This window comes from Phytomonospora endophytica, assembly GCF_014202425.1.
GTDB classification, from domain to species: Bacteria; Actinomycetota; Actinomycetes; order Mycobacteriales; family Micromonosporaceae; genus Phytomonospora; species Phytomonospora endophytica.
This window is the reverse complement of the sequence record NZ_JACHGT010000013.1, coordinates 1-113103: the sequence shown is the minus strand read 5'-3', so window position 1 is coordinate 113103 and position 113103 is coordinate 1. Positions and strand designations below refer to the sequence as shown.

Annotated in this window: 111 protein-coding genes, 1 tRNA gene, 2 pseudogenes and 1 riboswitch (1 of these 115 only partly in view); of the genes and pseudogenes, 49 read left to right on the top strand and 65 right to left on the bottom strand. The window is 69.6% G+C overall.

Annotation, left to right across the window (positions count from 1 at the left end):
- The 6 genes in view from HNR73_RS27285 to HNR73_RS27260 are tightly spaced (at most 44 nt apart) and all read right to left on the bottom strand, a layout consistent with a single transcriptional unit that may run on beyond the window.
- A protein-coding gene (locus tag HNR73_RS27285) for a type IV secretory system conjugative DNA transfer family protein (RefSeq protein WP_184790503.1) crosses the window boundary here: on the bottom strand, nt 1-992 show its 5' portion. 826 nt of this gene lie to the left of the window's left edge; the window shows 992 of its 1818 coding nt (coding positions 1-992); the start codon lies at nt 990-992; the stop codon falls past the left edge of the window.
- 11 nt (nt 993-1003) lie between these two features.
- On the bottom strand, nt 1004-2497 hold the full coding sequence (locus tag HNR73_RS27280) for a VirB4 family type IV secretion system protein (protein ID WP_203686388.1): 1494 nt from the start codon (nt 2495-2497) through the stop codon (nt 1004-1006).
- 6 nt (nt 2498-2503) lie between these two features.
- Nucleotides 2504-4060 carry an SCO6880 family protein gene (locus HNR73_RS27275; RefSeq protein WP_184790502.1) on the bottom strand — a complete coding sequence of 519 codons (1557 nt, stop codon included), beginning with the start codon at nt 4058-4060 and terminating at the stop codon, nt 2504-2506.
- Nucleotides 4061-4104: 44 nt separating this feature from the next.
- Nucleotides 4105-5502 (bottom strand): hypothetical protein, encoded by a 1398-nt coding sequence (locus HNR73_RS27270; protein ID WP_184790501.1) that lies wholly within the window; start codon nt 5500-5502, stop codon nt 4105-4107.
- Nucleotides 5499-6224, bottom strand: coding sequence for a DUF8175 domain-containg protein (locus HNR73_RS27265; RefSeq protein ID WP_184790500.1), 726 nt, complete (start codon nt 6222-6224; stop codon nt 5499-5501). Before HNR73_RS27265 ends, HNR73_RS27270 begins: the two co-directional genes overlap by 4 nt.
- A gap of 20 nt (nt 6225-6244) precedes the next feature.
- Nucleotides 6245-6568, bottom strand: coding sequence for a hypothetical protein (locus HNR73_RS27260; RefSeq protein ID WP_184790499.1), 324 nt, complete (start codon nt 6566-6568; stop codon nt 6245-6247).
- Nucleotides 6569-6849: 281 nt separating this feature from the next.
- On the opposite strand from HNR73_RS27260, the gene HNR73_RS27255 reads away from it, so the two are divergent.
- Both HNR73_RS27255 and HNR73_RS27250 read left to right on the top strand, forming a co-directional pair.
- Nucleotides 6850-7416 carry a helix-turn-helix domain-containing protein gene (locus HNR73_RS27255; protein WP_184790498.1) on the top strand — a complete coding sequence of 189 codons (567 nt, stop codon included), beginning with the start codon at nt 6850-6852 and terminating at the stop codon, nt 7414-7416.
- A gap of 191 nt (nt 7417-7607) precedes the next feature.
- Entirely contained in the window at nt 7608-8651 is a 1044-nt protein-coding gene (locus tag HNR73_RS27250; protein ID WP_184790497.1) for a M23 family metallopeptidase, read from the top strand.
- A gap of 144 nt (nt 8652-8795) precedes the next feature.
- On the opposite strand, the gene HNR73_RS27245 is transcribed toward HNR73_RS27250, so the two are convergent.
- Nucleotides 8796-9194 (bottom strand): hypothetical protein, encoded by a 399-nt coding sequence (locus tag HNR73_RS27245; protein ID WP_184790496.1) that lies wholly within the window; start codon nt 9192-9194, stop codon nt 8796-8798.
- A gap of 1186 nt (nt 9195-10380) precedes the next feature.
- Here HNR73_RS27245 and HNR73_RS27240 point away from each other — a divergent pair.
- A complete protein-coding gene (locus HNR73_RS27240; protein WP_184790495.1) occupies nt 10381-12267 on the top strand; it encodes an ABC transporter ATP-binding protein in 1887 nt (628 codons plus the stop codon).
- A gap of 39 nt (nt 12268-12306) precedes the next feature.
- On the opposite strand, the gene HNR73_RS27235 is transcribed toward HNR73_RS27240, so the two are convergent.
- From HNR73_RS27235 to HNR73_RS27225, 3 genes are all read right to left on the bottom strand, one after another.
- A complete protein-coding gene (locus HNR73_RS27235; RefSeq protein WP_184790494.1) occupies nt 12307-12717 on the bottom strand; it encodes an Imm1 family immunity protein in 411 nt (136 codons plus the stop codon).
- Between the two features lie 198 nt (nt 12718-12915).
- Nucleotides 12916-13170 carry a hypothetical protein gene (locus tag HNR73_RS27230; RefSeq protein ID WP_184790493.1) on the bottom strand — a complete coding sequence of 85 codons (255 nt, stop codon included), beginning with the start codon at nt 13168-13170 and terminating at the stop codon, nt 12916-12918.
- A gap of 30 nt (nt 13171-13200) precedes the next feature.
- The gene (locus tag HNR73_RS27225) at nt 13201-15291 is read right to left on the bottom strand and encodes a hypothetical protein (RefSeq protein ID WP_184790492.1); all 2091 of its coding nucleotides are present in this window, start codon (nt 15289-15291) and stop codon (nt 13201-13203) included.
- A gap of 420 nt (nt 15292-15711) precedes the next feature.
- Between HNR73_RS27225 and HNR73_RS27220 the strand changes: the two genes are divergently transcribed.
- Nucleotides 15712-17397 carry a S9 family peptidase gene (locus HNR73_RS27220; RefSeq protein ID WP_239122184.1) on the top strand — a complete coding sequence of 562 codons (1686 nt, stop codon included), beginning with the start codon at nt 15712-15714 and terminating at the stop codon, nt 17395-17397.
- Here HNR73_RS27220 and HNR73_RS27215 read toward each other — a convergent pair.
- A complete protein-coding gene (locus HNR73_RS27215; RefSeq protein WP_184790491.1) occupies nt 17372-18661 on the bottom strand; it encodes a helix-turn-helix domain-containing protein in 1290 nt (429 codons plus the stop codon). The two genes, HNR73_RS27220 and HNR73_RS27215, sit on opposite strands and share 26 nt — an antisense overlap.
- A gap of 560 nt (nt 18662-19221) precedes the next feature.
- Here HNR73_RS27215 and fxlM (HNR73_RS27210) point away from each other — a divergent pair.
- From fxlM (HNR73_RS27210) to fxlM (HNR73_RS27180), 7 genes are all read left to right on the top strand, one after another.
- Entirely contained in the window at nt 19222-20433 is a 1212-nt protein-coding gene (fxlM, locus tag HNR73_RS27210) for a methyltransferase, FxLD system (protein ID WP_184790490.1), read from the top strand.
- A gap of 74 nt (nt 20434-20507) precedes the next feature.
- Entirely contained in the window at nt 20508-20678 is a 171-nt protein-coding gene (locus HNR73_RS27205; protein ID WP_184790489.1) for an FxLD family lanthipeptide, read from the top strand.
- A gap of 127 nt (nt 20679-20805) precedes the next feature.
- Nucleotides 20806-23853 carry a lantibiotic dehydratase gene (locus HNR73_RS27200; RefSeq protein WP_203686390.1) on the top strand — a complete coding sequence of 1016 codons (3048 nt, stop codon included), beginning with the start codon at nt 20806-20808 and terminating at the stop codon, nt 23851-23853.
- Nucleotides 23850-25088 carry a lanthionine synthetase C family protein gene (locus HNR73_RS27195; RefSeq protein WP_184790487.1) on the top strand — a complete coding sequence of 413 codons (1239 nt, stop codon included), beginning with the start codon at nt 23850-23852 and terminating at the stop codon, nt 25086-25088. Before HNR73_RS27200 ends, HNR73_RS27195 begins: the two co-directional genes overlap by 4 nt.
- Before the next feature lie 27 nt (nt 25089-25115).
- The gene (locus tag HNR73_RS27190; RefSeq protein ID WP_184790486.1) at nt 25116-25943 is read left to right on the top strand and encodes a thiopeptide-type bacteriocin biosynthesis protein; all 828 of its coding nucleotides are present in this window, start codon (nt 25116-25118) and stop codon (nt 25941-25943) included.
- A 110-nt stretch (nt 25944-26053) separates the two neighbouring features.
- Nucleotides 26054-27070, top strand: coding sequence for a hypothetical protein (locus tag HNR73_RS27185; RefSeq protein WP_221331169.1), 1017 nt, complete (start codon nt 26054-26056; stop codon nt 27068-27070).
- A 94-nt stretch (nt 27071-27164) separates the two neighbouring features.
- A complete protein-coding gene (gene fxlM / locus HNR73_RS27180; RefSeq protein ID WP_184790484.1) occupies nt 27165-28406 on the top strand; it encodes a methyltransferase, FxLD system in 1242 nt (413 codons plus the stop codon).
- A gap of 342 nt (nt 28407-28748) precedes the next feature.
- Here fxlM (HNR73_RS27180) and HNR73_RS27175 read toward each other — a convergent pair whose 3' ends face one another.
- Nucleotides 28749-29291, bottom strand: coding sequence for a hypothetical protein (locus tag HNR73_RS27175; RefSeq protein WP_184790483.1), 543 nt, complete (start codon nt 29289-29291; stop codon nt 28749-28751).
- 197 nt (nt 29292-29488) lie between these two features.
- Here HNR73_RS27175 and HNR73_RS27170 point away from each other — a divergent pair, with 197 nt between their 5' ends.
- Nucleotides 29489-30640: a hypothetical protein gene (locus HNR73_RS27170; RefSeq protein WP_184790482.1), complete on the top strand. Its 1152-nt coding sequence runs from the start codon at nt 29489-29491 to the stop codon at nt 30638-30640.
- Between the two features lie 314 nt (nt 30641-30954).
- On the opposite strand, the gene HNR73_RS27165 is transcribed toward HNR73_RS27170, so the two are convergent.
- Nucleotides 30955-31027, bottom strand: a tRNA-Thr gene (locus tag HNR73_RS27165).
- Between the two features lie 193 nt (nt 31028-31220).
- Between HNR73_RS27165 and HNR73_RS27160 the strand changes: the two genes are divergently transcribed.
- From HNR73_RS27160 to HNR73_RS27150, 3 genes are all read left to right on the top strand, one after another.
- Nucleotides 31221-31454: a DUF1737 domain-containing protein gene (locus HNR73_RS27160; RefSeq protein WP_184790481.1), complete on the top strand. Its 234-nt coding sequence runs from the start codon at nt 31221-31223 to the stop codon at nt 31452-31454.
- 32 nt (nt 31455-31486) lie between these two features.
- Nucleotides 31487-33085: a metallophosphoesterase family protein gene (locus tag HNR73_RS27155; RefSeq protein ID WP_221331168.1), complete on the top strand. Its 1599-nt coding sequence runs from the start codon at nt 31487-31489 to the stop codon at nt 33083-33085.
- Nucleotides 33086-33214: 129 nt separating this feature from the next.
- Nucleotides 33215-34825, top strand: a complete 1611-nt coding sequence (locus HNR73_RS27150; protein WP_184790479.1) for a hypothetical protein — start codon at nt 33215-33217, stop codon at nt 34823-34825.
- A gap of 59 nt (nt 34826-34884) precedes the next feature.
- Here HNR73_RS27150 and HNR73_RS27145 read toward each other — a convergent pair whose 3' ends face one another.
- The 4 genes from HNR73_RS27145 to HNR73_RS27130 are packed head-to-tail and all read right to left on the bottom strand — an operon-like array spanning nt 34885 to nt 38509.
- Nucleotides 34885-35538 (bottom strand): GNAT family N-acetyltransferase, encoded by a 654-nt coding sequence (locus HNR73_RS27145; RefSeq protein WP_184790478.1) that lies wholly within the window; start codon nt 35536-35538, stop codon nt 34885-34887.
- Between the two features lie 42 nt (nt 35539-35580).
- Complete coding sequence (locus tag HNR73_RS27140) at nt 35581-36531, bottom strand: dimethylarginine dimethylaminohydrolase family protein (protein WP_184790477.1); 951 nt, start codon at nt 36529-36531, stop codon at nt 35581-35583.
- Between the two features lie 56 nt (nt 36532-36587).
- The gene (locus HNR73_RS27135; protein ID WP_184790476.1) at nt 36588-37778 is read right to left on the bottom strand and encodes a diacylglycerol kinase catalytic domain-containing protein; all 1191 of its coding nucleotides are present in this window, start codon (nt 37776-37778) and stop codon (nt 36588-36590) included.
- Nucleotides 37766-38509 carry a hypothetical protein gene (locus HNR73_RS27130; protein ID WP_184790475.1) on the bottom strand — a complete coding sequence of 248 codons (744 nt, stop codon included), beginning with the start codon at nt 38507-38509 and terminating at the stop codon, nt 37766-37768. Before HNR73_RS27130 ends, HNR73_RS27135 begins: the two co-directional genes overlap by 13 nt.
- Before the next feature lie 253 nt (nt 38510-38762).
- Between HNR73_RS27130 and HNR73_RS40170 the strand changes: the two genes are divergently transcribed.
- A complete protein-coding gene (locus HNR73_RS40170) occupies nt 38763-39332 on the top strand; it encodes a type II toxin-antitoxin system RelE family toxin (protein ID WP_239122185.1) in 570 nt (189 codons plus the stop codon).
- Between the two features lie 116 nt (nt 39333-39448).
- On the opposite strand, the gene hemB is transcribed toward HNR73_RS40170, so the two are convergent.
- From hemB to HNR73_RS27075, 10 genes and pseudogenes are all read right to left on the bottom strand, one after another.
- Complete coding sequence (gene hemB, locus HNR73_RS27120; RefSeq protein ID WP_184790474.1) at nt 39449-40432, bottom strand: porphobilinogen synthase; 984 nt, start codon at nt 40430-40432, stop codon at nt 39449-39451.
- Nucleotides 40433-40483: 51 nt separating this feature from the next.
- Complete coding sequence (locus HNR73_RS27115) at nt 40484-42064, bottom strand: uroporphyrinogen-III synthase (protein ID WP_184790473.1); 1581 nt, start codon at nt 42062-42064, stop codon at nt 40484-40486.
- Complete coding sequence (gene hemC, locus HNR73_RS27110) at nt 42061-43095, bottom strand: hydroxymethylbilane synthase (RefSeq protein WP_184790472.1); 1035 nt, start codon at nt 43093-43095, stop codon at nt 42061-42063. Before hemC ends, HNR73_RS27115 begins: the two co-directional genes overlap by 4 nt.
- Before the next feature lie 105 nt (nt 43096-43200).
- Entirely contained in the window at nt 43201-44583 is a 1383-nt protein-coding gene (locus tag HNR73_RS27105) for a glutamyl-tRNA reductase (protein WP_184790471.1), read from the bottom strand.
- Between the two features lie 110 nt (nt 44584-44693).
- Nucleotides 44694-45422: pseudogene (locus HNR73_RS27100) on the bottom strand (redox-sensing transcriptional repressor Rex); the annotation flags it as partial.
- A 417-nt stretch (nt 45423-45839) separates the two neighbouring features.
- Complete coding sequence (locus HNR73_RS27095; protein WP_184790469.1) at nt 45840-46691, bottom strand: DUF4097 family beta strand repeat-containing protein; 852 nt, start codon at nt 46689-46691, stop codon at nt 45840-45842.
- Between the two features lie 88 nt (nt 46692-46779).
- Nucleotides 46780-47325 carry a hypothetical protein gene (locus HNR73_RS27090; protein WP_184790468.1) on the bottom strand — a complete coding sequence of 182 codons (546 nt, stop codon included), beginning with the start codon at nt 47323-47325 and terminating at the stop codon, nt 46780-46782.
- A gap of 91 nt (nt 47326-47416) precedes the next feature.
- Nucleotides 47417-47668 carry a hypothetical protein gene (locus tag HNR73_RS27085; protein ID WP_184790467.1) on the bottom strand — a complete coding sequence of 84 codons (252 nt, stop codon included), beginning with the start codon at nt 47666-47668 and terminating at the stop codon, nt 47417-47419.
- A 64-nt stretch (nt 47669-47732) separates the two neighbouring features.
- Complete coding sequence (locus HNR73_RS27080) at nt 47733-47873, bottom strand: hypothetical protein (RefSeq protein ID WP_184790466.1); 141 nt, start codon at nt 47871-47873, stop codon at nt 47733-47735.
- Complete coding sequence (locus tag HNR73_RS27075) at nt 47863-48141, bottom strand: hypothetical protein (protein ID WP_184790465.1); 279 nt, start codon at nt 48139-48141, stop codon at nt 47863-47865. Before HNR73_RS27075 ends, HNR73_RS27080 begins: the two co-directional genes overlap by 11 nt.
- 149 nt (nt 48142-48290) lie before the next feature.
- Here HNR73_RS27075 and HNR73_RS27070 point away from each other — a divergent pair, with 149 nt between their 5' ends.
- Genes HNR73_RS27070 through HNR73_RS27060 form a run of 3 tightly spaced genes read left to right on the top strand, consistent with a single transcriptional unit; the run spans nt 48291 to nt 50293 of the window.
- Nucleotides 48291-49142: a helix-turn-helix domain-containing protein gene (locus HNR73_RS27070; protein WP_184790464.1), complete on the top strand. Its 852-nt coding sequence runs from the start codon at nt 48291-48293 to the stop codon at nt 49140-49142.
- Between the two features lie 10 nt (nt 49143-49152).
- Entirely contained in the window at nt 49153-49395 is a 243-nt protein-coding gene (locus tag HNR73_RS27065; RefSeq protein WP_184790463.1) for a DUF397 domain-containing protein, read from the top strand.
- A gap of 40 nt (nt 49396-49435) precedes the next feature.
- Complete coding sequence (locus HNR73_RS27060) at nt 49436-50293, top strand: phosphotransferase family protein (protein ID WP_184790462.1); 858 nt, start codon at nt 49436-49438, stop codon at nt 50291-50293.
- Nucleotides 50294-50343: 50 nt separating this feature from the next.
- On the opposite strand, the gene HNR73_RS27055 is transcribed toward HNR73_RS27060, so the two are convergent.
- Genes HNR73_RS27055 through HNR73_RS27045 form a run of 3 tightly spaced genes read right to left on the bottom strand, consistent with a single transcriptional unit; the run spans nt 50344 to nt 54757 of the window.
- A complete protein-coding gene (locus HNR73_RS27055; protein ID WP_184790461.1) occupies nt 50344-52050 on the bottom strand; it encodes an ABC transporter ATP-binding protein in 1707 nt (568 codons plus the stop codon).
- Complete coding sequence (locus tag HNR73_RS27050) at nt 52047-53804, bottom strand: ABC transporter ATP-binding protein (protein ID WP_184790460.1); 1758 nt, start codon at nt 53802-53804, stop codon at nt 52047-52049. Before HNR73_RS27050 ends, HNR73_RS27055 begins: the two co-directional genes overlap by 4 nt.
- Nucleotides 53801-54757: an alpha/beta hydrolase gene (locus HNR73_RS27045; protein ID WP_184790459.1), complete on the bottom strand. Its 957-nt coding sequence runs from the start codon at nt 54755-54757 to the stop codon at nt 53801-53803. Before HNR73_RS27045 ends, HNR73_RS27050 begins: the two co-directional genes overlap by 4 nt.
- Nucleotides 54758-54825: 68 nt before the next feature.
- On the opposite strand from HNR73_RS27045, the gene HNR73_RS27040 reads away from it, so the two are divergent.
- Genes HNR73_RS27040 through HNR73_RS27020 form a run of 5 tightly spaced genes read left to right on the top strand, consistent with a single transcriptional unit; the run spans nt 54826 to nt 58279 of the window.
- On the top strand, nt 54826-55380 hold the full coding sequence (locus HNR73_RS27040) for a TetR/AcrR family transcriptional regulator (RefSeq protein WP_184790458.1): 555 nt from the start codon (nt 54826-54828) through the stop codon (nt 55378-55380).
- Between the two features lie 9 nt (nt 55381-55389).
- A complete protein-coding gene (gene sigJ / locus HNR73_RS27035; RefSeq protein WP_203686392.1) occupies nt 55390-56262 on the top strand; it encodes an RNA polymerase sigma factor SigJ in 873 nt (290 codons plus the stop codon).
- Between the two features lie 50 nt (nt 56263-56312).
- Nucleotides 56313-57044: an SDR family NAD(P)-dependent oxidoreductase gene (locus tag HNR73_RS27030; RefSeq protein ID WP_184790457.1), complete on the top strand. Its 732-nt coding sequence runs from the start codon at nt 56313-56315 to the stop codon at nt 57042-57044.
- 10 nt (nt 57045-57054) lie between these two features.
- Nucleotides 57055-57747, top strand: a complete 693-nt coding sequence (locus HNR73_RS27025; RefSeq protein ID WP_184790456.1) for an alpha/beta fold hydrolase — start codon at nt 57055-57057, stop codon at nt 57745-57747.
- 43 nt (nt 57748-57790) lie between these two features.
- The gene (locus tag HNR73_RS27020; protein WP_184790455.1) at nt 57791-58279 is read left to right on the top strand and encodes a DinB family protein; all 489 of its coding nucleotides are present in this window, start codon (nt 57791-57793) and stop codon (nt 58277-58279) included.
- Here the strand turns inward: HNR73_RS27020 and HNR73_RS27015 are convergent.
- Nucleotides 58276-58617, bottom strand: coding sequence for a GroES family chaperonin (locus tag HNR73_RS27015; RefSeq protein ID WP_184790454.1), 342 nt, complete (start codon nt 58615-58617; stop codon nt 58276-58278). The genes HNR73_RS27020 and HNR73_RS27015 overlap by 4 nt on opposite strands.
- 104 nt (nt 58618-58721) lie before the next feature.
- On the opposite strand from HNR73_RS27015, the gene HNR73_RS27010 reads away from it, so the two are divergent.
- Nucleotides 58722-60035 (top strand): AI-2E family transporter, encoded by a 1314-nt coding sequence (locus tag HNR73_RS27010; RefSeq protein WP_184790453.1) that lies wholly within the window; start codon nt 58722-58724, stop codon nt 60033-60035.
- On the opposite strand, the gene HNR73_RS27005 is transcribed toward HNR73_RS27010, so the two are convergent.
- The 6 genes from HNR73_RS27005 to HNR73_RS26980 all read right to left on the bottom strand — a co-directional run bounded on the left by HNR73_RS27005 (nt 59965) and on the right by HNR73_RS26980 (nt 64021).
- Nucleotides 59965-60588 carry a histidine phosphatase family protein gene (locus HNR73_RS27005; protein WP_184790452.1) on the bottom strand — a complete coding sequence of 208 codons (624 nt, stop codon included), beginning with the start codon at nt 60586-60588 and terminating at the stop codon, nt 59965-59967. The genes HNR73_RS27010 and HNR73_RS27005 overlap by 71 nt on opposite strands.
- Before the next feature lie 4 nt (nt 60589-60592).
- Nucleotides 60593-60967: a DUF1707 SHOCT-like domain-containing protein gene (locus tag HNR73_RS27000; protein WP_184790451.1), complete on the bottom strand. Its 375-nt coding sequence runs from the start codon at nt 60965-60967 to the stop codon at nt 60593-60595.
- Nucleotides 60968-61049: 82 nt separating this feature from the next.
- Nucleotides 61050-61634: a hypothetical protein gene (locus HNR73_RS26995; RefSeq protein ID WP_184790450.1), complete on the bottom strand. Its 585-nt coding sequence runs from the start codon at nt 61632-61634 to the stop codon at nt 61050-61052.
- Between the two features lie 76 nt (nt 61635-61710).
- A complete protein-coding gene (locus HNR73_RS26990) occupies nt 61711-62745 on the bottom strand; it encodes an ABC-2 membrane transporter-related protein (RefSeq protein ID WP_184790449.1) in 1035 nt (344 codons plus the stop codon).
- Nucleotides 62742-63632 (bottom strand): ABC transporter ATP-binding protein, encoded by an 891-nt coding sequence (locus HNR73_RS26985; protein WP_184790448.1) that lies wholly within the window; start codon nt 63630-63632, stop codon nt 62742-62744. The genes HNR73_RS26990 and HNR73_RS26985 overlap by 4 nt, the downstream gene beginning before the upstream one ends.
- The gene (locus HNR73_RS26980) at nt 63629-64021 is read right to left on the bottom strand and encodes a GntR family transcriptional regulator (RefSeq protein WP_184790447.1); all 393 of its coding nucleotides are present in this window, start codon (nt 64019-64021) and stop codon (nt 63629-63631) included. Before HNR73_RS26980 ends, HNR73_RS26985 begins: the two co-directional genes overlap by 4 nt.
- Nucleotides 64022-64200: 179 nt before the next feature.
- On the opposite strand from HNR73_RS26980, the gene HNR73_RS26975 reads away from it, so the two are divergent.
- Complete coding sequence (locus tag HNR73_RS26975; RefSeq protein ID WP_239122186.1) at nt 64201-67389, top strand: AfsR/SARP family transcriptional regulator; 3189 nt, start codon at nt 64201-64203, stop codon at nt 67387-67389.
- On the opposite strand, the gene HNR73_RS26970 is transcribed toward HNR73_RS26975, so the two are convergent.
- Nucleotides 67377-68249, bottom strand: a complete 873-nt coding sequence (locus HNR73_RS26970) for a helix-turn-helix transcriptional regulator (protein ID WP_184790446.1) — start codon at nt 68247-68249, stop codon at nt 67377-67379. The two genes, HNR73_RS26975 and HNR73_RS26970, sit on opposite strands and share 13 nt — an antisense overlap.
- Nucleotides 68250-68341: 92 nt before the next feature.
- On the opposite strand from HNR73_RS26970, the gene HNR73_RS26965 reads away from it, so the two are divergent.
- Entirely contained in the window at nt 68342-69055 is a 714-nt protein-coding gene (locus tag HNR73_RS26965; RefSeq protein WP_184790445.1) for an SDR family NAD(P)-dependent oxidoreductase, read from the top strand.
- A gap of 3 nt (nt 69056-69058) precedes the next feature.
- Here the strand turns inward: HNR73_RS26965 and HNR73_RS26960 are convergent, their stop codons facing one another.
- The 4 genes from HNR73_RS26960 to HNR73_RS26945 form a co-directional block, all read right to left on the bottom strand.
- Nucleotides 69059-69544, bottom strand: coding sequence for a hypothetical protein (locus HNR73_RS26960; RefSeq protein WP_184790444.1), 486 nt, complete (start codon nt 69542-69544; stop codon nt 69059-69061).
- A 129-nt stretch (nt 69545-69673) separates the two neighbouring features.
- Nucleotides 69674-71248 (bottom strand): MFS transporter, encoded by a 1575-nt coding sequence (locus HNR73_RS26955; RefSeq protein WP_203686394.1) that lies wholly within the window; start codon nt 71246-71248, stop codon nt 69674-69676.
- 78 nt (nt 71249-71326) lie between these two features.
- Entirely contained in the window at nt 71327-71677 is a 351-nt protein-coding gene (locus HNR73_RS26950; RefSeq protein ID WP_184790443.1) for a VOC family protein, read from the bottom strand.
- Nucleotides 71677-73035, bottom strand: a complete 1359-nt coding sequence (locus HNR73_RS26945) for a PrsW family intramembrane metalloprotease (protein ID WP_184790442.1) — start codon at nt 73033-73035, stop codon at nt 71677-71679. The genes HNR73_RS26950 and HNR73_RS26945 overlap by 1 nt, the downstream gene beginning before the upstream one ends.
- A gap of 33 nt (nt 73036-73068) precedes the next feature.
- A riboswitch (SAM riboswitch) is annotated at nt 73069-73183 on the top strand.
- 36 nt (nt 73184-73219) lie between these two features.
- Here HNR73_RS26945 and HNR73_RS26940 point away from each other — a divergent pair.
- The 4 genes and pseudogenes from HNR73_RS26940 to HNR73_RS26925 all read left to right on the top strand — a co-directional run.
- Nucleotides 73220-74515, top strand: a pseudogene (locus HNR73_RS26940) (aminotransferase class V-fold PLP-dependent enzyme); the annotation flags it as partial.
- Between the two features lie 225 nt (nt 74516-74740).
- Nucleotides 74741-76081: an integrin alpha gene (locus tag HNR73_RS26935; protein WP_184790440.1), complete on the top strand. Its 1341-nt coding sequence runs from the start codon at nt 74741-74743 to the stop codon at nt 76079-76081.
- A gap of 29 nt (nt 76082-76110) precedes the next feature.
- Nucleotides 76111-77475, top strand: a complete 1365-nt coding sequence (locus HNR73_RS26930) for an FG-GAP repeat protein (protein ID WP_184790439.1) — start codon at nt 76111-76113, stop codon at nt 77473-77475.
- Nucleotides 77476-77480: 5 nt separating this feature from the next.
- Nucleotides 77481-78869 (top strand): FG-GAP repeat protein, encoded by a 1389-nt coding sequence (locus HNR73_RS26925; RefSeq protein ID WP_184790438.1) that lies wholly within the window; start codon nt 77481-77483, stop codon nt 78867-78869.
- 164 nt (nt 78870-79033) lie between these two features.
- Here the strand turns inward: HNR73_RS26925 and HNR73_RS26920 are convergent, their stop codons facing one another.
- From HNR73_RS26920 to HNR73_RS26890, 7 genes are all read right to left on the bottom strand, one after another.
- Nucleotides 79034-79963: a M23 family metallopeptidase gene (locus HNR73_RS26920; protein WP_184790437.1), complete on the bottom strand. Its 930-nt coding sequence runs from the start codon at nt 79961-79963 to the stop codon at nt 79034-79036.
- Nucleotides 79964-80032: 69 nt separating this feature from the next.
- The gene (locus HNR73_RS26915; protein ID WP_184790436.1) at nt 80033-80965 is read right to left on the bottom strand and encodes a M23 family metallopeptidase; all 933 of its coding nucleotides are present in this window, start codon (nt 80963-80965) and stop codon (nt 80033-80035) included.
- Nucleotides 80966-81043: 78 nt separating this feature from the next.
- Nucleotides 81044-81661: a response regulator gene (locus tag HNR73_RS26910; protein WP_184790435.1), complete on the bottom strand. Its 618-nt coding sequence runs from the start codon at nt 81659-81661 to the stop codon at nt 81044-81046.
- The gene (locus HNR73_RS40920; RefSeq protein ID WP_184790434.1) at nt 81658-82791 is read right to left on the bottom strand and encodes a sensor histidine kinase; all 1134 of its coding nucleotides are present in this window, start codon (nt 82789-82791) and stop codon (nt 81658-81660) included. The genes HNR73_RS26910 and HNR73_RS40920 overlap by 4 nt, the downstream gene beginning before the upstream one ends.
- On the bottom strand, nt 82791-83591 hold the full coding sequence (locus HNR73_RS26900; RefSeq protein ID WP_239122187.1) for an ABC transporter permease: 801 nt from the start codon (nt 83589-83591) through the stop codon (nt 82791-82793). Before HNR73_RS26900 ends, HNR73_RS40920 begins: the two co-directional genes overlap by 1 nt.
- Nucleotides 83588-84436 carry an ABC transporter ATP-binding protein gene (locus tag HNR73_RS26895; protein ID WP_184790433.1) on the bottom strand — a complete coding sequence of 283 codons (849 nt, stop codon included), beginning with the start codon at nt 84434-84436 and terminating at the stop codon, nt 83588-83590. Before HNR73_RS26895 ends, HNR73_RS26900 begins: the two co-directional genes overlap by 4 nt.
- A gap of 60 nt (nt 84437-84496) precedes the next feature.
- Nucleotides 84497-85099 carry a TetR/AcrR family transcriptional regulator gene (locus HNR73_RS26890; protein ID WP_184790432.1) on the bottom strand — a complete coding sequence of 201 codons (603 nt, stop codon included), beginning with the start codon at nt 85097-85099 and terminating at the stop codon, nt 84497-84499.
- Between the two features lie 140 nt (nt 85100-85239).
- On the opposite strand from HNR73_RS26890, the gene HNR73_RS26885 reads away from it, so the two are divergent.
- Genes HNR73_RS26885 through HNR73_RS26875 form a run of 3 tightly spaced genes read left to right on the top strand, consistent with a single transcriptional unit; the run spans nt 85240 to nt 87122 of the window.
- On the top strand, nt 85240-85776 hold the full coding sequence (locus HNR73_RS26885; protein WP_184790431.1) for a DUF4267 domain-containing protein: 537 nt from the start codon (nt 85240-85242) through the stop codon (nt 85774-85776).
- 20 nt (nt 85777-85796) lie between these two features.
- Nucleotides 85797-86585, top strand: a complete 789-nt coding sequence (locus tag HNR73_RS26880) for a GNAT family N-acetyltransferase (protein ID WP_184790430.1) — start codon at nt 85797-85799, stop codon at nt 86583-86585.
- Nucleotides 86586-86618: 33 nt separating this feature from the next.
- Nucleotides 86619-87122 (top strand): DinB family protein, encoded by a 504-nt coding sequence (locus HNR73_RS26875; RefSeq protein ID WP_184790429.1) that lies wholly within the window; start codon nt 86619-86621, stop codon nt 87120-87122.
- Nucleotides 87123-87765: 643 nt separating this feature from the next.
- Here the strand turns inward: HNR73_RS26875 and HNR73_RS26870 are convergent.
- Both HNR73_RS26870 and HNR73_RS26865 read right to left on the bottom strand, forming a co-directional pair.
- Complete coding sequence (locus HNR73_RS26870; protein ID WP_184790428.1) at nt 87766-88002, bottom strand: hypothetical protein; 237 nt, start codon at nt 88000-88002, stop codon at nt 87766-87768.
- Nucleotides 88003-88309: 307 nt separating this feature from the next.
- Complete coding sequence (locus tag HNR73_RS26865; RefSeq protein WP_184790427.1) at nt 88310-88777, bottom strand: glycoside hydrolase domain-containing protein; 468 nt, start codon at nt 88775-88777, stop codon at nt 88310-88312.
- Between the two features lie 276 nt (nt 88778-89053).
- Between HNR73_RS26865 and HNR73_RS26855 the strand changes: the two genes are divergently transcribed.
- The gene (locus HNR73_RS26855) at nt 89054-89254 is read left to right on the top strand and encodes a hypothetical protein (protein ID WP_184790425.1); all 201 of its coding nucleotides are present in this window, start codon (nt 89054-89056) and stop codon (nt 89252-89254) included.
- A gap of 130 nt (nt 89255-89384) precedes the next feature.
- Here HNR73_RS26855 and HNR73_RS26850 read toward each other — a convergent pair whose 3' ends face one another.
- Entirely contained in the window at nt 89385-90317 is a 933-nt protein-coding gene (locus tag HNR73_RS26850) for an EamA family transporter (RefSeq protein ID WP_184790424.1), read from the bottom strand.
- Between the two features lie 72 nt (nt 90318-90389).
- On the opposite strand from HNR73_RS26850, the gene HNR73_RS26845 reads away from it, so the two are divergent.
- A complete protein-coding gene (locus HNR73_RS26845) occupies nt 90390-91298 on the top strand; it encodes a LysR family transcriptional regulator (RefSeq protein ID WP_184790423.1) in 909 nt (302 codons plus the stop codon).
- A gap of 78 nt (nt 91299-91376) precedes the next feature.
- On the opposite strand, the gene HNR73_RS26840 is transcribed toward HNR73_RS26845, so the two are convergent.
- On the bottom strand, nt 91377-92204 hold the full coding sequence (locus HNR73_RS26840) for a hypothetical protein (RefSeq protein ID WP_184790422.1): 828 nt from the start codon (nt 92202-92204) through the stop codon (nt 91377-91379).
- Nucleotides 92205-92395: 191 nt separating this feature from the next.
- On the opposite strand from HNR73_RS26840, the gene mtfM reads away from it, so the two are divergent.
- Both mtfM and HNR73_RS26835 read left to right on the top strand, forming a co-directional pair.
- The gene (gene mtfM / locus HNR73_RS40915; protein ID WP_275414571.1) at nt 92396-92497 is read left to right on the top strand and encodes a small membrane protein MtfM; all 102 of its coding nucleotides are present in this window, start codon (nt 92396-92398) and stop codon (nt 92495-92497) included.
- Nucleotides 92491-93057: a heme-binding beta-barrel domain-containing protein gene (locus HNR73_RS26835; protein ID WP_184790421.1), complete on the top strand. Its 567-nt coding sequence runs from the start codon at nt 92491-92493 to the stop codon at nt 93055-93057. The genes mtfM and HNR73_RS26835 overlap by 7 nt, the downstream gene beginning before the upstream one ends.
- A gap of 189 nt (nt 93058-93246) precedes the next feature.
- On the opposite strand, the gene HNR73_RS26830 is transcribed toward HNR73_RS26835, so the two are convergent.
- A complete protein-coding gene (locus HNR73_RS26830) occupies nt 93247-94104 on the bottom strand; it encodes an aminotransferase class IV (protein ID WP_184790420.1) in 858 nt (285 codons plus the stop codon).
- Nucleotides 94105-94200: 96 nt separating this feature from the next.
- Between HNR73_RS26830 and HNR73_RS26825 the strand changes: the two genes are divergently transcribed.
- The 3 genes from HNR73_RS26825 to HNR73_RS26815 are packed head-to-tail and all read left to right on the top strand — an operon-like array spanning nt 94201 to nt 96330.
- Nucleotides 94201-94626 (top strand): Fur family transcriptional regulator, encoded by a 426-nt coding sequence (locus HNR73_RS26825; RefSeq protein ID WP_184790419.1) that lies wholly within the window; start codon nt 94201-94203, stop codon nt 94624-94626.
- Nucleotides 94626-95675 (top strand): CAF17-like 4Fe-4S cluster assembly/insertion protein YgfZ, encoded by a 1050-nt coding sequence (ygfZ, locus tag HNR73_RS26820; RefSeq protein ID WP_184790418.1) that lies wholly within the window; start codon nt 94626-94628, stop codon nt 95673-95675. Before HNR73_RS26825 ends, ygfZ begins: the two co-directional genes overlap by 1 nt.
- Nucleotides 95676-95685: 10 nt before the next feature.
- Nucleotides 95686-96330, top strand: coding sequence for a class I SAM-dependent DNA methyltransferase (locus tag HNR73_RS26815; protein ID WP_184790417.1), 645 nt, complete (start codon nt 95686-95688; stop codon nt 96328-96330).
- A 46-nt stretch (nt 96331-96376) separates the two neighbouring features.
- Here HNR73_RS26815 and HNR73_RS26810 read toward each other — a convergent pair whose 3' ends face one another.
- The 4 genes from HNR73_RS26810 to sigJ (HNR73_RS26795) form a co-directional block, all read right to left on the bottom strand.
- A complete protein-coding gene (locus tag HNR73_RS26810; RefSeq protein ID WP_184790416.1) occupies nt 96377-96715 on the bottom strand; it encodes an SHOCT domain-containing protein in 339 nt (112 codons plus the stop codon).
- 11 nt (nt 96716-96726) lie between these two features.
- The gene (locus HNR73_RS26805) at nt 96727-97155 is read right to left on the bottom strand and encodes a DUF6325 family protein (RefSeq protein ID WP_184790415.1); all 429 of its coding nucleotides are present in this window, start codon (nt 97153-97155) and stop codon (nt 96727-96729) included.
- Nucleotides 97156-97266: 111 nt separating this feature from the next.
- Nucleotides 97267-97698: a carboxymuconolactone decarboxylase family protein gene (locus HNR73_RS26800; protein WP_184790624.1), complete on the bottom strand. Its 432-nt coding sequence runs from the start codon at nt 97696-97698 to the stop codon at nt 97267-97269.
- Nucleotides 97699-97760: 62 nt separating this feature from the next.
- Nucleotides 97761-98621, bottom strand: coding sequence for an RNA polymerase sigma factor SigJ (gene sigJ / locus HNR73_RS26795; protein WP_184790623.1), 861 nt, complete (start codon nt 98619-98621; stop codon nt 97761-97763).
- 139 nt (nt 98622-98760) lie between these two features.
- Here sigJ (HNR73_RS26795) and HNR73_RS26790 point away from each other — a divergent pair, with 139 nt between their 5' ends.
- Entirely contained in the window at nt 98761-99102 is a 342-nt protein-coding gene (locus HNR73_RS26790) for a hypothetical protein (protein ID WP_184790414.1), read from the top strand.
- On the opposite strand, the gene HNR73_RS26785 is transcribed toward HNR73_RS26790, so the two are convergent.
- Nucleotides 99074-99793 carry an SDR family NAD(P)-dependent oxidoreductase gene (locus HNR73_RS26785; protein WP_184790413.1) on the bottom strand — a complete coding sequence of 240 codons (720 nt, stop codon included), beginning with the start codon at nt 99791-99793 and terminating at the stop codon, nt 99074-99076. The genes HNR73_RS26790 and HNR73_RS26785 overlap by 29 nt on opposite strands.
- Before the next feature lie 59 nt (nt 99794-99852).
- On the opposite strand from HNR73_RS26785, the gene HNR73_RS26780 reads away from it, so the two are divergent.
- Entirely contained in the window at nt 99853-100377 is a 525-nt protein-coding gene (locus HNR73_RS26780; RefSeq protein WP_184790412.1) for a MarR family winged helix-turn-helix transcriptional regulator, read from the top strand.
- Here HNR73_RS26780 and HNR73_RS26775 read toward each other — a convergent pair.
- Complete coding sequence (locus HNR73_RS26775; protein ID WP_184790411.1) at nt 100371-100733, bottom strand: DsrE family protein; 363 nt, start codon at nt 100731-100733, stop codon at nt 100371-100373. The two genes, HNR73_RS26780 and HNR73_RS26775, sit on opposite strands and share 7 nt — an antisense overlap.
- Before the next feature lie 69 nt (nt 100734-100802).
- On the opposite strand from HNR73_RS26775, the gene HNR73_RS26770 reads away from it, so the two are divergent.
- The 4 genes from HNR73_RS26770 (at nt 100803) to HNR73_RS26755 (ending at nt 106391) form a co-directional block, all read left to right on the top strand.
- Entirely contained in the window at nt 100803-103232 is a 2430-nt protein-coding gene (locus tag HNR73_RS26770) for a Tex family protein (protein ID WP_184790410.1), read from the top strand.
- A gap of 455 nt (nt 103233-103687) precedes the next feature.
- Nucleotides 103688-104758: a sensor histidine kinase gene (locus tag HNR73_RS26765; protein WP_184790409.1), complete on the top strand. Its 1071-nt coding sequence runs from the start codon at nt 103688-103690 to the stop codon at nt 104756-104758.
- Between the two features lie 37 nt (nt 104759-104795).
- On the top strand, nt 104796-105461 hold the full coding sequence (locus tag HNR73_RS26760; RefSeq protein ID WP_184790408.1) for a response regulator: 666 nt from the start codon (nt 104796-104798) through the stop codon (nt 105459-105461).
- Between the two features lie 303 nt (nt 105462-105764).
- Nucleotides 105765-106391 (top strand): hypothetical protein, encoded by a 627-nt coding sequence (locus HNR73_RS26755; protein ID WP_203686403.1) that lies wholly within the window; start codon nt 105765-105767, stop codon nt 106389-106391.
- A 55-nt stretch (nt 106392-106446) separates the two neighbouring features.
- Here the strand turns inward: HNR73_RS26755 and HNR73_RS26750 are convergent, their stop codons facing one another.
- The 5 genes from HNR73_RS26750 to HNR73_RS26730 all read right to left on the bottom strand — a co-directional run bounded on the left by HNR73_RS26750 (nt 106447) and on the right by HNR73_RS26730 (nt 110792).
- Nucleotides 106447-107526, bottom strand: coding sequence for a hypothetical protein (locus HNR73_RS26750; protein WP_184790406.1), 1080 nt, complete (start codon nt 107524-107526; stop codon nt 106447-106449).
- Nucleotides 107527-107602: 76 nt separating this feature from the next.
- Entirely contained in the window at nt 107603-108400 is a 798-nt protein-coding gene (locus HNR73_RS26745) for a DUF1684 domain-containing protein (protein ID WP_184790405.1), read from the bottom strand.
- Nucleotides 108401-108418: 18 nt separating this feature from the next.
- Entirely contained in the window at nt 108419-108811 is a 393-nt protein-coding gene (locus tag HNR73_RS26740; protein ID WP_203686405.1) for a ribosomal maturation YjgA family protein, read from the bottom strand.
- Nucleotides 108808-109605 carry a site-2 protease family protein gene (locus tag HNR73_RS26735; protein WP_184790404.1) on the bottom strand — a complete coding sequence of 266 codons (798 nt, stop codon included), beginning with the start codon at nt 109603-109605 and terminating at the stop codon, nt 108808-108810. The genes HNR73_RS26740 and HNR73_RS26735 overlap by 4 nt, the downstream gene beginning before the upstream one ends.
- Nucleotides 109602-110792, bottom strand: a complete 1191-nt coding sequence (locus tag HNR73_RS26730; protein ID WP_184790403.1) for an ATP-binding protein — start codon at nt 110790-110792, stop codon at nt 109602-109604. Before HNR73_RS26730 ends, HNR73_RS26735 begins: the two co-directional genes overlap by 4 nt.
- A 273-nt stretch (nt 110793-111065) precedes the next feature.
- On the opposite strand from HNR73_RS26730, the gene HNR73_RS40910 reads away from it, so the two are divergent.
- The gene (locus HNR73_RS40910) at nt 111066-111818 is read left to right on the top strand and encodes a GNAT family N-acetyltransferase (protein WP_184790402.1); all 753 of its coding nucleotides are present in this window, start codon (nt 111066-111068) and stop codon (nt 111816-111818) included.
- 197 nt (nt 111819-112015) lie between these two features.
- On the top strand, nt 112016-112882 hold the full coding sequence (locus HNR73_RS26720; RefSeq protein ID WP_184790401.1) for an NAD(P)-dependent oxidoreductase: 867 nt from the start codon (nt 112016-112018) through the stop codon (nt 112880-112882).
- Nucleotides 112883-113103 lie beyond the last annotated feature (221 nt).

Sequence of the window (113103 nt, the reverse complement as noted above, 5' to 3'; positions counted from 1 at the left end):
GTGCCAACACCCAGTGCGGCGCTCGGGTGAGTCTTGAGGATCGCCACCGACTCGCTGTTGGTGTCGTCCATGGCCCACTCAAGGACCGACTCCATAGTCAGGTTCTGCAGAGCTGCGGCATGCATCCACGCGGCGAGGAGGTTGGTGGCGGTCATCCCGAAGTAGCCGGCGCCTTTGGAGTCGTCATTCCCTTTCCCGACGGTCACCAAAACTCCGGCGCGGTCGCGGGCCTTGTCGAACTCTTCACACCCCGACAGTGGCGACCACGACAACCGGTGCGGCCAAGCACCGCCGTTGAGGTCCATCACCGCCACCGGGCCACGGTCCTGTCGGACCTGATAGGTGTTCTCGATGACGTCAGGGCGGACCGAGGTGACAACCGCCGGACCACGCCAGTGCCCCAACCACGGGATGATCACCTGGCTGGACTTGCCGATACGAGGCGCCGCCTCCAACCACACCGACTGGTCCACGAGCGCGAACAGCTCCATGTTGGACGGCAAGGCTCGTCCGAGTCTGACGGCAACATCGTCGACCTCGACGGCCTTCGCTGGCAACGACGGCCGCAAGCGGGCACCGTTCTTCAGGCATGCGGCCTTGGACAGCGCACGGGCAAGTTCAGTACGAGTGGCGAACCCACGCACCCGGCGACCGCGTCCCGAAGCCCGCAGGACGAAGAACCCAGCCACGCCAAAGACGGCGAGAACGACGACCGCGGCGATATAGATCGGGACCGGTCCGGGGATACCGTCGCGGACAGCGAGCGGCCAGGCCTGCCGTGGGTCATCGAGGTGCGCAGGCACGTGGAGTGCAGCGTGCAGGCCGTCGCCAAGCGACGCCGTCGGCCAGGTCCCATAGACCATGAATCCGGCGAGTTGCCCGGTCGTCCACGTACCGAGGGAGCCGGCGGCGACCAGCAGGAGGCCGCCGAGGATGAGCGCGTCCTGACCAGAGTCGATGACCCCCCGGCGGGTCGAGACAGTGTTTGCCATGGTCAAAGCCCCTAACGCATTTTCTCGTTGGTGTAGTACAACGTCCGCTCCAGCGGTGTGAGCACGCTCTGGACCACAGCCGACGTGGCGCGTCCGACCTTCCACACGGCCCGGCCGACCTGCTCGCTGGTCCAGCTCGCGATGTGGGCGGCCTCGGTGTCCGTCAATCCGATCGCGTCACGCGTCATTGCCAGAGGTGCGGTGTCCTGGGCGAGGCAGATACGCACATCGCACGAGGAGATCAGGTTCTTGGCGATGGAGACTTCTTCGGAGCCGGCGGCGCCGACGGCTTCGAAGTCGGACAGGCGGTGTGTGGCGAGGACCTGGATGGTGCCTTGGGCTCGGGACAGGCGCAGGTCGGCGTCGACTTTGCGGATCATGGCCTTCTGCTGCATCGCGCGCCACAGCTCGTCGCGCACCACGAGGCGCACAGGACCGTCGGGTTCGTCGATGGCGGCCTGCCCCCAGCTTGAGACGCAGGCCAGTGTCATGGGAACGGTGTGGTCACCGCGGGAGTCGATGCGGGAAATGTCGACCGTCTGGATCGGGGCATCGAAGTCCAGCCGCACAGTCGTAGGCGCATCGAACAAGCCAGACAAAGAACCGTTGACCATGATGCCGAGAGCGTCGGCTGCTGGGCGGATCATCTCCCGCAGCACCTCGATCGACCCGGCACGAAGATCGTGTGCCATCTCCTCAGAGGGGTCCCGAAGAAGTGCCCACACCTGCGGAATCGTCGGGTCTGACAGCTCGCTGTTGCCGGTGAGCTCACCGGAGGCGGTCTTGATCGCCGCCGACAGAGCAACCTCCTCCGTGGGGGACAGTTCGCGGCCAAGGCGCATCACGATCAAGCTGGACAGCAAGGTGATCCGCCGGCGGTGGATCTCTTCGAGGCGTTCGGCGAGCTCATCTCCACCGGCGGGAAGGTTGGCACCCAGAGGTCCAGCGTCGAGGGGATTCAACCGTGCCGACAGGCCGGGGCCGAGTTCGACGGGCTCCACCCCAAGGGCACGGGCGAGAGACGCGTACTCGTTCTTCAAGTCGCCGAGAACGAAGGTCTTGACCCCGTAGGCCATCAGGCGCAGTGCAAGGGCTTTGATGGTCGCCGACTTGCCCGACCCGGGGATCCCGGTGATCAGCAGGTTGGGATTGGAAATCAGTCCCCTGTGGAGCCATTCGATGGGGTGGCAACTGAAGGCGCCGCCGGAAAGACAGTCAACTCCCATGTAGACACCAGCTGCGGGAATGCCCTGGCCGTAGAGCCAGGGGTAGATGCCCTGGACCTGCCCGGTCGAACCGCGCGTAACCGGGACCTGCGGTGTGATCGGGGCTCTGCCATGGAAAGGCCTGGCCTGCCCGCGCCGAGGCGGCACAATCTCACGGGGCGTGCGCTGCTTCTTCTCGCGTTTAGGCTTCGAGACCTGGGCGGTGGCGCCTAGGAGTTCGGCGATATCTGCGGCGACCGGGAGTTCGTTGCTGGGCTTGGTTCTGAACAGCATGGCCATCGCCGGTCACCACCGCTTCTTCGGCAGGCCGAAACCCAGCGGAAGCGCCGACATGGCGAAGCCGATGTCCTGCGCGAACCACATGCGCCTGACCTCGATGCGCGCGGCGGCGGCGTCGGCTTCCACGGCGGCGCAGGCGTCGTCGAGCTCGCCCGGGTCGGTGACCGTCACGGTGACGTAGCCGGTCATGCGGACCAGGCCGTGCCCGGCAGCGCGTTCGGCGTCCTGAGCCGCAGCACGCTCGAGGGCAGCTTGCTCGTGTTCAGGGACGATCTGCCCGGTCCGCTGCCGCATCCGCACCGCCACCGACCGCTTCGTGCGTTCCCGCATCACACTCTTCTCGGCCTCACGTGGCCCGAGCGGTTCGAAGTGCATGGAGAACGCGCGCCGGTGCAAGCCCTCACCCAACAGGGGAGCCAGCACGGTGGCGTGGGTCTGGCTTCTCGGCCATTCGGCGACCCAGTACGTCGCGCTGACCGCGCCGTCGTGGAGATAGTGGCCGGGAGTCGCCTCGGCGGCGGCCGGACCGGTCACCGACGCCGCCACACCAGCCGCCAGGCCCTCGCCGTCAGTGTTGTTGGCACCCGCACGGCGATCGGCGAGGTGGCGAGCGGAATGGGGGTCATAGGCGGTCCGGATGACCTCAGCCAAGTCACGCGGTCCAAGCCAGGCCTGGATGTGGAGGTCGGCGCCACCGATCTGCGCCGCTAGCGCACGCAGGTGCCGGGTCATGACCGTCGCTGCACCCACCGAACCACCACCGGCGGCCTTGATCGTCGAAGCCGCCCGACGCTCGTCCATCGTGAACGCAAGGAATGCCTCCCGCTGTGAGGTGGCGAGCGTGGCGGTGGCGAGGAGGCTCTCAGTGACGGCAACCGCGGCTTCTGGCGCGTCGACGGCGAGGTGATCGCCGTGCCAGCGCCGGAGGGCTGCACCCGATTCTGGGACCAGGCGCTGCAGTGCCTGAACTCGTACGATCGGGGATCCTTCGGTGCACAGGCCGGCGAGGAGTCCGCCCCAACCGGAGACGCGCTGTTCGCGGCGGCTGCTGTCGACGAGGCCGATGCCAGGGAAGGTCACCCGCGCGATGGCGGTGTAGGTGCGGTCGATGCGGTGTTTGGCCAGCGCGAGGGGTGCTCCGCCGGGGAAGTAGGCATCCAGGATTGATACCGGTGCGAGGATCCCAGGCAGGTCGAGGGGCTTGCCACGGCTCGGGTCGGCGTTGTCCGGCGCGAACGCCGCCGACAGGAACTTGTGCTGGTTTCGGAACCGCAATGCTTGGAACGACACCGCTGCCGTGACCCACTCGTCGGCGGTGCGTCCGTTGATGCGGATGAAGGCTGCGGCGAACAGGACCGCCGCGATCGGCCAGCACACAACCGCCATGCGCATGTTCGATGCCGAAACCGGCCAGATCCCCACCAGGACACCGGCACCGATCATCAACGCGCGCTGCCCGGACAGGCCGAACAGGAACGCGACGCGTTCGTGTTGCCACCCGAAATAGGTGCGAACCGGGCTCTCGGGGCTGTTGGAGGGTGCAGAAGAGACAGGGGTAGCCATGGAGGGGTCCTTCGCAGGGGTTGAAGAAGAGAAGGTGGCGGTGGTCAGCCGTGTTCAGGCGGCGATCCGTCGAAACGCTCGTGGGCAGCTTCGTGCGCCAGGTAGCCGTCGGGGTTGTAGGTAATGGCCGGCGAGTCGGGTGCGTGGGAGACCTCGACCGTTGCCGTACTCGCCTGGGTGTGGGTGCTGGCCTGCCACATCGCAGCGCCCCCGGCGACCACACCGCCTCCAGATGGTGTCCCGGCGGGATGGATGTGCGGGTTGTGGCGCATCCCGGCATGCCCGGCGGTGGACTCCATGCCTTTGGTCAGCTGGTTGGCTCCGGCCTGTGCAAGCTGCAAGCCGAGGGCCGCTATGGCCGCCGGCCCCAAGGCCGCTGCCCCGCCGGCGGCTCCGGCGCTCTTGGTTCCGGTCATGCTTCCTGCGCGGGCGTTGACAGCCGACATGGTCCGCTCCTCCGAGGCCTGCCCGAACGCTTCCGGGGACACACCGGCCGTCCCGCCCTTGGAGCTCGACAGCTTCGAAGCCGAACCGGCAGCGAAGCCGAGCAGCCCAGCAAGACCGGCACCGCCGGAGACGTGGGATTGGGTGAAGGTCATGAACTTCCCGATCGCCGGCCACGCGAGGGCGGCGAGCAGGAGGACGAGCATGCCGGACAGCATGGTGGCGATCTCGCCTTCGGCGTCGTCCATGATGGTGAACCCGATCGCGAAGCACAGCGCGATCACGGGTTTGAGGATGATCAGCTGGATGGTGGCTTGCACGAGTTTCGACCACCACGCCTTGGTGACTTCGGAGGTCTGTCCGGCTGCTGCGATCGGGGACGTCGCGATGAGGACGGCGATCGCTGCGTTGCGCAGCAGCAGCTCGAACCAGAGGACTGCGACCAGGCAGATCCCGACGACGGCGAGGATCAGCAGCAGGCTCATGGACATGTTCGGGTCGTCGGGCATGATCGCGGTCAGTTCGTCGACCAGGCCCTGGGTGGACTCGAAGGTCCCGTCGATGATCCATTGAGTGAGCTGGTCGGAAGCGGCCAGTGCCGCCGCCGAGATCGTCAGCACCAGGAGACAAGCGAGGGCGGCTTTTCCGATCCCGACGAGGGCCTCGGCTATGCCACGACCATCATGCGTGAAGGCTGTCCGGGCGACCTGCATGAACAGCAGCAGGACGGCGACAACCATCGCGATGCCCAGCGACATGCCCCAGATGCTGTCGAAGCGATCCGACTCGATCGTTAGCCCGGGGAACGTGCCGAAGGCTTCGGCGAACGCTCCGAGCATTCCGACCGCGGCTTCCGCGAAGCTGCGGCAGACCGCTTCCCAGGCGCTGCCCGCGAGACTTCCGGTCACGGCTCCGGGAAGTGTTCCGATCAGGCCGCCGCCGGGCAGACAGGTCCAAACTGCATTGGGGTCGCAGGGTTCGAGCAGCACGTTGATCATCTGGTGAGCCCCTTCCAGCCAGCGGCTGCTGCTTCAGTCGTGTTGGGGGTACGGGCCAAATCCGAGTAGTCGATGCCATCGAGCAGCTGGGAGTACTTCCAGTCGCCCTCGACCCATCGCAGAGAGCCGGTGAACACGCCCACGGCTGACTGCGTCCCCTTGGCCGGGGTGGTCGCAGTGAGATAGCCGAGCAGCAAGACCGTCATCTTGCCCGCGGTGACGTCCCGAAGCTGGTAGGCGACCGGCGCCAGGACCAGCGAGGCACCTTGTGGGACAGGCCCCGTCTCCGGCAGCCCGAGCTCCTTGCGAGAGTTCGCTGGCCCTCCGGCGATGCTGTCGACACCTCCAGTCCACGCCGGGTCAGCGATGATCTCACCGATCCGTCGTGCCCGGTCCGGGTCGAGCGTGGAGCCGATCTGTGCCCAGTACTCGGCAGCCGCCGAAACGGCGCCGGGGATGGTGTGTGGGTAGCCAACCGCGACACCGTCGATGGTCGTGCTGCCGGGGATGACTGTGAGCGCGCCAAGGTCGTCGGGGTCGACGCCGAGAACCTCGCTCGACGATGAGCTCGGGCCTGGTTCGGTCTGTGGCGTGTCGGCGGCTCCGTTGTCGATGACGCGGTAGATGACGGCGCCGAGGCCGATCAAGATCGCCGCGGCCACGGCGCCGGCCAGGATCAGACGCCATCGGCCGCGTGGTTTGCCCAAGAAGTCGTTGCTCACTGCCTTCTACCCCCGTGGTGTTAACTGCTGGCCGCACCGAAGACGGTGTTGACCAGCGGAATCGCGACCGCCGAGACCAGCACACCACCCAAGCTCCACAACAGGGCCCGTTTTCCCTTGTCCACCGAGTCAGGTCGGTTCGAGAGGGCACCGACGCCCATCAGACCGCCGGAGACCACGGCGGCGATCGCGCAGGCGATCAGGGCACCCCACTTGGCGTACCCGAGGAGGAGCTGGATGCCGTTGCTGCCGGCCGTGGGGTCGGACGGGGCGGGATTGGGGACGTCGAGGGGAATGTGCGGCATCGAGGTGATCACCGCGGACAGGTGGTCGATCAGCTGCATCGGGCACTCCGCTTCCGGTTTCGGGCACAGCGAGACACGCCTGCTTCCAGGCGTGTCTGCTTGCTGCGAGATGGGGTGTAGGGTCACGTCCGCTCACCGGACAGGCGTCCTACGTGAGTCGAGCCACCGTAGGTAGATCAACTACGGATCGTCAACCTTTCAGCCAGGGTTCTTCACCTATCGACACCGATTCGTGACCCCGCCCACAGTTAACGCCCAGTAATCGAATCGGCCAAAACCCCGGACTGCGCATCACCAGTCGACAGGAGATGACACCAGCAATGACCGCCGGCCACCACCCCGAAGCCCGCCTGGCCAACCGTTTCCGCCATCTCCTCACCACTGTGACTTCCATCACAGGCAGGGCGGTTTCGACCCAACAGATCGCCGACGGCATCAACCACGCCGCCGGAAGGACCCTCATCTCCCGCAGCTACCTCGACATGATCCGCGCCGGCCGCCGCACCGGGATCGGCCACGACCGACTCGCCGCGATCGCCACGTTCTTCAACGTTCCTATCGAGTACTTCACCAGTGATGACGTGCCCGACGACCCCTTCGCCGATACCCAGGCCCGCACCGCGATCACAGACCGCCTCATCCGCGACATCGCCATCACTGCCGACGGACTACCCGACGAAGACCTCCACGCGATCCTCCGCCTGGCCAAGGCCGCCCGGCAGCTCCGCGGACTCGACGACCCGCAAGCCCCCGTTCCGCGCGTACCCGAACCGCCCCAGGACACCGCCCCAGAGCCGACCGACTCGTTCCACTGGCACGCCGCACCGCCACCGTTGCGGAACCCGTTCAGCACCCGCACCGCCTCCACGGCCGACCACGAAGAGTGATCACAACTCGGTCTCAACCACCCCGCCGGGGTTGACGCCCACGCGTCGGCACCTCGTACCGTCACCGGACGCTCGGCGAACCAGAATCCGACTCCAGTGACAACACATGTCACTGTGTGTCCACCTGTGACACCTCGTCCACCGAACACAGTGGAGGAACCCGCGATGCCCGCTGCCCAAACCCATCCGGCATGAACGGCCGACTGCTCGGCCTGGGTGCACTGTGTGCACCTGTGGTCCTGGTCCTCGGGATCGCCATGGCCGCCGCCGGATCCGGTGCCATTACCCCTGCGCCGACATCCTCCGCAGCGTGCATTCCCACTGGCACCACCGTCGTCGAAGGCGTCGAACTGTCCACCGAGCAGTGGACCAACGCTGCCACCATCATCGACGTCGGCATCCGAGACAAGAACCTCGCCGTTCGCGCCGCGGTCATCGCCGTCGCCACCGCGATGCAGGAATCCACCCTGCACAACTACGGGCATCTCGGCGAGAACAACGACCACGACTCCCTCGGCTTGTTCCAGCAGCGCCCCTCCGCCGGGTGGGGCACACCCGAACAGATCCTCGACCCCACATACGCCGCCGGGAAGTTCTACGACAAGCTCGTCACTATCCCCGGCTGGGAATCTATGCCTCTGACGCTCGCCGCGCAGACCGTGCAAGTCTCGGCTTACCCAGACGCCTATGCGAAGTGGGAACCCCTCGCCACCAGCGTCGTCACTGCTCTGACCGCTGGCTGCGCCGGCTCAAGTGGACCGATCTCCGCTGCCGGGTGGACCAGCCCTGTCCCTGGATCTCCAGTCTGCTCCGGGTATCGGACCCCCGAGCGTCCCACCCACGACGGCATCGACCTGTGCTCCCCGAAGGGGACCCCGATCCGCGCCGCAGCGGCTGGCGTCGTCGTCACCATGATGTGCAACGCCTCCACCCCCGACGGCGTCCCGTACTCCTGCGACATCGACGGCTCACCCTCGATCCTCGGCTGCGGCTGGTACGTCGAAATTCTCCACACCGACGCTTCGGTCACGCGCTACTGCCACATGTCACGCCAACCCGACGTCCAAGTCGGCCAAACCGTCACCCCGGGCCAGCAGATCGGGCTCATTGGATCCAGCGGCAATTCCTCAGGCCCACACCTCCACCTGGAGTGTCACCTCGCCTTCCCTGCCTACTCCTCGAACGCCACCGAGCCGAGCGGTTACTTCGCATCGCGCGGGATCACCGCCTGGTAATGGAACCGAGCAGGCTGCTCTCTGAGCGCTAACCCCTCCTTGTAGACGGTTTCAACCGAACCATGCATCGTTGGCCGCGACTTTCACCAGAGTTGAGTGGCTGGATGCGCCACCTGCTCGTGCCCGCATCCAGCCTGCAGCAGATCAGGGGCTCCCACTCTCGGCTGACTCTTGTTTGTGCGCCAGAAGCTGGTTCACCCTTGCGATGGTGTCGTTGCCGCGGTTGAGGACGATGTCGGCGAGACGCTGGTCTAGCCACGCGTTCATCGGATCCGGGTCATTCTCGATAAGCCACGTCCTGTAATGCTCGGGCACTTCAAGCGGTACCTCGTCTGGTGGTGTTCTCAAGACCTGCGCAACTACTTCCCTCAGCTGCCCACTTAGATCGCGCCCCAAGGCGAGATCTTCGCCCTGAGCTCGCCGGGCATAGAACGTGGCCTGTGTGCCGGTCTGGGTGACACAGAGAATGTCACCTTCCGGACCCCTTGGCATCGGACTGGACAGCCCTCCGTGCCATGGACACGGGAAGTCCACCAGCTGCATGAACCAGTGGATGAACAGAGGTGGTGGAACGAGCTGGACGTTCCATCCCCAATCGATGACACATCCGCACAAGTGCTGGACTGGTGTGAAGGCCGGAGCGGAAGAGCCAGCATTTGGATCCACGCTCCGCCATGCGGTCGTGTAACGCTCACCCGTGGCGTGTTTACGGGCTCGTGCGTCACGCTGCCGAGCTCGGTTCTTGTTCTTACCCATCGGTGACTCCTGCGCCGCATCCACGCATACGTCGCCGAAGGCGAGCATGACAACGAATCGCGTTGCGTCGGAGCCACTTGTCCGCAGGCTGAACTGGCGTGGAATCTGGTTCAGCGGGAACCGGCGGACGCGTGCCGCCTCACGGATGAGGCTACCTCTTCGCACTTGAGGTATCGGAAGCGACCCGCCGGATGGATGTGGCTGCTCTGCAGCCGCATATGGGGCGATGCACCTAGGCGACGTGCGGTAGTTCTCCACCGACTTTTCGCAAGTTGCTAAGCTCCAACGTCATCATCCAGGACCATTACCCATCTGCGCGCTCGTCAAGCAGGTACGGCCGATCAGGATGGATCGCTCGCCAGAAGTCTCGAAGGTCATGTCGACGTAGTGGGTTTGGTCCTCGTCGAGTCCGCCGTTGTAGCAAACTCCCCAAACCTCAGTAGTGAAGGCACCTACGCGAAGGGCTTGCTCGAACTCCGCAGGGAACCATTCCATGCTTGGCGTCGCTACATCTACCTGCATCCGTCCATTGCGACCGCAGGGCGACATTCCCGTCATCCCTGGTGGTCAGATCGACCAGCCCTTTCGGCCCCTGCTCGGGGAAGACATGGCTGCGGTCTCGGGAGACGTCCGACAGCGCCTTCCGGGCCGGCTGTACTCACATGGGCTTCGATCCATGATGTGACAGGTGGTCCGGGTCCTTTGGCGGTGCGACAGCGTAATTCCGCGTCGGCTCGATTCCGTGCGAGTGAGATGGCCTATGCAGGTCTGACCTGCCACGAGAGTCGGTTTGGCGACCCCACTCGAACGACCGCGCTTCTAGGCTCGCCGGGGGAGGGCTCATACCGTCCGAGGGGGAACTGTGCTGAGAAAGCTGTGGGCAAAGGTGTCCCGCCGACCGGCGAGCCAGGCCGCCGCGCCTCCACCGGCGGAGGATTCAGTCTTCGGCGGCGAGTTGGAGGCAGCCGCCTGGTTGGCGCACGAGAACCCGGAGACCGCCGCGACCGGGTTCGTCGCGATCGCTAGCCGCCTTCCGGCGCTGCTCGCCGGTGCCTACCGGGCTGCTTGGACGGCCGCGCCGGTCACGACACTGCTGTGCCTGCTGCTGAATGTGGCGTCCGGGGTGGCGTCGACGTTCGGGTTGCTGGCCACGCAGGACGTCGCCGCCGCACTGTTGTCCTCCGAGGGTCCGAGCATGGACCGTGTCTTGGCTGCGGTTCCCGCGCTGGTGTCGGTGACGGTGCTGTTGGCGGCCCGGTCGGGCCTGTCGACCGGGGCCGGGTATGCGCAGGCGCGGCTGGAACCGTTGGTGACCAACGCGGTGGAGGCGGAGTTCTTCGCCGTCACGACGCGGATGGACCTGGCGGCCTTCGATGACCCGAAACTCGCCGACGAGATGGACAAGTCGAAGTCGCGGGGCATCCAGGCGATGGTGCGGTTGGTGCAGGAGTCTGTCGACGTCCTCACCGGGCTCGTCGGGGTCGCCGCCGTGGCCGCGGTGCTCGTGGTGATCCACCCACTGCTACTGGTGTTCCTACTCGCAGCAGGGCTGCCGGCCGGATGGGCAGCGGTGCGCGCTGCGCGCGTGGAGTACACCTCCTGGTACCAGCGGGCCGCCAGGCGACGACGCGTGTGGGTCCTGGAAACCCTCATGGCCTCCCGCAACACCGCCGCCGAGGTCCGCACGCTCGGTCTGTCGGCGTGGCTGCGCGGAGAGCATGGCAAGATCATGCGGGTCGAAACCGACACGGACATGTCGGTGCTGGCCTCCCAGACCCGGATCCGCGTCGTCGGTGGACTCATCGGCGGCGCGGCCGCGTTGGCGATGTATGCCGGACTGGGCTGGCTGATCGCGATCGGCGCGGTGGCCCTCGCCGCGGCGGCCACGGCCGTGCTGGCCCTTCAGCGCGGCAGGGGCGATGTGAACCTCCTGGTCATGTCGATCAATGCGCTGTTCGACCAGGGTTTGTACGCCGCAGACCACCAAGCGTTCATAGCCACCGGCCGAGGCCGAATCCCTCGCCCCAGAAGCCCTCAGCGGCCTAAGGCACCGGATGTAATCGCCGTCGAAGACGTGACGTTCCGGTACCCCAGCACCGAAAAGGACGCCCTCGCGGGCGTCACTCTCACGGTCAGGCGTGGGGAAACGATCGCGCTGGTGGGTAAGAACGGGTCCGGAAAGACCACCCTCGCCGCGCTTCTTGCGGGGTTGTACACCCCCACTTCAGGACGCATCACCTGGGACGCAACCGATCTGGCCGATCTCGATGCTGACGTGGTCGCCCGGCACGTCGGCGTGATGCGGCAGGATTTCCAGCAGTGGCCGCTGACAGCGACCATGAACATCAAGATCGGCGACATCACCGCCAACGACCGCGTCAACGGCTCGAAGGTCCCGGCCAAGATCACCGAAGCTGCCAAAGCCACCGGCGCCCACGACATGATCCTCGACTTCCCCAAGGGCTACGCGACCCTGCTCGACCGCACCTTCAAAGGCGGACACGACCTCTCCGGCGGCCAATGGCAGAGGCTCCTCGCCGCCCGCACTGCCTACCGCGACGCCCCCATCCTCATCTGCGACGAACCGTCCGCCGCGCTCGACGCCGACGCCGAGCACGCGCTGTTCACCCACCTCGCCGAACGCAGCGGCACCACCGTCTTGATTACCCACCGCCTGGCCAACGTCCGGGACGCCGACACCATCTACGTCCTCGAAGACGGCCGCATCAGCGACCACGGCACCCATGACGAGCTCCTCGCCCGCGGCGGGCTCTACGCGCGCCTCTACCGCAAGCAGGCCGCCGGCTACGACGCCCGGAGGAAGCAGCCGGGCTTCATTGAAGCAACCGCAGAAGGGTAAACCGAGCGCCCTCTCGGAACTCGCCTGCCGCCGCAGAGGTCAATAGGGGCGCCAGCCAAGACATCCAGGCCGAGCGCCCGTCTCGGTGTACTCCTCGACTGCGCGGAGCGCGTATCCCGGCGTCACCAGGCAGTCTGCCCCTTCAAGTGTTGCGAGTGGCTCATCGGACTGGATATGGACCCGCAAGGAACGGTGGTGGGGTTTGGCGCCTTCCTCGAAACCGAGTGTGTCGTCGGGGCGCCAACGCACGTGGGCACGGCCTTCGTCGATGTCGATGTCGACTTGCAGGGGTGCCCGAGTCTCGTCGGTGCCAGCCGGGCCGATCAGTATCCGAATGGCTTTGACGGCGTTGGAGTACCAGGTCGTCGTGGCGGTGGCGAAGAGGTCCTCGACGTCTGTCGGGCTGTCAAGCGTCCTGCTGTCGTAGGACCACCAGGCGGTGTGGGGCACAGCGTTCTCGTTCCTGGTCGTGATCATTCGGTTCTGTTCGTCGACTGTCAGACCAGCGGCCATCTCCCGGACGGCACATTCAGACCGCCTGCGACCTCACGGATCCGCTCTTGAACAACGGAGGGCTGGCCGGGCTCCCTCTCGGTGCAGAAGGAGTCCTGTCTGGGCTCCTCGTCGTGGCTCGGGCGTCTCCCAGCCTCAGCCCTTCGCCGACTCTGCGGTGGCTCGCGCCTGTTCGGCTTCGTTCATGGCTTGGTCGAGGGCGCTGAAGCTGGCCTCGATCTGATCCTTGGCGGTGTTCAGAATCGCGGCCACCCCCTCGGCGCCCAGGCCCTGGAACTGGCTGTAGGTCTCGTCGGCGACGCTCCGGGCGCCGTTGGCTGCACTCTTGGATTGGTCGATGGCGCCTTTGAGGGTTTCAAGCGAACCGAGTAGGTCATCGATGGATGCCACGGAGTTTCCCTTCGTTACTGCGGGTTCGGGCTATAGGCCGAGCAAGGGCACGATCTCGCTGAGGTCCCGGCCTTCGGCGAGGATCGTCATCGGGCCTCTGCTGCTGTGGGATGGCTGGTGGTGGATGCTGACGCGTCCGGGGCTCAGTCGGCAGGCGATTGTCGTGCCGGTCGGTGGGGTATAGCGCTCGGCGAGCGTGTGCATGACTTGTTCGAGTCCGGTCAGATCGGTGACCGGTGGGTGAGGTTGCTGAGGGGCCGGCAGCCCGACGGTGGGGTTGGTGTCTCGGGCCGTACGCGAAAGTTGCTGTCCGAGGGAAGTGAAGGAGGCGTTGACGGCGGCTCGGAGGCTGATGTGGTGCCCGTGGTTCAACTTGTCGGGGGCTGCATCGATGGCTCGTAGGTGCACTCCCCAAAGGTCACCGTGGATGGCGCCGATGTCGCCTTCGCAGTGGTGGTAGCAGCGCACGACGACTTCGAGGGTCATCTGAAGTCCGGTGGCGATGGCGGCGAGCGATTCCAGTGGCCGCCAGGCCGGCGTGCTGTCGACGATGATGATGCGCGCGCCGGTGCGGCCTTTGGTGATGTCGGCAAGGTAGGCGCTGGTGGCATCGAGGGCAGTAGTGATCGTTCCGTGGAAGTCGTAGACGCTGCCACGCTCGAGATGGTTGTCCACTCCCATCGCGGCGCCGGTGGGGTCGATGACCTGGTCCGTTGGGATGCCGAGTGTGCTGAGCCAGTGGCTCAGTCGATAGCGGTCGGGGAGTTGCCAGATGGTGGCGTTGCCGGGGGTCAGGCCCGCGTCGGTGATCTCGGCGTCAGCGTCAGGGGACAGGTCGATGAAGGTGTGGTGTTGGTCGAGGTCGGTGATGGTCACGACCGCGCCTGCCCTGATCTCACCGACTTTGCCGCAGGTGAAACAGCCCGTGCGAGATTCCTTGATGCCTGTGCCTGCGCAGGACACGCAGCCGGCGTCGGCCTTGTTGCCGTCGATGGCGCAGTGGCAGTAGCGGTACTCAGGGCCGTCGGCGCATGCGTGGCACTCACGGGAGAAGACCGGTTCTGCCCAGTACGCGGGCCGCGGTGGTGATTGGATCCGCTCGATGAACTCGGTACCGTCTATCTCGGCCACCGAACGCAACGAACTGTAGTGCCACCTCGAGTCGCACCAGGTCGCGATGGCTCCCACTGGACTGTCACCGGTCGTGTTGAGCTCGTCTTCGATCGCTGCGATCCTGAGGTCCAGGTCTGCTGGCGGCTCCGCTGGGGCGAGGCGGTAGGCAGGGGCCGTCCTGTCGTAACGCGGCAGGTTTTCCAGCAGTTTCAGCGGATCGGCCTTAGCGAGCGCCTCTGCCAGGCTGGACGAGCCACCGATTTTGCGTGGCGCGGCCACGGGCGTGCCCGAGGTTTCGAAGCGCACATCCCAGTGAAAGCCGCCCGGATTTCCTCTTGGGTGCCTGAACCGTCGCTTGTCGATGACGAGGTCGAGACACAAGGCGGAGGCGAGGCGGCACAGCTGAGTCAAGGTGCTGTCGGCATCGAGTGGGGCGGGTTCCTCCATCCGGCCGAACAGGATCTTCCAGCGTCCCAGTCCGCTTGCCCTGGCGATTGTCGTGGCTTCTAGTTTCAGCCGCTCATAGTCATCGAGGTCTGGGCGCCACTCCTTCGGCAGAAGGATCGCTTGCAGCTTACTGAGTCCGTCGGCCGCTTCGACATGGGCAACACCGAGGCGCGCAGCGAGCTCGTCGACTATGACTTCGCTATCAATGCACCAGCCGCCGGTCGGTATGCGTACGGGCGTGAAAGCGCCGGGTTCGATCACTGTGGAAGCGATGGTGCCGAGGTCGAGGTTGATCAGGACGTAGACAAGTTGGGCTCGGACACGGCCGAAGCCCTGGCACCGGTAGCAGCGGTGGCTGATCGCTCCGTCTCCGTTGCACTGCAGGCAGGGGCCATCACTGCGGCCGATTCCGAACAGGTTCCCCACGCGCCTGATGAAGTCGCTGGTGCGCTGATCGTCGCGTCGGCATTGGCAGGACATGAAGGCCGCACCGAGCCCTTGGCAGTCTGCGCAGTCGGCGAGCCCGGGATCGTCCACGGCGACACCTTCTTCGACGGTCATCTGCTTCCTTCGTTCTTCATCCAGCCGTGGAAATCGAGCACGACTCATGGACCTTGCCCTCAACATCTCCTGGAAGGTCCGCGACCTTCCAGGGGCGGTAGCTCCATTTGGCCGCACACGACGTCGTTTCGGGAGGCTCTGAATGCGGACGCCACATCTGTCCGCATCAGCGTCCGCAGGGCCCTCGGCGTGCCGAGGGCCCTGATGGTCAAATCTCCGCCCACCTGCTGCGGCGCACCTGAGCAGCGCGACAAGGGTTTCAAGGATGCTTCGAAACGTCCCTGCGATCCCCTGCTGACCGGGTGGTTCATGCCAGGCCAGATGTGATCGGATGGGGCGATGACACGCGCCGAGCTCCCCGAGTCCACCGAGGCCAGCGCGGCGAGCTCCTTCGATGGACTCTCGGCCCACAATGGAGCCATGTTCTGGGTCGAGTCGAGACCTGAACAAGGCGTGGATGTGGTGGCGACGTGGACACCACAGGAGGTTCCGACCTTCACGACCATCCCGGTGGGGAACAGCATCCACGCCTATGGCGGGGGCACGTACGCCGTCAGCCCCCGTGGGATCTGGGTGGTCAGCAGTGACGATGGCCGGATCTGGCTGGATGGCGGTTCGGCCTACACAAGTCCTGGTTCCGCTGGAGATCTACGGTTCGCCGGCGGGCTCTTGTTGTTTGTCCGTGAAACCGATACATACGACGAACTCGTCGTCATCGACCCGGATTCAGGTGGTGAGGTAGTCCTGCGCACCGCCGGGTTCATCGCATCACCGTCGCTTTCGGACGGACGCTTGGCGTGGGTGGAGTGGCCAGTCGATGTGATGCCATGGGATCAGGCCGAGGTGTGGGTCGCCGACTTGGTTCAAGGCCAAGAGTTGAAGAACCCCACGCTCGTGGCTGGAGGGCCGACCGAGGCCGCAACGCAGCCGCAGTGGGGGCCAGACGGAACGCTCTACTTCATGTCTGACCGGGGATCGGGATGGCAGAACCTTCATCGCTGGGACGGTGCCGGGATCGAGCTCCTGGTGCCGATGGAAGCCGACTGCGCTGAGGCGCTGTGGGAGCTGGGCTACTCCAGCTATGGGTTCCTTCCGGATGGCCGGATCGCGATGGTCGCTCAGAACGGGGTGGAACATCGCCTCGTCCTGGCCGAAGCCTCCGGTGCGGTCACGCCACTGGCGACGCCGTACACGTTCTTCAAGCCGTATCTCGCGGTGTACGGCGACCACGTCGCGGTCATTGGGTCTTCACCGACAGTGCCGCAACAGGTAGCTCTGGTGGCCACCGACGGATCCGGCGCTATCGAGGTCATCCGCAGCGGCCCCGAACCAGCTACTGACGCTGCGGTGTCCGCTCCGCAGATCCTCCGGGTCGACAGCGACGGAGTACCGATCACAGTCGTCTACTACCCGCCGCTGAGCTGCGTTCCGGGCCAGGCAGCTCCACTGATAGTCCGCGCCCATCCGGGACCGACCCACCACAATGAACTCCGTCTCGACGCCGAGATCCAGTTCTTCACATCCCGAGGCTTCGCTGTCGCCGACGTCGACTACGGCGGCAGCACCGGGTACGGCCGGGCCTTCCGTAAGACGCTCGATCATCGATGGGGCGAACTGGATGTGGCCGACTGCTGCAACGCCGCGGTGGGCCTCATCGATCTTGGTCTCGCCGAACCCGGCACAATCTTCATCACCGGGGCCAGCGCTGGCGGCTACACCGCACTGCGTGCCGTGTCGTCCCCAGACACGCCATTCGCGCTGGCGGCTGCCCGTTCAGCGATCGTGGACCCCAACCGGTGGGTCGAGACCGCGCCGCGCTTCCAACGCCCGCACGCGGCGATCTTGACTCATGCCACCGCAGGAGTGGAGGCCGATCGTGTGTCTCGGCCGGTCCTGCTGGTTCACGGGGACGCCGACATGGTTGCTCCAGCCGCGGACGTGCGTGAACTGGCCGAGGCCCTGAAGTCCCGCGGGATGCTCGCCGGGTACCTCCCTCTGGCTGATGTCGGGCACTATCTCTCGAAACCTGAGGCACTGAACGCGGCCCTCAGCGCTGAACTCGCCGCCTACGAGGCAGTAATCAACCGGGCAGATCCGCGAGGCTGACAGGCGCGTCGGCGAGCACAGTCCTCGCGTAGTCGTTGACTTCTCGCACGCTGGGGATGGTGGCGTGCGGGTGCAGTTCGGCGAGCATCATGGTGACGCGATGGGCGCTGCGGAACGACGTGGTGCCGGCGGTGTAGTCGATCGCTTCGTGGGCCACGGCACAGGCACGATCCAGGTCACCGCTGCGTGCCAGCGATGTCGCGTGCAGGGAGGAATCGATCGCCAACCGCCGCATCCTCGACGGGTGCAACAGCCCGATAGCGGTCGCTGCCTCGTCCTGGGCACGGTCGTGGAGCCCGAGGTCGAAGAAGCAGTGCGCCTTTTCGTCAGCCAAGTCGGCCGGCCCGAAGTAGCCGATCCATTCAGGCTCCTCGGCCGGCCTGCTGCGGTCCAAATCGACGTCCACCTGGTGCAGAGCCGCCGCGCTGGCGCGCTCATCCCCCAGCCGTGCATGTGCCCGCGCGGCCACGACTTGGATCGCGGCACGTACCGCAGGGGTGGCGCAGTCGGCGACACCACGCAGTCCCGCGTTCACCAACCGGATCGCGTGCCGGGCGTCCCCACCGTGCAAGGCCAGGTGAGCCAGGCTCACGCCGATCAGGTAGCCGCCGTAGAGGCGGTTCCCGGTCCTCGTCGTGATTTCCAGTGCCCGTAGGTAGTGGCCTCGAGCCTGGGTGTCGGCGCCGAGATCGACGGCTTCATACCCGGCTAGTTCGAGGTAGCCGATCGCCACCGACGGAGCGGTCTGCGACAGCTTCTGCAGATCGCGTCGTACGACGTCGGCGACTTCCGGATACGTCCGGCCGGCCCCTTGCAGGTGGTCGACCTCGCGAAACCTCATCAGGCGCTCTGCGGCATGCGTGGCGAGGTCGAGCTGAGGTGGCTCTGGGCCTACGTCGCCTGCGTTGTGCGCGAGCAGCCAGTCAAGCACCAGTCGATCCTCGGCACGGGCCGATGGCCCTAAAGTGCCGTGGTCTCGCTGGTCGGCAATGGTGGAACGGAGCTCGCGTTCGCGTTCGAGAAGCGGCCAGAGGCGCCTGAGCATCCCGCCTCCGCACAGCACCTCGTCACAGCGGTCCACGAACTGCCGTGATGCGGCCCGCTCCGCCGTCTCGATCTTGCGCACGAGGTCGGCACTGTTGAGGGTCACTCGGCCCAGTTCGGCTTGCGACAAGCCGGCAGTCTCCCGCAGTTCGCGGAGCTGCGCGCCGAAGAAGTGCAGCGGCGACGCCGTCGGCGTCAGCTCCTTAGGTGCCTGTCCCACCGATCCCCTCCTTCGCGAGCCGCCCCGTCTTCATTCTCCTCGCCCATGCGACAGGTACACGCGTTCCGCGTCCAGTGATGCGGACATCCCTTGTGTCCGCACCGGAGCCCTACCAACAGCCCGTGTGAGGCGCTTGGCTCAAGGCATGTGTTCTCCCACTGAAAGCAAGCCGGATCAGCGTCCGACGCCGCGGGAGCCTGCCCGGTGAACGGCCTCGAACCGTTGCTGTCCAACCCTCGGACGTGGCTGATTCTTGCGGTCCTGCTCGCCGTCTACTTATTCGGCTGCTGGTTCTGGCCTTACAAACCCTGCAAGAAGTGCGATGGGAAGGGCCGGTTCACCGCCCCGTTGAGCAACGCCTGGCGGGCATGTCCTCGCTGCAGCGGCAGCGGACGACGGGTGCGAACCGGGCGAAAACTCCTCCGTATGGTGAAGATCCCGCCGCCGGATTGAGGCGGTGCAGCCACAGGTTATCGGCATCAGAGTCGCGCGGTGGATACCAAGTGGCGCGGCACAACTCGAGCAGATCTCATCTCAACTCGCGAATCGGAAGCGGTCTCATGACGACATTGCCAGAGCAGCAGGTTCACGACCCCGGCGTGCTCCGAGCGGACATGATCAGGGAACTACAGGCCATGGAGGCGCTGTGGTCGCCGCCGGTCATCGACGCGGTGGCCGCAGTACCTCGGCATTTGTTTGCCCCGGGTGAGCCTCTGGAGGCCGTCTACGAGCCGAATACCCCGCTGGTGACCAAGTGGGCCCCGGATGGGAAAGCGGTCAGCTCCCTTTCTGCGACGGCGATCCAGACCGTGATGCTGGAGCAGGCCGAAATTACGCCCGGCATGAAGGTCCTGGAGATCGGGTCGGGTGGCTACAACGCAGCACTCCTTGCCGAGCTCGTCGGCCCGGACGGCCATGTGACGACGGTGGACATCGATCCCGACATCACCGACCGCGCCCGGTCCTGCCTCAATGCGGCCGGATACGAGCGGGTCGACGTGGTCACGGCCGACGCCGAGCATGGTGTGGCATCGAACGCTCCCTACGACCGGATCATCGTCACGGTCGGGGCGTGGGACATTCCTCCGGCCTGGCTCGACCAGCTCACTGCCGATGGCAGGATCGTCGTCCCGCTGAGGTTCGCCGGCCTGACCCGCTCGATCGCTTTCGATCGCACCAGCGAGGGCCTGGCGAGCGTGAACTACTACCTGTCGGGTTTCGTGGCTATCCAGGGCGCCGGGGAGTTCAACGAGACTCTCGTGTCTGTCACCGACGATGCGGTGCTTCGTCTCGACGAGCGGGCTCCCAAACTCGACATTGCCGGTCTGCGAGCGGCCTTCGACTCTCCCCGACGGGAGTACTGGTCGAGCGCGGCCTTCGACCTTCCCGATGAGCTGGAGCTGTTTCTGGTGACCAGCGCTCCGGTCGTTCCACTCCTGCACGTCAGCGCCGGTCTCGTCGAGAGCGGAGCGTTCGCGGCCTCGGCTGGCCGGGGCGTGCCGGTCATGATCGACGGTGACAGCTTCGCCTACCGCACCAAGCGAGCCAACGACGCTGTCGGCGGTTTCGAGTCCGGGGTCATCGCCCACGGTTCGAACGCCGACCAGGTTGCCGAACGGTACCTCCAGTTGCTCCGCGACTGGGCCACCAATCATCGGCGGCGCGGCGCGGCCCAGATCGGCTATCTCCCAGCCACCTCGCTCACCGACATCCCAGCCGGGACGTGGCAGGCCCAAAAGAACCACGGCCGCATCACCGTCTCCTGGGGATAGACCCACCGGACCGATTACTCGAGCCGGTCCGGTGCCTCCTGGTCACCCTTCACCGCAACACGAGGAGATCCACCATGTCCACATCCACCATCGAAACCGTCGACGTCAGCGTGAAGGATCTCGGCAACTGGGATCTCGACATCACGATCGTCGAGTCCGGTCCGAACGCCGACCGGCTGATCCACATGACCAACGACGGCTGCGGCCAGACCTGCCAGTCGGCCTGCAGCACCACCTGCCCGTAACCGCCCGGCAGGAAGCTTCACCGCCCCAGGCAGGGCTCGCTCACGGTGGATCGCCGCTGACCGAGCCCTGCCTCGATTCTCAGCTGCTGGGGGTTCGACGGTCTTGTATCGATATCTAGAGATCCTCATGGTGCGCGCCGCGACGCTGCCCACCTCTACATCGCGTGGGCACTGGCCGAACCTGGGACCGACTGCCACGGTGAAGGATTGGCGCGACTGGCTCGAAAAGGTTCTCGACCTCCCAGGGTTCGCCGAAGCGCTGTATGAGGCCAGTCCCGTACTCGCCGGCCGCGTGGATGCGATCCGAAACGCTGCCGAGGTCTCTCCCAAGAACGCACAGGGTGCAGTGCTGTCGGTCCTGCGGTACCTCCTACGTGCCAGCGGTCGCGCCACGCCGTTCGGGTTGTTCGCTGGCGTCGCACCCGCGCGAGTTGCCCAGGCTGGTCACGCCTTAATCGGCACCCGGCACCAGCCCAGGGCACGTCTCCAGGCAGCATGGCTGAGTGCGGTGATCGACCGCCTTGAGTCGATCCCCGCGGTCCGATCACAGTTGCTGGTCACCGCGAACAACCTCATCGTCGAACGCGACGGCCGCCTCCTGCTCACGCGCTCAGGCACGACTGCCAAGGACAGCCCGATCCAGGTCAGCGTGCGCGCGACTAGTCCGGCTCGTACCGCCATCGCCATGGCGGCTGAACCAATCAGCGTCGCCGAGCTCGAAGGCAAGCTCGCCGCCGCCTACGACGAGGCGCCATCCGCTTCGGTCGCCGCGCTTCTCAACGCTCTGGTGTCCCAGCGGCTGCTGATCACAAGTCTGCGTCCGTCCATGACGAGCACCGATCCCCTCGCGCACCTCGCTCAGGCGCTGGAAGCCTGCGGTGCCACCGACATCCCGGAGGCGGCTGTGGTTCTGGAGTCGCTCAACGAGATCCGCCAAATCGTCGTCACACAGGACCGCGCCTCGACCCCGGCCGGGCGCCACACCGAACGCACCAGGTTGGACGCATGCACGTCGGCTGTGGCATCGATCGCCGGATCTGCTGTCGCCATCGACCTGAAACTCGACGCGAAGGTCACCGTGCCGGAAAGCGTCGCTGTCGAAGCCGCGGCAGCCGCGACGGTTCTGACGCGCTTGGCCCGACCGCCGGCCCCGGAGTGGGTGGCCTGGCACGGCCGGTTCCTTGAGCGCTTTGGCCTTGGTGCTCTCGTCCCCGTCACGCAGGCCGTCGACGAAGGCACGGGCTTGGGGTTCCCCGTCGGGTTCGGCGACGGCCCGCCTGGTCGGCGAGCGGCCATCACGAGCCGCGATGAACGGCTGCTCGCCCTTGCACAGCACGCGGCTCTGCGGAGGCAGCGGGAGGTCGTTCTCGACGAGGCGCTCATCGCCGAACTGGCGGGTGACACACGGCCTGGCCTGGCCGGGGTGCAGCCGAGCACCGAGATCACCGCCCGGGTTCATGCCCGAGGCACCGAGGAACTGAACCGGGGTGCGTTCACGCTCGCGATCACCGGAGTGTCCCGCAATGCAGGAACCACGACCGGACGGTTCCTCGACCTGCTCGACTCCGCCGATCGGGACGCCTTCACAACGGCGTACGGCAGCATGCCGATGCGCACCCGCGGAGCCCTTCCTGTTCAGGTCTGCACCGCCTTGCCGTACACGGCCACGGAGAACGTCGCCCGCGCCCCGCAGGTCCTTCCTCACCTGCTGGTGCTCGGCGAACTCCGTCCAAGCCACCACGCACACCTGGCGCTCGACGACATCGCCGTCACCGCCGACGCGCACCGGCTCTGGCTGGTGTGGCTGTCCCACGGCAGAGTGGTTGAACCGCTCCTGTTCAACGCCGTTGAACCGAGCCGGTACCTGTTCCCGCTTGTTCGGTTCCTCACCGAGGCTCCCGGGGCCCTGGGCACCGCATGCCACGGATTCGAGTGGGGCCAAGCAGCTGCGAGACTCCCGTTCCTGCCGGCCGTCCGGTTCGGACGAACGCTACTGGCACCGGCGCGCTGGCGGGTCTCGAAGCATGAGTTGCCGGGCCGACCGGTCAACCCCCAGACCTTCAAGGAAGCAGTTGAGCACTGGCGCGAAACGGTGGCCTGTCCAGCCAGGGTGTACCTCGGTGACGGAGATCGGCGTATCGGCATCGACTTGACCGAACCGGCCTGCCACGAGCTGGTGCGCTCCGATCTCGAAAGCCTCGGCCAAGCGACCCTCCGGGCCGCGCCGCCCGACGACGCCGATGGCTGGACCAGCGGGCACGTCCACGAGATCGTCATACCGCTCGCAGCCACCAGTTCCGGTGTTGACGGTCCACCCCAGCCGCCAGGCCGGGATCGAGTGGTTCAGGTCCGCGAGCACGGCCGCCCGCCCGGAGGCAGGGACGGCCTTTACGTGAAGGTCTACAGCGCCGCGAACCTGCACGACGCGATACTCACCGATCACCTGCCGCGCCTTCTCAGCGTCCTTGATCCCGCGACCCGCTGGTGGTTCCTGCGGTACGCCGACCCCGAACCGCATCTGCGACTCCGACTCGAAGCTCTGGCAGACCGGTCCGGCGAAACGACAGCATCGGTCCACGCCTGGATGCAGCGGTTGCGCACCGCCGGCCTGGCCAGCCGGATGGTCTTCGACACCGACTTCCCCGAGACGAACCGGTTCGGCGGCGAGAATGCCCTCACCGCCGCCGAGATCTACTTCGCCGCTGATTCTGCTGCGGCGCTGACGCAGCTCACCCTCGATCGGGACACGGCGATCGACATACGCGCTGTCACCGCCGCCAGCCTGCTCGACCTCGCGATCGCCGCGAACGGAGGCGATTCCGTCGCCGGGATGCACTGGCTGGTCGACCACACCCGAAGCCACCGAACAGCACCCCCACGCGACCTCTACGACCAGGCTGTGGCTCTGGCCGCCCCCGACCGACATGAACTGGCCACCCTGCCAGGCGGGAAACCGGTCCTCTCGTCCTGGCGGTTGCGCCACCAAGGCCTCGACAGCTACCGCGCTGCCCTGTCTGACTACAGCACGATCAGCCTCTCCAGCCTCCTCCCTGACCTGCTGCATCTTCACTTCACGCGCATCCACGGCGCCGACTCGGACGCCGAGCGGGCATGCCTGCACCTGGCACGCGCCGCCGCCCTGAGCTGGACGCGCCGGGCACGGAGCACGCCATGACCATCTCCACATTCGACACTGACGCTCTCGCCGTAGCCTCGACCATCTCCGAGGCACTCGCAAAGCCCGGCATGGACCCAACGCAGCCACCGCGTGACCAGCGCACACTCTCGCAGTCCCTCGCTGGCGGCGCCGCCGGAATGGCCCTGCTGCACATCACCCGCGCCCACACCGGTCACGGTGACCCAGCAACCGCCGACACCTGGCTGCGGTTGGCCGCCGCTGGACCGGTCAGTGCCGCCGACAATGCGAACCTGTTCTTCGGCGCCCCCACCCTCGCCTATCTCCTGCACATCGCGTCGGAGCGCACACCTGCCTACCAAGGTGCTCTCGCCAAACTCGATGACGCCGTCGTCGCTATCACCACCCGACGCCTCACCGATGCCCACAGGCGGATCGACAACGGCGAAGCGCTGTTGATGCGGGAGTTCGACCTGATCCACGGCCTCGTCGGTCTCGGTGTCCACCTCCTTCGCCGCCACCCCGACCACGACGTCACCCGTGACGTCCTCGCCTACCTCGTACGGCTGACCGAACCCAAGGGCGGCACTGCCGGACTCCCGTCCTGGTGGATGCCGACCGGCCCCAGTGGACAGTCCGATCAGGATTTTCCGGATGGCCACGGCAACTTCGGTCTCTCACATGGGATCGCGGGAGTCCTGGCCTTGTTGTCCCTATCTGTCATCCGCGGCGCTGCGGTCCCTGGAGTCGTCGACGCGATCGGGCGGATCTGCGCCTGGACAGACCAGTGGCTCCAGTGCAGCGACGGAGCCGCATGGTGGCCCGGGTTGATCACCCTCGATCAGCACCACATCCGACGCATCGATCCCATCCTGAGGCCCCGGCCTTCGTGGTGCTACGGCATCGCCGGGGCCGCACGCGCCCAGCAGCTCGCGGGCCTCGCGCTCCGCGACGCCCGGCGTCAGGAGCTCGCGGAGGAGGCGATCCTGGCCGTGTTCAAAGATCCCGATCAACTCGATCGCCTTGACGGACCGGGCCTGTGCCACGGCACCGCCGGACTACTGCAATCCGCCTGGCGCATCGCCGCCGACGCCCTCACCCCGTCGAACATTCACGCCGAACTTCCACAGCTGACCCGCCACCTGATCGAGCAACTGGCCCGGTCCGATACAGAGCCCGAGCTCATGGATGGCACCGCAGGTGCCGCCTTGACCCTGCACTCGGTCGCAACCGGGGTCGTTCCCGACTGGGATGCCTTCCTGCTTCTCTCCTGAGCCGTCGCTTTCACACCTAGAGGCCCGATGCCGAACACAGACTCCTGGCGGCAGATCAACGTCGCCTTCACCGACCCCGCCACAGCCGAAACCACCGCCGTCATCCACCTGGCCCCGATTCTGGCAGCTGCTGACACCAACGGGGCGGTCTCACCGTGGTTTTTCATCCGCAAGACCCCCTCGTGGAGAATCCGCTGCCAACCCGCCGACCCCAACATCTGGTGCGACATCCGCGGCCAGTTCAGAGCCCTCGTCCACGCCGGGCATATAGCAGACATGACCGAGGTGGTCTACGAGCCCGAGTCGCACGCCTTCGGCGGCCCTGACGGCATGGCGGTAGCCCACGCTCTCTTTCACACCGACAGCCAGCAGATCCTCCACCACCTGGCGAGCGCCGTCCACGCCGAGCGCGATCGCCGCCGGGAGCTGGCGCTCCTGCTGCCCACGTTCATGCTCCGCGCCGCCGGGCAGGACTGGTACGAACAAGGGGACGTGTGGGCCAGGGTCGCTGAGCACCGTACTCCGCCCGCGTCGGTGCCCCTGCAACTGCCGTCTACGGTGCACCGCCTCATCAGCGTCGACGCATCATCTCTCACCCGCACCGGGCAGCCTCTCGCACACATCCACGCATGGGCGAAGGCATACACCGACGCGGGCCGACAGCTGGCCATGCTCAACGAAACCGGACAACTCCAGCGTGGCCTTCGACGCATACTTGCCCACCACATCGTCTTCGCCTGGAACCGGCTCGGACTTTCTGCCTCCGCACAATCGATCCTGGCCTCGACGGCGGCCACCGTCATCTTCGGCGAGCCACGGCTTTCGCTGCCTCTCGCCAACGGCGCCACCGCATGACCCCCCGACACGGCCTTGCCCGCCGATTCCCACTCGTTCCGCGGCCACGACCCGCCTGTCCACCCATTGCCCAACGCGTCGCGGCTATCACCGAACTCGCCACCAAGGCCATGCGGGAACACGACTTGAGTGCCGCCGCATCCGCCTGCAACCTCGCCGCCCTCGCCGCCAGCGACGCGGGCAAACCCGACTTGGCTCGCCACTGGTGCCATGACCAGTACACCCGCTATACCCGGCACCAGGCACTTCCTGGTCCGGCCGCGATCCACGCCCTCGAACCGGTCATCAACCTTGCCCGCCTCCGACTCCGCGCCGGCGACGGCGACACTGCGCACCGGTTCCTTCTCAACATGCACGACGCCGCAGTCAGCCGCTCCTCCACCAATGTTGACGGCCTGACCGTCGACTTCGCCGCACTGACCGATGAGGAAGGGCACCAGGCGGTCGTCGAGAAGCTCTGGGCTGTCCTGCTCGCCGACGGCACTCGCGCCCTCACGAGCCAAGGCCACTGGGACCAAGCCCTCGATCAACTCACCGTCCACCGCGGCATCGGCAGACGGCTACTGGACGGACGCCAAACCGCGATCATCGCCCATCAACTCGCCGGTCGCCGCAACACTGCCCGGGAACTCCTTGCCGACACCACCTGCACCGAACCATGGGAGTACCTGCTCCTCGACAGCCTCCAAGCACGCCTACAGACGCCAGCAGCTCTCGTCAGTGAGAAGGACCCAGCCGGACTCGTCTCACTCTGGCTCGCCTACCAACCCGAAACCGGCCTACAACTCTTCACCACACAGCTCGGGCTGATGATCTACGAGCTGCTCACATCGCTCGGGACGGCATCAGCCATCCAACGGCTTCGAGACCAGATCATCGAAGACGGCCTGTCCGGGCGCGATGCCTACGTGGCCCGCGAGATCCTCGGCGACCCCGCCGTCAGCGGCACACTCTCGCCACACGAACACGCCGAGTTCGAAACCACCTGCCGACGAGCCAACCTGGGCAGCGGAACCCTCCCCGAAGAGCACCAACGCACCCTCGCATCAGCTGTGCAGGACGCGCTCGCCGCCACCACCTCCACCCTCTCGACCACGAACCGTAACCAGAGCACTTCGGTAGGGTGACTGCCGTATCGGACCGTCCCCAGGCCAGTCCGCACCATCCCCTGAACACCAGCCCTCACGACCACCATGCCCAACATCCGATGAGGACACGCCGATGACGACCATCGATCAGACCAACACCGGTGAAAAGGACCAAGATGCCGCTGTTCTACGCTCGCACCTGGTCGACAAGCTCCGCGATGAGCAGTTCCTGCGTACCGAGCGCGTCGAGCAGGCGATGCAGACAGTCCAGCGGCACCTGTTCCTGCCCGAAGAAACAACCGCCCGCGCGTACGAAGACGACCACGTGGTCACCAAGTGGGCCGCTGACGGCAAGGCCCTCAGCTCGGCATCCGCACCCTGGATCGTCGCAGCGATGCTCGAAGACCTCGATGTCCAGCCCGGGCAGCGCGTTCTGGAGATCGGGGCCGGCACCGGCTACAACGCCGCGCTCGTGCGAGAACTCGTCGGCCCTACCGGCAGTGTCACCAGCATCGACATCGACGCCGATGTCGTCGAAACAGCGCGACAGAACCTGACCAGCGCCGGCTACGACGACATCCATCTCGTCACCGGTGACGGGGCAGAAGGGCATTCCGCCCACGCCCCGTTCGATCGGATCGTCGCCACGGCCGGGTGCTGGGATATACCCGCCGCGTGGTGGGAGCAGCTCACCAAGTCCGGACGCCTGGTGATCCCTCTGCGGTGGAGAGGCGACTCCCGCATCGTGGCCTTCGGTCGCGACGGGGACCGCTTGATCAGCGAGCGGATCTTCATGGGCGGGTTCATCCCCATGCGCGACCATGGCAGCGAACGCACCTTCACCGTCGGCCCGAACGATGCCATCACGGTCACCTGCGACTCCGATCAGGACATCAACCGCGACGCCCTGACCGGTGTGTTCGAGCAGGAGCGCAGCGAGTCGTGGTCAGGGGTAACCGTTAAAGACGGGGAGCCCTGGGACGTCCTGTGGCTGCGCATGGCCAGCTACGAAGCCGGTGCCTGCCGCCTGACCACCACGCGCGACGCCATCGCAGCAGGACACGTACCGGAGGACCTGCCACCCTGGACCCACGCTCTCGTCGAGGGCACCTCGCTGGCGTACTTCACCACCCGCTCCGCCCCAGAAGAACGCCGCTGCGAACTCGGCACCTCTGGCTACGGCCCTGCAGGCCAGGAACTCGCCGATCGGATCAGCGATCACATCCGCGCTTGGGGTCCCGACCGAGCCGCCACCCCGACCATCACCGCCTGGCGCACCAAGCCCGACACATCCACGGCATACCCGATCATCTCCAAGGTCAACACCTGCCTGATCGCCGAAGAGTCATCGCCGCAGCTGCCGTCACACCGCTGAAGGTGGTGCCGATTCTGCGTGGTTCAGGTTGAACCCTCCAGCGACATGGCAACTGTCATGACAGTTGCCATGTCGCTGGAGCGCCCTTGGAACGGATGCGCTTCTCACGTCCTCGGAACGGCAGCGAGACGTGCCATGGGTCACTTTGATGCTGCCGCGCTCCGACAGGTGCCAGCACATCCGCGACAACGAAGCGACAATGAGACGAAAAAGGCCCCCTCTCCGTTTCCGGAAATGGGGCCTGACCTGCACCTACGTTGCGGTCCCGACGGGACTTGAAACCCGCAACCTCCGCCTTGACAGAGCGCCGCCAGATGACTGCCGTTCTCAATGAACGCGAGTTCAGGCCCGCGTGTTCCAGACGGTCACCTGGATCTCCCAGGCGGTATCTATGGGCTCGAGAAACTCAACAAACACGATCCGCTCCAGCCCACGTGAGCGAACGCAAAAGCGGCTGCCTTTGTCATAGTCAGCTTCGTACACGGCATGCGTCTGCAGAAGTCCGGCGCAGTCCTCGGCGTTCGGCGCGTCCTCACCGCTCCACCGAGCCACGTTCTTCAAGGTCCAGCCGTAGGTCACGATCGACCCGTCGCCGTTGTAAGCGTCAATCCTCGGGTCTGGGCTCGACGCCTTTGTGGGGGGATCCGTATCGAAGTCGACACCGCCGTCATCGAAGAGCATCGTGCCCTGCCAGGCTTCCACTGACCTTGGGCTCTGCTCGCCCGAGTCGGCACCAGGAGCCTCATCGCCAGACGAAGTTGCATCACTCCCCGATCCGCTCTGTTGGCCGGGCACCACATAGACGAATATGCCCCAGAGCAGCGCGAGCACCGCCACGACGGCGCTGAAGATCCCTGCCTGATGAGCACGTCGCTCCAAGGCCATCGTCACGTCCCTTCACGGCCCCTACCAGACGACACCACGACACATCCAGGCTATCGACTACATAGGACCTTCCCTGCGCGTCGAGACGCAGCACACCGGATACGTCCGACCGGGTCAACGATCATGACTGGAGGGGTTGGCGCCCAGCCACGAACATGTCACTCTTGGTCGTCCAAAATAGACCTACGGGGGTTCGGTTGACTCATTTCGCCATCGATCTTCAGCAGCGCACACTCGTGGCGAGCCACGGCACCGGCCACGGGCTTGTGGGTCATGTGGTCGCCAATCTGCCCTCGGAGGTCACCGACAAGCAAGCTCTCCACCTCTCCCACACGCTGACCTTCATGTCGAAGTGCCTCTGGCGGTGCTACACGCACCCGGCGAGCGCCGCGATGGACGACCTCGCACCAAACTCAGTCGGTTGGCGACGGCAGCAGTCCCGGGAAGCCTTCTCGACCGTCCTTCCCGCGATCACAGACCCGAACCTTCCAAATGAGCACGGCAGCATGATCGTTTGCTACGACCCCGTTGAGGAGTCCGCGCACAGGGTGGGCCGCGCCCTACACGCCATCAAGCACACTGAACTGACCGAACGCGTCGTCAGTGACATTGAATGCGAAATCGCCGCGATCTCATCTGCCGAACTCGGCGATCTGACAGGGCGCGCCGCACAAGCGGTGCACCTCTCACGGGCTGATCCGTCACCGGTTCAGATCCAGGCTGCTCACCAGCTGCTGGACAACGACCCTCTCGGAGGCAGCGAGCTCTTCACCGATCTCGACCCGACCGCCGCAGCTGTCGCCGCGGCTCACTGGTTGCATGCCGCCGCCGAAGTGGCCGGAGAACTCGCGGGCGTTGACACTACGCGCGTGTTGTTCGAAGCGGACAACATCACCGCCATCCAACTCGAAACACCAACATACGTTTTGGAGCAGATCAAGACCGGCCGGACGCCGCTGGACATCGTCACCGAGCTGATCCGAAACGCCCTCAAGGTCGCCGACGGCGAGATCCCTGATCTCGACGCGCTCAAGGCTGATGTTGCCCTCGCTGAGCAGCGAGCCGGCGAGTACCGCGTCAGCAGCCCCGAGACGGCCGCTGCTCTCCTCAAAGAACTTCGCGTCACGCTGCTGGACCCGATGCGGCCGGCCCGTGACCTTCTGGAGGATCTCCTCGACGGGATCCGCGGCTGCTGGACGCTCTTCCGGGAGGTTTCGTTCGAGATCGAACTCGAGGATGAAGACGACGAGCCGTTGGACCTTGACGATGAGGACGAGGAACCAGAGGACGACGAAGCCACGCTCGCCGAGTTCTGCGAGCTGCTGCGCCTAGAGGTCGATCGAGACTGACACGGGCGTCGCCGCTCTCAACCGCCCCGCCCTGCCAGGCTCCGCAAGCGCCTTGTAAACCGGATGCACGAGTACCCGGCGCGAGCCCGCCGGACCTACGGTGAGGGCCGATATGGGTCTTTAGCGGGCGCGGACAGGTGTCGCTAGTTGAACAATCGAGCCCCGCTCGACGGCCTGGACTGAGCGCGTGACGCGCGTCTCAGCCTCGCTGATATCGGCTCGTGACGAAAAATCTCACGGTCAAATCACGGTCAAATGATCAAGAGGCCCGCTCCCCAACCAGGGAAGCGGGCCTCTGACCTGCTCGAACACTGAGCCGCCTGTCGGAATCGAACCGACGACCTATTCATTACGAGTGAATCGCTCTGCCGACTGAGCTAAGGCGGCGCGCACCCACGAAACACACGGGTACAGCGGTCGAGTGTACGTGATCCCCCCGGCCCGCGCGAAATGGGTTGCCGAACTACCCCCGACCGACCCGCCCGGCAGCCACCGACCCCGCCCCCGCCCCGCCCCCGCGCGATAGGGTCTTGGCGCGGGGGCCACCGCCTCCGGCGAGTCGACGTGAGGGCGTGCCCCGATGACTTCCCCGAGCGGGTTCGAAGCCCGACTGCGCTACCGGCTGATCACCGGCCCGGACGACGCGACGTTCTGCGAGCGCATCTCGGCGCTGCTCGACGACGGCTACGAACTCCACGGCTCCCCGAGCCTCACCTTCGACGGCGAGCGCGTCGTCGCCGCGCAGGCGGTCGTCCTGCCGCCCTATGAGGCAGTCCGTTCGCGCACGACTCATTCCGCCGACCCCATCACGTGACGGTCGCCACCCCACCGGGACACAATGGACAGGTGACCCCTCCTCGTCCGCAGAACCTGCACCCCGACCAGCTCGGCTTCACGCGTCGGCCCCGTGTGGCGTGGTTGTCGCCGCTCTTACTTCTCGGCACGGCGGTGCGGGTGGTGCTGGCGAAGCTCTTGGGCGCCTATCTCGACAAGCGTGAGCTGCAGCACCAGTTCCCGCAGGAGACCTTCGACCACTCCGGCGGCGAGGAGCTGTGGCTCGACTACGTCGCCGACCTGGGCGACGGTTTCGACTCGACGTACACCGTGGCGTATCTGGCGAGTCAGCCGACGCTCGACGTCGACGACTTCACGCTCCCACGCGGCCGCGTCATGGTCATGGGCGGCGATCAGGTCTACCCGACGGCGTCGTGGCAGGACTACGAGGACCGTTGCAAGGGCCCGTATCAGGCGGCCCTTCCCGCGGGCGACGGCGGCGATCTCTACGCCCTGCCCGGCAACCACGACTGGTACGACGGCCTGACGGCGTTCCTGCGCATGTTCGGTCACCGTCGTTCGATCGGCGGCCGCCGGACGGGCCAGCGGCGCAGCTACTTCGCGTTGAAACTCCCGGGTGACTGGTGGCTCTTCGCCATCGACTCCAACACCGAGGCCTACATCGACGATCCGCAGCTGACCTACTTCGAGGAGGCCGCGAAGGATCTGCGGGCCGGTCACAAGGTGATCGTCTGCCTGCCGCGGCCGTCGTGGGTGCTCAGTTGCGACGATCCGCGCCAGTTCGACACCGTCGACTACCTCATCCGCACCATCGTCACGCCCAAGGGCGCGACGGTGCCGCTGATGTTGTCCGGCGACCTGCACCACTACTCCCGTTACGCCACCGACGATGGCGGCCGCCAGCTGGTGACGTGGGGCGGCGGCGGCGCGTACCTGTCGGGCACGCACGACCTCCCGGAGGCCGTCGCGGTGCCGCATCCGGCGACGACGGCACGCAACGCGAGCCCGTCGGAGTCGTTCACGAAGCAGTCCTCCTACCCGTCCACGTCCGCTTCGCGGACGTGGGCGACGGGTGTGTTCTGGCGGCTTCCCCTCCGCAACCCGGGTTTCCTCGCCGTGCTCGGCGCCCTGCAGTTCGGCCTGCTGCTGGCCCTGCTGGGCCCGCCGACGACGGCGGTCGGTGCCGGCGCGGTCCTCTACGGCGTCTCGATCGTCTTCGCGCGACCTTCGCTGGGGCCGTGGAAGTGGCAGAACCTCCTCGCCGGGTTCCTGCACGGCACAGCGCATCTGGCCTTCGCGTTGGTCAGCCTCATCGTCTGGGGCCGGCTGGATCTGGCCGCGTGGTGGCTGTTCGCCGACCTGCCGGTCGCGATGGTCGGCGGCGGGATCCTGGTGACGGTCTACCTGTACCTCGCCGGGCTGCTCGGGGTCAACGACAACGAGTTGTTCGCGGGGCAGTCGATCGAGCACGCGAAGGGCTTCCTGCGCATCCGGATCGGCGCGGACGGCGGGTTGACGATCTACCCCTTGGCCGTCCCGCGCGTCAACCGGGTGTGGCACGCCGTTCCCGACGGTGAGGGCGAGCGGTCCTGGATCGCCCCCACGCAACACGTTCCGGTGACACTCATCGAACCTCCTATATCCATTTAGGCATTTAACGCCGCCTTTCGGACAATTGAGCGAGGGTTTCGCTTGCGTCGCGTAACCCTCCCATCACTGTCTCGTTGCGTCTGGTGAGGGCCCTCGTCCACTCCCCAACCGGCGTAACGGAAGGACCGGATGAGCAATTCATTTGTCCAGCAGCGACCCCTGGCGCGCTACGCGCGGCGTCTCGCCGCGAGCGGCGCGGCGCTCACGCTCTCGGTGGCGGGCCTCTCGCTGCCCGCGTCGTCGGCGCAGGCGGCGTGCGTGACCCCGAGCGTGCTGGCGGCCAGTGGTGCCGAACTCATGCGAGTGTCTACCTTGGACGTTCGTTCGCTCGGCATCGACCTGCCCCCGTTGAGCGACAACCGGCTCTCCACCAGCGGCAGTGCCGTGGCGAGCTTGAGCGCGACGAAGGCCCGCGCCTCGGCCGACCTGTACCAGGGCGACGTGCCCCTGGACGAGCTCGGATTGCCCGTCGTGCCGGGGAAAGAGGTCACGCAGACCGCTCCGCCCCACCACAACAAGCCCGCGACCGGTGTCGTCTCCGACCGCGACCTCGCGCTGGTGCGGACCGGCGCGGGCGAGCTCAGCGCGCACGCCCAGTGGCCCCGCCACCTCGGCTGCGGTGAGGGCAAAGGGCCGATCACCAGCACCTACAGCGCGATCAGTGACGCCGCCGTACTTCCGGGCGGTCTTCAGCTCGGCGGTTCGCCGGCCTCGTCGCCGAGTCTCCTGGCGATCCCGAAGACCGGGTTCACCGAGACCGGCGCGGACCTGGTCCGCACGAAGGCCGGCACCGACGGCATCGCCGCGCGTGCCACGGCCGGGCTCGAAGAGTTGCTGCTGATGGCGGGAACGCCCGCGAGCAGCCGGATCCGGGTCATCGACGCGCCTTCCCTGAAGGTCACCACCGACGGGAGCAGGAAGAACGCCTCGGTGGCCTACGCTTCGCCGATCCTGGAGATCATCAAGCCGGGCGGCAAGAAGGTGCGGCTCGACTCTCCCGACAAGAGCGTCGAGTACGGCCTTCCGTCGCGGTCCATCATGGAGGGTGGCGGCCCGCTGTCGGGCAATCCCCTGTCCGGCCTGCTTTCCCCGCTGCTGTCGGGGCTGGGCCTGCCCGGTCTCGGCGCGCAGCCGAAGCTGGAGGGCATCGTCCCGCCGAAGCTGCCGATCGCGCTCGACCCGAGCCTCCCGACGCCCGACCTGGCGGGCACGGGCCTGCCCGACCTCGGCCTCGACGGTCTCGGCGTGCCCGGTCTCGGTCTCGAAGGGCTGCCCGTGACGCAGGGCCTGACGGCCGAGGCGGCCGACCTCGACGAGGTTCTCACGGTCCGGATCAGTCTCGGCCATGTCGAGAGCCGGATCTACCCGCGCGCGGTCGTCGCCGAGGCCTCCTCGGCGCGTGTGCAGATCTTCGCGAAGGTGCCTGGCCGCCAGTCGCGGATTCCCGTGCTGGACGCCGGAATCGGGATGCTCAGTGCCGCCGTCGCCGTCCCGGAGATGGTGATCTTCAGTGAGAGCGCGGACTCCACCGGCTCCGGCGAGGGCACGAACGGCGAGACGGCCCCGGCCGTCGTGCCGGAACAGAAGCGGGAGAACATCGCGCCGAAGTCGAACTCGCTGCCGCTGACGGGCACCGGTGGTGTGCTGACACTGATCGGTGTCGGGATAGCCACGATCCTGGTGGGGCGCGGGATCTACCTCCTCGCCCGACGCAAGGGCAACGCCGCCGCCGGCGACTAGACCTCACCTGGCACTCCCCCAAGGGGCCCGTCGGTGCAACCCCACCGGCGGGCCCCGCGCTATGCGGGCAGACCGAGCAGGTCGCGGCAGTCGTCGAGACCTTCGACGGTCACGTCGACGGCGCGGTTCTCCGCCCAGGCCTCGCGGTCGATCAGCAGGCGCTGCAACACATTGGGCTTCCCGCCCGGCGTCACCCGCTCGGTCCCGTTCTCGCGGTAACCGAGCTTGCGCGACACCGCCAGCGACGCCGGATTGTCGACGTGCGCGGCCGACACCGCGACCTCCGCGCCGAAGCCGTCGAACGCCAGGTGCAGGATCGCCGCGCGCATCTCCGTGCCGATGCCCTTGCCGTGGAAGCGCTGCCCCAGCCACGATCCCGACCCGACCTGCCGGGTGATCGCGAACTCCCGCGAGCCGATGTCCTGCATTCCGACGACCCCGTCGCCGTGGAACACCGCGAAGGGGATCGCCCACCGTTCGGCGCCGATCCGCCCGAGCATCTCGAAGTGATGCCGGACGACACCGAAGGCCCGTTCCGCGGGCGGCGCCTCCGACCACGGGACGTTGAAGGGCATGATCGCCGCGTCGTGCACCCCGTCGGCCGCGACATCGGCGAGTGCCGCGAGTTCGGCCGGATCGGGCAGCCGGAGGGTGAGTCGCGGGGTGGTGAGGCGGAGGCCGTAGAGCGGGAAGTGGCGGGTCAGCGGGTTCATGCAGGGATGGTGCGGGGTGGCGGCGGTGCTTGGCGAGGGGTTTTAGGCCCGCAGCAGTGCCTGGGTGCTGCACCGGAAGGATCCGCCGAGCGAGCGGGTGATGGAGAAGTCGACGTACTCGACGCGCACGCCCGCCTTCGCGAGCCGGTCGCCGACGAAGGAGAACGCGGGGTCGGTGACGTAGACGTCGGGTGTGATGGGGAGGCCGTTGGTGGCGAGGGAGGTGGCCTGGTCGAAGGTGATCGGCACGGATTCCCAGTCGCGCAGGCTTTCCGGGAGCCCGTCGGGGAGCGCGTCGGGGCTGTGCACGAGAAGCCCGTCGCGGATGAGGCCGAGGGCGCAGTCGAGGTGGAGGATCCGCTCGTGGAGTCGGACGTATTCGACGGTGAACCCGTGTGGTTCGAGGAGTTTGGCGAGCCAGCGGACCCCCCGCTCGTTCGACGCCAGGCCGGAGGAGCCGACGTATACGCGCCGGCCGAGGACGAGCACGTCACCGCCTTCGAGGTAGGGACCGGCGTCGTCGTCGACCGCGGGCTGCGGGACCGCGACGTACGTGCAGGGGGCGGGGTGGACGCGTTCGTCGAGGATGTCGCGGATCGGGAGGATCTCGCGGCGGCGGTGGCGTAGTCGCAAGGAGCCTTCGACGACGTGGTCCCCGACGGTGAAGAAGGGGTCGCGGCTGAAGAAGTTGGCGTACCCGTCGTCGCCCCCGGCGGCCTTCTCGGCCTTGGTCAGCGGGCGCGGACGCAGCACCTCGACGCCGTGGGCTTCGAGGACCGCACCGAAGGTCTCGCGCTCGCGTTCCCACGCGGCGTGCCGCTCGGGGTCGGCGTCGCGCATGTCGCGGCCGAGCGAGTTGCTCTCGGCGGCGCCGTCGCGGAGGAAGCGGAGCTCCGGCGAGTCGGCGGCACCTCCGGGGACCGCGACCTCGCAGCGCGCGAGGACCACGGTGCGCAGGGGCGCGAACTCGGACTCGACGTGGACGGTCGGCATGGGGGGAGCCTAAAACGGGAGGTGGGGGCGGGTGGGCCGAACGGCGGCATCCGAGGTCACCCCCGCCACAGAAGCAGCCCGTAGCCCTGGGTGTTCTCCCCGACAAGGAGGGTCACTCCGTTGCCGACCGCGGCTCCCAGCAGTTCCCTCGCCTCGTCGAAACGGTTGGCGGCGACGTCGTCCTTGGTCCAGGCACAGCCGTCCGGGGAGGTCCACAGCCCGCTGATGCCCTGGGAGTAGTTGTCGGGGTTCGAGCCGCCGAGCAGCAGGAAGCCGTACCGGAAGGCGACGGCCTCGTTGACGAAGTAGCCGCCGACCCCGATGTCCGGCAGCCGGCCGACGTCCACCGTCGCGGGGGTGAGGGCGCCGTCGGCGCACCACGCCTCCCGCACCGATCTCTCGTTGAAGCCGCCGAGATCGTCTTCGACGTAGTTCGGATCGCCGGGTTGCAGCCAGCTGTAGACGTCGCCGTGCACGGCGACGTTCCCGCCGTTGACGGCGAGTCCGGTGATGATGGTCGTGTCGGGGATCTGTTCGGGCAGTCCGCTCAGATCGCCCGGCGCGATGGACATCTGCAAACGGCCGCGCACCGACCGGTGCAGCAGCGCCGTCCCCCACGGTGTCACGGCCGCGTTCAGCGGCAGGTGGCTGAAGGACGAGGAGCGCTCGGCCCGGGGTCTGAGCGGGGTCTCGATCGCGGTGTAACCGTCCACTGAGGACCACAGCGTGGACGTGCCCGCCGTTTCGTCGACCCGGGCCGCGTAGACCTCGCCGTCGACCACTTCGAGCGCCCAGTAGAAGCCCTCCAGAACGTAGGCGGCAACGGGCTCGACGGGCAGCGCGACCGGCTCGGACCACTCGCCGTCGCCGGTGTACTCCCAGATCAGCTGCTCGCGGTCGTCCGCGCCGGGACCGGTGAGGTAGATCCGGCGACCGTCGTCGGCGACGGCGACGTTCCCGTCACGCCAGCCCGGCGGCGGGGTCGCCGTCCACTCTCGACCGTCCTTTGAGGTCAGAATCGCCGTCGCGTAGTTGCTCCCATAGGGCTTCACGAGCAGGACGAAGCCCGGATCGCCCCCGGCGATGTCGGCGAAGGACGCTTCGGGCAGTCCGGCGGTACCGAGCGCTTCCCACGCGGGCGCCTCGATCGGTGGGGGCGGTTCGAGCGTCGCCGGTCCGTTTGTGCAACCCGCCGTCAGGGACACGAGCAGCAGCGCGGCCGTGGCCTGGATTCTCAGTCGGCGCATTCCTCCGAGGTCACCCACCCTCCGCCCCGCTCGCACATCAGGGTCGTGTTCTCGGTGGAGCTGACCGCGAAGGGCTCGCCGCCGTCGTCGATGACGGTGAGTTCCCGCGAGTCGCCCCACGACCAGTCGAGTTCGAGGACGAAGAGCACCGTGCCGCTCGTGACGTCGAGCCTGACCGAATAGGCGACCGGGTCGCTCTGCGTGACGGTCCACGGAAACGGCGGGGTCGCCAGTTCGGTGTCGTTGACGACCGCCGACGCCGCCGACTCGTCGAGGTCGACTTTCAGGTCGATGGGCTGCAGGACGGCCCCGCAGCCGGAGTCGAACAGCCGCAGGCCCCGTTGTGGCGCCTCACGGCCGACGACGCGGGCGCCGATCGAGTGCAGCACCGCGGTCCGGTCGGTGACCTCCTGGACGATGACCTCGACGGCGCTTCCCGCGCCGAGGACGCCCGGCGACGGGACCGTCCGCGGCGGGAACCTGGTGCCCTCGGCGACCGGCCCGGGGACGATCCACGACGACGTGCACTGGTTGTGCAGCGGCGGAAGGATCACCGCGTACTCCAGCCGGGGCGCCGCGTCGGCGCTCGGGCTGAGCAGGATCGGGACGACGATCCCCGCGACGAGGGTGGTCGCCAGACTGACCAGGATCGTGGCCTGCGTCGGCACCCCGGCGGCCTTCCACCAGCCGAGGAGACGGGCACGGCGGGATGGGGCGGGGAGTGCGGGCATCCGGACTCCAGGGCGTGGAGCGGGCACGAGAGACAAGCCTAACGAGGCGGCGACGCCGGGGATGTCAACGAGGCGACAGGAGTGAGGGGTACTCGCACGAGCCGTCGACGGGGTACTGGCGACGGCGTGAGGCCCGGCTTGCCCCCTCGCGGATGGCGACCGACTCGGGCGAACGCACCACGCTCGACGAGGTGCTCGCCGCCTTCGGTCACTCCCGCGAATCGCTCCTCGACCTGCCCGAGGACGACTGAACGTGACCGAAATCGTCTTCACCGACGCGGCCGTCGACGACCTTCGGCGCATTGGCCCCGACGCGGTTCCCAGGGTTCTGCGCAGACTGCTCCTGCTCGACAAGGATCCGAAGGCCGGTTACCCGCTCGGCAGCGAACTCACCGGCTTTCGCAAGCTGATCGTCGGCAGGAACTCCTGGCGGTTCGTCTACCGCATCGCCGAGGACGGGCACATCGAGGTCTGCGAGATCTGGGCCATCGGCGAACGCGCCGACGCCGAGGTCTACGCCGAAGCGGCCATGCGCATCCGGCAGGCCGACTCCACCACCCCGGCTTTCGCCAGGCTGGCCGACGTGATCGAACAGCTCGGCAAGCTCGGCGGCGGTGTCAAGGCGCCGGAGGTGGCGCCGACTCGCGAGCCCGTGCCCGACTGGCTCGCGGAACGCTTGATCCACATCGCCGGGATGCCGAGGGAAACCGTGGCCGCCCTCGACCTTCAGGAAGCCGTCGATGCCTGGACGGAGCACATGTCCAGGCCGAACCGACCCCTACCTCGCCGAGATACCCCGCGCCCGAGTGCGCCACGTGCTTGACCATCCCCAGCAGGTTCATCCCGCTGGGCGTCAGCGGCCGCCGGACGTCGTACACCGACAGTCCTTCCACACGAGCGGCTCACGCGCTTCCCGCAGGTCACCGCGCAAGTCGGACTTCAGTACCCCGCCCGCAAAACCCCCGCGAGCTCCTCCGCCCAGTACGTCGCGACCATCGTCGCGCCGGCTCGGCGGATCGACGTCACCGTCTCCAGGATCATGCGCTCGCGGTCGATCCACCCACGGGCGGCGGCCGCCTCGACCATGGCGTACTCCCCCGAGACCTGGTACGCCGCAACGGGTACCTCCGACTCGGCGGCCACCGCGGCCACGATGTCCAGGTACGGTCCGGCGGGCTTGACCATCACGATGTCGGCGCCCTCGTCGATGTCCATGCGGACCTCGCGCAGCGCCTCGACGGCGTTGGCCGGGTCCTGCTGGTACGTTCGGCGGTCGCCTTCCAGCGCACTCTCGACGGCGTCGCGGAAGGGTCCGAAGCACGCCGACGCGTACTTCGCGGCGTAGGCCAGGATCGCGGTGTCCACGTCACCGGCGGCGTCCAGCACCGACCGGACGTGCCCGACCTGCCCGTCCATCATCCCGCTGGCGCCGAGGACGTGCGCGCCCGCGTCGACCTGGGCGAGCGCCATCTGCCCGTACAGCTCCAGCGTCGCGTCGTTGTCGACGGCACCGTCGGGCCCGAGTACTCCACAGTGCCCGTGCGACGTGAACTCGTCGAGGCACAGGTCGGAGATGATCACGGTCGAGTCGCCGACCTCGGAAACGACGTCCCGCAGCGCGACGTTCAGGATGCCGCCGGGGTCGAGCGCGCCGGACCCGCTCTCGTCGCGCGTGGCGGGCACGCCGTAGATCATGATGCCGCCGACGCCCGCGTGCACGGCCGACACCACGGCCTTGCGCAGCGAGTCGCGCGTGTGCTGCATGACTCCCGGCATCGACTCGACCGGCCGCGGCTCGGTGAGCCCCTCGCGGATGAACAGCGGCTGGATCAGCTCGGCGGGGTGCACCCGCGTCTCGGCGACCGCCCTGCGCATCGCGGGCGTGCGGCGGAGTCGGCGGGGGCGGCTGGCGGGGAAGGACATGCCCGTACCTCCAAGAAAAGGGCGCGCCCGGCGAAAGGCGCGCCCCAGGGTCTAACGGAACCGTAGCGCGGTCGGCCCCTGGACCTTCGCGCCCCGGCGGGTCTTCACCGGCGCCTCGGCGAGGCGCCGCTTGAGCTCCGAGGCGTACTCGGCCAGCGCCTCGACCAGATCCGGCACGGTCGAGTGCTCGGGCTGGGCGTCGACACGGAGACCGAACTCACGCGCGGTCTCGGCCGTGGCGGGCCCGATGACGGCGACGACGGTCCGCGCGTGCGGCTTCCCGGCGATGCCGACGAGGTTCCGGACCGTCGACGACGACGTGAACAGCACGGCGTCGAAGCCGCCGGACTTGATCGCGTCGCGGATGTCGGCCGGCGGCGGCGCCGCCCGCACGGTCCGGTAGGCGGTGACGTCGTCGATCTCCCAGCCGCGGTCGACGAGACCGGCGGCGAGGATCTCGGTGGCGATGTCGGCCCGCGGCAGCAGGACGCGGCCGACGAGGTCGAGGATCGGGTCGTGCGGCGGGAACTCCTCAAGGAGTCCTTCGCTGGACTGCGGACCCGACGGCACCAGCTCCGGCTCGATACCGAAGCCGCGGACGGCCTCGGCGGTCGCCTCGCCGATGCAGGCGATCTTCACGCCACCGAAGGAACGCGAGTCGAGCCCGTGCTCCTCGAAACGCTCGCGGATGGCGCGGACGGCGTTGACCGACGTGAACACGATCCACGCGTAACGCCCGTCGACGAGGCCCTTGACCGCGCGCTCCATCTGCGCGGGGGTGCGCGGCGGCTCGACGGCGATCGTCGGCACCTCGCACGGGATGGCGCCGTAGGCGCGCAGCCGCTCGCTCATCGCGCCGGCCTGCTCCTTCGTGCGCGGCACGAGGACCTTCCAGCCGTACAGTGGGCGGTTCTCCCACCAGCCGAGGACGTCGCGCTCGTCGACGCCGGTGCCGATGGTGAGCACGACGCGCCCGGCGAAGCCGAGCGCGGCCTCCACGAAGGTGTCCACAGTGGACGTGGCGGTGTGCTGCGTCTCGCCGGTCACGTCACCGGTCACCGCGACGGGCGTCATCCCGTCGACGGCGCCCGAGAGCAGCACGTCGCGGACGGCGCCGAGGTCGCCGGAGTCGACGCTCAGGACCAGGGTCCCGCGCCCGACGGCGGCGGCCAGCACGGCCGGTTCGAGCGTGTTGACGTCGTCGACCTCGACGAGCGCCCGGTAGTCGGCCGGGGGCATCCCGGCGTAGGCGGCGACGGCGGCGGCGTGGCTGACGCCCGGCACCGAGTCGAAGGGCACCTTCGCCTCGGACACCGCGCGGACCTCGGTCACCACGGCGGCGTGCGGGTAGATGTCGCCGCCGATGAGGCGCACGGGACGGTCGCCGTCCTTGGCGTGCGCGATGAGCTGCTTGGCCACGTCGGAAGGCGAGCCCTCGGCCGGGCGGCAGATGACACCTTCGGCGAGTTGTTCACGGACGGCGCTCAGCAGCGGCTCGGGCAGCGACCGGTCGTAGTAGACCTGACTCGCCGCCGAAAGCGCGTCGAGCGCGCGTTTCGTCAGCAGGCCGGGGTCGCCGGGGCCTGCACCTACGAAGCAGATGCGGCCGACGAGCTTGCGGGCACGGGTCATCTCACACTCTCCAACAGTGATTCGGCGCCTTCCGCTAGCAGCGTCGCGGCGAGTCTGCGGCCGACGGCCGCGCCCACCTCGTCTGCGTCGTCGGAGGCGGTAAGCGTTCCGGTGTCGGACAAGCGGACGGCGTGCCGACCGTCCAGCTGGATCACGGCACCGCGCAGGTACAACTCGTACTCCCCGTCACCGGCATCGGCGATGTCGCAGAGCGCTGCGACGGGGGCGCTGCATCCGGCTTCGAGCGTGGCGAGCATGGCCCGTTCCGCACTCACCGCCGCACGGGTCTCGCGGTCGTCGAGCTCGGCGAGCTCGGCGGTCAGGGTGGTGTCGGCCGTACGGCACTCGACGGCCAGTGCGCCCTGTGCGGGCGCGGGCAGTACGAACATCGGGTCGAGGGTCTCGGTGACCACGGCCAGCCGGCCGAGGCGGGAGATTCCGGCGCGGGCCAGGACGACGGCGTCCAGGTCGGCCGACTCACCGAGGACCCGGTTGATCCGGGTGTCCACGTTGCCGCGTATGGGGACGCACTCGAAGCCTCGGCCGAGTGCGTTGATCTGGGAGACCCGTCGGAGCGCGCCGGTGCCGATCCGGGCGCCTTCGGGCAGGTCGAGGAGGGTCATGCCGTCACGGGCGACGAGGGCGTCGCGGGGGTCCTCGCGGAGGGGGACGGCGGCGATTGTCAAGACCGGGTGGTGATCCGCCGGCGAGGGAAGAGCGGTACGACCCGCGAGTTGTCGTACGGAGCTGTCAGACTCCGGGCGACCGAGCGGCGCATAGGGCGTTGTGGGCAGGTCCTTGTAGGAGTGGACGGCCACGTCGATCTCTTTGGCGGCGAGGGCGTCCCGGAGCGCGGAGGTGAAGACGCCGACGCCGAGCTCGCGCACCGGCGCGCTGCTGCGGTCGCCGGGGGTGGAGATCTCGACGAGTTCGACCTCGCGTCCGGTCAGCGCGCGGACGCGGTCGGCGATCATGCCGGTCTGGGCGAGCGCGAGGGCGCTGGCGCGGGTGCCGATCTTGATGGCGGTCACGCGCTCCTCCTTCGTGTGCTCGGTGCGTGCGCGGTGTTCACCGGAGGGCACAGTGCGGTGAGTGAGACGTGGTTCACCGTATGCCCCCGTTTGGCCTGCAATTAGTCATCTCAGACCGACACCATGCCGCACGGGGCCGCCCGCTGGCAAATCGGCGGAGTCGAAGTCGGCATCGGCTGTGACCTGCAACGCTTCGGCGGTCGTGTGCTCGGAGACCGCGGACAGTCCGGCGACGTCGAGGGCGAAGAGTTCTCGCAGGGCCGCGGCGTACTGCTCCCCGCCCGGTTCGGCGGCGAGCTGCCGCACCCGCACCGAGGGCTGGTGGAGTAGCCGGCGCACGACCCGGTGGACGGTGTTGCGGACCTCGGCGCGCTGCTCGTCGGTCATGTGGGGGCACTTGTTGGCGAGCCTTTCGAGCTCGGCCTCCATGACCTGGTCGGCGCGGCCGCGCAGGGCGGCGACGGTCGGCGCGACCTCGGCCGAGCGCAGTCGGCCGGTGAAGGCGGCGACCTCGGCGTCGATGATGGCGCGGGCGGCGGCCTCGGCGCTCGCGGAGGCGCCGCCGTCGTGGGTGTGGAGGGCTTCTGCGAGCCCGGCCATGTCGAGGACGGTGACGCCGGGGAGTTCGGCGACGTTGGCGTCGACGTCGCGCGGGACGGCCAGGTCGAGAACGAGGGTCGCGGAGTCGCCACGTTCGCTGAAGTCGGCGGCGCTGAGGACCTGCCCGGTCGACGCGGTCGCGGACACGACGATGTCGACGCTCGCGAGCGCGGTGTGGAGTTCGTCGAAGGGGACCGCGGTGGCCTCGTAGGCCTCGGCGAGCCGTTCGGCGCGGGCGAGTCCGCGGTTGGCGACGTACAGCGGCCCGGCGCCGTTGCGGCGGAGCGTGGCGAGGGTGAGGGCGCCCATGGCACCGGCGCCGACGACGAGCGCGGAGGCTCCGGCGACGTCGATCCCGGCCCGTTTCGCACCGATGTCCAGCGCGGCCGACACGACGCTGCGGCCGCGTTCGTCGATGCCGGTCTCGTTGTGGGTGCGCTTCCCGACGCGCAGGGCCTGCTGCATCAGGTCGTGCAGGGCGCGGCCGGCGGCCTCGTGGGCGCGCGCGTTCTCGTAGGCGGTGCGCAGCTGCCCGATGATCTGGGTCTCGCCGAGGACCATCGAGTCCATGCCGGAGGCGACGGTGAAGGCGTGGTCGACGGCGTCGACGCCGTGCCGGACGTACATGTGCTGCGCGAGTTCGTTGACCTCGGCGCCGGCGTGCCCGGCGAGGACGGTCGCGATGTCGGACAGGCCCGCGTGGAAGCCGGAGACGGCGGCGTAGATCTCGACGCGGTTGCAGGTCGACAGGATCACGGCCTCCCCGACGTGGGGTCTGGCCAGGAGCGCGGTCAGCAGGCCGGGCAGCTCGTCGGGGGTGACGGCGAGCCGTTCCAGGAGGGACACCGGAGCGGTCCGGTGCGAGGCGCCGACGGCGAGGAGGTTCATTCGTTCACCACACTGTCTGAGAAGGTCACGCCGGGGGGCGGAGGGACCACGTTCTTCGGTGGGGACTGCGTCTTGGCGGACTTGTCGATCTTGGCGGTCGCGGTTTTCTTGGCGGTCTTCTTCGCCGGGACCGGTTTAACCGGTGCGTACTGAGAGGAGCCTGTGCGCGCGCTGGCCTTGCGGTGTTCGTGGAAGGAGAGGATCTGGAGTTCGATGGCGAGATCCACCTTGCGGACGTCGACGCCGTCGGGGACCGACAGGACGCACGGCGCGAAGTTGAGAATGCTCGTCACACCCGCATTAACGAGTAGATCAGCCACAGGCTGCGCGGCGTGGGGTGGTGTGGTGAGCATCGCGATGGAGATTCCCTCGGTCGCCACGACTTCGGCGATGTCGTCGACGTGCCGGACCAGCAGCCCGTTGATGGTCTCGCCGAGGCGGGAGTCGTCGACGTCGAAGAGGGCCGCTATCCGGAAGCCGCGGGGACCGAAGCCGGCGTACCCGGCGAGCGCGTGGCCGAGGTTTCCGATGCCGACGAGGGCGACCGCGCGGTGCTCGGCGAGGCCGAGGACGGTCGAGATCTGCGACGTGAGCAGTTCCACGTCGTAGCCGACGCCGCGGGTCCCGTAGGAGCCGAGTTGGGAGAGGTCCTTGCGGAGCTTGGCGGCGTTGATGCCGGCGGCGGCGGCGAGGTCCTCGCTGGAGACGGTGTCGCGGCCGATGTCGGCGAGGGAGTGCAGGGCGCGGAGGTATTCGGGGAGGCGGGCGACGGTGGCTTCGGGGAGGGTGGGGAGCTGGGTGGATTCACCGCCGGGGGGAGTTTGCCTGTCCTGGTTCATGGGTCTCCGGGGTGAGCTCGAATCCGAGGCCCGATCCGCGCGTCAGGGCCACCGCCGACCCAGCGTAGGCGCTTGTGAAGGCGTGCACAAATCGGGATCTTGAGGGTCGTCGATGTTTCGTCTATGGCTTGTAGAAGTTTGTGCCGGTTGCGGAGTGGGGGAGGCGACACCCCGGGCACGGCAAGGCAGCGCCCACTTGTGGACTTGGCGTGATCGAGGACAAGCCCCCGCGGCACGAATGCCTTCCAGCCTTGATCACGCGCCAGCAAGTGGACGCTGCTCGATGAGTATGACCCGGATTGGACGGATATGTGGAGTGACGGGCCGAATTGGATCATGTGTTGCCCACGCAACGCGGGACCTTGGTCACTCGGACGGGTGACCAGGTCCCGCGTTGGGGGTTTCCGGGGGTGAGGGCTATCCGGCCCGGCGGACGTTGATGCCGCCCATGGAGGTGTGCGCGTGGACCTCGATGGTCTCGGTGGCGTCGGCGGGCGGGCCGGCGATCTCGTCGAGGCCGTTGTGGACGCGGCCGAGTTTGGTGCTCAGGTCGAGCTTGGCGGCCACGCCCCGGGCGACCTGGAGGTCGATGGAGCCCATGGACGTGCTCAGGTCGAAAAGGCCGTTGGTGGCCGGGCCGACCTCGATGGAGCCGTTGGAGGTCTTCGCCTCGACGCCCGCGCCGGGCTGCTCGACGGTGATGCTGCCGTTGGCGGAGCGGACCCGCGCGCCGCCGCCGACCGCGCCGAGTTCCACGTCGCCGTTGGAGCTCTTGACGGAGGCCGTGCCGCCGACCTGGCCGATCCGGATGCGGCCCGAACCGGTCTGCACCTCGGCGTTGCCGACGACGGTGCCGACCTTGACCTGGCCCGCCGACGTGTGGATGTCGAGGGCGCCGCAGCGGTCGAGCTGGACGTCACCGGCGGAGGTCTTGACGCGGACGTCACCGAGGGAGCCGGTGCCGTAGAGGTTGCCGGCCTGCGCCTTGCCGGCCAGGTGGGAGCCGGTCGGAGCCTGGATGGTGACTTCGACCGAGCGGGACTTGCGGGAGCCGTCGAAAGGCTTGATCTTCGGGGAGATGACCCGCAGCTCGCCGTTGACGAAGTCGACCGTGGTCTGTTCGGCGGCCTTGCGGTCGGATTCCTTGGCGGCGTTGGTGGGGGTGACCTCGACGATGGTGTCGCTGCGGTCGGAGGTGGTGATGTTGATGTTGCCCGCACCCATCTCGACGGTGATGGCGATGGCGGTGGGGGTGGCGAAAGAAGGCATGGCGAAGCTCCTGTGGTGAGAGGTCTTGGGTCTTACTGAAAGGTCTTGGGTCTTGCTGAGAGGTCTTGGGTCTTGCCGGGGTTTCGGGTCAGCGGGCCCAGCCGTTGAAGCGGTTGGGGTGGCGCGTGCCGGGTGGTGGCCCCTGGAACGGGAACGGGAACGGTGGTGGTTCGTCCCGCTCGCGACGGCGGAGTGCCGCCGAGGTGACGCGGACGAGCCAGGCGTTGACCGAGCGGCCTTCACGGGCGGCGGCGTCCTCGATGGCGGACTTGAGCTGCTCGGGGGGCCGGAAGTTGATGCGGGCCGCGGGGCCCTCGTGGGTTTCGTGGGTTTCGCCGTGCGGATCGCCGTGAGCGGGCGCTTCGGCGGTGGGTGACGTCACGGGTGACGCCGGGGTGGGGGTGACGACGAAGCTCGGTTCCCGGCCTCGGAGGCGGAGCTGGACCGAGCCGGGGGCGAGGTCGCGGCTGATCTCGTCGGCGGCGTCGGCGAGGGCTTCGATCAGGGTGAGACGGATGGCCGGTTCGAGGGCGCCGGCGAACTGCTCGAACAGCGCACGGGCCTCGGGACCGGAGGTTTCGGCGACGGCCGCGAACTCCTGTCCGAGGCGTTGTACGTGCGTTGCGATGTCCATGACGCCATCATGACATCACTGATGGCGCATCGTCAAGTCATGTGGCGCCACTTCTTGTCAGAAGTGGCGCCAGGTTGGCTCAAGGGGTGGCTCAGCTGTCCGGGGTGAGGAGGTGGAAGTCGGCGCGGATCCGGCGTTGTCGCAGGTAGTGGTCTTCGAGACGGTGGCGCCCGTGGTGACGGTCCAGCTTGTAGGCCAGGAGACACAGGAAGCACGTGCAGTACTTGAAGACGGAGACGTCGTGGTTGTGCGCGGCCGAGACGAGCGTCGCGACGAGGGCGGTGATCGGGAGTGTCGCGAGCAGGGTGGCGCCGACGACGAGTGTTACGTTCTCAGCTGACATTGAAAGACGCTTTCTGTGTCATTGCAGCCACTCCGGAGTTTTCGAGGCTTCGCGGGGTGGCTGCTCATTTTTTGGCCTGGGCTTCGGTGAGCGCCGCGAGCGCTTGGGCGTTGGCCGCGCAGGGCCAGTGGTCGCGGCAGGTGCGGCAGAAGCCGTCGGGGCCGCGCTGATGGGACGCGAGAGTCGCCCAGGGATCAGAGGCCACAGCGGTACTCCGGGCAGCGGATCGTGTCGATCGTTCGCGAGGGAACGCCGACGCGATCGAGGAGCCGGAAAGCCCACTGGACCTCTTCGAGCGATGAGGAGACGTGGCGCTTCGCCACGTGGACCGCCCAGGCAAGGTCTTCGACGCAGCCGGATTCGCGGGTCGGGCAGGACGTGCGGTACTCGGCGAGGAGATCGACGAGCTGATCATGGTGGCGACGGCCGAACCATCCAACGAGGACGGACAGCGGCGTGTTCGTGCTGGTCATAGGAGCCCCCACTCCGGAAATGACGGAACGTGACCAGCAAAGCACACACGATTGCCGTTTGGCAAGACGTCTAAGCTAGGCTTTCAAGCGTGTCGCGTTCCTGAGGCGTGAACACGCCGCCGATAGACTCCGTCCGGAGGTGAAAGCCCTTGGCTCCCCGCTCTGACCCGTCAGCGATCCGATGGCTCATTGGCACCGAGATTGCGCGCATTCGGAAACAGGCAGCACTTAGCCTCGCCGATATCGCCAAGGCCACCGGCATCAGCAAGCCGAAGGTCGGCAACATGGAGACCGGGCGCTTCCAGCAGTTCCCGGACGACATCGCGCTGGTGCTGGAGGTGTGCCGCGCCGATCGGCGAGATATCGATCGGATCGTGGGACTCGCCGCTCAGCAGGACGCGAAAACCTGGTGGGCCGCATGGTCGAATGTGGTCCCGGACTGGTGGAAGACCTTCGCTGGTCTCGAAGGCCTCGCTGACGCAGCCTTTACCTTCCAGCCGCTGCTAGTTCCGGGCCTGCTCCAGACAACGGACTACGCCCGCGCCATCACTGTCGACACCGGCTTCGTGCGGCCAGACCAGACGGAGCGGTTTGTCAGCTTCCGGCAGGCAAGGGCCTCGCGACTCACTGCCGAAGAGCCGTTGACCTATCACGTTGTCATCGGCGAGCCAGCCCTTCGCCTGGCCGTGGGAACGGTGGAGCAACGTCGAGCCCAGTTCGAGCACGTGCTTGAGCTAGGGCGGCGAAACAACGTGACGATCCAGATCCTTCGGCCCGAGGATGGGGCCCATCCGGCACTGGCCATCGGCGAGTTCAGCGTGCTTGACTTCAGCCGAGCTCAGTCGATCGCGTTCAGCGAGATGTTCGATGGAGCGGTTTACGTGCAAGACGCTGACAGCATCGAAACCTATAAAATGGTGGCCGAGAATCTCCGGCAGGTTGCCCAGTCACCAGCCGCTTCCGTCAAGACGATCAAGGGCTTCCTAGAGGCTCTGAGCTAAGGAGTCTGCCGTGACCCCGCAAGACCTGAGCAGCGTGCGGTGGGTCAAGAGCAGCCGTAGCACGAACAACGGCACCTGCGTCGAAGTCGCCTCGTGGCGCAAGTCCTCCCGCAGCAACGGATCCAGCGCGTGCGTCGAAGTCGCGTCGTCCACCCCCTCCATCCTCGTCCGTGACTCGAAGGACCTCTCCGGCCCGGTCCTCACCGTCACCCCCTCCAACTGGGTCTCCTTCCTCACCACCCTCCCCAGCTAACTCGCTCGCGCGTCTCGCCCGGGCCTTGCATGATCAGGGCATGCTGACCACATCCCCCTCCCCGGCCGCCCTGCGCTGGGCCGCCGCCACCGCGGGCCCGGACGCGCTCGTCACCGGCGTGCGCGAACTCGGCGGGGGAATGCACGCCGCCACGCACCTCATCACCACGTCTCATCCCACGCTCGAACTGGTCCTGAGGCGCTTCGAGCCCGGCGATGACGCCGCCGCCCGCGAAACCCGCACCCTCACACCCCTCAACGGCCTCGACGGCTTCGCACCCACCCTCCTCGCCTCCGACCCCCTCGGCGAGTTCTTCGGCGAACCCGCCGTCCTCATCTCCAAACTCCCCGGCACGGGCAACATCACCCCCGCCGACCCCTTCGACTGGGCATGTCAGCTGGCGCGGGGGTTGGCGCGGATCCACGCGATCCCCACGCCCGCCGGCTGGGACAACCGCTTCACCATCAGCAAGCCTCCGGAGCACCCGCACGTCCTCACCCAGTGGGACCGGATGCAGGCGCTCCCGCTCGTCACGTCGCACGTCGACTACTGGTCGGGAAACACCGTCTGGACCGGCGAGCAACTCTCGGGCGTCGTCGACTGGGCCGCCGCAGCCCTGGCCCCACGCCAATACGACCTGGCCTGGACCCGCGACGACATGATCCTGCTCTACGAGACCCCCGAGGTCGCCGACGCGTTCCTGGCCGAATACCAGTCGGCAACGGACACGGAGATCCCCGACATGCACGTCTGGGACCTCTGGACCGCGTCCCGCACCATCGGCGACGTCCACACCTGGTCCAAGGGCTACGTCGACTTCGGCCGCGCCGACCTCACCGGCCCCGAACTCACCCGCCGCAAGACCAACTGGCTCGCCCACCTCGAAGCCCGGATCTGAACGAGCCCGGATGTGAACGAGCCCGGATGTGAACCGGGACGCCACACCCACTACCCCACGGGCGCCGACACCGCCCAGAACTCGGCGTACCGGCCGCCCAGCCGCAGCAGCTCCTCGTGCGTCCCCTCCTCCCGGATCCCTTGCCGGTCAAGGAAAACGACCCGATCCGCGCGCTGCACGGTCCGCATCCGGTGCGCGACCATCACCACCGTCCGCCCGGCCATCAACCGCTCGATCCCCTCGTGCACCACGGCCTCGTTGACCGGATCCAGAGCCGAGGTCACCTCGTCCAGCAACACGATCGGCGCGTCCTTCAGCAACGCCCGCGCGATCGACACCCGCTGGCGCTCACCGCCCGACAGCAGCGCCCCGCCCTCACCGACGTTCGCGTCCCAGCCGCCGGGCAGCCTGGCGATGACCTCGTCCAACCCGGCCGCGCTCGCCGCCTCGCGCAGGTCGGCCTCACTCGCGCCGGGCCGTCCGAGCCGGATGTTCTCCTCGATGGTCCCGTCGAACAGGTACACGTCCTGAAACACGATGGCGAAGCGCTCCATCAGCGCCTCCGCGCCGATGTCGCGCACGTCGACGCCGCCGACGCGGACCGCTCCCCCGTCGACGTCGTAGAACCGCGCCAGCAACTGCAACAGCGTGCTCTTCCCCGAACCCGAAGGACCGACGACCGCGAGCCGCCGCCCCTCCGGCACCGCGACCGAGACCCCGTCCATGACCTGCCGGTCGCCGTGCGCGAAACGCACGTCCTCGAAGGAGATGTCGTTGCGTGCGGGCGAGATCGGCCGCGCCGGTTCGGGCAGCGGCTCGGTCTCCAGAACCGCCTGAAGCCTGAGCAGTTCGGCCTTCGCGCCACGGATCTGGCCACCGAACTCCGCCAGCGACAACAGGGGATCGGCACAACGGGCGGCCAGCACCAGGATCGTCAGCACCTCGGCGGCGCCGATGCTCCCGCCGAGCGCCAGATAGGCGCCCAGTACGAGGATCCCGGTGAACACCGCCTGCACCGTCACCGACAGGCCGACCGCCCCGGGCAGCGCCGAGAACACCGACCTGCGGGCCGTGCGCTCGACGTCGCGCAGGGAGTCGTCGAGCAGCGTGAAGCGTTCGGCGGTACGGCCGCCGGCCCGCAGGACCGGCTGCGCCTTCACGAACTCGATGACGCGGGCGGAGGACTCGTGGTCGCGTTCGGCGCGTTCGGTGTCGGTCGACGCCATCGACCTCCCCGCCCACGCCTGCACCAGCAGCACGACCGGGACGGCCACCAAGGCGGCCGAACCCAACTGCCGGTTGAAGACCAGGATCACCGCGACGATCGTCAACGGCGTCGCACTCGCCGAGATGAACGGCCCCAGCAGATGCGCGATGACGCCCATCGACCGCAGCACGCCCTGACTGGCCAGCACCGACACCTCCCCGACCCGCCGGGAGGTGTACCAGCCGACGGGAAGCTTCGCGAGGTGGTCGCCGAGGCGGTGGTACATGCCGTGCAGAAGCGTCGTCCCGGCACGGAAACCGGCCAGGTCGCCGAGGTACCGCACGACGGCGTAGACGGCGATCGCGCCGCCGAAGGCGAACAGCCACGGCCGCGCCTCGCCCGGGTCGTCGCCGAAAAGCCCGCGCAGCACCGGAACCAGCAGTGCGTAGGAAAGGCCTTCCAGGACGGCGGCGACCGTCATCAACACGATCGTGCGGCGGACCGGCGGGGCGTACTTCGGTCCCAGGACGCGGAGCAGCGTGCGGATCATCGGTGGTCTCCCTGCAACTCGTCTTCCAGGTCGCGCAGTTCCTCGCGGATCACCGCGTGGTGGGTGCGCCAGAACTCGGCGAACCTCCCGTCGGCGGCGAGCAGTTCCGCCGGGGAGCCGCGCTCGGCGATCACGCCGTCGTCGAGGACGACGACCTGGTCGGCGTCGGCGATCGTCTCCAGCCGGTGGGCGATGACGATGGTCGTGCGGTCGCCGCCGAGACCCGCCAGGGCGTGCCGGACGGCCTGCTCGGTCTGGGGATCGGCGAAAGCGGTCGCCTCGTCGAGGACGAGGACGGGCGCGTCGGCGAGCAGGGCGCGGGCGATGGCGACGCGCTGGGCCTCGCCGCCGGAGAGTCCGGCGTCCTCGCCGATGACGGAGTCGTAGCCGCGGGGGAGGTCCAGGACGCGGTCGTGGACCTCGGCGAGCTTCGCGGCGGCGATGACGCGGTCGCGGTCGGCGTGCGGGACGGCGAGGGCGATGTTGTCGGCGACCGAGGCCCGCAGGAGCCGCACGTCCTGGAAGACGAAGGACACGTGGCGGTACAGCTCGCGGCTGCCGAGGTCGCGCAGGTCGACACCCCCCAGGGACACCGATCCTTCGGCGGGGTCGAAGAAGCGCGGCAGGAGCTGGACCAAGGTGGACTTCCCGCTCCCGGAGGCGCCGACGATCGCGGTGACCGTGCCGGGTTCGCAGACGAGGTCGATGCCGCGCAGGACGTCGTGGCCCTCGTCGTAGGCGAAGCGGACGTCCCGGAACTCGACGCGGTGTCCCTTGGGCGCCAGGGGTTTCGCGGGTTCGGGCAGGGGTTCGACGGCGAGCACCTCGCGGATGCGGCCGACGGCCCGGCCGGCGGCCTGCATGTCGTCGAAGCCGTGCCCGAGCGCGGCGACCGGTGCGGTCAAACCCAGGCCCAGCAGCAAGAAGGGCAGCAGGTCGACGGCGGCCATGCCACCGCCGGTGATCAGCGCCGCCCCGCCGATGAGGACGACGAGCAGCACGAACGGCGGCGACAGCGCCAGCTGCATCCCGGCCGCGATCGGGGCCATGCCGCGGACCCAGCGGTAGAAGGAGGTCACGAAGTCGTCGGTGGCGGTACGGAACCGCCGGTGGGCGCGGCCGGTGTCGCCGAAGGCCTTCACCACCGCGATGCCCTGCACGAACTCGACGACGGAACCGGCGATGGAGCCCATGCCCTTGTCGAACTCGTCCTGTACGCGGACCTTGCTGGGCGTCATCATCAGCGGCACGTGCGCGATCGCCAGCGCCACCGGGATCAACGTGATGAGGGTCAGCCGCCAGTCGATGGTGAACAGGTAGACCGCCGAGACCAGCGGCACCGCGAAGGCCGAGGCGAGCATCGCCGGAGTGTGGGCGATGAAGGGGTGGACGGCGCTGACGTCGTCGCCGACGACCTTGGCGAGCTCCCCGGTCCCGCGGTGGGAGAACCAGCCGATGGGGACGCGGCCGAGCTGTTCGGCCAGGCGACGGCGGAAGGACAGCTGGACGCGGGTGTCGAGAAGGTGGCCGACGCCGGACGCGGCGGCGGTGAGCAGGAGCTTGACGAACAGCCCGGCGGCGCCGGCGATGACGACGAAACGGACGTGTCCACTGTCGACGGTCTCGGGTGTCAGCAGCGTGCGGCCGAGCTCGACGACCGCGAGAAGCGGCGCCAGACCGGCGATCGAGCCGACGAGCTCGAAGACGACGACGGCACCGAAGCCGCCCAGGTAGGGCTTGAGGAGGAGTCTCATCGCGCGAGCCGCTCGGCGAGGAAGGCGAGGATCCGGGCACGCGCGTCCTTCGCGGCCGAGACGAGACCCGGCATGCTCAGGAACGCGTGACCGGCCTTCGCGTGCTCCGACAGTTCGGCGGGAGTTCCCGCCGCCTTGAGGGCTTCGACGTAGACGCGGCCGTGGTCGGCGAGCGGGTCGAGCGCCGGCACGACGACGAGCGCGGGCGGCAGGCCGCTCAGGTCGGCGGCGTGGAGCGGGGAGAGCGCGCGCGGGTCGGTGCCCGCGGGGACGGCGAGGCGCAGGAACATCTCCAGCCGTTCGATGGTGAGCGTCGGGGTGTCGGCGAACGCGCGCATGGACGGGAGGGCGAAACCGGCGGGGGTGAGGTCGGTCGGCGGGTTGACCAGCACCTGCGCGCGCAGGTGCACACCGGTGTCGCGTGCGCGGATCGCCGACAGGGCGGCGATCATGCCGCCGCAGCTCTCGCCGAAGACGGCGACGCGTTCGGGGTCGATGCCCCATTCGGCCGCGTTGCCGAGGATGTGGCCGAGGGCGTCCCACCCGTCGTCGACGGCCGCCGAGAGCGGGACGTGCTCGGTGAGCAGGCGGTGGTCGACCGAGACGACGACGGCTGGGAGGCGTGCGGCGAGGTGGCTGGTGGCCCAGTCGCACTGCGTCGCGGTGCCGATGAACCCGCCGCCGTGGACGTGGACGACGAGCGGCAACGGCGTCACGGACGTCCCGGCGGGCCGGTGGACGCGGACGGGGATCACGCGGCCGGGCAGCGCGATGTCCTGCCAGGCGATGGCGGCGTCGCGGTCGGGGCGTCCGGTGACGATCCACGCCGCGCCGGAGGAGGCCGCGCGGTTGCCGCGCTCGGCGAACTCGGTGAGCCGGTCACCGGTCAGGTTCGAGTAGTCCGGTTCCTTGCGCAGGGCGGAGAACAGCCGGACTTTCAGGGGTGCGGTCATGTCGGATCCTCAATTTCGCTACTAGAGGTTTCGATACTGACGGTAGCACAATTGGATAGGATGGCCGGATGACGCAGAACCCCAGGCAGCCGGGCCGCCCCCGGGAGAGCATCGACGACGCCGTGTTCGCCGCGACCCTGTCGGCGATCGCCGAGTTCGGCTACACCCGCGCCACCGTCGACCGCATCGCCGCCACCGCGGGCGTCGCGAAGACGACGATCTACCGCCGCTGGGCGTCGAGGGGCGAACTCATCACCGCCGCCGTCGTCGACTCCTTCGGCCCCATGCCCCTCGACGGCGACGACCTCGACGAACTGCTCGCCCAGGGCATCCGCTGGGTCGCGGCGAAGATCGCCGACCCCGGCCTGGGCGCCGCCCTCGCCGGGCTGTTCGCCGACGCCATCAACGACGCCGACCTCCGCGAGATCCTCGCGACGCGACTGCAAGCGCCGTTCCTGGAGACACTCGCCGCACGACTCGACGCGCCCGAGACGAAGGTCCGGCTGCTCATGGACGCGACGGTGGGGACACTGCTCCAGCGCATGGGCATCACGGGCGAACCGATGGACGCGGCGGACGTGGACGCGCTGGTGGGGATGGTCAGGGGGCTGGTGCGGGGTTAGCCTCACCCCGTGTCTCCCGACTACCCCGCCCTCCGCCCCCGCGCCTTCGCGATCGCCTACCGCATGCTCGGCAGCGCGGCCGGGGCCGAGGACGTCGTCCAGGAGGCCTTCCTGCGCCTCCACCAGGCGGGCGCCACCGTCGAGTCCCCGCCCGCGTTCCTCGCCACCGTCGTCACCCGCCTCGCCATCGACGAGCTGCGTTCGGCCCGCTCCCGTCGCGAAAGCTACGTCGGCGAATGGCTCCCCGAGCCGGTCGTCACCGCGCCCGGCCCGGCGGACCGCGCCGAAACCGCCGACACCCTGTCGTGGGCGTTCCTCGTCCTCCTCGAAAGCCTCTCGCCGACCCAGCGCGCCGCCTTCCTCCTCCGCGAGGTCTTCAACTACCCCTACGACGAGGTCGCCACCTTCGTCGGCACCGACGTCGACAACGCCCGCCACCTCGTCGCCCGCGCCCGCCGCCACGTCAGGGAAGGCCGACCCCGCTTCTACGCGACCCCCGCGCAACGCGACGAACTCGGCGCCCGCTTCTTCGCCGCCATGGACACCGGCGATCTCGCGTCGCTGGAGGCCCTGCTCGCCGAGGACGTCGCGCTCTACGCCGACGGCGGCGGCAAGGCGCCCTCACCACAGCGCGCGGTGTTCGGTCGCGAACGGGTTCTCCAGACCCTCGCCGCGGGCTTCACGCTCTCGGCCGGCCTCGACAAGCGCACCACGTTCACGTCGGTGAACGGCCAGCCCGGCGCGCTCGTCCACGACGCCTCGGACCGGCTGCTCGCCGTCCTCGGCGTGGACATCGTCGACGGCCGCGTCGCGGCGATCCGCTCGCTCGTCAACCCGGAGAAACTGGCGCACCTCGGCCCCGTCGGCGAGCTCCGCCTGTGACGCCCCTCACCCACGGTCATGCGCGGTAGGGGTCGCCCGTCTTCCTTGGCATGACGAACACAGCGCTCATCACAGGTGCCAACAAGGGACTCGGCCACGAGGCCGCGCGGCGGCTCGGCGAGCTGGGGTGGACGGTCTTCCTCGGCTCGCGCGACGTCGGCCGCGGCGAGCAGGCCGTCGCGAAACTCCGGGCGGGCGGCGCCGACGTCGTCCTCGTCCCCCTCGACGTGACCTCCGACGAGTCGGTCGCCGCGGCCGTCGCGCTGGTGACGGCGCGGACCGGCGGCCTCGACGTCCTCATCAACAACGCGGGCTTCGGCGGCCACGCGATACCGCCCGCCGACGCGACGGCCGCCGAACTGCACGCCGTCTACGACGCCAACGTCTACGGACCGGTCCGCGTGACCAACGGCTTCCTGCCGCTGCTGCGGTCGTCGTCGCATCCCCGCGTCGTCAACGTCTCCAGCGGCGGCGGGTCCTTCGCGGTCATCACCGACCCGGCACAGCCGGTCGCGAAGATGCACGAACTGGCGTACAGCTCCTCGAAGGCCGCACTGAACATGATCACCGTGCGGTACGCGCAGGCGATCCCGGAGGTGAAGTTCAACGCGGTGACGCCCGGCGAGACCGCCAACCACAAGTTCGCAGCCACCGACATGAACCGCAACACCGGCGCCCTCACCGTCACCGAGGGGACCGACGCGATCCTGCGACTGGCGCTCATCGGCCCCGACGGGCCGACCGGAACCTTCGAAGATCGACTCGGGCCGCTCGCGTGGTAGACATGGCCGGATGCGGACTTTCACGGTCGAACACGACGATGTGACACTCCACGTCACCCGGGGCGGGACGGGCCGGCCGCTCGTCTTCTGCCCCGGGCTGAACGTGTCGCAGGAGGACCTGGCCGGGCTCCTGACCGCGCTGCGGCGGGACTTCGACGTCGTCGCCTTCGACCTGAGCGGGCACGGGCGCTCGACGCCTGGACCCTTCACCGTCGAAGGGTTCTACGCCGACCTGGTCGCGGTCATGGACGCCGTCGACCTCGACGCGCCGGTGCTCATGGGCTACTCACTGGGGGCGGACCTGGCCGTGCGATACGCGGCCGCACACCCGGTCGGGGCGCTGGTCGTCGTCGACGGCGCCAATCCCCTGCCCGAGCCGTTCATCACCGAGGAGTACCTGCCGCAGTTCCGCGAGATCTTCGGCGACCCCGACGTGCTGCGGCTCAACATGGAGGTCGACGAGGTCCGCCTTCAGATCCTCGACCGGTGGCGGAGGATCTCGGCGCCGGTCACGCTGGTGACGTCGACGGCGATCGCGGGCGAAGACGGGCCCGAACGGCACAACGCGCTGTGGCTCGACGGCTTCGACCGCCTCATGCGCGAGATCCCCGGCATCACGGCGACCCGCCTGCCCGGCGACCACGGGCTGGTCTTCGCGCACGCCGACGCGATCGCGCGGATCGTGCGGGAGGACGTGGGCTGAAAGCGGGCGGCGGGAACACCGTCGGCGGCGTAGCGTCCCGGCCATGACGACCCCTCGCGGTGACTTCCGCCCTCCCGGCCTCAACGCCGACGAACCGACGACCCTGCGCGTCTTCCTGGACTATCTGCGCGAGTCGGTGATCGCCAAGACCGGCGGCCTCACCGACGAGCAGGCACGCGAACCCGGCGTCGAGAGCGGGACGAGCCTGGCATGGCTGCTGTCACACCTGACGGCCGTCGAGCACAACTGGTTCGTGTGGTCGTACACCGACACCGGCGAACTCATGGACGACGACGCCGTGCCGGACGGGACCGTCGCCGAGCTGGTCGCGGGCTACCGCGAGGCCGTGGGCCGCGCGAACGCGGTGATCGAGGCCTGCGACGACCTCGACACGCCGGGGGCGCGGTCGCTGCGCGAAACGGAGGCGCCGTCGATGCGGTGGATCCTCGTGCACATGGTCGAAGAGACGGCACGGCACGCCGGGCACGCCGACATCCTGCGGGAACGCATCGACGGAGCGGTCGGCCGCTAGAGATACAGGCCCGTGGCGTCCGGCTCCACCCTCGGCGCCGCCACCGCGTGCACGTCGCGCTCCCGCAGCAGCACGTACTCGCGTCCGTGCAGCTCCACCTCCGAGCGCTCGTCGGGGTCGAACAGCACCCGGTCGCCCAACTGCACCGCGCGCACCAGCGGCCCGATCGCGACCGCCTCGGCCCACGCCAGGCGGTGCCCCATCGACGCTGTCGCGGGGATCACGATCCCGGCCGCCGAGCGGCGCTCACCCTCCGAAACGTCGGGTTTGACCAGGATCCGGTCGTGCAGGAGACGGATCGGGAGGCCGGACTCGGGATCGATTGAAGCGCTGGTCACGATCGCCTAACCTACCCGAGCCGCGCCGAGCGCCCCCGAGCCGAGCCTCCCGGAAGCACACGGCAAGTAGGCTTCTGCACGACGACCGGCTGGCGGAGGTGACGGTGAGTCGATTCAAACGGGCCGCCGAGAGGGCCCGCAAGGCCTGGACCGCCCTGCGCGAGAACCCCTACGTCGAGCAGATCGAGCGCGCGCGCCGACGCAACGAGGAGTCCGAACTGACCCTCGCCATCGAGTCCGCGGCCTCCGAGCCCGACCCGCCCCCCGGCGACCGCCCGATCTCCGAACTCGACCTCGTACCCCAGGGCATGCGCGTCGCCGGCGCCTGGGCGTGGCGGATCATCGCCGTCGCGGTCGTCGTGCTGGCGTTCCTCTACCTCGCCGACATGCTCGCCATCGTCGTCATCCCCGTACTGATCTCGCTGCTGCTGAGCGCGATCCTCCAGCCGTTCTCGGCGCTGCTCGTGCGCTGGCACGTCCCGCGTTCACTGGCCGCCGGGCTCGTCCTCGTCGCCGGGCTCGCCGCCGTCGCGGGGATCCTCACGGGCGTGATCTCGGAGTTCGTCGACGGCGTGCCCGACCTGGTCAAGAACGTCGAGACCGGTATCGGCCAGATCCAGGACTGGGCCGAGAAGGGTCCGCTGCACCTGACCGACAAGCAGATCGCCGACTTCTTCGCCGAGGTCAACACGATGGTCGGCAACTGGTTCGCGGCGAACAAGGACACCGCCGCAGGCACCGCCGTGGAGACCGCCGGCGCGGGCGTCGGCGTCGCCCTCGACATCCTCACCGGACTGTTCCTGGTGCTGTTCTCGACCTTCTTCTTCATCCGCGACGGCGACCGGATCTGGCGTTTCGTGACCGCGCCCCTCCCCGCCGACAGCCGCGAGACCTTCCGTTCGGCGGGCCGCGCGTCCTGGCGGACGCTGGTGTCGTACACGAGGGCGACGATCCTGGTGGCGTTCATCGACGCCGTCGGCATCGGGCTCGGCCTGGTCATCATGAAGATCCCCCTGGCGATCCCACTGGCCGCGCTGGTGTTCCTCACCGCGTTCATCCCGATCGTCGGCGCGACCTTCTCCGGCGCCGTGGCCGTGCTCGTCGCGCTCGTCGCCGACGGCTGGGTGACCGCGCTGATCGTGTTCGGGATCGTGATCGTCGTGCAGCAGGTCGAGAGCCACCTCCTGCAGCCGCTGCTGCTGGGCAGGGCGGTGTCGGTGCACCCCCTCGCGGTGATCCTCGCGATCGGCGCCGGACTCGTGCTCGCCGGAATCATCGGCGCGCTCATCGCGGTCCCGCTCGTGGCGATGGCGAACACGGGGGTCCGGCACCTGATCCGCGCACGGCCTACGCCGCCGCCCGGGGAGGACGGGGACGGGGACGACGGTGAAGACGTGGCGAAACCGGCGCCGGCGTAGGGGCTCGGGCGTTCGCGCTGGATAACCCGCCGCTTGTGGACGAAGCCGCGTCGCCGGGATGGCCGCCCCAGTTCGAGGGCAGCGTGTAGTACCAGCCCGCCTGCCAGACGAACGGGGCCTTGAGCCGCTCCTCCAGGGAGGCCCCGGCGAGCAGGCTTTCCAGCGCCCAAAGGTTGGCCGTGTGGGCGATGAGCAGGATCCGCCCGCCGTCCCAGTCCCGGGCCAGGTCTCGAAGGAACGCGTCGGTGGCGGCGAGAACCTGCCGGTAGCTCTGGCCGCCGGGGAACGGATCATCAAGGTGCCGGGAGCGCCTGGCGGCGACGAGCCGAGCCGGGCGGCCGTTGAAGCTGCCGTAGTCGCACTCGCGCAGTCGGGCGTCCTGGTGAATCGGCGGCCGACCGTCGGGGAAGGCGATCCGGGCGGTCTGCACGGAGCGGTACAGGTCCGAGCTGAAGACGGCCGCGATGTCCTGGCCGCGGCGACGCTCGCCGAGTTCACGGGCTTCGCGGTGTCCCTGCGCCGAGAGGCGGCCGTGCAGCCGGCCGCAGGCCACGTCCCTAAAAGTCGTTGATCGCCGCCACGCACAGCCAGATCAGCATCCCCAGGAACGTCAGCCCGATCAGGGCCCGGATCGCACCAACACCGTCCATGATCTTGTGCGACACCGGCCGCTGACCCGACACGCGCAGCCGGTGGTCGATCACCTGCGGCGGCGCCACGTACACCATCGGCGCGGGTGCCAGCAGTTCGTGCACCCTCCACAGGTCGCCGACGATGTCGGCGAGGTCGACGTCCCACACGGCGACGTCGAGCAGCCCCCGGCGCAGGATGTACTCGTTGTCGTCGATGTATCCCCGGCGGTGGGCCTCGTCGAGGACGAGCCGGGCGTGGTCGCGTTCGGGATCGCCGATCCGGGAAGGTGCGTCGGGCATTGCCGCCTCCAAGCGCGTGGGCACGTCATCGCCGACCGTCACGGTACGATGCCACGTCCACAATGGATGACGGACGGACGCGCTACCTGCGCCTGCCCCGATCCCTTCGGCTGGACCGCGCCTCGCGGTGCTGCGGCGCCGCCGGGACCTCGGCGACGAGTCCGGCCGGCCAGTTCAGCTCGATCGAGCGTCCCGGCAACAGCAGTGCCCAGTCGGCGGCCAGTTCCCGCAGCGTCTCGACGGCGCGTCCCACTCCGCCGTCCTCGTAGGGGAACCGCTCCTGTTCGACGACGCCCCACGCTTCTCGCGCGGCGGCGGTCGGGTCGGCCGGGTCGCCGCTCTCGGCGAACTCGTGCACGACGCCCGCGAGGGCTTCGGCGACGGAGAGCGCGTGTCCGTGCGCCTTGAGGATCCGCTCGCTGCGCGCGGCCGCGTCGTGCCGGGGCGATCCCGAGACGACGCTCATGGTGTCGAAGACCGCGCCCGCCGCGACGCACCCGAACAGTCCACTGTGGAGGGACAGTTCGCGTTCGGTCACGGCGTGGGCCAGGTCGTGGGGGACGCGCCACTTCCGGTCGTGGGAGCCCATTTCGAGCACGACGCCGTCGGCGCGGTGCAGGACAGTGCGTGTGCCGCCTCTAGCGGCCGGTTGGAACTCGATCCGCATGTACCGATGGTGATGGTTACGCGGCGGTAGCGCCAGTGCTTTGCGCGGGAGGCCGAGACGGCCTCCCGCGCAGTCCTCACACGATGCGCTTGCGCACCCACCAGAAGCAGAACCCCGACAGTCCCGCCGCCAGCCCCAGGTAGATCCCGAGTTCGGCCCACTGGAAGGGCCAGAAGCGCCCGATAGGCTGATACACCAGCTCTTGCTTGTACCCCAGCGCGCTGACCGCGGCGACGCATTCCTCCATGGTCTTCTCGCGGGAGCACGGCCCGGCCATGATGTCGGCGGGGAGGGTGATGAACTCACCTGCCGGGTTTCCCGCGCTGTCAACGGTCTGGTTCGACAGGATCCACGAGCCGGTCTCGGGGAGTTTCGCCGACAGGTGAATGGTCCCGTCGCCGCTCAGGGAGACGTCGTCGAGGTTGTCCGATGTGTACGTCAGCGTCTCGGTGACCGGTGTCGCCAGGTTCGGGCGCACCAGGATCGGCATCGCGACCTGGACCGCCGCGAAGATGAGCAGGGTGATCGCCATCGCGGGGAGGGTCTTCTTGACGAGCATGCCGATGGTGACGCCGAGGGCGAAGGCGAAGGCGGCGTAGCCGATGACGACGATGCCGCGGGTCGGGAACAGCAACGGCGCCATGCGCGGCCAGTCGAGCGCCGATGCCTTGTCGACGGGTGTGGCCCACCAGTTGACGATCGCCGCGGCGGCCCCGGCGGCGAGCATCGACGCGAGGCCGACGACGACCAGTTTCACGGTGAGCCAGCGCTTGCGGGTGATGCTCTGGTTCCAGATCAGCCACAGCGTCCGCGATTCCAGCTCGCGGGTGATCAGCGGCGCTCCCCAGAAGAGCCCGATCAGGGCCGGCAGCAGCAGGAGCAGGAGCATCGTGCCGAGGAAGCCGTACTGGTTGTCCTGGGCGAAGTTCTGGATGAAGTCGTTGCACGAGCTGAACGGGCTGTTGCAGTTGCCACCGGCGGCGGCGAGGCCGTCGGCGTAGTCGTCGGCGAGTCCGGCTCCGGTCAGGCCGAGCGCGATGCCGAGGAGGGCGAGTCCGGCGAAGGTGAGCAGTGCGGCGCCGCGGAACTGGCGCCAGGTGAGACGGATCATCGCAGCACCTCCAGCTGGGGGCGTTCGTGAGTGGTCGCCGCGCCGTGCATGTAGGCGAGGACGAGGTCTTCGAGGCTGAGCTGACTGACCGTCCACGATGGATCGTGGATCGGCGATGCGGTGCGGACCAGGTACGTGGACTGCTTGTCGGTGTGGCTTTCGCTGATGATCTGCTGGTCCGACGGCAGCGTGTCGGTCTCGCGGCGGGGGCCGACGAGCCGGTAGTGGGCGGCGAGCAGTTCGTCGAGGTCGCCGGCGACCTGCACGCGCGAGTCGACCAGGACGATGAGGTAGTCGCAGGTCCGCTCGATGTCGGAGACGAGGTGCGAGGAGAGGATGACGCTCATCTCCTGCTCGGCGACCGACTCCATGAGGCTCTGCATGAACTCCCGGCGTGCCAGGGGGTCCAGGGCCGCGACGGGTTCGTCGAGGATGAGCAGTTCGGGCTGCTTGGCGATACCGAGGGTCAGCGCGAGTTGTGCGCGCTGCCCGCCGGACAGCTTCCCGGCGCGCTGTTTCGGGTCGAGCCCGAGGCGGCGGATGCGGTCTTGGGCGACCTCGTCGTTCCAGGCGGGGTTGAGGTGGCGGCCGAGGTCGAGGTGGTCGCGGACGCTCAGTCCTGAGTAGACGGGCGCGTCCTGGGCGACGAAACCGACCTTGGTCAGCTGGTTCACGTCGGCGGCCGGTCGGCCACCGCAGACCTCGATGGTCCCGGCGGTCGGCGCGAGCATGCCCGAGGCGAGGTTGAGCAATGTGGACTTACCGGCGCCGTTGGGCCCGACGAGGCCGACGACGCGGCCGGACGGGACGTTGAGGTTGCAGTTCTGTAGGGCCCAGCGTTGCTTGTACTTCTTGCCGAGCGCGCGTGCTCGTAGAACGGTGCTCACGCTATTTCCTCTCCTGCATTGCCGCGAAAGGTGGTGATGAACAGGGCCTCGATGCTCTCTTCGTCGAGGCCGGCGAGACGTGCCTTGGTCAGCCACCGCTGGAGGTCCTTGCGCAGGGGACCGAGCGAGGCGAGCGAGCCGTCGGCGAGGGTGTGGGTGACGAAGGTGCCGACGCCGGGTCTGGCGGCGATGAGGCCGTCGTACTCAAGCTCGCGGTAGGCCTTCAAGACGGTGTTGGGGTTGATGGCGAGTTGCTGGGAGACCTCCTTGACGGTCGGGAGCCGGTCGCCGATGGCGAGGACTCCGAGACGCAGGGCGTGGCGGACTTGCTGGACGAGCTGCTGGTAGGGGGACAGGCCGGACCGACTGCTGAGGTGGAACTCGATCACTCGTTCCTCCGTTTAACTAGTTGCCTAGTACTTTAGGACGCTGGGACGCGTGGGGAAAGGGGGAGCCCTCCCCATGGGCGCGGCTCCCGGGCACGCCGACATCGTGCGAGAGCGGGTCGGGGGACAGCCGGGGAGGTAGCCCCCCTGCGCCCGCCGGGGCCCTGCGAAAGAATCGACCCGTGCGCATCACCCTGCTCGGACCCGTCCAGGCCACCGGCGCCGATGGCGAGCCCATCGGCATCGGCGGCCCCCGCTCGCGTGCGCTGCTCGCGCTGCTCGCGCTCAACGTCGGCCGTGTCGTCACCGCCGACCGGCTCATCGACGCCATGTACGGCGGCGACGGGAGCGCCAACGCCCTCCAGTCACAGGTCTCGCGTCTGCGCAAGGCCTTCGGCGACGCGGACCCGACCGGTCTCCTGCAGTTCCTGCCCGGCGGGTACCGGCTCGCCGTCGAGCCGTCCACCGTTGACGCGCACGTCTTCGCCGAACTCGCTCGCGGCGGAGCCCGCGCACTGTCCACACAGGACTACGCGGACGCCGCGGATCTGCTGCGGCGGGCCGAAGCACTGTGGCGCGGCCCGGCCCTCGCCGACCTCGACGCGCCTTTCGCCCGCGCGCTGGCGGTGCGCCTCGACGAGCAGCGCCTCTCCGCCACCGAGGACCGCGTCGAGGCCGAACTCCAGCTCGGCGGCGACCCGCGCGCGCTCGTCGCCGAACTGCGCGAGCTGACCTCCGCGCACCCCCTGCGGGAGCGCTTCGGCGGCCAGCTCATGCGCGCCCTCCACGCCGACGGGCAGCAGGCCGAGGCCCTCGCCGTCTTCGAGCGGACGCGCGAGACCCTCGCCGACCGCCTCGGCGCCGACCCCTCACCGGAGCTCGCGGCCGTGCACGTCGCGATCCTGCGCGGCGCCCCCAGCCCGGCGGCGGGGACCGAGACGCCGCCGACGTCGCGCCGCCCGCCCGCGCAACTGACCTCCTTCGTCGGCCGCGCGCGGGAGCTGGAGCGCATCACCAGGCTCCTCGAAACCTCGCGCCTGGTCACCCTCACCGGCCCCGGCGGCGCCGGGAAGACCCGCCTGGCCGTCGAGGCGAGCCAGTCGGCGGCCGACGTCTGCTTCGTCGAACTCGCCGGCCTCGAACCCGGCGAGGAGGTCTCGCACGCGGTCTTCGGCGCACTCGGCATGCGTGAGTCCGTCGCCGGCGGCTCGGCCGACTCGCTGTTCACCCGCATCGAGACCGCCCTGGCCGACCGTCCCGTCCTGCTCGTCCTGGACAACTGCGAGCACGTCGTCCACGGCGCCGCCCGCTTCACCGATCGCCTCCTGCGCTCCTGCCCGCGCCTGCGTGTCCTGGCCACCAGCCGCGAGGCGCTCGGCATCACCGGTGAGGCCCTCGCCCCCGTCGGACCGCTCCCCGGCCCGCCCGGCGGACTGTCCATTGAGGACACGGCGGCCTATCCGGCCGTCGCGCTGTTCACCGACCGCGCCAAGGCCGCCCGCCACGACTTCGCACTCACCCCCGGCAACATCGCCGACGTGGCCGCGATCTGCCACGCCCTCGACGGCCTCCCCCTCGCCATCGAACTGGCCGCCGCGCGACTGCGGTCGATCCCCGTCGCCGACGTCGCCGCGCACCTCGACGACCGCTTTCGCTTGCTGTCACGGGGAAGCCGGGCCGCCGAACCCCGCCACCAGACCCTGCACGCCGTCGTCTCCTGGAGCTGGGACCTGCTCGACCCCGCCGAACGCGACCTCGCCGTCCGTGTCTCGGTCTTCGCCGGCGGCTTCACCCTCGAATCCGCCGCACAGCTGAGCGGACTGTCCATCGTGGAATGCGTCGACCTGCTCGGCGACCTCGCCGACAAGTCCCTGCTCGACGTCGACGGCGACCGGTACCGCATGCTCACCACGATCCGGCACTTCTGCGCCGGGCGGCTGTCCGACCTGGACGGCGAACCGCAGGCCGCGCACGCCCGCCACTTCCACGCCCTGCTCGCCGAGGCCGAACCCCACCTGCGCGACGCCACCCAGCTCGACTGGATCGCCCGCCTCGCCACCGAACACGACAACCTGTACGCCGCCCTGCGCTGGGCCCGCGACCACGACCACGCCCTGGCGCTGAGCCTCGTCGCCTACCTCGTCCCGTACTGGTGGCTGCGCGGCCTGCGCGCCTCCGCGATCGCCCACGCCGAAGGTCTCCTCGCCCGCATCGACGCCGCCGCACCGGAAGGACTCGTCGAGGAGTACGTCCTCACCGTCCTCACCGCCGCCACCTACGAACCCGACGCGCCCCACCTCGCCGAGCACATGCGCACCGTCCACGAACTCGCCGGGACCTTCCACCCGCCCTTCCACCACGCCTACCTGATGATCCTGTGGGCCGTGTTCGCCGGACCGCCCGACGAGGAGGAGACCCCCGTCGAGAAGCTCGTCACCGATCTGACCGGGATGCCCACCCTCGATCCGTGGGTCCTCGCCGTCGCACACCTCGGGATCGCCTTCCAGTACTGGAATCTCGTCGGCGACGAGCGGCGCACCCGCGACGCCGCCACCGAATGCCTCCGCCGCTTCCGGGCCGTCGGCGACCGCTGGGGCATCGTCACCGCCCTGTCCCTCCTCGGCACCTGGCCCGACCGCGACGCCTCCCGCCACCTCACCGAAGGCATCGCCCTCGCCGAGGAACTCGGCTCGGCCGAAGACCAGGCCAACCTGTACTTCCTCCGCGGCCAGCGCCGTGTCGGCAACGACGACATCGACGGCGCCCGCGCCGACTTCCTCCGCACCGGCGAACTCGCCCGCCACGCCGGTGCCCGCGAACAGATCGCCCTCGCCGACCAGGGACTCGCCCAACTCGCCCTCCGCACCGGCGAACTCACCCGCGCCCGCAGCCTCGCCGAGACCGCGCTCGCCGAATGCCCGACCGGCTGGATGCAGACCAACCAGACCTACGCGCAGGTCAAGGGCCTGCTCGGCTGGATCGCCGAAGCCGAAGGGGATCTGGACGGTGCCGTGCGGTGGCACCGGGAGACCTACGCGCTCGCGCTGGAGCTGCGGCAGTACGGGCTGGCGGCCGCCGCGGTCGCCGGGCTGGCATCGGTCGCGCTGTGGAGCGGCGACGGGCCGCGAGCGGCGTGGCTGCTGGGCGCGGCCGAGGTCCTGCACGAGACGACCGTGGCGACCGAGCCCAACGCGGCTCCCGCGTCGGTGCGGATCCACCAGTCCCTGTCCGACGAGACGTGCGCGGCCGCCTACCACGAGGCGACGGGCCTGGACCGGGCGTCGGTGCTGGCCGCGCTGGAGGACGAGCGGGCCGCGGGGGCGGTGGGGGCACCCTGGGTGAGCGCGCCCCGGTCGATCTATTCGGGATAGGGCGGGCCGGCACCCACCCCCATCGCGATCCCCGAACGCCGCAACCTCTCCCCGACCAGCTCGGCCAGGTCGGCGAGCCGGCCGGCGTCGCGCGTCCCCGGCTCGGCCGTGTAGACGATGATCCGCAGGTCGCAGCCGACCGGGCTGAGCACGTCACAGTCGAGCCGCAACTCGCCGACCTCGGGGTGGTCGATCGTCTTCTTCGAGGGCTCGTCGATGCCGACGATGCCCGCCTCCCACAGTTCGGCGAAGCGCGGGCTGCCCGTCCGCAGCTCCGCGATGAGGCGTCGCAGGGACTCGTCGGCGGGGTAGCGGGTCGCGGCGGCGCGCAGGGCACCGACCTGGAGGGCCTCCAGCGCTTCGACCTCGCGCGGCGAATGCCGCACCCGGCCGGGCGGGCCGAGGAAGTGCCGCCACACGCCGTTGCGCTCCCGGCCGCGCTGCTCGCCCATGAGCGCGGTGTACATCGGGTTGGCCAGCAGCAGGTTCCAGACCGCGTCGGACACCGCGACGGGTGAGCCGACGAGCCGGTCGAGGAGCCGCTGCACGCTCGGCGTGACATAGGCGGGGACCGTGCCCCGGCCGGGCGGGACGAGACCGGCGGTGCGGAAGAGGTGCTCGCGCTCGGGATGGGACAGGCGCAGGGCCCGCGCGAGGGCCTCGACGACCTGACCGGAGGGCTTGTCGGCGCGGCCCTGTTCGAGGCGGGTGACGTAGTCGGCGGAGATGCCCGACAGCATCGCGAGCTCCTCGCGTCGCAGGCCCGCCGCGCGCCGGTGCCCGCCCGCCGAGAGGCCGACCGTCTCGGGGGTGAGCCGGTCGCGCCAGCGGCGCAGCGTGGTGCCGAACTCGGTGGTCATGCCCCCACTCTGCCGCATGGCTTCCTGGTACTCGCGGTCCCAGGAAAACCGGACGGCTGGCTGCGGTCCCGGCCACGGCGGAAGGTGAGGGCATGACGAACACACTGATCACGGGCGCGAACAAGGGACTGGGCCACGAGACCGCGCGGCGGCTCCTCGCCGAGGGCCACACGGTCTTCCTGGGCAGCCGCGACGCCGAGCGCGGCCGGGTGGCGGCGCTGGAGCTGGGGGCGCGGGCCGTCGCCCTCGATGTGACCGACGACGAGTCCGTCGCCGCCGCCGTGAAGACCATCGAGGCGGCGGGCGGGCTGGACGTGCTGGTCAACAACGCCGGCGTGCAGCACGAGATGGACGCGGCGGGCGCGGTCGTCGTCGGGGCCGCCGAACTGACCGCCGAGGTCATGCGGGAGACCTTCGAGGTCAACGTCTTCGGGCTCGTGCGGGTGACGCACGCGTTCCTGCCGCTGCTGCGACGGTCGGCGGCCGGGGTCGTGGTGAACGTGAGCAGCGGGCTGGGGTCGCTGAGCAAGGTCGCCGACCCTTCGACGCCGATGCACCGGTACCCGGGTGTGGCCTACCCGGCGTCGAAGAGCGCGGTGAACATGCTGACCGTGCAGTACGCCAAGGCGTTCCCCGAGCTGCGGGTCAACGCCGTCGAGCCGGGCTTCACGGCGACCGACCTGAACCGGCGGACGGGCGTCCAAACGGTGGAGGAGGGCGCGGAGATGATCGTGCGGATGGCACTCGTCACGGGCGACGGGGTGACGGGCGGGTACTTCGACCGGGGTGGGGAGATTCCCTGGTAGGGGTCAGACGCGGGTGAGCTCGGCGAGCTCGCACACGTCGGGATCGGCTTCGTGCGCCCACAACACGGGGTCGCCGGCGTCACCGGAGATGGTGAGGGACGTGACCTCCCCGGGGCCGGTCTCGGTGACGGGCCCGTAGGTGAGCGTCACCTCGTCGACCGGTCCCGACGTGGGGGTCTCCCAGGTCCCGAGGCCGCGCGGGACGGGGTGGAAGAAGTCCTCGCCGATGGCCGGGCCGCCGGTGGCGGTGAAGGTGGCGTCGGTGTTCAAGGTCAGCTCGACCGGGCCTTCGGCGTCTTGGTAGGCACCGGCGATCTGGGCGGTGGTGAGGCGTTCGCCGATGACGCTGTGGCCGCAGGGAGTGAACGCGAACCACCCGCACATCGCGCACACGGCGATGACGGGGAGAAGCGCGGCGCCCAAGGCGGGCTTCCGCCAGTGCCGCCGCGGATTCGGCGCGAGCGTGAGAGGTGGTTCGGGCGTGGGCATGGGCACTCCCTCGGGGGAGGGCGGGCGGTACGTGCGTCACCATCCTGCTCCCGCCGTCCCGCCACCGCACTGAGATCCTCCCGACACCACAACGAAAGCGGGGCCCGCAGGCCCCGCCCCCGCCCTCCACTACCGCGCCGAGACCGGAACCGGCGCCTCCACCTCCTCCTCTTCCTCCTCGACCGCGACGAACTTCCCGCGCAGTGTCACCAGTGCGATCACGGCGAACACCCCGACGATGACCGCGCTGGTGACCGTCGTGACGTGCGCGCCGTCGACGAACGCGACCTTCGCGGCGTGCCGGACGGCCTCGGCGAGTTCGGCGGGAAGCTGTTCGGCGACGGCGAAGGCGGTCCCGATCTGTTCCCTGATGGGCGTCACGGCCTCGGCGGGGACACCGGCGGGCACCTCGACGGTGTCGGCGTAGGCGGCGTTCATGATCGAGCCGAGGACGGCGATCCCGAGCGCCCCGCCCATCTCCGTCGCGGTCTCCACAATGGACACCGCCGCGCCGGAACGCTCCTTCGGCACCGACGACAGCACGATGTCGTTGGTGATCGCGAAGGCCAGGCCCATGCCGAGGCCGCCGACGACCATGGCGGGCAGCAGCGTCAGGTAGTTCGGCTCGACGTCGATGCGGGTGTACAGCACCAGACTCAGCGCCAGCAGTCCCAGACCGAGCGACACGGTCTTCCCACGGCCCCAGGCGGTCGCGATGCGGGCGGCGAAAGGCCCGGTGATCCCGGCGGCGAGCCCGCCGGGGATCCCGGCGATACCGGCGACCAGCGGCGTCCAGCCGAGCACGAGCTGGAGGTACTGGGCGATGATCAGCGAGAACGCGATCATCCCGAAGACGGTGACCACGTTGGTCGCGACCGCACCCGTGAAAGCCCTGTTGCGGAACAGTTTGAGGTCCATCAGCGGCTCCGGGAGCCGCGTCTGCCGCAGCACGAACCAGCTCATCGCGACCGCGCCGACGGCGAGGCCGACCAGCGCGTCGGTCGTCCCGATGCCGTCGTGCGCGGCTTCCTTGACACCGAAGATCAGGCCGATGATCCCGGCGACCGACAGTCCGACGCTGAGCAGGTCGATGCGGCCGGCGCGCGGGTTGCGCGACTCGGGGATCACGGCGAGCCCGGCGAGGAAGACGATGGCCATGACGGGCAGGTTGATCAGGAACACCGAGCCCCACCAGAAGTGCTCCAGCATCACGCCGCCGACGACCGGGCCGAGCGCGAAACCACTCGCCGACATCGCCGACCAGATGCCGATCGCGGTCGCGCGCTGCTTGCGGTCGGTGAAGACGTTGCGCAGGATCGCCGCCGCCGAGGGCATGATCGTCGCGCCCGCGACACCGAGCAGGGCCCGCGCGCCGATCAGCAGGTTCGGGTCGTCGGCGAAGGCCGTGACGGCCGAGGCGAGCCCGAAGGCGACCGAACCGGCGAGCAGGAGCTTCTTGCGGCCGATCCGGTCGCCGAGGTTGCCCATCGTGATGAGCAGGCCGCCGAGGGCGAAGCCGTAGACGTCGGCGATCCACAGCAGCTGGGTCGCGCTCGGTTCGACGTCTTCGACGAGCGAGGGGACGGCCAGGTGCAGGACGGTCAGGTCGATGGCGAGGAGGAGGGTCGCGAAGCAGAGGATGACGAGGGTGGCGTATCTGCGTCCGGGACTCATCGGTGCGGCATGCGAGGGGTTCGAGTTCATGCCGACACCGTCTCCGGGTCCGCTGACCGATCGCGCACGGTTCGCTGACGGCGGCGTCAGACTGCCGTCAGTGTGACCTCAGCCCGCGTGTCCCAGGACGTTGACGATCCGGCCGTTGGGGTCGCGCACGAAGAACCTGCGGACGCCCCACTCCTCGTCGGTCAGCGGGTACACGACCTCCGCGCCGCTGGCGACGACGCCGGCGTGGACCGCGTCGACGTCGGCGACCTCGACGCTCATGTCGGGGACGACCGGCGCGGCGGCGTCGCGTTCGGCGAAGGAGATCTGGGCCGTCGGGTTGTCCGGGGAGGCCAGCGTCATGACCCAGCCGTGGTTCATGACCTCCTCGAAGCCCAGGAGGCCGTAGAACTCCCGGTTCTCCGCGAAGTCGGCCGTGTGCACGTCGGGCACGACCCGACGGACGCTCATCAGCGGTACCCGTACGGAGGCGGGGGCGGCACGCCCGGCATTCCCGGTCCCATGGGCCCCATCGGCCCCACGGGCACCACCGGCACCGCGACCGGCACGACCGGCTGCGCCGGTGGCGTCACCGCACGCACGGTCCCGTCGGGCAGCGGCAGGTGGTACCTCGCCCCGTCCCAATGCACTCGCGGCACCGACGGGTCCCTGCCCGTGTACACCGCCCGGTGCGCACTCATCGCCTGCAACAACGCGTGCTCCTCCGCCTGGTAGTCGGCCTCGGCCCTGCCGCGCAGGAAGCCGTCGCGCAGCATCGCCAGCTGCGTGGCCGTGAACTGGAAGGCGCGCATCGCCGCCGCGCCCTGGTCCCCGACGATCTTGCGCGCCCAGTTCCGCGCCGACGCCCGCCGCCCGAAGGTCACCAGCGACGCCACTTCCGGCGCCGTCAGCCACCCCGCGCTGACGTAGGCGGGCAGGACGCGCCCGACGAGCCGCGCCTCCCAGGCCCGGATCCAGATCGCGCCGCCGACGGCCGTCAGGAAGATCGGCACCATCACCGACACGTACCCGACCGCCAGCACCCTCGCTCCGGAACTGGCGAGGAGGTTCCACGACCCGTGCAGGAGCATCGCGATCAGCAGCATCCCGAGCGGCGCGAGGATCCGCCGCGAGCGCTTCGCCGTCCGGGCCGCGATGCCGAGGCCGACGCCGGTCATCGTCGTGAACAGCGGGTGCGCGAAACCGGTCAGCAGGATCCGCACGACGAACAGCGCGACGACCGACAGGGCACCCGTCGCGGCCCCGCCCTCGCGTTCCCCGGAGACGTACACGCCGGAGATGTAGAGGATGTTCTCGGCCATCGCGAAACCGGTCGCGGACAGGCCACAGTAGACAATGCCGTCGACGATCCCGGAGAAGTGCTTGCGCCTGCGCCACAACAGCAGCAGCGGGCCGATCATCTTCGTGGTCTCCTCGATGACCGGGGCGACGATGATCGCGACCAGGTTCTGGGAGAGGCCCCACTCGTCGAAGAGGTGGCCCATTCCGGTGTTCACGCCCAACGACACCGCGGTGGCGACACAGGCCCCCCAACCGAAGCAGAACGCCAGGAACCGGGTCGGTTCGGGTTCATAGCGGTCGAGCCACATGAAACAGGCCACCAGGACCGGAACGGGGATGACCGCGGTGCCGATGCCGATGAGCAGCGGACCGAGGCCGACCTCCGTGCCGACTGCGAGCAGGATCACCAGCGCGCCCGCGGCGAGCAGCACGATAATGCCCGCCATCAGGCCGAACCGCCGCCAGCTGAACCTGGCGGGCGGCGGCGGGAGCGGGTGCGACATCTCACCGGGCGGGACAACCGACATGCCGACAGCCTAGCCGCGCTAGGGTGTCCAACAGGTCATGAGCGCCAGCGTCAAGCCCCGGCTCGCTGGCCGGCAACCCAACAACCGCGTGGGGTGCCCCGGGTGAGGACCAGGCACGTGCCGACGAGGGCACGGGCAAACGCGGGCCCCAAGACGGGTCCCGAGGACCTGCTTGGAGGCAGTCATGACGTCTACCGTCGTCCCGTCCAGCCAGTTCGCCACGCCTTCGCGCCCGATTCCCGTGGTCGAGGCGCCCGAGGTGCCCCTGGTGACCGGCGGCAGCGTCCGTTACGCGAACTTCGACCACGCCGCCTCCACGCCCTGTCTGCGCGCGGCGGCCGACGCCGTCGCGGAACTCCTCCCCCGCTACGCCAGCGTCCACCGGGGCGCGGGGTACCTGTCGGCGGAATGCACGCGCGCCTACGAGTCGGCGCGACGCACGATCGCGCGCTTCGTCAACGCCCGCCCCGACGACGCGATCGTCTTCACCCGCAACACCACCGACTCGCTCAACCTCCTCGCGCGGGCCCTGCCCGAAGACGCCACGGTCATCGCCTTCGACTCCGAGCACCACGCGAACCTGCTGCCCTGGAAGCGCCTGATCCGCCTCCCCGCGCCCGACTCGGCGTCCACGGCGGTCCGGTCGGTCGACGACGCGCTGAAGGTCGTCGCGAACGACGGGCCCGTGCTGGTCGCGGTCACCGGAGCGTCGAACGTGACCGGCGAACTCTTCCCCATCGCCGAGATCACCGTCCTCGCCCACCGCTACGGCGCCCGCGTCGCCCTCGACGCCGCCCAGCTGGTTCCACATCGGACGGTCGACGTGACCGCCCTCGGCGTCGACTACATCGCCTTCTCCGGGCACAAGCTCTACGCGCCCTTCGGCACCGGAGTCCTCATCGGACGGTCCGACTGGCTCGACGCCGCCCCGCCCTACCTCGCCGGTGGCGGCGCCTCGGCCCACGTCGGCGACGCCACCAACGACGTCCGCTGGCAGACCGGTGCCGCCCGCCACGAAGGCGGCAGCCCCAACGTCGTCGGGGCCGTCGCGCTCGCCGCCGTGTGCGAGACCCTGGAACAGGCCGACCGCGCCGCCCTCACCGCGTGGGAGGAGACGCTCCGCACGCGCCTCGCCGACGGCCTCGCCGCCGTCGCCGGTGTCCGCCAGCTGCACGTCTTCGGCGCCGACTCGCCGCGCGTCGGCACCGTCGCCTTCACCGTCGACGGCTACCCCGCCGACCTCGTCGCCGCCGTCCTGTCCGCCGAGCACGGCATCGGCGTCCGCGACGGCCTCTTCTGCGCCCACCCCCTCACCCGCCGCCTCCTCACCGAGGCCGGCGTCGCCCCGACCCACTCCGTCGGCGCCGGCTGCGGCACCGACGGACGGCCCCAGCGGGTCGCCACCGCCGTCCGCGCCAGCATCGGCCTCGGCACCGACATCGACGACGTCGACCGGCTCATCGCCGCCGTCGAACGCCTCGCCACCGAAGGCCCCCGCTGGAACTACAGCCTCGTCGACGGCCGCCCCGGCCCCGTGCCCGACCCGCGCGAGGCCGCCTGAAACAAAGCGGCCCGCGAACCGACGCACCGGGGAGCGGGCCGCTTTTCCCTCCCGATCTTCGGCCGAGCAGGGGAGGCCGACATCCGGGCGACGCGGATACAGTTACGCCGCTGTTCACTTTCACTGCCCGGAAGGTGCCCGAATTTGCGCTCGCCCGCGCGTGCCCTCGGCGTGTTCATCGCCGCAGCGGCCGTCATCACCGTCCCCGTCTCCTCCGCGACCGCCGGTGAACACCGGCCCGACGCGATCAACGACTTCGACTGCGACGGCGTCACCGACCTCGTCTTCAACAGCGCCTTCGAGAACGTCGGCACCGTAGCGGAAGCAGGCGCGATCACCGTCGAGTACAGCGCCACCCGCGCACAGGTCACCATCACCCAGGCCAGCCCCGGAGTGCCCGGCACACCGGAGAAGTGGGACATGTTCGGCTGGGTCCACGCCTCCTTCGACGACGACGGCGACGGCTGCGACGAACTCGTCGTCGGCTCCCCCGGCGAGAACGACGACGCCGGGATGGTCTTCGTCATCCCCGGTTCCCTCGACGGCCTGCGCACCACGGAAACCGTCGCGTACAACAAGAACTCGCCCGGCGTCCCCCGCACCGCCAGGGCCGGCGAGGACTTCGGCTGGACGTTGTCGGCGGGAACGACCTCGTCCGGCGCGTCCTACCTGGTCGTCGGCGCCCCGGGCGAAACCGTCCGCGGCCGCGTGGACGCCGGCGCGGTCTACCACCTGCTCAACGGCAGGTGGCGCGCCGTCGACCAGGACACGCCGGGCGTGCCCGGCGCGCCCGCCATCTTCGGAGGCTTCGGGTACTCCCTGGCCTCCGCCGACCGCCACTTCGTGGTGGGGGCCTTCCGCGACAACGAAGGCGGCACCGTCACCGTCTTCAGTCACACCATTGTGGACGGTTCACCCGACGCCCTCGCCCTCGTGGAACAGGACACCCCCGGCATCTCCGGGACCTCCGAGGCCGACGACCAGTTCGGCCGCTCGGTCGCCGTGATCTCCTACCGCCCCGGCGCTTCGGCGCCCGTCGGCGCACTCATCGCCGTCGGCGTCCCCGCGGAGACCCTCGACGGCCGGCAGACGGCCGGCATGGCCCACGTCATCGCGGTCACCCCGACCGGCAAGGTCACCGAGGTCGCCGACGTCCAGCAGAACACCGCCGGCGTCACCGGAACCGCCGAGACGAACGACGCCTTCGGCGGCGACGTCGCCCTCGGCATCCGCGACGGAGCCCCGATCGCGACCCCCGCGACCGCGATCCTCGCCGTCACCGCCTACGGCGAGATCACCGACGGCCAGCCCTACGGCGCCGTCCAGATCTTCGGCGACGTCCGCACACCCGGCGACGGGGACGTGTTCCTCAGCGACGCCGACGGCCCGTGGAGCAGCCTCGCGACCACGCCCACCGGCCTCCTGCGCGGGAACTGGGGGCAGTTCCTCGACACCGAACTGCCCTGGTCCGCGCTGCTCTCCTGAACACCGCCCACCTCGTAACCAGGGAATCCATGAGATACAAGGCATCCGCACTCGCCGCCGCCCTGGCCGCCGGCGCGCTGCTCCTTCCCGCCGCGCCCGCCGCGGCCGGGCAGTTCCACACCACGCCCGGTCCCGTCGACGACTTCGACTGCGACGGCATCGGCGATCTCGTGCACCCCTCCAGCGGCGACGCGCGAGGAGCCGGCTCGATCACCGTCTACCCCAGCTCGGGTGACGGGCAGACGATCACCCAGAACACGCCCGGTGTCCCCGGCAGCGCCGAGACCGGCGACCTCTTCGGTCAGCGCTATGCGAGCGCCGACTTCAACGGGGACGGCTGCGACGAACTGATCGTCAGCTCGCCCGGCGAGGACGACGAGGCCGGGATGGTCACCGTCATCAACGGTTCACCGAACGGGCTCGTACCGTCGCAATCGGTCGCCTACACCCAGAACAGCCCGGGCGTGCCCGGTGGCTCGGAGAGCCTCGACGCGTTCGGAGAGATGCTCGCAGCGGGCACCACAACCTCCGGCCAGGCGTACCTCCTCGTCGGCTCGCCCGGCGAGTCGGTCGGGTCGCGGCCGGGCGCCGGATCGGTCTACTACCTGCGGGGCGGCGTATGGCGCGCCTTCAACCAGGACACGCCCGGAGTCGCGGGCGCGGCGGAGAGCTGGGACCACTTCGGCGCCTCGATCGCCGCGTCCGACCGCCACTTCGTCGTCGGGGCCGCCCGCGAGACCCTGTCCGGGAACTCCGACGCCGGACAGGTGCACGTCTTCGATCACCGCATCGTCGGCGGGATCCCCGATCCGCTGGCGACGATCAGCCAGGACAGCAACGGAGTGTCCGGAACGGCCGAGGAGGACGACCACTTCGGCGCCGCGGTGTCGATCGTGTCGTTCCGGCCCTCGCCCTCGGCGGCGATCGGCGCGCTCGTCGCGGTCGGCTCACCCGGCGAGGCCATCGGCTCCGTCGAGGAGACCGGCATGGCACACCTCTTCGCGGTGACCCCCACCGGGAAGTTCAGCGAGGTCGCCGACGTCAACCAGGACACCGGCGGGGTCGCCGACTCGACCCAGGAAGGGGACGCGTTCGGCACCGAACTCGTCCTCGGCATCGAAGACGGCGGACCGACCGCGACCCCGTCGACGGCGATCCTCACGGTCTCGGCTCTCTGGGAGGACTACTCCGACGAGGACTGGGGTGGCGCGGTCCACGTGTTCACCGACGTGAAGAGCCCGGGTGACGGCGACCTGCTGTTCAAGGGCGAGGACGGTCCGCTGAGGGGCTCGACGTCCGTCGACACCCTCGCCGCCGACGCCGAGTACCTCCACCTCGGGAATTACGGCGCCTACTACTCGCAAGTCACCTGGACCGAACTCCTCGGAGGCTGAACCCCATGAAACGCAACGCATCCGCACTCGCCGTCGGCGTACTCGCCACCGGCGCCCTGCTCCTCCCCGCCGCGCCCGCCGCGGCCGGCCAGTTCCACGGCGTCGACGTCGTCGACGACTTCGACTGCGACGGCGTCCGCGACGAGGTCGTGCTGGGCGGCTTCTACGACGTCGGCTCCGCCGAACGCGCCGGAGTGATCCTCGTCCGCTCCGGCTCCGGAGACCGGCTGACGATCAGCCAGAACTCCCCCGGCGTACCGGGAACCGCCGAGACCGACGACGGCTTCGGCAGCAGCTACGCCGGCACCGACCTCGACGGCGACGGTTGCGACGAACTGATCGTCGGCGCACCGGGCGAGGACAAGGCCGCCGGGATGATCACGATCATCAAGGGTTCACCGGCGGGCCTGGTGCTCTCGCGGTCCACCGCCTTCACGCAGAACACGCCCGGCGTCCCGGGCACCTCCGAGCGCGACGACGACTTCGGCGCGGTGATCGTCGCGGGCGAGCTCGGCTCCGGGCAGCCCTACCTGCTCGTCGGCTCGCCCGGTGAGGCCGTCGGCTCCAAGGCCAACGCCGGTTCGGTGTACTACCTGCGCGGCGGCGTGTGGCGCGCCTTCAACCAGGACTCGCCCGGTGTCGCCGGGACGGCCGAGTCCTGGGATCGCTTCGGCGCGACGCTCGCCGCGAGCGACCGCCACATCGTCGTCGGAGCCCCGGGGGAGACGCTGTCCGGCCGCTTCGACGCCGGCCAGGTGCACGTCTTCGACCACAAGATCGCGCAGGGTGTCCCCCACCCGATCGCGTCGATCAGCCAGGACAGCGCGGGCGTGTCCGGGACCGCCGAATCGGGCGACGGCTTCGGTCTCGACGTGTCGGTGATCTCCTACCGGCCCTCGGCGAGCGCGCCGATCGGGGCGCTCGTCGCCGTCGGGAGCCCCGGCGAGGCGCTCGGCTCCGACTACGAGACCGGGATGGCCCACGTCCTCGCGGTAACGCCGACGGGGAAGGTCACCGAGGTCTCCGACATCAACCAGGACACCTCCGGGGTCGCCGACTCCACCCAGGCCTGGGACCGGTTCGGGACGTCGCTGGTGCTGGCGGTCAACGGATCCGACGTCACGGCGACTCCGTCGACGGCACTGCTGGTGGTCGGCGTGCCGATGGAGGAGCTGTCCGGTGATACGACGGGCGCCTTCCACCTGTTCCTGAACCTGAAGTCCCCCGGCGACCGTGACGTGTGGTTGCCCAACGCCACCGACGGCCTGTACGACGGGTACTGGAACCTCACCGCGACCACGACGAGCCTCATCACCGGCGAACAGGACGGGAGCCCGAGCCGGGAGTTCACGTGGACGGAACTGCTGGGCGGCGAACTCTCCTGGCCGCTTTGAGGCGCGGCCCCCTCCCCGCACACCAAGCGGCCCGCAGACCGACGCACCGGTCCGCGGGCCGCTGTCGTCGTCCGGACGGGAGGACCGGACGAACGTCTCAAGTGGACGATGTCGACGCCGCGACGGGCCCCCCGTGCCCGGCGGCCCGTCGCGGCGTCAGATCCCTATCCGCAATGTTCGGAGGGGCTGTTGTACGAGGCCGGGCCGGCGGTGCCGCCCCACTTCACGCACGACGGCGCGGACTTCTTGATCGGCCCGGCGTAGTAGGTGTAGCTGCCGGAGTCGGTGGACCGCGACTTGCCCTTCGGTTCCAGATACGCCTTGACGGCGGTCTTCGACCCGAGGCTGGTGGCCTTGAGGGTGACCACGCAGTTGTACTTGTTGGACGAGTTGTAGGCCAGGTAGACCGTGCCGTAGGTCTTCCCGCCGGACTTCAGCGCGGCGGAGTCGATGACCTTGTAGCCGCTGCCGCAGACCTGCGTGGCGGTGTAGGGGTTGCCCGACCCGGAGCACTTGTTGCTGCTCTTGTAGGTCTTGGTTCCCCAGTAGTACGCCTGCCCGCCGTCGAAGCGGACCTTCTGGGCGCTGCCGCCGCTGCGCTGCTCGTAGTGCAGGTGCGCGCCGGTCGAGCCGCCGGTGTTGCCGACGTAGCCGATGGTCTGACCCAGCGACACCGACTGCCCGACGCTCACCGACCACTTGCTCAGGTGCGCGTACAGCGTCTGGTATCCACCGGAGTGGTTGATCACGACGTACTTGCCGTAGCTGGTGTTCCCCTTGTCCTTGACGACCGACACCGTGCCGGCCGCGCTGGCCGCGACGGTGTCGCCCTCATCGTTGGTGCGGTTGAAGTCCACCGCGTTCTGAGGGCTGTGGTTGGTGCGCGTCTGGCCGGACCAGGACTGGCCGCAGGGGAACGGGACCTCGAAGTTCGGGGCCGCCGCCGTGCTCGCCGCGTCGGCGTCGTTCACCGGTGAGATCGGGCTCAGCGGGCTCAAGGCCAACGCGGTGACCGCGAGGGCCGAGCCGATGATGGCGAGCCGCAGGCCGCGTCGTCGAGGTCGGGGTGTGGTGGCTTTCTTCTTCTCGGACATCACTGACTTTCTGGAGGGGGAGGGGGATCGGGCCGGGTCCACTGTGGATGGGACCCGGCCCGGGGTGCATCAGCTGCAGTGCTCCAAGGGGCTGTTGTACGAGGCGCCGCCGGTGGCGCCACCCCACTTCACACAGCTCGGTGCGGCTTTGCGCACCGGACCCGCGTAGTAGCCGAAGTTGCCGGAGTCGGTGGCTCTCGTCGCCCCCTGTGGTTCCAGGTAGGCCGAGGTCGCCGTCGCCGTTCCCAGGCTGCGGTGCTTGAGTGTCACCACGCAGTTGTTGGTGCCGTTCCAGAGCAGGTACACGGTGCCCTGGCTGACGCCGCCGGCGCTCAGGCCGGCCTGGTCGATGACGTTGTAGCCGCTGCCGCACAGCTGCTGCGGGCTGTAGGGGTTACCGCCGCAGTCGTTGGTGCTGGTGTAGTTCTTCGTGCCCCAGTAGTAGCCGGCGGAACCGGCGAAGACCACCTTGTAGGCGCTTCCCCCGCTCCGCTGCTCGTAGTGGAGGTGCGGCCCGGTGGACCCGCCGGTCGTGCCGACCGAGCCGATCCTGGTGCCGTACTCGACGCGGTTGCCGACCGCGGTCGAGAAGGCCGAGAGGTGGGCGTAGAGGGAGGAGTAGCCGCCGCCGTGGTCGACGATGACGTACTTGCCGTAGCTGGTGCCGCCGAGGTCGCGCACGGTCGTGACGGTACCGGGGGCGCTGGCCACGACCGGGTCACCGTCGTCGTTGGTGCGGTTGAAGTCGATGGCGTTGGCGGGGCTGTGGTTGGTCCGCGTCTGGCCGGACCACACCTGGCCGCAGGGGAAGGGCAGTTTGTGGTTGGGCGCGGCCATCACGCCGACGTCCTGTGTGGACGCCGGGGTCTGGGGCTCGGCCGCTGCCGCGGACTGCGCGAAGGGAACGCTTAAGACGACACTGAACAGGGTCGCGGCGGCCAGTACGAACCGGCCTGCACCGCGGTGCCGGGATCTGCCTGCACGGGAGTCGTTGCCGTTCATGGGCGGGGGCCTCTCTCTTAGGTGACCTCCTGGGCGCTTACTGATGTGTCCTGGATAACGAGAGCCGATACAAAATCCCTACAACCGCAGGATTCCGCGACGTATCGCCGTGGTCACCGCGGCCGTCCGGTCGTCGACGCCGAGCTTGCCGTAGGTGCGCAGCAGGTGCGTCTTCACGGTGGCCTCGCTGATGTGCAGGCGGCGGCCGATGTCGGGGTTGCTCAGCCCGTCGGCGACGAGCCGGAGCACCTCGACCTCGCGTGGGGATAGCGTGTCGTTTCCGGGGCTGCGCACCGAGGCGACGAGCCGCGCGGCGACCGACGGCGCCAGTACCGTCTCACCCCTCGCGGCGAGCCGGATCGCGGTCACCAGGTCGATCCCGGGGCTGTCCTTGAGCAGGTAGCCGACGGCTCCGGCCTCGACGGCGCGGAGGATGTCGGCGTCGGTCTCGTAGGTGGTCAGCACGACGACGCGGCGTTTCGGTCCGGCGATGCGCCGGGTGGCCTCGACACCGCCGCAGCCGGGCATCCGCAGGTCCATGAGCACGACGTCGGGCCGCAGGGTCTCGGCGCGGGCGATCGCCTCCTCCCCGGATCCGGCCTCCCCCACCACCTCCAGCCCTTCGGTGCCGGTCAGGATGCCGGTGAGTCCGGCGCGGACGACGGGATGGTCGTCGACGATGAGCACGCGGATCACGCGGGCACCTCCACTCGTACGGTCGTGCCCGCTCCCGGGGCGCTGTCGAGGGTCATGGTTCCGCCTACTTCCGTGGCGCGGCCGCGCATCCCGGACAGGCCGAAGCCACCGGCGACCGCGGCGGGGTCGAAGCCGCGGCCGTCGTCGTGGACGGTGAGCGCCACGGTGTCATCCGAGTAGGACAGTCCGATGCGAACGGCCGCCGTTCCGGCATGCCTGCGAATGTTGGTCAGCGCCTCCTGGCACGAGCGCAGCAGGACGACCGCGACGGCGGGCGGCAGTTCCCTGGAGGCTCCGGTGACGGCGACGTCGGCGTCGTCGGCGAGGCGCCGGATGGCCTCCTCGACGGTGACGGCGGCCAGGGCGGCGGGCTGCATGGCGGTGACGATGGCGCGGGCCTCGGCGAGGTTGTCGCGGGCGGTGCGTTCGATGAGGTCGAGCTGTTCGTCCACTGTGGGTGATTCGAGTTCGATGGACCGGCGTACGGCCTGGACGAGCATGACGATGCTGCCGAAGCCCTGGGCGAGGGTGTCGTGGATGTCGGCGGCGACGCGCTGGCGTTCGGCGGCGGTTCCGGCCTCGTGGGAGAGCCGGGCGACCTCCTCGCGGCTGGCCTCCAGTTCGGCGATCATCTCGGCGCGGGCGATGCTCTGTTCGATCACGCGGCGAGACCAGCGGCCGAGCACGACCGACCAGACGCTGATGGCGGCGCTGAGCACGATCGCGTCGACGACGTCCTGCCCGGCGGCCACCGCCGCGCCGACGGTCGCCGTGTTCAAGGCAACCACGGCGAGGGCGCCGAAGAGGAAGTTCTCCATGAACAGCACCATCGAGCACAGCGCGAGCAGCAACAGGTTGGCGGCGCTCGTGGCCGTCGCGAGCCCGAAATAGAGGGCGACGAGACCGGCGACGAACACACCCTGCCGGACCGGGCCGTGGGTACGGCAGACAATGATCGGGCGGCCGACGAACACGTACCAGAGGGCGATCGCGGCGAGAAGCCCGAGCGCGCGGAACTTCTCGACGGGCGCGGTGGACGTGGCGACGGTGATGGCCGCCACCGCGACGGCCACCACCGAGTAGAAGACGTCCCACGACTGGTGCCGGCCGAGGAGGGCGTCGTGATCCATCAGCGGGTTCGTTCGTCGTTCCAGCGGAACGTGGTCAGGCACAGCACCAATCCTGCGACGGTCCACAGGCCGAGCACCAGGACCGTCCGGCCGGTTTCCCAGGTGCCGGCCGCTTCGTAGGCGGCCATGGAGTCGGGCAGCAGCGCCGAGCGGAAGCCCTGGGCCAGCCATTTCAGTGGGAACAGCGCGCCGATCTGCTCCATCACCGGCGGCAGGCCGGAAGGCACGATGTAGACGCCGGACACGAAGCCCAGCAGTGTGTAGGGAACGAGCGTGGCGACCGCAGCGGTCTTCGCCGAGCGCGACAGGCGGCTCGCGGCGATGCCGAGGAGGCTCCAGCAGGTCACGCCGAGCAGGAAGAACCCGGCCATGCGCCCCCATTGGACGATCGAGGTGGGGAGCCTGAGGTCGTAGAGGGCCGTCGCCAGGCCGAGCATCAAGACCAGTTCGGCGAGGCTGATCCAGAACACCTGGATGGTCTTGCCGACGAAGTAGGCCGCGACGGGCATCGGCGTGCCGCGCAGGCGTTTCAGGGTGCCGTCGTCGCGGTCGGTGGCGATGCGGCCGCCGAGGTTGACGAAGCTCGTCGACACCACCGCCGAGGCGGCGATGCTGGCGGCGAACACCTGACTGAGCCGCACGCCTTCACCGATCGGCTCGTCGTAGATGCCGCCGAGCATGAGCATCAACAGGGCCGGGAAGGAGAAGGTGAAGATCACCGCTCCCTTGTCGCGGAAGAACTCCAGCATTTCGAAGCGGCCGCGGGACAGACCGATCCGCAGGGTTCCGGGCAGGTTCACGACGTGGTCTCCTTCGATCCGATCATGGTCAGGTAGACGTCCTCAAGGGACGGCCGGGTGACGGAGAGGGCGGGGACCTCGCCGTCGTACTCCTTGGCGAGACGGGCGATCAGCGCCGTCGGGTGGGCGGTGCGCTCGCATCCGTCGCGCCAGGCGACGTCGGCCTCGTCACCGGCGGTGGCGCGCAGTTCGGCGGTGGTGCCGATGGCACGGACGCGGCCGTCGGCGATGACGGCGACCCGGTCGGCGAGCGCCTCGGCCTCGTCGAGGTAGTGGGTGGTGAGCAGGATCGTGGTGCCTTCGGCGGCGAGACCGCGGACGAGCTGCCAGAACTGCTGGCGCGCCTCGGGGTCGAAGCCGGTGGTCGGCTCGTCGAGGAAGAGCAGTTCGGGCCGGCCGATGATGCCGAGGGCGACGTCGACGCGTCGGCGCTGTCCGCCGGAGAGGCGGCCGATGCGCTGTTTTCGTTGCGCGGTCAGGCCGACGGCGGCGATGACGTCGTCGGTGTCGCGCGGATCGGGGTAGTACCCGGCGAAGTGGCGGACGGTCTCGGCGACGGTCATGTCGAGCAGGTCGGAGGCGTGCTGGGCGACGATGCCGATGCGGGCGCGCCAGGCGCGGCCGGCGCGGCCCGGGTCGGTGCCGAGGACCTCGACCTCGCCGCCGGTGCGCCGGCGGTGGCCTTCGAGGATTTCGACGGTGGTGGTCTTGCCCGCGCCGTTCGGGCCGAGGACGGCGAGGGTCTCTCCCTTGTGGACGTCGAGGTCGAGGCCGCGCAGAACTTCGGCGGGGCCGTAGTTCTTGGCGAGCCCGCGAACGCGGACGACGGTGGCTGTTTCGCTCATGAGACAAGCGTCCGATGTGGACGCCCGTCCCGGTGACGGCCGACGGGTGGGACTTCGGGGTCAGCCGGTCGGTGGACAGGGGCGGCCCGCGAGGGTGTCCATCAGCATCTTCATGCGCGCCCGGCGAGGCGGCGGGCGGAGGCGGCCACCGCGGTCGAGGACGACCTGACCGTGCATCGCGCTCCAGGCCATCTCGGTGAAGGTCTCGACGTCGCGGTCCGCGGCCAAGGGCGCGAAGGTATCGACGAGGGCCTTGAAGGTCTCGATGAGCTCCGGCGGGGATGCCGGGCCGCCGAACTCCAGTGCGGTGGGGAGCGTGAAGATCGCCTCGAAGAGGGCGGGGTTGGCGTCGGCGAAGTCCTGGTAGGCGTAGGCGACGGCGAGCATGGCGCCGGCCGGGTCGGTTTCGCCGCAGCGGGCCTCGCGCATGGCGCGGCCGAGTTCGGCGATGCCTTCGAGGGCGACGGCGGTGACGATCGCCTCCTTGTTGGCGAAGTGGCTGTAGAGGACGGGCTGGCTGTACTCGATCTGCCTGGCCAGCCGCCGCGTGGTGACGGCGTCCCAGCCTTCGGCCTCGGCCAGCGCGCGCGCCTCGGCCAGGATCCGCGCACGCCGTTCGGCGCGCTCGCGTTCTTTACGGTTCGCCGTCTCCTTTGTCACCATGACAGCGATCCTAGCATCGCAAGTTTTTCTAGCAGCGCTAGACATTCGAGCGCTCGGGGTGCTAACGTCGCTAGCAGATCTAGCGCCGCTAGATTTTCTGCCACTGCTCGACATGCCCCCTTGAAGCGAAAGGCACCACGATGTCTCGCACCGCCACCGTCCCCGCCGCCGCCGCTGCCGCCGCCGTCTTCTCGACGACCACCGACGCCGGCAAGACCCCCGCCGGGTCCGCCAAGGCCGACACGACCGGGACCGCCCGCAAACCCCGCCGCGGCCTGACCATCACCAGCCACATCCTCGCGGCGGCCGTCGGCCTCTTCATCACCTATGTCGGCGTCACCTTCTTCCTCATGCCGACCGACACCTTCACCGGTTTCGGCGTGCCGGCGTCGCAGGTGCCCGTCGGTGAGATGACCGCCTTGCTGAACGTCAAGGGCGGCCGCGACATCGGCCTGGGCCTCATCACCTTCATCCTGCTGGCCACCCGCCAGACCCGGGCCCTCGGCTGGACCCTGATCGCCATGTCCGTAATGCCCTTCATCGACATGACCATCGTCTTGTCCTACGAGGGCTCGACCGCCGCCGCACTCGGCATCCACGGCGCCACCGCGCTGTATGTTCTGGTCGTCGGCGTGTTCATCGCCTGGAACGAGCGCACCCGCAAGACGACCGGCTGACCCACCCCGAGGAGAACGCGATGCCCACGTCCTGGACCCGGCAGGTCGTCCTCAACACCGCCTCCGCGTGGACCTGGACGCCCTACGACGCCGAGACCCGCACCAGCGACCACGCCACCGTCGTCATCTCCGCCGGCACCGCCACCGTCAACCGCGCCGAAGGACTCCCCGCCGCCGACCTGGTCACCCACGTACGCGACCTGGTCGGCGGCGAAACCAAGATCATCTGGCCGACGCACGAGGCCACCGAACCCGCCGACCTGCCCGCCGCCCTCGAAGCGGCGGGCGCGACGGTCGCCGAGAACCTCGACGTCATCGCCTACGAACTCGCCTTCGGGCTCCCCGACCTCGCCGTCCCCGCCGACGTCGAGGTCGTCCGCGTCGACACCCCCGAAGTCCTCGCCGACGTCTACCCCGTCACCTCCGCCGTCTTCGACCAGCCTCCGCCCACCGCGATCTTCCGGGAGGCCGAGGCCGAGGAGCTGCGCGTACAGGTCGAGTCCGGCGACGAACGCAAGATCTACCGCTACCTCGCCTACGCCGACGGCGTCGCCATCGGCCACGCCGGGACGACCCTCGAAATGGAGGTCGCCAAACTCTGGGGCGGCTCCGTCCTTGAGGACTACCGGGGCCGCGGCGCCTACCGCGCCCTCCTGCAGGCCCGCCTCGTCGAGGCCCTCGCACGCGGCGGCGAGCTCGCCCTGGTCAAGGCCCGTGCCGGGACGTCGAGCCCGATCCTGCGCCGCGCCGGGTTCACCGCCTACGGGCACGAGGTGCACTACGCGCTGGCAGCGCCCGAACCGGCTTGACGTGCGAGGCCGCCGACCCGCAGGATGTCGGCGATGAAACGCACCGATGTCCCCGCTTCGTGGGATGAGAAGACGACGCTGACGACCTTCCTCGACTACGCGCGCGCCACCGTGCACGCCAAGTGCGAGGGCCTGTCCGACGAGAACGCGCGCAAGGCGCCGCTGCCCGGGTCGCCGCTGACGAACATCGCCAGCCTCGTCAACCACCTCCGATGGGTCGAGCACTGGTGGTTCGAGGTCATGTACCAGGGCGGCGAAGACGTCGCGCCCTGGACCGAGGAGGACCCCGACGGGGAGATGACGATCGGGCTGAGCCTCCCCCTCGCCGACATCCTCGCCGACTACGAGGCCACCTGCGAGCGCTACCGCGAGCTCATCGCCGACCGCGACCTCGACTCGCGGTGCGTGCGCGCGAACCGGGACGGCGAGCACCTGACGCTGCGGTGGGTCGTCGGGCACATGATCGAGGAGACGTCGCGGCACAACGGGCACCTCGACCTGCTGCGGGAGATGGCGGACGGGGTCACGGGAGTGTAGGCCCGGGCCCTCCGAGTCCGGTTCGAGTCGAGTCGGCTCCCCACTCCGCCAGGTCGTTCACACCTGGGGGAGCCATGGGAGGACCACCCGCCGACCGCCTGCCGCGTGATGAACGCGACCTTCATCGCGCGCTCCGCACCCGCCGTCGCCACACCCCTGCGCGGATACCGCCGTCCCCCAGGAGGCCCTGGCCGAAGCCTCCGGTGTCTCCGCCCGCACCATCCGCGAGATCGAGGCGGGCCGTGCCCGGCCCCAGACCGGCACCGCACCCCCGGTCGCCTCGTCCCCGCCGCCCCGTCGCTCCTTCCGCCCACCGAACTCCCCACCGCCCCCGCCCACTTCGCCGGCCGTGCCGAGATCCTCCGCGCCGTCACCGCGGCCGTCCGGGCCCGCACCGCCGTCGCCGTCCACGGCATGCCCGGCGTCGGCAAGACCGCCGTCGCCCTCCTCGTCGCGCATCGCGTCGCGCCCGACTACCCCGACGGCCAGCTGTTCGTGTCCCTTCGCCGCACCGGACCCGGCCCGGTCCTTCGTCGCGTGCTGCGGGCCTTCGGCGATCGCGGAACGGTGCGGGCGCCTCCCCCTCGCGCTGCGCGCGGCCGCGGCACGCCTGCTCGGCCGCCCCGGCTGGACGGCCGCCGACCTACCCGACCGGATCGGCGACGGCGGGCGGCTGCTCGACGAACTCGACCTCGGACACGGTCGGCTCACCGGTTCGCTGCGTGCCTCCGCCGGCGGCCTCGACGACCGCCGGCGGCGACTGCTGCGGCTGCTCGGGCGCCTCCCGGGAGGCGAGGTCGACGTGTCGGCGGTGTGCGCGCTCGCCGGCCTGGACCGCGAAACGGCCGAGGCGCTGCTGGAGTCGCTCGTCGACGCGCACCTACTGGAGTCCGACCGGCCCGGCCGCTACCGCCTCCACGTCCTCATGTGGCACCACGCCCGGCGGCTCGCCGAGACCGAGGAGCCCACACGGTCCCCGGCTGCGCCGACAGGAGCCGCCGGCCCCGGCCCGAGGCGTCGAGAACACCCAGGCCGCGGATGGCGGACCGTCGCCGTCGCCGACCGCGTGGTCGAGGCACCACTTCATCGCACCGTCCGGCTCATGTCCGAAGTAGACGCCCCCGCCGGGCGGCAACAGGCTGCCGAAACCGCCCCACGTCGACGACTTCAGCTCGAAGCGCTGCCGGTCACCGGGCCCGTTGATCCGGTACCAGAGGAGCTTTCCGGACCGAGGAGACCGCGCCCCTGCGCACACCGGTCACCACGTCGACCGACGCGTAGGTGTGGTGCCCGCTCGGCTTGATCCCGTAGATGCTCGCGATCCCGGCCGGGCCGCGGCCCCACCGGCCGAAGTCGGCGGCGTGCGCCTCGTTCCTGTCGCAGTCGGCGCCGTCGACCGTGATGCCGTTTCGCACCTGGCGCAGCTCGGCGCGCGAATCCCGGTTCCCGTCCGGCCAGTCGTAGGTCTGCCACGCCCAGGCGACCTTGCCCGCGTCGAGGAGCCGGGCGATGACGCCGTAACCGCCGTAGGCGCCGGTCCTGGCACGCCCGATCGCCGAAGCGACATCGTCGATGTAGGAATCGATCACCGCCCGCTGTCCCGACGAGGCGTCGAAGTCGACGCTGAAGTAGATCGGGCGTTCGGCGGGCGACACCGCGGGAGGAGCGCTGGTTCGCCATCGCGTCTCAGCTCACGGTCCGAGGCTGCGCCGACAGCAGGATCCGGCTCCAGCCCCGCTCGTCGAGGTTGTACGTGAGGTCCGAACCGTCGCCGTCGTAGGGATCGGCGTCGAAGTAGTGGTACATCGCCGTGCTCGCGTTGCGCGCGTAGCAGGCGCCCCGCCCGGGGAGAGCAGGTTGGTCACGTTGCTCCAACCCGAAGCGCTCAGCGTGTAACCGGTCCAGGTCCCCGACCCGGTGACCCGGAACGCGTGCTCGCCGACGCCGACCTTGAAGCGGCGCAGGAGTCCGTCGGCGATGCCGAAGAGGTTGCCGTAGCCGTCGAAGGCGAGGTGGTCGTAGGACCAGCCGCTGTCGGCGTACTTCGTCTTGGAGAAGGTGACCGAGGTCTTGTTGGTGCTGATGTCGACCCGATAGAGATGGTGAGGGTGCCGTTGTCGCGGACACCGTAGACCGAGGCGGTGCCTTGGGGCAGGTCCTCGATGATGTTGCCGTAGCGGAGGACGGTGCCGTGACCGCGGTTCCGGTCGGCAGCCCTCGGCGTCCATTTTGGACGGTGCTCGGCCCGGCTTTCCGCAGGCTTCACCGAGTGTTCGTCGAAGCGAGGGCGGTCTCCTTGCCAGGCAGGACTTCGCGGCCGCCCGTCCGCACCACGCCGAGTGCGACACCGGCGATGACGAGCGCGGCGGCGGTCAGCGACATCGCGCTGACCTCCTCGCCGAGGAACAGCCACGCCGACGTCATCCCGAAGACCGGCACGAGCAGCGAGAACGGTGCCACCGAGGTCGCCTCGTAGCGCGACAGCAGGAAGCCCCACGCGCCGAAGCCGAACAGCGTCGACAGCGCGGCGGCGTAGCCGAGCGCGCCGACGCCGGGCAGGTCGATCGCCCGGAGCGCGGCGAGGTCGGCGCTGGGGCCTTCGACGATCAGCGACAGCGCGAGCAGCGGCAGCACCGGCACCGCGCTGACCCAGACCATCCAGCCGAGGAGCGCGTCGGGCGCCGCCTTACGGGTGAACACATTGGACAGTCCCCAGGCCGCGGCGGCGGCGATGACCAGCGCGAAGGCCGTCGCGCCGCCGGAGAGCCCACCGCGTGCCGCCGCCGCGACGCCGATGCCGGCCAGGGCGAGCGCCATGCCGAGGAGTTTGACGCGCGTCGGGCGTTCGCGCAGGACGACCGCCGCGAACACGGCCGTGAACACCGACTGGACCTGGAGTACCAGTGAGGACAGGCCGGCGGGCATGCCGGCCTTCATGCCGATGTGCAGGAGGCCGAACTTGACGCCGCCGAGGACGAGGCCGACCGCCAGGATCCACTTCACGGCGACCTTCGGGCGGCGCACGAAGAAGATCGCGGGGACGGCGGCGAGGGCGAAGCGCAGGGCGCTGAAGAGCAGGGGCGGGAAGTGGTCGAGGCCGACTTCGATGATGACGAAGTTGACGCCCCAGGTCGCGGTGACGGCGACGGCGAGGGCGATGTGCGCGGGCTTGAGGGCGGTGGGGCGGGTCGGCATCGTTCGAGGATCACGCGGGCGATCGTTAAGGACAAGCTCGAATATCTCGCCTTTTCTGTTTAGTATCGCTACATGTTCGATCTCGCGAGGCTCCGCGCGCTCCACGCCGTCGCCGTCTATGGGACGGTCGGGGCGGCCGCCGCCGCGCTCGGGTACACGCCGTCGGCGGTGTCGCAGCAGATCGCGAAGTTGGAGCGGGAGACCCGCAGTGTGCTGCTGGAACGGCAGGGGCGCGGGGTGGTGCTGACCGATGCCGCGCACACGCTCGTGGAGGCGGCGGCGGAGTTGCTGGCGATCGTCGAGCGGACCGAGGTCGCGCTCGAAGAGCAGCGCGGAAAGGCCGTCGGGATGCTGACCATCGGGGCCTTCGCGACGGCCGTGCGGGGGCTGATGCCCGGCGTCGTGAGCGATCTCATGGCGGCGTGCCCGGGACTGGACGTGCGCCTGCGGGACACCGACCCGTATCCGGCGGCGGAGATGGTCGGGCGGGGCGAGCTCGACCTCGCGGTCGTGCAGGACTGGCCGAGCACGCCGTTGAGCGTGCCGCCGGAGGTCTCCCGCGAGGTGCTGGGCCACGACCCCGTCGACCTGCTCGTGCCGACGGGACATCGGCTCGCCGAGCGGGAGCGGGTGCGGCCGGAGGAGCTGCGGGGGGAGCGGTGGATCAGCGTGCCGCCGGGGAACATCTGCCACGACTGGCTGACGCGCCTGCTGCGCGGGGTCGGCGAGGAGCCGCTCATCGCGGTCGAGGCGAGCGAGTTCGAGGCCTACCCGTCGCTGATCTCGCGCGGCCTGGGCATCGGCCTCGTTCCCCGGCTGGGACGAACGCCCCTGCCGGACGACGTCGTCGCGCGGGCGGTACAGCCGGCGCCGTCGCGCAGGGTCTTCGCGCTGTGGCGGACGCGGTCGTCACGTCGCCCGGCGATCCGGGCGGCACTCGGGGCGCTGCGGGCGCGCTGGCCGGTGAGGGAGACGGCGTGAGGGAGACGCCCGGGTATCCCACAACCGGCTGGTTATGCGCGGCGAACGCCGCTCACGTTCGCCACCCCGTGCCCGACCCTACTTCCGCCGCTGCGCCTGCTGCCTCGCCTGCTGGGCCGCGCGGCGGGCGACGTCGGCCTTCGCCGCGTTCTGACGTGCGGCGTTCTGCTTGGCGGCCGCCTGCTTCGCCGCGTTCTGCTTCCCGGCCGCCTGCTTCGCCGCGTTCTGCTTGGCGGCGTTCTGCCTCGCCGACGCCTGCTTCCCCGCCGCCCCCTGACGGCCCCCACTCTGCCGCGGCACCTTCCCGCCACCCCGCACGGAAACCCCAGCCCGGCCCCCCGCTCGACCCCCAGCCGCACGGTTCCGCCGCCACAGGTAGAACGCCTCGTCGTCGTCCAGGACGTCCTCGGGCAGTTCCTTCCCCGTCGTCTCGGCGTGGAACCGGCGCAGCGTCCGCGACGCCTCGTAGGGCTCGTCCAGCCCGAGGATCTCCGAGGCGCCCGTCGTCAGTTCCAGTTCGACGGCGGGGCCGTTGCGCAGGAGGACCGAGCGGCGGGCGCCGGGGAGCCAGCGCAGCAGGTCGGCCGCGTGCGGCGTCGTCTCGATGATCCGCACCGTCCGGATGCTGCGGACGGGCACGCGCCGGCCCGCGCCCGGCAGGAGGACGTTGCGGATCCGCACGGTGTACAGGTCCATGCGCACCACGGCTCGCCGTCGCAGCCCCGACGCGAGGGTCGCCCCGGCCGCGATGAGCAGCGCCACGACCCAGCCGACCACCCCCGCCCCGAACAGCCAGGCCAGCAGCAGGCACAGCACGGCCACGGACATGAGCACGTAGGAGAATCCGCCGCCGGCGATGTATCCCTTGTAGACGGCGACGTGGCGATGAAGGTTCGGTCCGGGCATGGAGGCGGCTCCAGACGGCGTCGGCTGCGTGCCGACCAGACTTCCCGGCTCACCTATGACAAGATTACCCTTGCCCCGCACGGGATCCGGCCTGCGTAGACGGTACGACGCACGCGCGCCCCCACCGGCTTCGGGGTGCGGGATCGGTGGGTCGGCGCCCCTCCCCGCGCGGGCCCTCATAGACTCGCGTGGTGATCGGGATACTCGTCGTCGTCCTTCTGGTGGCCGCGTTCGGCGCGCTCGCCGGCGGCCTCGGCTATCTCGCGGTGCGATCGTGGAGGCGGACATGGTGACCGATTTCAGCGCGGCCTTCGGGCCCGCCGAGCCCTACCCCTACGAGGAGACCCACGACCTCCGCGAAGGCCCCGACCTGCACCCCCGCATGCTCCCGCTGCTGCCGTTCGTCGGCGTCTTCCGCGGCAAGGGACACGGCGTCTACCCGTCGATCCCGGAGTTCTCCTACGCCCAGGAAGTCCGCGTCAGCCACGACGGCCGACCGTTCCTGTTCTACGAGTCGCGCACCTGGATCATCGACGGCGACGACAAGCCGGTGCGACCCGCCGCGCGCGAGGTCGGCTGGTTCCGCACCGTCGAGGGCAGCGACCGCGACGTCGAGCTGCTCCTGACGCACCCGACGGGGATCCTGGAGCTCTACCTCGGCACCGTCGACGGCACGAAGATGGAGCTGGCCACCGACGCCGTCGTCCGCACCGCCACGGCCAAGGAGGTCGTCGCGGGTCACCGGCTCTACGGGATCGTCGACCGGAAGTTGCTCTACGCGGCCGAGATGGCCGCCGAGGGCCACCCGCTCCAGTCGCACCTGTCGGCGCAGCTGGACCGCGTCGGGGGCTGAGCGCCCCGGTTGTGCGGGGAAGGTGGCGCGGCCGTGGGGCCGCGTCTTCGCACGACCCTCAAGAGACCACTCACCCCGCTCGCCCTCACCGGCCCCACGCTGGGTCCGTGGAGACCTGCTCCGTGACGGCGGCACCGGCCGGCCCTGCTGAACCGGCCGAAGGCCGGGCATCCGCCCGGCCTTCCCCGTTTAGTCCGCCACCGGGAACCCCGCCAGCTTCAGCACGTCCGCGTTGCGCTCCCCCACCGCGAACCGCGTCTCCCCCAGCGCCACGACCGGCGCGACTCCGCGCACCGACGACGCGACCCACACGCCGCCGTCGACGCCGTGCAGCTCCTCGGGGCGGATCATCCGCTCTTCGGCGCGCAGGCCGAGCGCGGCGGCGTTGGCCATGAGGAACGCCGAGGTCGTGCCGGGCAGGATGCTCGTCTTCGAGGGCGGGACGGTGCACAGCACGCCCCCGTCGATCCACATCAGCGACGCCGTCGACGCCTCCATGGCCCAGCCGTCGGCGGAGACCCACAGCAGGTCGTCGTAGCCGGCGGCCTTCGCGGCGCGCTGCCCGGCCATGTTGATCGCGTACGACAGCGTCTTGACGGCCCCCAGCAGCCACGGCGCGCCCGCGCGGACGTCCTCGGGGTGCACGGGGTAGCCGATGTTGGCGGGCATGAGCCGCACGCCGTCGCGCCGGACCTCGGGGAGGTTCACCGCGATCGGGTTGAGGGTGGCGTAGACCGTCGGCGTGTCGCCGAACTCACGACCGCGCGTGCAGATCAACCGCAGCGCCGCCTCACCGCCCTCACCACGGGCGGCGAGGGCCTGCCCGGCGAGTTCGCGCAGCGCGTCGTGCGACGGGAGCGGCAGCTCCATGCGCTCGGCGGAGCGGCGCATGCGGTCGAGGTGCTCGGTCAGGTTCCACGGCACCCCGTCGCGGACGTGGACGGTCTCGAACACCCCGTCCCCGCGCAGAACACCGAGGTCATCGGCGGTGAGGAGGGGTGCGTCGGCCGGTACCACGCCCCGGCCAAGGACGGCGACAATGCCCATGAGCGCAGAGGGTATACCGGTCGCCTCGGGTCCGTGATCAGCTAGGCGACCCTTCCCGGATCGCGGATGACGAGACCCCGGCATAGGATCTACCCCATGCCCGGCCAGACGCTCGCCGACGTCCTTCGCGCCAAGGGCCTCCGGCTCACCGCGCAGCGACAACTGGTGCTCGAAGCCGTGCTCGAACTGGGCCACGCGACGCCCGAGCAGATCCACGAGAAGGTGACGTGCACCGCCGCCGGTGTGAACATCACCACTATCTACCGCACCCTCGAACTGCTCGAAGGCCTCGGACTGGTCGCCCACACGCACTTGGGCCACGGCGCGCCGACCTACCACGGCGCCGGTGACCGCGGTCACGTCCACCTGGTGTGTCACCGTTGCGGGAAGGTCGACGAGGTCTCGCCGGACGTCTTCACCGACGTCCGCCGCAAGCTCTCCACCGAGCGCGGTTTCCTCGTCGACATCGGCCATGTCGCCCTGTTCGGCATGTGCGCGAGCTGTGACGAAGAGGAGTCCTGATGCGATCGGTGTTGCTGGAGCGGCCGGGTGCCGTGGCGCCTCTCGACGAGAGCGAACCGCGGATGGCGACGGCCGTGCACTACGGCGAGCCCCTGCCCGAGCAGCGCCGGCTGGCGACGGGCGCGTTCGTGGACCGCGGTGACCGCGAGATCATCACGATCACCGGCGACGCGCGCCTCGAATGGGTGCACAGCCTCACGACGCAGCACCTGCTGGGCCTGGGCGCCGAAGGCACCGAAACGCTTCTCCTCTCACCCAACGGGCACGTCGAGCAGCACGTGATGCTCACCGACGACGGTTCCACCCTGTGGCTGGACGTCGCGGCGGGCAAAGGCGCGGCCCTGCTGGACTTCCTGCTGAAGATGCGCTTCTTCACGCCCGTCGAGATCGAGGACGTCACCGACTCCTGGGCACTGGTCACCGTCACCGGCGACGAGACCCTCGCCGCGCCCGACCTGATGCCCGTGCCGCCGGCGAAGTTCGCCTCGGCCGACGTCCCGGCGCGCGCCTCGGCGCGTTACGCGGTCGCGGTCGGCGCCGACGGCGGCTGGTCGCGACGCACCGACGCGCTCGGCGTGCCGACCGTCGACCGGCTCGTGCCGCGCGACGCGCTCGCCGACGTCGCCGCCGGGACGGGACTGCCCATCGTCGGGACGTGGGCGTACGACGCGTTGCGCGTCGCGGCCGTGCGCCCGTCGGAGGCCGACTTCGACCACAAGACGATCCCGCACGAGATTCCGCTGCTGGCGACCGGTGTGCACCTCGACAAGGGCTGCTACCGGGGGCAGGAGACGGTCGCTCGGGTGCACAACCTGGGCCGTCCGCCGCGCACCCTGGTGCTGCTGCACCTCGACGGCAGCGAAGAGCACCTCCCGCCGCCCGGGACGGAGATCCACGCCGGTGGACGCGTCGTCGGGACGCTCGGGACGGCCGTAAGGCACTACGAACTGGGGCCGGTCGCACTGGGTCTGCTGCGCCGCAACGTCGCGGAGAATCCGGCCGCCGAGATCACCGTGGGGACGATGAACGCGTCGGTGGAGCGGGCGTAACCTCCTGCGGATGACCGAACCCGCAGACGTCACCGAGACCCGCACCGCCTACGACACCGTCGCCACCGACTACGCCGAGATCCTGCACGATCACCTCGCCGGGCAGCCCCTCGACCGGGCCGTGCTGAACCTGTTCGCCGAGACGGTGTCGGGGGAGGTCGCCGACGTCGGCTGCGGTCCGGGGCGGGTCACCGCGTACCTGGACGGCGTGGGGGTCAAGGCCTTCGGGATCGACCTGTCGCCGGGGATGATCGAGGTGGCGCGGTCGCGGTACCCGGGGCTGCGCTTCGAGGTCGGGACGATGGCGGGGCTGTCGCTCGGCGACGGGTCCCTCGGCGGGCTCGTCGCGTGGTACTCGCTCATCCACACGCCGCCGGAGCGGCACCCGGAGATCTTCGCGGAGTTCGCGCGGGTCGTGGCGCCGGGCGGGCTGCTGCTGGTGGCGTTCCAGTCCTCCGAGGACGAGCGGGTGCGACTGGAGCACGCCTACGGGCACGACGTCGAGTACGACGTGTACCGCCTGTCGCTGCCGAGAATGGTGCGGGAGCTGGAGGCGGCGGGCTTCGAGGAGCTGTGGCGAACCCTGCGGCGGCCGAGCGACGAGCCGGGTTACGCGAAAGAGCAGGCGTACGTGTGCTTGCGACGCCGGGAGTGAACGAAAAACGGCCCGCACCCTCCCGGGCGCGGGCCACCCCAGGTCCCTAGCCTCCGAGCAGCTTCGTCTTCGCCGCGCTGAACTCCGCGTCGGACAAGGCCCCCGCCTCGTGCAGCCGCGCCAGTTCCTCGATCCGCGACACCAGGTCCGAACCCTGCGGCGCCGCGGCCTGCTGCTGGGCCGCCTGCGTCGCGTACGCCTCCTGCTGCGCCGCCTGCTGCTCGGCCTCGTACCGCGCCGCCTGCGCCTGCTCATCGGCCCTGCGCTGCTGCCGATTCCGCATACCGCCGGCCACCGCCGTCGCGGTCCCCGCGACCACGGCCGTGCGCGCGGCCGCCGCGAGCAACCCGCCCCTGCGGCGAACGACCACCCCACGTCGAAACATCGTCTGCCCCCTCAGCTCGCCGTCGCGACGGCCGCCGCGACCTCTTCGACCGCTTCGGCCGGAATGCGCTCCAGGTGATGGACGCGTCCGCCGGCGGCGTCGATGGCGTCACGCAGCCACGTCGCCCACAGGTGCTCGAACAGCAGCACGCACGCCGTCGATCCCGCCGGGATCATCTCGCCGACGGTCGCGATGTCCTCTTCCCCGATGAGCCCGTCGAGGCTCTGCGCGACCGGATCGAAACTGGTGAACTCCTCGCCGTCGAGCTGCGGCAGCTCCGCCGAGGTCACCGTCCCGTCCTCCGCCTTGGTCACGAAGACCAGATCGATCACCCGGATGATGTCCCGGGCCGCGAGCTCCCGCAACTGCTCAGCGACCTTCCCGCTGATGACGTTCCCGGGGAACTCCACGACCACGAAGTCCACTTCCGCACGCGACATCGCCGCCCCCTCGCTCAAGTAGCCGTAGGGCCATCCAACCGCGCGGCACGTGCTTTGTCCGGCGAACGCGCAGGTCGGGGCGGCTCCCGGAAGGGAGCCGCCGACCGGCCGCTACGCCTCCTCGAACCGCATCCGCGTCGGGACGGCGATGCGGTTCCACAGGTTGATCAGCGCGCTGATCGCGACGAGCCCGGCGCGCTGGCCCTCGTCGAAGTGCTTCTCGACCTCGGCCCAGATCTCGTCGGTGACGTTGTGCACGTCGAGGTGCGTGACGGCCTCGACGTAGGCGAGGGCCGCGCGCTCGGCCTCGGTGAACAGCCTCGACTCACGCCAGGCGTTGAGGTGGTAGATCCGCTGCTCGGTCTCACCGTGCTCACGAGCCTCACCGGTGTGCATGTCGATGCAGAACAGGCACCCGTTGATCTGCGACGCACGGATCTTGACCAGCTCCCGCACGGTCGCGTCCAGCGGTCCCTTGCGAATCCCCGTCTCGGCGGCGATGAACGCCTGGTAGACCTCGGGCGCCACCTCGGCGATGTTCATGCGTGCCACTTCGTGCTCCTCTCGAAAGGCCGGTGTCCCGGCTCGGCAGGTAGACGATTCGGCTAGGCCAGGTGTGACAGCTTGTCGGGGTTGAGCACCCGGTAGATGCCTGTGATCCGGCCCTCATCATCGACGGTGAACGCGTCGGCCGAGGTCAGCGCGTCGCCGCGGAAGCCGTAGAAGTTGGCCGTCCCGTTGAACTCGGCCTCGCGGTAGCGGTCGCCGAGCTTCACGCTCACGCCCAGCAGCGTGCGGGCCACGTGGTCGGCGCCGTGGATGATCCGGCGGGCCGCGTTGACCTTGCCGCCACCGTCGGTGGTGTAGACCACGTCGGGATGCAACAGCGCGACCAGGCGCGCGAGGTCGCCGTCCTCGTAGGCGGCCTTGAAGGCGTCCAGGATCCGCCGACGCTCCACTGTGGAGTGTTCATCGTGGACGGTGGTGACCTCGGCCATCCGCTTGCGGGCGCGCGACGCGATCTGTCTCGTGGCGGCGGCCGACTTGCCGATGAGCTCCCCGATCTCGGTGTAGGGCACGTCGAAGACTCCATTGAGGACGGTCGCGAGCCGCTCCTCCGGCGTCAGGTTCTCCAGTGCCAGCAGCATCGTCGTGCCGATCGAGTCGTCGACGAGCACCGGCTCGGCCGCGTCCGGACCGGTCGCCAGCGGTGCCGGCAGCCACGGCCCGACGTAACTCTCCCGCCGCGCGCGGGCGGACGTGAGCAGGTCATAGGAACGACGGGCGGCGACGGTCACCAGCCACGCGCGCAGATCCCGGACCTCCGCCAGGTCGGCCCTCGCCGCCTTCAGCCAGGTGTCCTGCACGACGTCCTCGGCGTCGGCGACCGTCCCGAGCAGCCGATAGGCCACCCCGAACACCACCGGCCGGTGCTCACGCCACTCTTCGGCGTCGATCGAGGTCATCGTCGTCACGAGATCGATCGTAGGCGCCTTCACGCATGGTGACAGCCCGGTGCCCCAGGTGCGATCCTGGCCACGGGAAGCTTTCGGGCATGGGTGGCGGTGGGCGCGAGAGCGCCCACCGCAAACGGGGTGGTGCCGTATGGAGACGGAGAAGGCACGCGCGTTCCAGCGCGGCCTGCGTCGTCGCGGCTGCTACCGGTCGCTCGTCTGGAGCTACCGGGGCGCGCTCGCCGCGATCCTCGCCGGAGTCCCGCTGCTGGAGCACGCGACCGGCGCGGCCCACGACTGGGCCGTACTCGGCTTCGTCGTGGTGTTCCTGACCGCCTGGGGCACCGCCCTGGCGTCGATGTTCCTGCTGCTGCGGGCGGTACCCGTACTGCGCGGCCCATCGCCGTACATCCCCGCCTTCATGCGGGCACTGCTGTCCGACCTGGTCCTGCTGGAACGGCGGCTCAGCGACTCGGCCAGGCGCCGCCGTTGACCGCCAGGGACTGGCCGCTGATGTAGCGCGCGCCCGCCGAGGCGAGAAACACGACCGTCCCGGCGATGTCGGCGGGTTCGCCCGCGCGACCGACGTTCGTCGCGGCGACGAGGGCGTCGTAGCGCCGCTCGGTCATGCCGTCGCCGAAGAACTCCGTCTCGGCGATGTAGCCCGGCGAGACGACATTGCTGGTGACACCGCGCTCGCCGAGCGCGCGGGCGAGGTCGACGTTCCAGGCGGCGAGGGCGGCCTTGGCGGCGCCGTAGGAACCCGCGCCCTTGTCGGCGGCGATCGAGCCGATGTGGACGACGGCACCGCCGGGCGCGAGGCGGTCGGCGAGCAGTTCGGTGGTGAGGACGGCGGTGATGAGGTTGGCGTCGAGCTGGCGGCGCCAGGCGTCGGCGACGGCGCTGAGGCCCACGGGTTCGGGGGCGCCGATGCCGGTGTTGCCGCCGGCGTTGTTGACGAGGACGTCGATGGACGCGGGGAGCGCGCTCGCGAGGGCGGCGAGGGCGGTGGGCGAGGCGTGGTCGCACACGTGGGGGTGGGCGCCGATGGCGGCGGCGGTCTCTTTGAGGACGGTCTCGCGGCGGCCGGTGATGTGGACGGTGTCGCCCTGAGCGGCGAAGGCGGCGGCGACGGCGCGGCCGATACCGGTGCCGCCTCCGGTGACGAGGACGTGGCGTGTCATGCTTGCTCCCGGAGAGATTCAGATCTAAATTTAGACCTAAACATACACCGGGAGCGACCGTGGACGACGACGCCTACCCCCTCGGCCAATCGGCCACCGTCGGCGCCGACGACATCGCCGCCGCCTGGCGCCGCGAGCTCCCGGGCGTGCCGACGCACTCGATCCCGGTGGTCACACCGATCTGGCGGCTGGCGAAACTGCTGGCCGACGACCGCCGCCGCTTCCTCGCCGACCAGGGCGTCGACGCCGCGACGCTGGACCTGATCAGCACCCTGCGGCGGGCGGGCGAGCCCTACACGCTGAGCACGCGCGAACTGGCCGCGCGCTGCCTGGTGAGCGCGGGGGCGATCTCGCAACGCGTCGCGCGGGCGGAGAAGGACGGCCTGGTGACGCGCGGGCCGGCGCGCGGACGCCCGAAGACGGTGCCGGTCACGCTGACGGCCGAGGGGCACGGACTGACCGACCGTCTCGTCGGGGAACTGCTGCGACGGGAGGCCGAGTTGATCGGCGACGGCGACCACGAGACCCTGGCCGCGGGCCTGCGGGAACTCCTCGCCGCGGTCGGTGCACGGACGGCTCAGTAGACGAGCGCCTGCACCCCGTCGCCGAGCACTTCCTCCACGAACACCGCCGCGCCCGCGATGCGCACGCCGTCGAGCACGTCGGCCTCGCCGATCTCCCGCCGGACCGCGCACTGCGTGCACAACGTGACCCGGCCGCCCGCGAGCAGCGCCGCGAGCAGGTCCTCCAGCGGCGCCGAGTGCGGCAGCTCGAAGTCCTTCGCCCGCCCCGGCAGGGCGAACCACGACGACTCCCCCGTCAACCACAGCGACACGTCGGCACCCGCCGCGAGGGCGGTCGTGGCGACCGTGAACGCCTGCGCGCAACGTTCGGGGGCGTCGGCTCCGGCGGTGACCTTGACTACGAGGCGTCGGGACATCCCCCCACCCTAAGCCCCGCCCCGGCCGCTACCGGAGAATGCACCCCAAGCTTCGGGGAAGGCATGAGGATGACCACCATGACCATTGAGAACCGGATCGCCGACGAGCTGGGGGTGGCCGCGCGGCAGGTGCACGCCGCGGTCGACCTGCTCGACGGCGGATCGACGGTGCCGTTCATCGCGCGGTACCGCAAGGAGGCCACCGGCGCGCTCGACGACGCGCAGCTGCGCACCCTGGAGGAGCGCCTGGGCTATCTGCGCGAGATGGAGCAGCGCCGCACGGCGATCCTCGAATCGGTGCGGGAACAGGGCAAACTCACCGAGGAGCTGGAGGCCCAGATCCGCGCCGCCGAGACCAAGGCGCGACTGGAGGACATCTACCTCCCGTACAAGCAGAAGCGCCGCACGAAGGCCCAGATCGCGCGCGAGGCCGGGCTCGAACCGCTCGCCGATTCCCTGCTGGGCGAACCCGACCAGGACCCCACCGCCGCGGCCGAGTCCTTTGTGGACGGCGAGAGGGGCGTCGCCGACGCCGCCGCCGCGCTCGACGGTGCCCGCGCGATCCTGTCGGAGCGCTTCTCCGAGGACGCCGACCTGCTCGGCGACCTGCGCGAACTGATGTGGACGCGTGGCCGCCTGGTCGCCAAGGTCCGCGACGGCAAGGAGACCGACGGCGCGAAGTTCTCCGACTACTTCGACTTCGCCGAGCCCTTCACCAAGCTCCCCTCGCACCGGATCCTGGCGATGTTCCGCGGCCAGAAGGAGGACGTCCTCAACGTCGAGCTCGACCCCGAGCCCGAGGACCTCGACCCGGCCGCCGGGCGCGTCGTCACCGAGTACGAGACCCGTGTGGCGCAACGCTTCGGGATCTCCCAGCGGGGCCGCGCGGCCGACGCGTGGCTCGGCGAGACCGTCCGCTGGGCCTGGCGCACGCGGATCCTCTCCCACCTCGGCATCGACCTGCGGATGCGGCTCCGCGAAGCCGCCGAGGACGCCTCGGTCGGCGTGTTCGCCGCCAACCTCCGCGACCTGCTGCTGGCCGCCCCCGCCGGGACCCGCGCGACGATGGGCCTCGACCCGGGCTTCCGCACCGGCGTGAAGGTCGCCGTCGTCGACGCGACCGGCAAGGTCGTCGCGCACCACACGATCTACCCGCACGTCCCCCGAAACGCCTGGGACGAGTCGATCGAGATCCTGGCCAAGCTCGCCGAGAAGTACGGCGTCGAACTGATCGCCATCGGCAACGGCACGGCCTCCCGCGAGACCGACAAGCTCGCCGGTGATCTCATCAAGCGCCACGCGCGCCTGAAACTCACCAAGATCGTCGTCTCCGAGGCCGGCGCCTCCGTCTACTCGGCCTCGGCCTACGCGTCGGCCGAACTGCCCGAACTCGACGTGTCGATCCGGGGGGCGGTCTCGATCGCCCGCAGGCTCCAGGATCCGCTCGCCGAACTGGTCAAGATCGACCCCAAGTCGATCGGGGTCGGCCAGTACCAGCACGACCTCGCCGAGTTCAAGCTCTCCCGCTCCCTCGACGCGGTCGTCGAAGACTGCGTGAACGCCGTCGGCGTCGACGTCAACACCGCCTCGGCGCCTTTGCTGACAAGGGTTTCCGGGATCGGTGAGACCCTGGCGAAGAACATCGTCGCCCACCGCGACGCCAACGGCCCCTTCGCCAACCGCCGCGCACTGCAGAAGGTGCCCCGGCTCGGCCCGAAGGCCTACGAGCAGTGCGCGGGCTTCCTGCGCGTCCCCGGCGGCGACGACCCGCTCGACGCCTCCAGCGTCCACCCGGAGGCCTACCCGGTCGTGCACCGGATCCTGGCCACCGCCGGAACCGACATCGGCGGCCTCATCGGCAACAACCTGGTGCTGCGCAAGCTGAAGCCGTCGGACTTCACCGACGACACCTTCGGCGTGCCCACCGTCACCGACATCCTCGCCGAACTGGAGAAGCCCGGCCGCGACCCTCGCCCGGAGTTCAAGGCCGCGACCTTCGCCGAAGGCGTCGACACCATGGCCGACCTACGGCCCGGCATGATCCTCGAAGGACAGGTCACGAATGTGGCCGCGTTCGGTGCGTTCGTCGACGTGGGTGTTCACCAGGACGGGCTCGTGCACGTGTCGGCGCTGTCGGACCGCTTCGTGTCCGACCCGCGCGAGGTCGTCAAGTCCGGGGACATCGTGCGCGTCAAGGTCCTCGAAGTCGACGTGGCCCGCAAACGGATCTCACTCACCCTCCGCCTCGACGACGAACCCGGCGGCGGACGCGGCGGCTCCGGCGGCGGACGCGGGCAGGGCGCCGGTGGCGGCGGTGGCGGTGCCGGTCGCGGAGACCGCGGCGGGAATCGCGGTGGCGGCGGGGCCGGTGGCCGTGGCGGGCAGCCCCCACGCCAGCAAAGCCGCGGCCGACGCGAGGAAGCGCCGGGCGGCGCACTCGCCGACGCACTCCGGCGGGCCGGACTCGTCGACGACAAGGGCAACCAGAAGAAGCGCTGACCAGCACGACGGGCAAGACACGTGACGGCGGACGTGGGCGGTGCCGAGAGGCATCGCCCACGTCCGCCTTCGCCTCGCCGAAAGCACGCCCCGCCGCACGCCCCCGGGCCGCCCCGGCCGTGGCCGTTCGCGGGGAGGCTCAGGAGCGGCCGGGGCGACCCGTCTCCAGATCCTGACCCGTCGTCCTCCCCGCTTCCACTTCCGCCGTCGTTTCCGCACGTCGCGGGTGGGGACTTCGCCTGGACCCGAATCCGAGACCAGAACGGGCCCGAACCCGTCCCGACCCCCTACCCCGGTATGACGCCAGCGCCCTCCCACCCCGCGTAACCTCCCCCCACGTGACCATCTCCGACTCGCTGGGCGCCCTCGGTGCCCGTGTGACCCGTCCCGAAGTTCCACCGTTGCCGAAACCGACGGGTTTTTGGCAGGGTGTGCGCTATTACGGGCGGCTTCCGATGGCGATCGCCGCGCTCTTCATCGCGGCTGAGGGTTACCTGGAGTTCAACGCGCCCTTGTGGTCGTTGGTCTATGGGGCGATCGTCGCGATTCCGATTCTGCTGGTGTCGCGGCACAGTCTGTTGGCGTGGTTGCTGGCGGTCGGGGCGTCGTTCTGGTTCGGCGTGCTCGTCGACATACCGGGGACGTCGACGGGGACGTGGCCGTGGAACCCGGTGCAGGCCCTCGTCTTGCTGTGGGTCTTGTTCGTCGTGGGGTTGCGGCGGAGTCTGTGGACGTTGGCGACGGTGTGGGGCGTCACGATCTTCATGTTGAACGGGACGATCACGGCTCGGCAGAACCTCCTCGCGATGTGCCTGCTCTTCACGGTCCCGTTGATCGTGGGGGCAGTGGTCGGACGCAACTTCAAGCTCGGGCAGCGGCTGGCCGCGGAGCAGGAGCGCGGTGGGGTCCTCACCGAGCGCGCGCGGATCGCGCGCGAGCTGCACGACGTCGTCGCCCACCACATGTCGATGATCGCCGTGCGGGCGGAGACGGCCCCCTATCGCCTCTCCGATGTCGGGGAGGACTCGCGGACGGAGTTCGCCGAGATCTCCTCGGCGGCGCGGGAGGCGCTCACGGAGATGCGTCTCCTCCTCGGCGTCCTGCGCAGTGACGAGACCACGGCTCCTCCGACGGCCCCCCAACCGCAGATCTCCGACCTGCCCGACCTGGCGGCGTCGGCGCGCCACGCGGGCGCCGAAGTCGACCTGTCCATCTCACCGGAGGTCGGCGAGGTCCCGCAGATCGTCGGGGTGTCGGCGTACCGGATCATCCAGGAGGCCCTGTCGAACGTCGCGCGGCACGCGCCGGGCGCGGCCGCGTCGGTCAGCGTCTCCATGGACGGCGACGTGCTGCTCGTCCTCGTCGAGAACGGTCCCGGGACACGCCCTTCGGCGGGTGGGGGTTCCGGGTACGGGCTGCGCGGGGCGGGCGAACGCGCGACGATCCTGGGCGGGCGTCTCGTCTCGGGCCCGACCCCGTCGGGCGGGTACCGCGTCGAGGCCCGCCTGCCCGTGCGCGAGGCATGATGCTCCCGGCCACCACGTCGTCCCCGAAAGGCGCCCCATGATCAAGGTCCTGCTCGTCGACGACCAGGCGATGGTCCGCGAGGGCTTCGGCGCCCTCCTGCGCGCGCAGCCCGACATGCTCGTCGTCGGCGACGCGCCCGACGGCCTCGCCGGCGTCACCGCCGCGCGCGAGCACGGTCCCGACGTCGTCCTGATGGACATCCGCATGCCCAGACTCGACGGGCTGGAGGCGACCCGGCGCATCCTCGACGTCGCGAAGGGCCTGCACCGGCCGAAGGTCCTGATACTCACGACCTTCGACCTCGACGACTACGTATTCGAGGCGCTGCGCGCGGGCGCGAGCGGTTTCCTGCTCAAGGACGCCCCCGCCGCCGAGCTCGTCAACGCCGTCCGCGTCGTCGCGGCCGGGGAGGCGCTGCTGTCGCCGTCGGTGACGCGCCGGCTCATCGAGGACTACACCGGCCGGGGGCGCGCCGACCCGGGCAAACGCGTCGTCCTCAACGGGCTCACCCCGCGCGAGACCGACGTCCTGCGACTGGTCGCGCGCGGCCTGTCGAACCAGGAGATCGCCGCCGAACTCGTCCTCGCCGAACAGACCGTGAAGACCCACGTCAGCCGCGTCCTGGCCAAACTCTCCCTCCGCGATCGCGCCCAGGCGGTCGTGTTCGCCTACGAAGCGGGCCTCGTCACCCCCGGTAACTAGCCTTTGTGTGATGAGTCACAACGGCACCACAGGACAGCCCGGGTCGTCCGGACGGCTGATGTGCCCCATTCGTCCGGGCGAGGGCATAAGTCCTGAAACTTCCACACCCGGACGCGAGCGGGGATCAACCTCGCGAAACCGGCAAATCAGATGGACCGCGCAGCTCGGGCATACACAACCCAGGGTGAATTTCGCCGTCCCACTCGCAGGCCGCTGACCTGCGCAATCACCGCCTACGTTGGTCCGGTGCGAAACGAAACCAACCCCTCAAGCCATGGCCTCGGCAGGGTCCTGGGACGACGCATGGGCCTTCTCGCGATGACCGGCGCGATCGCCTTCGCCGCTCTCGGGCTCACGTCCCCGGCCGCCTACGCCGCCAACGACGTCGACGCCGCCCGGGCACTCGCGGAGGCCGCGGCCGCCGCGTCCGCCCCGGCCCCGAGCCCGGCCGAGAAGTCCGAGACCCCCGCCAAGAAGAAGTCCACCGAACTCAAGCCGGTCGCCGGCCTGACCAAGACCCAGATGCGCAACGCCATCGCGATCATCAAGGCCGGCCAGGAGGCGAAGCTCTCCGGTCGCGCCCAGATCATCGCGCTGATGACCGCCATGCAGGAGAGCGGTCTGCGCAACCTCGCCAGCCCGGTCGTCCCGAAGTCGCTGAAGTACGACCACGAGGGCACCGGCTCCGACCACGACTCCGTCGGTCTCTTCCAGCAGCGCGCCTCGGGCAGCTGGGGGACGATCAAGGAGATCATGACCCCCCGCACCTCCGCGCTCGCCTTCTACGACGGCCTCAAGGGCGTCGACGACTGGGAGGACATGGGCATGGGCGAAGCCGCCCAGACCGTCCAGGTCTCGGCCTTCCCCTTCGCCTACGACAAGCACGAGAACGTGGCCCGCAAGGTCGTCGCGGCTTACTACGACAACTGATCCACCGGCTGACCGGACGACGGCCCCCACTCCCGCGCGGAGTGGGGGCCGTCGCCTATGCCGGTGCGGCGACCACGTGCCGGACCTCGGTGTCGACGGCGACGCTCGTCCCGTCTCCCGTCAGTGACAGCGACCAGTCGTCGAGGACCACCGACGCGCCGGACGCGAGCGGGTGCGTCTGCCGGTTCAGGTCGACGCCGGCGGGTGCCCAGCGGGTCCCGTCGAAGCGGGCGTGGACGTCGTCGCCGCCCTGCCCTTCCGTGGACTCCTCGTAGTAAACGTTGAGGGTGCCGTCGTGGTCCCACCACAGCTCGTCGACGAAGGCGTCGTGGGTCTCGCACGTCGCGTCCGGTGCGGCCCGCAGCGGCGACGTGACGCTCTCCCCGGTGCCCAGGTCCACCAGCGTCAGTGTCGCGCAGACGTACTCGCGTTCCCCGCCGACGGCGATGCCGGTCCCGTCGGGGCTGAACGCCGCGATCTCCAGCGCGTCGGGCCGGTCGACGTCGAGCCGCCGCGGCTCCTCGCCGGAGGTCACGAGGTAGGCGGGTGTGGGTTCGTCCACGGGCCGGTCGTTGGTGGGATAGGCGGCCAGCGCGACACCGTCGCGTCCGGCGAGCAGCGCCGGGTAGAGCTTCGCGTCGAGGAATCCGTCTTCCAGGGGCACGACCGTGCCGGTCTCGACGGGAACCGGCGGGTTCGCCGCTAGGTCGGCGGTGACGAGGCGGCCCTCCTTGTTCAGCCACGCGATCGTGCTCCCGCCGACGGGCACGACCATCTGGCACAGGCAGCTCATGTCGGTGTCCCCGCAGTCCTCGCAGGTCACGGTCGACACCGCGCCGGTCTCGGTGGAGATCGCGGTGACCGAGTCGCCGATCGTCGCGGCGGTGAAGGCGAAGCGGCCGTCGACGGTGAACAGCGGGGTGGTGCCGAGCAGCAGTTCGGTGGAACCGATCCGTTTCGTGCCGTCCATGACGACGAGCGTGCTCTTGGTGTCCAGCCAGGATTCCCCGAACGCGACCTTCAGGTACGCGTAGGAGCCGCCCGGCCCGGCGTCCCCGCCGGGCGGGTCGCCGGCACCGGGCGTGCAGGCCGTGAGCAGGGCGAGCAGGGCGCCCGCGAGCGGGAGTCGGCGCATCTTCCACCTCCGAGGTCCGGCCTCATGTCTACGCGGCCGGATCGAGGACCGGTCCCACCGAAGGGGACGCGCGCGGCTATACCGGGATCTTCTCCCCGGCTTCGACGGCGACGGTGAGGCGGTTCTCGAAGGGCGGGACCGGGCAGGTCGAGAAGTCGTTGAAGGCGCAGGGGAGGTTGCTCGACCGGTTGAAGTCGAGCAGGACGCGGCCGTCGGCGCCGGGGGCGGCGATGTCGATGAAGCGGCCCGATCCGTTGGTGGTGACGCCGCTGGTGGCGTCGCGGAACAGGGTCCAGGCGCCGCCGCCGTCGTCGAAGACGAGGAGGGTGTGCTCTTCGCCGTCGAGCTGGAAGCGCGCGGTAGCCACCGCGGTGCCGGTCGAGCCGTAGCCTTCGACGACCGAGCCGATCGCGACCTCCTTGCCGCCTTCGATGGGTTCGTATGCGGCGTCGAGGATCCAGCGGGCTTCGGGCGCGTAGGCGGGCGCGGTGGTGAAGGCGGCGAGGGCCGGTGCCTTCGGGTCGCGGACGCGGAAGGCGAAGCCGGCGCGGTCGATGACCTCGATGACGACGTCGCCGTAGGTGAGGGTCTCGCCGGACGTGGTGTGTTCCAGGGGGATCGGCGTCTCACCGTCGATCGGGACACCCGACAGCGTGAGCCCGTCGGCGGCCGAGGCCGTCACGGTCACCTGTCCGCCGGTGACGCGCCAGACGCCGGGGACCTCGTCGAAGCTCTCGGCCTCGTCCTCGTCGAGCCAGTGCAGGGCGACCAGGCTCAGCGCGCCGTACGGCTTCTTGAAGCCCGCGTCGCGGTCTGCGCGCCACTGCGTCCAGGTGCGCAGCAGTTCGTCGCGCGCGGTGTCTTCGGTGCTCATGCCGGTGCCTTTCCGAGGTCAGGTATCGGCGGCAACTGTAGTTCGATCTTGAGCCCGCCGCAGCGCCGCCAGGATGGCGACGCCGAGGGCCGCGCCGACGGCGTACCAGAACAGGTCGGGGGCGTTGAAGGTCGAGCCGAGAACGAGACGCGCCAGCGGATTGCCGGACAGTTCCGCCGGAATCGGGGTGAGCTGGAAGAACTCGACGGCCCAGCTGAGACCGCAGGCGATCGCGCCCGCGACGAGCCCGCGTGTCCGGGGCGCGAGCACGAGGACCAGCCAGAAGACGAGCAGCGTGTAGAGGGCGTCGCCGCCGTACTTGGCGACGGCGCCGTCCATTGTGGTGCGAAGACCCAGGCCGAGCGCGACCGTGACGACGGCCGCGACGGCGTAGGGGAGCCGGATCCTCACCCGGTCCAGAATCTGAACAGTCGCGAGCCGAGCCCGACCATCGAGGTGTCGACGCCGAGCAGCCCCAGGATCCAGTACACGAACTCGAAGAAGTAGCGGTTGATCGTCGGGTGCAGCAGCAGCACGAAGAGCAGCAGGATCCCGAAGGGCGCGATCTTGGCGATGTTGCGCGAGTACTCCGGCGGCAGCCAGGGCTCGATGATGCCGTAACCGTCGAGGCCCGGGATCGGCAGCAGGTTCAGGATCGTGGCCGTCACCTGGAGCATGCACAGGTACGCCACGGCCGCCCGCAGCGCCAGGCCGGCGTTGTCGAGGGCGCCGCTGGCCAGCAGGATCCCCAGGACACCGGCGAACACGGCGTTTGACGCCGGGCCCATCGCCGACACCGCCGAGTCAACCTTCTTGCTGCGCAGCAGCCCGCGCTGGACCCACACCGCGCCACCGGGAAGGCCGATGCCGCCGAGGATCACGAAGACCAACGGCAGGATGATCGACAGGACCGCGTGGGTGTACTTCAGCGGGTTGAGGGTCAGATAACCCTTCTCCGGAATCGTGTGGTCGCCGCCCTTGTAGGCGGTCAGCGCGTGCCCGAACTCGTGCAGGCACAGTGAGACGACCCATCCCGCCAGGACGAACAGGAACACCGTGACGCCGGTGCCGATCCCGGTCAGTTCGCCGGTCGCCTCGGCCCACAGGGCCACGCCGGTGGCGAGGAAGGCCGCGACGAAGGCCAGGAAGATCCAGCTGGGTGCCCGGTGCGAGTCGCGCCTCGTACTGCCGTAGCCGTAGCTCATGCCCTGCCTCTCAGATACCGGTCGAAGTGCGGGACGGTGAAGGCGACCACGCCGCGTTCCTCGGCGAAGATCAGGCCCTTCTTGATCAGGGCGTCGCGGGCCGGGGACAGGCTGGAAGGCTTGCGCCCCAAGGCCTTGGCGACCTCGGCGGTGCTCACGGTACCGACCGGCCCGTCGGTGAGGTCGGCCATCGCCCGCATGTACTCGCGCTCGGCGGGCGTGGCCCGCTCGTAGCGGGAACCGAAGAAGCCGACGGCGAGCTCGGCCTCGGCGGCCGGCGCGGCGACGCGCACGTCCTCGGCGGTGATCGGTGTGACGGGCGCGTGGTCCCAGGTCGCCTTGCCGTAGGCCTGCACGAAGTAGGGGTATCCGCCGGAGTGCGCGAAGAGCGCGGCGAGGGCTTCGTCCTCATAGGACGCTCCCTCCTTGCGGGCGGGGGCGGTGAGGGCGTGGGCGGCGTCGTCGGCGCTGAGGCGGTCGATGCGCATGTAGGTGAAGAGGCGCTCGGAGTAGGACTTCGAGGCCGACAGGACCGCCGGGAGGTGCGGCAGTCCGGCGCCGACGACGATGAGCGGGGTCCCGGCCTGGGACAGTTCGTGGCAGGCCGCGCACAGCGCCGAGACGTCCGAAGTGGACAGATCCTGCATCTCGTCGATGAAGACGGCCAGGCCGGTGCCGACGTCGGCGGCGATCTCGGCGGCGTCGGTGAGCAGTTCGACGAGGTCGATCTCGATGTCGCCGGAGTCGGCGCGGCCGCTCCCGGCGGGGACGTCGATGCCCGGTTCCCAGCGGTCGCGCAGACGCGCGCCGGGTGGGTTGCCCTTGAGCGCGAAGGCCTTCAGCGTCGACAGGAAGGACTCGACCCGGTCGGGTGCCCGGTGGCGGCTGCCGAGCTCGCGGACCGCCATGTGCAGGGCGCCCGACAGCGGCCGCCGCAGCGACTGCTCGGGCCGCGCCTCGATCTTGCCGGTGCCCCACAGTTTCGCGATCGCCTGGCTGCGGAGGGCGTTGAGCAGGACGGTCTTGCCGACCCCGCGCAGGCCGGTCAGCACGAGCGAGCGCTCCGGCCGCCGATGCGCGACCCGGTCGAGGACGACCTCGAAGGCACGCAGCTCCCGCGCCCGCCCGGCGAGCTGCGGCGGTCGCTGGCCCGCGCCGGGGGCGTAGGGATTGCGTACCGGGTCCATGGCATAGGAGCGTATCGGCTTGTCTAGGGGTGGCGCTATAGAACGCGCGGCCGGGAAATAACCCCTCGCGTTCCCCGTGCCGCCCTGCTACTCTTCCCCCGTCCTGCCGCGGTCTCGCGGCACCACGCTCAAGACAAAGGTGAGGCCATTCGAATGCGGGTCGGCCACTAGGCCACCGGCGCGAACATCCAGCGGAGCCCCCTCGTGGCATCCGTCCGGTGGCGTTCTCTCTCACTCTTTTCTTGCTTCTTGAGCGGAAGGCTCTCTCCCACCGTGGATTTCGACATCCAGAACCATGCCCGCGCCAACCTCCTCGGCTCCGAACTGCACGAGCGGGTGGGCCGGTTCATCTGTCGCTTCGACCCCGACAGCGACAACATGTACCTCAACTACGCGATCCCCGACGACGACACCGACCCCACGCCGGCCGAGCTCGACGAGCTCGCCGCGGCCTTCGTCGCCAAGGACCGCAAGCCCCGCTTCGAGTTCCTGCCCTCGCGCAGCCCGAAGCTGGCCGACGTCCTGTCGGCCGCCGGATACACGCTGCACCACCGCGGTCAGCTCATGGCCTGCGGCATCGGGCAGGTCCTCGACCCGCCGATCCCCGCCGGACTGTCCATCGTGGACGCCATCGACGAGGACGCCTTTTATGCCGCCGCCTCGGTCCAGCACCCCGCCTTCGACGACGAGATCCCCACCCGCGACGTGGCCGTCCGCACCGCGACGCGGCTGATGTCACGCGGTGGACGGCTCGCCGTGGCCGTCACGTCCGACGGGCTGACCGTCGGCGCGGGCCAGACGAGCGCCCCGATCGACGGGATCGTCGAGATCGGCGGGATCGCGACGGCGCCGGAGTACCGGCGACGCGGCATCGCCTCGGCGGTGACGGCCTACCTGACGCGCACGCTCCATGAATCGGGCGTGCGCACGGTCTGGCTCGACCCGGCGGACGCCGGTGCCGGACGCGCCTACGGCAAGGCCGGTTTCCAGGTGGTCGGCGAGATCTTCCACATGGTCCGCGAGTAGTCGCCGGGGACCGTCGCGGCGAACCGCGACGGTCCCTCCTCCCATGTGAGCCCGGTCATGTCCCGGCGCCGTCACCTCGATCGTTACCCATAGGTGAGTGCCTGACTTTTCGGTGCGTACTTGCAGGTCAAGGGCCGGTCGCGAAGCATTGGCGAAGCGCGCGCCACTCCCGTCGACCCCACCGAAGGACCGCCCACATGACCGAGCACAAGCCCGCCACGACCGTCATCGGCATGGGCGGCATGGGCCGCGCGATCGCCGAGACACTCCAGGCCGCAGGACACACCACGACAGTCTGGAACCGCACACCAGGCCGCGCCGGAGGCCTCACCGAGGCCGAGACCGCCGCCGAGGCGATCGAGGCCGGAGCCGTCACGATCGTCACGCTGCTGACCTACGACACCGTCCGCGCGGTCCTCGAACCCATCACCGGCCGCCTGCGAGGCAAGACGATCGTCAACCTCACCAGCGGAACCCCCGCCGAGGCCCGCGACATGGCCGCCTGGGCCGCCGAGCACGGAATCGACTACCTCGACGGCGGCATGATGGCCGTCCCGCCCATGATCGGCAAACCCGGCGCCGAAATCCTCTACAGCGGGCCGACGCCACTGTTCCAGGAGCTCCGCCCCGTACTGGACCACCTCGCCGAGAGCACCTACCTCGGCGAGGACGCGGGACTGGCGTCCCTTGTGGACCTCGCGATGCTGTCGGGGATGTACGCCATGTTCGCCGGGCTCCTCCACGGAACCGCGCTCGCGGCCACCGCCGGAATTCCAGCCGCCGAGTTCATGCCGCGAGCCACGGCCTGGGCAGCCGCGATGGCCCAGTACGCCACCGGACACGCCCCCGCGATCGACTCCGGCGACTACCACGCCGAAGAACAGAACGTCACCTTCAACAAGAGCGCCGTCGACCTGATCCACCGAGCAAGCCGCGACCAGGGACTCGACACCCTCGTGATCGAGCCCGTGAAGGCATTGCTGGACCGACGACAAGCGGACGGATTCGGCGCCGACTCCTTCGAAAGCATCATCGAGGGAATCAAGGCACGGAGCAAAAAGTAGGACCGGACGCCCACCGCCAAAGCTCGCGCGCAGCGCAACACACCACACACCCCCCCCCAGCGACGACGGCGGGTTCGCTTTCCCGCCAGGTCACGCGCAGCGCGACACACCCCCCGCCACCACTAACCTCTGTCTCCGTCGCTTCGGCCGTTGATTGGACGACATGAAGGTTCTGCCGGGGTCAAGGGCGCTCTTTCCCTTGACCCCGGCAGGTTCTTCAT

Coding starts and splice junctions, on each gene's coding strand:
- HNR73_RS27280 (WP_203686388.1), bottom strand. CDS start 2,497: ATGGCCATGCTGTTCAGAACCAAGCCCAGCAACGAACTCCCGGTCGCC.
- HNR73_RS27275 (WP_184790502.1), bottom strand. CDS start 4,060: ATGGCTACCCCTGTCTCTTCTGCACCCTCCAACAGCCCCGAGAGCCCG.
- HNR73_RS27270 (WP_184790501.1), bottom strand. CDS start 5,502: ATGATCAACGTGCTGCTCGAACCCTGCGACCCCAATGCAGTTTGGACC.
- HNR73_RS27260 (WP_184790499.1), bottom strand. CDS start 6,568: ATGCAGCTGATCGACCACCTGTCCGCGGTGATCACCTCGATGCCGCAC.
- HNR73_RS27255 (WP_184790498.1), top strand. CDS start 6,850: ATGACCGCCGGCCACCACCCCGAAGCCCGCCTGGCCAACCGTTTCCGC.
- HNR73_RS27250 (WP_184790497.1), top strand. CDS start 7,608: ATGAACGGCCGACTGCTCGGCCTGGGTGCACTGTGTGCACCTGTGGTC.
- HNR73_RS27245 (WP_184790496.1), bottom strand. CDS start 9,194: ATGCAGCTGGTGGACTTCCCGTGTCCATGGCACGGAGGGCTGTCCAGT.
- HNR73_RS27225 (WP_184790492.1), bottom strand. CDS start 15,291: ATGACCGTCGAAGAAGGTGTCGCCGTGGACGATCCCGGGCTCGCCGAC.
- HNR73_RS27220 (WP_239122184.1), top strand. CDS start 15,712: ATGTTCTGGGTCGAGTCGAGACCTGAACAAGGCGTGGATGTGGTGGCG.
- fxlM (WP_184790490.1), top strand. CDS start 19,222: ATGACGACATTGCCAGAGCAGCAGGTTCACGACCCCGGCGTGCTCCGA.
- HNR73_RS27205 (WP_184790489.1), top strand. CDS start 20,508: ATGTCCACATCCACCATCGAAACCGTCGACGTCAGCGTGAAGGATCTC.
- HNR73_RS27200 (WP_203686390.1), top strand. CDS start 20,806: ATGGTGCGCGCCGCGACGCTGCCCACCTCTACATCGCGTGGGCACTGG.
- HNR73_RS27195 (WP_184790487.1), top strand. CDS start 23,850: ATGACCATCTCCACATTCGACACTGACGCTCTCGCCGTAGCCTCGACC.
- HNR73_RS27190 (WP_184790486.1), top strand. CDS start 25,116: ATGCCGAACACAGACTCCTGGCGGCAGATCAACGTCGCCTTCACCGAC.
- HNR73_RS27185 (WP_221331169.1), top strand. CDS start 26,054: ATGCGGGAACACGACTTGAGTGCCGCCGCATCCGCCTGCAACCTCGCC.
- fxlM (WP_184790484.1), top strand. CDS start 27,165: ATGACGACCATCGATCAGACCAACACCGGTGAAAAGGACCAAGATGCC.
- HNR73_RS27175 (WP_184790483.1), bottom strand. CDS start 29,291: ATGGCCTTGGAGCGACGTGCTCATCAGGCAGGGATCTTCAGCGCCGTC.
- HNR73_RS27160 (WP_184790481.1), top strand. CDS start 31,221: ATGACTTCCCCGAGCGGGTTCGAAGCCCGACTGCGCTACCGGCTGATC.
- HNR73_RS27150 (WP_184790479.1), top strand. CDS start 33,215: ATGAGCAATTCATTTGTCCAGCAGCGACCCCTGGCGCGCTACGCGCGG.
- HNR73_RS27145 (WP_184790478.1), bottom strand. CDS start 35,538: ATGAACCCGCTGACCCGCCACTTCCCGCTCTACGGCCTCCGCCTCACC.
- HNR73_RS27140 (WP_184790477.1), bottom strand. CDS start 36,531: ATGCCGACCGTCCACGTCGAGTCCGAGTTCGCGCCCCTGCGCACCGTG.
- HNR73_RS27135 (WP_184790476.1), bottom strand. CDS start 37,778: ATGCGCCGACTGAGAATCCAGGCCACGGCCGCGCTGCTGCTCGTGTCC.
- HNR73_RS27130 (WP_184790475.1), bottom strand. CDS start 38,509: ATGCCCGCACTCCCCGCCCCATCCCGCCGTGCCCGTCTCCTCGGCTGG.
- hemB (WP_184790474.1), bottom strand. CDS start 40,432: ATGTCCTTCCCCGCCAGCCGCCCCCGCCGACTCCGCCGCACGCCCGCG.
- HNR73_RS27115 (WP_184790473.1), bottom strand. CDS start 42,064: ATGACCCGTGCCCGCAAGCTCGTCGGCCGCATCTGCTTCGTAGGTGCA.
- HNR73_RS27105 (WP_184790471.1), bottom strand. CDS start 44,583: ATGAACCTCCTCGCCGTCGGCGCCTCGCACCGGACCGCTCCGGTGTCC.
- HNR73_RS27095 (WP_184790469.1), bottom strand. CDS start 46,691: ATGCCTTCTTTCGCCACCCCCACCGCCATCGCCATCACCGTCGAGATG.
- HNR73_RS27090 (WP_184790468.1), bottom strand. CDS start 47,325: ATGGACATCGCAACGCACGTACAACGCCTCGGACAGGAGTTCGCGGCC.
- HNR73_RS27085 (WP_184790467.1), bottom strand. CDS start 47,668: ATGTCAGCTGAGAACGTAACACTCGTCGTCGGCGCCACCCTGCTCGCG.
- HNR73_RS27075 (WP_184790465.1), bottom strand. CDS start 48,141: ATGACCAGCACGAACACGCCGCTGTCCGTCCTCGTTGGATGGTTCGGC.
- HNR73_RS27060 (WP_184790462.1), top strand. CDS start 49,436: ATGCTGACCACATCCCCCTCCCCGGCCGCCCTGCGCTGGGCCGCCGCC.
- HNR73_RS27055 (WP_184790461.1), bottom strand. CDS start 52,050: ATGATCCGCACGCTGCTCCGCGTCCTGGGACCGAAGTACGCCCCGCCG.
- HNR73_RS27050 (WP_184790460.1), bottom strand. CDS start 53,804: ATGAGACTCCTCCTCAAGCCCTACCTGGGCGGCTTCGGTGCCGTCGTC.
- HNR73_RS27045 (WP_184790459.1), bottom strand. CDS start 54,757: ATGACCGCACCCCTGAAAGTCCGGCTGTTCTCCGCCCTGCGCAAGGAA.
- HNR73_RS27040 (WP_184790458.1), top strand. CDS start 54,826: ATGACGCAGAACCCCAGGCAGCCGGGCCGCCCCCGGGAGAGCATCGAC.
- HNR73_RS27030 (WP_184790457.1), top strand. CDS start 56,313: ATGACGAACACAGCGCTCATCACAGGTGCCAACAAGGGACTCGGCCAC.
- HNR73_RS27025 (WP_184790456.1), top strand. CDS start 57,055: ATGCGGACTTTCACGGTCGAACACGACGATGTGACACTCCACGTCACC.
- HNR73_RS27020 (WP_184790455.1), top strand. CDS start 57,791: ATGACGACCCCTCGCGGTGACTTCCGCCCTCCCGGCCTCAACGCCGAC.
- HNR73_RS27000 (WP_184790451.1), bottom strand. CDS start 60,967: ATGCCCGACGCACCTTCCCGGATCGGCGATCCCGAACGCGACCACGCC.
- HNR73_RS26995 (WP_184790450.1), bottom strand. CDS start 61,634: ATGCGGATCGAGTTCCAACCGGCCGCTAGAGGCGGCACACGCACTGTC.
- HNR73_RS26990 (WP_184790449.1), bottom strand. CDS start 62,745: ATGATCCGTCTCACCTGGCGCCAGTTCCGCGGCGCCGCACTGCTCACC.
- HNR73_RS26970 (WP_184790446.1), bottom strand. CDS start 68,249: ATGACCACCGAGTTCGGCACCACGCTGCGCCGCTGGCGCGACCGGCTC.
- HNR73_RS26965 (WP_184790445.1), top strand. CDS start 68,342: ATGACGAACACACTGATCACGGGCGCGAACAAGGGACTGGGCCACGAG.
- HNR73_RS26960 (WP_184790444.1), bottom strand. CDS start 69,544: ATGCCCACGCCCGAACCACCTCTCACGCTCGCGCCGAATCCGCGGCGG.
- HNR73_RS26955 (WP_203686394.1), bottom strand. CDS start 71,248: ATGAACTCGAACCCCTCGCATGCCGCACCGATGAGTCCCGGACGCAGA.
- HNR73_RS26950 (WP_184790443.1), bottom strand. CDS start 71,677: ATGAGCGTCCGTCGGGTCGTGCCCGACGTGCACACGGCCGACTTCGCG.
- HNR73_RS26945 (WP_184790442.1), bottom strand. CDS start 73,035: ATGTCGGTTGTCCCGCCCGGTGAGATGTCGCACCCGCTCCCGCCGCCG.
- HNR73_RS26930 (WP_184790439.1), top strand. CDS start 76,111: ATGAGATACAAGGCATCCGCACTCGCCGCCGCCCTGGCCGCCGGCGCG.
- HNR73_RS26925 (WP_184790438.1), top strand. CDS start 77,481: ATGAAACGCAACGCATCCGCACTCGCCGTCGGCGTACTCGCCACCGGC.
- HNR73_RS26920 (WP_184790437.1), bottom strand. CDS start 79,963: ATGTCCGAGAAGAAGAAAGCCACCACACCCCGACCTCGACGACGCGGC.
- HNR73_RS26915 (WP_184790436.1), bottom strand. CDS start 80,965: ATGAACGGCAACGACTCCCGTGCAGGCAGATCCCGGCACCGCGGTGCA.
- HNR73_RS40920 (WP_184790434.1), bottom strand. CDS start 82,791: ATGGATCACGACGCCCTCCTCGGCCGGCACCAGTCGTGGGACGTCTTC.
- HNR73_RS26895 (WP_184790433.1), bottom strand. CDS start 84,436: ATGAGCGAAACAGCCACCGTCGTCCGCGTTCGCGGGCTCGCCAAGAAC.
- HNR73_RS26890 (WP_184790432.1), bottom strand. CDS start 85,099: ATGGTGACAAAGGAGACGGCGAACCGTAAAGAACGCGAGCGCGCCGAA.
- HNR73_RS26885 (WP_184790431.1), top strand. CDS start 85,240: ATGTCTCGCACCGCCACCGTCCCCGCCGCCGCCGCTGCCGCCGCCGTC.
- HNR73_RS26880 (WP_184790430.1), top strand. CDS start 85,797: ATGCCCACGTCCTGGACCCGGCAGGTCGTCCTCAACACCGCCTCCGCG.
- HNR73_RS26875 (WP_184790429.1), top strand. CDS start 86,619: ATGAAACGCACCGATGTCCCCGCTTCGTGGGATGAGAAGACGACGCTG.
- HNR73_RS26850 (WP_184790424.1), bottom strand. CDS start 90,317: ATGCCGACCCGCCCCACCGCCCTCAAGCCCGCGCACATCGCCCTCGCC.
- HNR73_RS26845 (WP_184790423.1), top strand. CDS start 90,390: ATGTTCGATCTCGCGAGGCTCCGCGCGCTCCACGCCGTCGCCGTCTAT.
- HNR73_RS26840 (WP_184790422.1), bottom strand. CDS start 92,204: ATGCCCGGACCGAACCTTCATCGCCACGTCGCCGTCTACAAGGGATAC.
- HNR73_RS26835 (WP_184790421.1), top strand. CDS start 92,491: ATGGTGACCGATTTCAGCGCGGCCTTCGGGCCCGCCGAGCCCTACCCC.
- HNR73_RS26830 (WP_184790420.1), bottom strand. CDS start 94,104: ATGGGCATTGTCGCCGTCCTTGGCCGGGGCGTGGTACCGGCCGACGCA.
- HNR73_RS26825 (WP_184790419.1), top strand. CDS start 94,201: ATGCCCGGCCAGACGCTCGCCGACGTCCTTCGCGCCAAGGGCCTCCGG.
- ygfZ (WP_184790418.1), top strand. CDS start 94,626: ATGCGATCGGTGTTGCTGGAGCGGCCGGGTGCCGTGGCGCCTCTCGAC.
- HNR73_RS26815 (WP_184790417.1), top strand. CDS start 95,686: ATGACCGAACCCGCAGACGTCACCGAGACCCGCACCGCCTACGACACC.
- HNR73_RS26810 (WP_184790416.1), bottom strand. CDS start 96,715: ATGTTTCGACGTGGGGTGGTCGTTCGCCGCAGGGGCGGGTTGCTCGCG.
- HNR73_RS26805 (WP_184790415.1), bottom strand. CDS start 97,155: ATGTCGCGTGCGGAAGTGGACTTCGTGGTCGTGGAGTTCCCCGGGAAC.
- HNR73_RS26800 (WP_184790624.1), bottom strand. CDS start 97,698: ATGAACATCGCCGAGGTGGCGCCCGAGGTCTACCAGGCGTTCATCGCC.
- sigJ (WP_184790623.1), bottom strand. CDS start 98,621: ATGACCTCGATCGACGCCGAAGAGTGGCGTGAGCACCGGCCGGTGGTG.
- HNR73_RS26790 (WP_184790414.1), top strand. CDS start 98,761: ATGGAGACGGAGAAGGCACGCGCGTTCCAGCGCGGCCTGCGTCGTCGC.
- HNR73_RS26785 (WP_184790413.1), bottom strand. CDS start 99,793: ATGACACGCCACGTCCTCGTCACCGGAGGCGGCACCGGTATCGGCCGC.
- HNR73_RS26775 (WP_184790411.1), bottom strand. CDS start 100,733: ATGTCCCGACGCCTCGTAGTCAAGGTCACCGCCGGAGCCGACGCCCCC.
- HNR73_RS26770 (WP_184790410.1), top strand. CDS start 100,803: ATGACCACCATGACCATTGAGAACCGGATCGCCGACGAGCTGGGGGTG.
- HNR73_RS26765 (WP_184790409.1), top strand. CDS start 103,688: ATGGCGATCGCCGCGCTCTTCATCGCGGCTGAGGGTTACCTGGAGTTC.
- HNR73_RS26760 (WP_184790408.1), top strand. CDS start 104,796: ATGATCAAGGTCCTGCTCGTCGACGACCAGGCGATGGTCCGCGAGGGC.
- HNR73_RS26755 (WP_203686403.1), top strand. CDS start 105,765: ATGGGCCTTCTCGCGATGACCGGCGCGATCGCCTTCGCCGCTCTCGGG.
- HNR73_RS26750 (WP_184790406.1), bottom strand. CDS start 107,526: ATGCGCCGACTCCCGCTCGCGGGCGCCCTGCTCGCCCTGCTCACGGCC.
- HNR73_RS26745 (WP_184790405.1), bottom strand. CDS start 108,400: ATGAGCACCGAAGACACCGCGCGCGACGAACTGCTGCGCACCTGGACG.
- HNR73_RS26735 (WP_184790404.1), bottom strand. CDS start 109,605: ATGAGCTACGGCTACGGCAGTACGAGGCGCGACTCGCACCGGGCACCC.
- HNR73_RS26730 (WP_184790403.1), bottom strand. CDS start 110,792: ATGGACCCGGTACGCAATCCCTACGCCCCCGGCGCGGGCCAGCGACCG.
- HNR73_RS26720 (WP_184790401.1), top strand. CDS start 112,016: ATGACCGAGCACAAGCCCGCCACGACCGTCATCGGCATGGGCGGCATG.